At 69.6% G+C, this 115,042-nt stretch carries 97 protein-coding genes, 3 pseudogenes and 1 riboswitch (2 of these 101 cut by a window edge); of the genes and pseudogenes, 51 read left to right on the forward strand and 49 right to left on the reverse strand.

Features of this window, described 5'->3' with window-relative positions:
• A pseudogene (locus tag OIE13_RS06425) lies at positions 1-58 on the forward strand (LacI family DNA-binding transcriptional regulator); its annotated part reaches 122 nt to the left of the window's first position; the annotation flags it as partial.
• Positions 59-233: 175 nt separating this feature from the next.
• On the opposite strand, the gene OIE13_RS06430 reads toward OIE13_RS06425, so the two are convergent.
• Both OIE13_RS06430 and OIE13_RS06435 read right to left on the reverse strand, forming a co-directional pair.
• Positions 234-980 (reverse strand): hypothetical protein, encoded by a 747-nt coding sequence (locus tag OIE13_RS06430; protein WP_326642070.1) that lies wholly within the window; start codon positions 978-980, stop codon positions 234-236.
• A gap of 146 nt (positions 981-1,126) precedes the next feature.
• A pseudogene (locus tag OIE13_RS06435) lies at positions 1,127-1,526 on the reverse strand (sugar phosphate isomerase/epimerase family protein); the annotation flags it as partial.
• A gap of 310 nt (positions 1,527-1,836) precedes the next feature.
• Between OIE13_RS06435 and OIE13_RS06440 the strand changes: the two are divergent.
• Positions 1,837-2,469: an HNH endonuclease family protein gene (locus OIE13_RS06440; RefSeq protein ID WP_326829738.1), complete on the forward strand. Its 633-nt coding sequence runs from the start codon at positions 1,837-1,839 to the stop codon at positions 2,467-2,469.
• Between the two features lie 91 nt (positions 2,470-2,560).
• Here OIE13_RS06440 and OIE13_RS06445 read toward each other — a convergent pair whose 3' ends face one another.
• Complete coding sequence (locus OIE13_RS06445) at positions 2,561-3,787, reverse strand: ribonuclease D (protein ID WP_326829739.1); 1,227 nt, start codon at positions 3,785-3,787, stop codon at positions 2,561-2,563.
• Positions 3,784-4,380 carry a DUF3000 domain-containing protein gene (locus OIE13_RS06450; RefSeq protein WP_326642064.1) on the reverse strand — a complete coding sequence of 199 codons (597 nt, stop codon included), beginning with the start codon at positions 4,378-4,380 and terminating at the stop codon, positions 3,784-3,786. Before OIE13_RS06450 ends, OIE13_RS06445 begins: the two co-directional genes overlap by 4 nt.
• Before the next feature lie 138 nt (positions 4,381-4,518).
• On the opposite strand from OIE13_RS06450, the gene OIE13_RS06455 reads away from it, so the two are divergent.
• Complete coding sequence (locus tag OIE13_RS06455; protein WP_326642063.1) at positions 4,519-4,659, forward strand: hypothetical protein; 141 nt, start codon at positions 4,519-4,521, stop codon at positions 4,657-4,659.
• Positions 4,660-5,079: 420 nt separating this feature from the next.
• Positions 5,080-6,117, forward strand: coding sequence for a uroporphyrinogen decarboxylase (hemE, locus tag OIE13_RS06460; RefSeq protein ID WP_326642061.1), 1,038 nt, complete (start codon positions 5,080-5,082; stop codon positions 6,115-6,117).
• A gap of 52 nt (positions 6,118-6,169) precedes the next feature.
• On the opposite strand, the gene OIE13_RS06465 is transcribed toward hemE, so the two are convergent.
• A complete protein-coding gene (locus OIE13_RS06465; protein WP_326642059.1) occupies positions 6,170-7,201 on the reverse strand; it encodes a DUF4349 domain-containing protein in 1,032 nt (343 codons plus the stop codon).
• A 147-nt stretch (positions 7,202-7,348) separates the two neighbouring features.
• On the opposite strand from OIE13_RS06465, the gene hemG reads away from it, so the two are divergent.
• The 3 genes from hemG to OIE13_RS06480 all read left to right on the forward strand — a co-directional run bounded on the left by hemG (position 7,349) and on the right by OIE13_RS06480 (position 10,353).
• Complete coding sequence (gene hemG / locus OIE13_RS06470; RefSeq protein WP_326642058.1) at positions 7,349-8,791, forward strand: protoporphyrinogen oxidase; 1,443 nt, start codon at positions 7,349-7,351, stop codon at positions 8,789-8,791.
• Positions 8,788-9,495 (forward strand): hydrogen peroxide-dependent heme synthase, encoded by a 708-nt coding sequence (gene hemQ / locus OIE13_RS06475; RefSeq protein WP_442811626.1) that lies wholly within the window; start codon positions 8,788-8,790, stop codon positions 9,493-9,495. The genes hemG and hemQ overlap by 4 nt, the downstream gene beginning before the upstream one ends.
• A gap of 282 nt (positions 9,496-9,777) precedes the next feature.
• On the forward strand, positions 9,778-10,353 hold the full coding sequence (locus tag OIE13_RS06480) for a hypothetical protein (protein WP_326829740.1): 576 nt from the start codon (positions 9,778-9,780) through the stop codon (positions 10,351-10,353).
• A 300-nt stretch (positions 10,354-10,653) separates the two neighbouring features.
• Here the strand turns inward: OIE13_RS06480 and msrB are convergent, their stop codons facing one another.
• The 3 genes from msrB to OIE13_RS06495 all read right to left on the reverse strand — a co-directional run bounded on the left by msrB (position 10,654) and on the right by OIE13_RS06495 (position 12,606).
• Entirely contained in the window at positions 10,654-11,055 is a 402-nt protein-coding gene (msrB, locus tag OIE13_RS06485) for a peptide-methionine (R)-S-oxide reductase MsrB (protein WP_326642055.1), read from the reverse strand.
• Positions 11,056-11,430: 375 nt separating this feature from the next.
• A complete protein-coding gene (locus tag OIE13_RS06490; protein ID WP_326642053.1) occupies positions 11,431-11,802 on the reverse strand; it encodes a hypothetical protein in 372 nt (123 codons plus the stop codon).
• Positions 11,803-11,868: 66 nt separating this feature from the next.
• Positions 11,869-12,606 carry a pyrimidine reductase family protein gene (locus tag OIE13_RS06495; protein WP_326642051.1) on the reverse strand — a complete coding sequence of 246 codons (738 nt, stop codon included), beginning with the start codon at positions 12,604-12,606 and terminating at the stop codon, positions 11,869-11,871.
• 128 nt (positions 12,607-12,734) lie between these two features.
• On the opposite strand from OIE13_RS06495, the gene OIE13_RS06500 reads away from it, so the two are divergent.
• Positions 12,735-13,139 carry a hypothetical protein gene (locus OIE13_RS06500; protein WP_326642049.1) on the forward strand — a complete coding sequence of 135 codons (405 nt, stop codon included), beginning with the start codon at positions 12,735-12,737 and terminating at the stop codon, positions 13,137-13,139.
• Between the two features lie 42 nt (positions 13,140-13,181).
• Here the strand turns inward: OIE13_RS06500 and glgX are convergent, their stop codons facing one another.
• The 4 genes from glgX to OIE13_RS06520 form a co-directional block, all read right to left on the reverse strand.
• The gene (gene glgX / locus OIE13_RS06505; RefSeq protein WP_326642048.1) at positions 13,182-15,302 is read right to left on the reverse strand and encodes a glycogen debranching protein GlgX; all 2,121 of its coding nucleotides are present in this window, start codon (positions 15,300-15,302) and stop codon (positions 13,182-13,184) included.
• Between the two features lie 270 nt (positions 15,303-15,572).
• Positions 15,573-16,001: an OsmC family peroxiredoxin gene (locus OIE13_RS06510; protein WP_326642046.1), complete on the reverse strand. Its 429-nt coding sequence runs from the start codon at positions 15,999-16,001 to the stop codon at positions 15,573-15,575.
• Positions 16,002-16,110: 109 nt separating this feature from the next.
• Positions 16,111-17,730 carry an isovaleryl-CoA dehydrogenase gene (locus tag OIE13_RS06515; RefSeq protein ID WP_326642044.1) on the reverse strand — a complete coding sequence of 540 codons (1,620 nt, stop codon included), beginning with the start codon at positions 17,728-17,730 and terminating at the stop codon, positions 16,111-16,113.
• Positions 17,731-17,970: 240 nt separating this feature from the next.
• Positions 17,971-19,419, reverse strand: a complete 1,449-nt coding sequence (locus OIE13_RS06520; RefSeq protein ID WP_326642042.1) for an ankyrin repeat domain-containing protein — start codon at positions 19,417-19,419, stop codon at positions 17,971-17,973.
• Positions 19,420-19,640: 221 nt separating this feature from the next.
• Here OIE13_RS06520 and OIE13_RS06525 point away from each other — a divergent pair, with 221 nt between their 5' ends.
• Both OIE13_RS06525 and OIE13_RS06530 read left to right on the forward strand, forming a co-directional pair.
• Positions 19,641-20,357: a DUF1707 SHOCT-like domain-containing protein gene (locus OIE13_RS06525; protein WP_326642040.1), complete on the forward strand. Its 717-nt coding sequence runs from the start codon at positions 19,641-19,643 to the stop codon at positions 20,355-20,357.
• Between the two features lie 403 nt (positions 20,358-20,760).
• Entirely contained in the window at positions 20,761-21,024 is a 264-nt protein-coding gene (locus tag OIE13_RS06530) for a sigma factor (RefSeq protein WP_326829741.1), read from the forward strand.
• A gap of 200 nt (positions 21,025-21,224) precedes the next feature.
• On the opposite strand, the gene OIE13_RS06535 is transcribed toward OIE13_RS06530, so the two are convergent.
• The 6 genes from OIE13_RS06535 to OIE13_RS06555 form a co-directional block, all read right to left on the reverse strand.
• The gene (locus OIE13_RS06535) at positions 21,225-21,986 is read right to left on the reverse strand and encodes a sirohydrochlorin chelatase (protein ID WP_326642036.1); all 762 of its coding nucleotides are present in this window, start codon (positions 21,984-21,986) and stop codon (positions 21,225-21,227) included.
• Complete coding sequence (locus OIE13_RS06540; RefSeq protein ID WP_326642034.1) at positions 21,983-22,711, reverse strand: phosphoadenylyl-sulfate reductase; 729 nt, start codon at positions 22,709-22,711, stop codon at positions 21,983-21,985. Before OIE13_RS06540 ends, OIE13_RS06535 begins: the two co-directional genes overlap by 4 nt.
• A 130-nt stretch (positions 22,712-22,841) precedes the next feature.
• The gene (locus OIE13_RS06545; protein ID WP_326642032.1) at positions 22,842-22,985 is read right to left on the reverse strand and encodes an Insertion element protein; all 144 of its coding nucleotides are present in this window, start codon (positions 22,983-22,985) and stop codon (positions 22,842-22,844) included.
• Between the two features lie 61 nt (positions 22,986-23,046).
• Positions 23,047-24,732, reverse strand: a complete 1,686-nt coding sequence (locus OIE13_RS06550; RefSeq protein ID WP_326642030.1) for a nitrite/sulfite reductase — start codon at positions 24,730-24,732, stop codon at positions 23,047-23,049.
• Positions 24,733-24,879: 147 nt separating this feature from the next.
• Entirely contained in the window at positions 24,880-24,963 is an 84-nt protein-coding gene (locus tag OIE13_RS36560) for a putative leader peptide (protein ID WP_350917820.1), read from the reverse strand.
• 81 nt (positions 24,964-25,044) lie between these two features.
• Positions 25,045-25,170 carry a hypothetical protein gene (locus OIE13_RS06555; protein WP_326642028.1) on the reverse strand — a complete coding sequence of 42 codons (126 nt, stop codon included), beginning with the start codon at positions 25,168-25,170 and terminating at the stop codon, positions 25,045-25,047.
• A gap of 282 nt (positions 25,171-25,452) precedes the next feature.
• Between OIE13_RS06555 and OIE13_RS06560 the strand changes: the two genes are divergently transcribed.
• From OIE13_RS06560 to rsgA, 3 genes are all read left to right on the forward strand, one after another.
• Positions 25,453-26,466 (forward strand): YihY/virulence factor BrkB family protein, encoded by a 1,014-nt coding sequence (locus OIE13_RS06560; protein WP_326642026.1) that lies wholly within the window; start codon positions 25,453-25,455, stop codon positions 26,464-26,466.
• A gap of 8 nt (positions 26,467-26,474) precedes the next feature.
• A riboswitch (ZMP/ZTP riboswitch) is annotated at positions 26,475-26,558 on the forward strand.
• Positions 26,559-26,590: 32 nt separating this feature from the next.
• The gene (gene glyA / locus OIE13_RS06565) at positions 26,591-27,847 is read left to right on the forward strand and encodes a serine hydroxymethyltransferase (RefSeq protein ID WP_326642023.1); all 1,257 of its coding nucleotides are present in this window, start codon (positions 26,591-26,593) and stop codon (positions 27,845-27,847) included.
• A gap of 362 nt (positions 27,848-28,209) precedes the next feature.
• Positions 28,210-29,328 (forward strand): ribosome small subunit-dependent GTPase A, encoded by a 1,119-nt coding sequence (rsgA, locus tag OIE13_RS06570; RefSeq protein ID WP_326642022.1) that lies wholly within the window; start codon positions 28,210-28,212, stop codon positions 29,326-29,328.
• A gap of 130 nt (positions 29,329-29,458) precedes the next feature.
• Here the strand turns inward: rsgA and OIE13_RS06575 are convergent, their stop codons facing one another.
• The 4 genes from OIE13_RS06575 to OIE13_RS06590 form a co-directional block, all read right to left on the reverse strand.
• The gene (locus OIE13_RS06575; RefSeq protein WP_012893126.1) at positions 29,459-29,773 is read right to left on the reverse strand and encodes a WhiB family transcriptional regulator; all 315 of its coding nucleotides are present in this window, start codon (positions 29,771-29,773) and stop codon (positions 29,459-29,461) included.
• A gap of 106 nt (positions 29,774-29,879) precedes the next feature.
• Positions 29,880-30,827 carry a sucrase ferredoxin gene (locus OIE13_RS06580; protein WP_326642007.1) on the reverse strand — a complete coding sequence of 316 codons (948 nt, stop codon included), beginning with the start codon at positions 30,825-30,827 and terminating at the stop codon, positions 29,880-29,882.
• 101 nt (positions 30,828-30,928) lie between these two features.
• Positions 30,929-32,434, reverse strand: coding sequence for a glycerol-3-phosphate dehydrogenase/oxidase (locus OIE13_RS06585; protein ID WP_326642005.1), 1,506 nt, complete (start codon positions 32,432-32,434; stop codon positions 30,929-30,931).
• Positions 32,431-32,997, reverse strand: coding sequence for a TetR/AcrR family transcriptional regulator (locus OIE13_RS06590; RefSeq protein WP_326642003.1), 567 nt, complete (start codon positions 32,995-32,997; stop codon positions 32,431-32,433). Before OIE13_RS06590 ends, OIE13_RS06585 begins: the two co-directional genes overlap by 4 nt.
• A gap of 46 nt (positions 32,998-33,043) precedes the next feature.
• On the opposite strand from OIE13_RS06590, the gene OIE13_RS06595 reads away from it, so the two are divergent.
• From OIE13_RS06595 to OIE13_RS06605, 3 genes are all read left to right on the forward strand, one after another.
• Positions 33,044-34,627: an FAD-binding oxidoreductase gene (locus OIE13_RS06595; protein WP_326830268.1), complete on the forward strand. Its 1,584-nt coding sequence runs from the start codon at positions 33,044-33,046 to the stop codon at positions 34,625-34,627.
• A 214-nt stretch (positions 34,628-34,841) separates the two neighbouring features.
• Positions 34,842-36,350 (forward strand): metallophosphoesterase family protein, encoded by a 1,509-nt coding sequence (locus OIE13_RS06600; protein ID WP_326642001.1) that lies wholly within the window; start codon positions 34,842-34,844, stop codon positions 36,348-36,350.
• A gap of 35 nt (positions 36,351-36,385) precedes the next feature.
• Positions 36,386-37,981, forward strand: coding sequence for a bifunctional 3'-5' exonuclease/DNA polymerase (locus OIE13_RS06605; protein ID WP_326641999.1), 1,596 nt, complete (start codon positions 36,386-36,388; stop codon positions 37,979-37,981).
• A 70-nt stretch (positions 37,982-38,051) separates the two neighbouring features.
• Here the strand turns inward: OIE13_RS06605 and OIE13_RS06610 are convergent, their stop codons facing one another.
• From OIE13_RS06610 to OIE13_RS06630, 5 genes are all read right to left on the reverse strand, one after another.
• Positions 38,052-39,491, reverse strand: coding sequence for an MFS transporter (locus OIE13_RS06610; protein ID WP_326641997.1), 1,440 nt, complete (start codon positions 39,489-39,491; stop codon positions 38,052-38,054).
• A gap of 55 nt (positions 39,492-39,546) precedes the next feature.
• On the reverse strand, positions 39,547-41,598 hold the full coding sequence (locus OIE13_RS06615) for a serine/threonine-protein kinase (RefSeq protein WP_326641996.1): 2,052 nt from the start codon (positions 41,596-41,598) through the stop codon (positions 39,547-39,549).
• A gap of 224 nt (positions 41,599-41,822) precedes the next feature.
• Positions 41,823-43,229 carry a DUF1116 domain-containing protein gene (locus tag OIE13_RS06620; protein ID WP_326641994.1) on the reverse strand — a complete coding sequence of 469 codons (1,407 nt, stop codon included), beginning with the start codon at positions 43,227-43,229 and terminating at the stop codon, positions 41,823-41,825.
• Between the two features lie 130 nt (positions 43,230-43,359).
• Positions 43,360-44,772, reverse strand: a complete 1,413-nt coding sequence (locus OIE13_RS06625) for an FdrA family protein (protein ID WP_326829742.1) — start codon at positions 44,770-44,772, stop codon at positions 43,360-43,362.
• Positions 44,769-45,653, reverse strand: a complete 885-nt coding sequence (locus OIE13_RS06630) for a DUF2877 domain-containing protein (protein WP_326641990.1) — start codon at positions 45,651-45,653, stop codon at positions 44,769-44,771. Before OIE13_RS06630 ends, OIE13_RS06625 begins: the two co-directional genes overlap by 4 nt.
• A gap of 190 nt (positions 45,654-45,843) precedes the next feature.
• On the opposite strand from OIE13_RS06630, the gene OIE13_RS06635 reads away from it, so the two are divergent.
• From OIE13_RS06635 to cutA, 6 genes are all read left to right on the forward strand, one after another.
• Positions 45,844-47,406, forward strand: a complete 1,563-nt coding sequence (locus tag OIE13_RS06635) for a PucR family transcriptional regulator (RefSeq protein ID WP_326641988.1) — start codon at positions 45,844-45,846, stop codon at positions 47,404-47,406.
• Between the two features lie 201 nt (positions 47,407-47,607).
• Positions 47,608-47,829 (forward strand): RNA-binding S4 domain-containing protein, encoded by a 222-nt coding sequence (locus OIE13_RS06640; protein WP_326641985.1) that lies wholly within the window; start codon positions 47,608-47,610, stop codon positions 47,827-47,829.
• Positions 47,830-48,141: 312 nt separating this feature from the next.
• A complete protein-coding gene (locus OIE13_RS06645) occupies positions 48,142-49,533 on the forward strand; it encodes a uracil-xanthine permease family protein (RefSeq protein WP_326641983.1) in 1,392 nt (463 codons plus the stop codon).
• A complete protein-coding gene (locus OIE13_RS06650; RefSeq protein WP_326641981.1) occupies positions 49,530-50,399 on the forward strand; it encodes an FAD binding domain-containing protein in 870 nt (289 codons plus the stop codon). Before OIE13_RS06645 ends, OIE13_RS06650 begins: the two co-directional genes overlap by 4 nt.
• A complete protein-coding gene (locus OIE13_RS06655; protein WP_326641979.1) occupies positions 50,392-50,868 on the forward strand; it encodes a (2Fe-2S)-binding protein in 477 nt (158 codons plus the stop codon). Before OIE13_RS06650 ends, OIE13_RS06655 begins: the two co-directional genes overlap by 8 nt.
• A 139-nt stretch (positions 50,869-51,007) precedes the next feature.
• The gene (gene cutA, locus OIE13_RS06660) at positions 51,008-53,416 is read left to right on the forward strand and encodes an aerobic carbon-monoxide dehydrogenase large subunit (RefSeq protein WP_326641978.1); all 2,409 of its coding nucleotides are present in this window, start codon (positions 51,008-51,010) and stop codon (positions 53,414-53,416) included.
• A 327-nt stretch (positions 53,417-53,743) separates the two neighbouring features.
• Here the strand turns inward: cutA and OIE13_RS06665 are convergent, their stop codons facing one another.
• From OIE13_RS06665 to OIE13_RS06685, 5 genes are all read right to left on the reverse strand, one after another.
• Positions 53,744-54,913 carry a zinc-dependent alcohol dehydrogenase gene (locus tag OIE13_RS06665; protein ID WP_326641976.1) on the reverse strand — a complete coding sequence of 390 codons (1,170 nt, stop codon included), beginning with the start codon at positions 54,911-54,913 and terminating at the stop codon, positions 53,744-53,746.
• Positions 54,910-55,851 carry an SRPBCC family protein gene (locus tag OIE13_RS06670; protein WP_326641974.1) on the reverse strand — a complete coding sequence of 314 codons (942 nt, stop codon included), beginning with the start codon at positions 55,849-55,851 and terminating at the stop codon, positions 54,910-54,912. Before OIE13_RS06670 ends, OIE13_RS06665 begins: the two co-directional genes overlap by 4 nt.
• 1,059 nt (positions 55,852-56,910) lie before the next feature.
• Positions 56,911-57,417: a DUF5615 family PIN-like protein gene (locus OIE13_RS06675; RefSeq protein WP_326641972.1), complete on the reverse strand. Its 507-nt coding sequence runs from the start codon at positions 57,415-57,417 to the stop codon at positions 56,911-56,913.
• Positions 57,398-58,051: a DUF433 domain-containing protein gene (locus OIE13_RS06680; RefSeq protein ID WP_326641970.1), complete on the reverse strand. Its 654-nt coding sequence runs from the start codon at positions 58,049-58,051 to the stop codon at positions 57,398-57,400. The genes OIE13_RS06675 and OIE13_RS06680 overlap by 20 nt, the downstream gene beginning before the upstream one ends.
• Before the next feature lie 184 nt (positions 58,052-58,235).
• Positions 58,236-59,612: a helix-turn-helix domain-containing protein gene (locus OIE13_RS06685; RefSeq protein ID WP_326641968.1), complete on the reverse strand. Its 1,377-nt coding sequence runs from the start codon at positions 59,610-59,612 to the stop codon at positions 58,236-58,238.
• Positions 59,613-59,862: 250 nt separating this feature from the next.
• On the opposite strand from OIE13_RS06685, the gene OIE13_RS06690 reads away from it, so the two are divergent.
• Positions 59,863-60,672 (forward strand): ATP-binding protein, encoded by an 810-nt coding sequence (locus OIE13_RS06690; protein WP_326641966.1) that lies wholly within the window; start codon positions 59,863-59,865, stop codon positions 60,670-60,672.
• A 181-nt stretch (positions 60,673-60,853) separates the two neighbouring features.
• Here the strand turns inward: OIE13_RS06690 and OIE13_RS06695 are convergent, their stop codons facing one another.
• The 5 genes from OIE13_RS06695 to OIE13_RS06715 form a co-directional block, all read right to left on the reverse strand.
• Entirely contained in the window at positions 60,854-61,504 is a 651-nt protein-coding gene (locus OIE13_RS06695) for a DUF998 domain-containing protein (protein ID WP_326641964.1), read from the reverse strand.
• A complete protein-coding gene (locus tag OIE13_RS06700) occupies positions 61,501-61,923 on the reverse strand; it encodes a hypothetical protein (RefSeq protein WP_326641962.1) in 423 nt (140 codons plus the stop codon). Before OIE13_RS06700 ends, OIE13_RS06695 begins: the two co-directional genes overlap by 4 nt.
• Positions 61,924-62,004: 81 nt before the next feature.
• Positions 62,005-62,841, reverse strand: coding sequence for an alpha/beta fold hydrolase (locus tag OIE13_RS06705; RefSeq protein ID WP_326641960.1), 837 nt, complete (start codon positions 62,839-62,841; stop codon positions 62,005-62,007).
• A gap of 593 nt (positions 62,842-63,434) precedes the next feature.
• A complete protein-coding gene (locus OIE13_RS06710) occupies positions 63,435-63,659 on the reverse strand; it encodes a hypothetical protein (protein ID WP_326829743.1) in 225 nt (74 codons plus the stop codon).
• A gap of 369 nt (positions 63,660-64,028) precedes the next feature.
• Positions 64,029-68,222 (reverse strand): caspase, EACC1-associated type, encoded by a 4,194-nt coding sequence (locus OIE13_RS06715; RefSeq protein WP_326829744.1) that lies wholly within the window; start codon positions 68,220-68,222, stop codon positions 64,029-64,031.
• A 517-nt stretch (positions 68,223-68,739) separates the two neighbouring features.
• On the opposite strand from OIE13_RS06715, the gene OIE13_RS06720 reads away from it, so the two are divergent.
• Positions 68,740-69,309, forward strand: coding sequence for a hypothetical protein (locus tag OIE13_RS06720; RefSeq protein ID WP_326641954.1), 570 nt, complete (start codon positions 68,740-68,742; stop codon positions 69,307-69,309).
• A 206-nt stretch (positions 69,310-69,515) separates the two neighbouring features.
• Here OIE13_RS06720 and OIE13_RS06725 read toward each other — a convergent pair whose 3' ends face one another.
• The 3 genes from OIE13_RS06725 to OIE13_RS06735 form a co-directional block, all read right to left on the reverse strand.
• Entirely contained in the window at positions 69,516-70,403 is an 888-nt protein-coding gene (locus tag OIE13_RS06725) for an LLM class flavin-dependent oxidoreductase (protein WP_326829745.1), read from the reverse strand.
• Positions 70,404-70,477: 74 nt separating this feature from the next.
• Complete coding sequence (locus OIE13_RS06730) at positions 70,478-70,786, reverse strand: helix-turn-helix domain-containing protein (RefSeq protein WP_326641950.1); 309 nt, start codon at positions 70,784-70,786, stop codon at positions 70,478-70,480.
• On the reverse strand, positions 70,783-71,166 hold the full coding sequence (locus tag OIE13_RS06735; RefSeq protein WP_326641948.1) for a type II toxin-antitoxin system RelE/ParE family toxin: 384 nt from the start codon (positions 71,164-71,166) through the stop codon (positions 70,783-70,785). The genes OIE13_RS06730 and OIE13_RS06735 overlap by 4 nt, the downstream gene beginning before the upstream one ends.
• A gap of 184 nt (positions 71,167-71,350) precedes the next feature.
• Here OIE13_RS06735 and OIE13_RS06740 point away from each other — a divergent pair, with 184 nt between their 5' ends.
• Complete coding sequence (locus OIE13_RS06740; RefSeq protein WP_326641946.1) at positions 71,351-71,518, forward strand: hypothetical protein; 168 nt, start codon at positions 71,351-71,353, stop codon at positions 71,516-71,518.
• A 161-nt stretch (positions 71,519-71,679) separates the two neighbouring features.
• Here the strand turns inward: OIE13_RS06740 and cydB are convergent, their stop codons facing one another.
• The 3 genes from cydB to OIE13_RS06755 all read right to left on the reverse strand — a co-directional run bounded on the left by cydB (position 71,680) and on the right by OIE13_RS06755 (position 75,368).
• The gene (gene cydB / locus OIE13_RS06745; RefSeq protein WP_326641944.1) at positions 71,680-72,621 is read right to left on the reverse strand and encodes a cytochrome d ubiquinol oxidase subunit II; all 942 of its coding nucleotides are present in this window, start codon (positions 72,619-72,621) and stop codon (positions 71,680-71,682) included.
• A gap of 11 nt (positions 72,622-72,632) precedes the next feature.
• Positions 72,633-74,075, reverse strand: coding sequence for a cytochrome ubiquinol oxidase subunit I (locus tag OIE13_RS06750; RefSeq protein WP_326641942.1), 1,443 nt, complete (start codon positions 74,073-74,075; stop codon positions 72,633-72,635).
• 381 nt (positions 74,076-74,456) lie between these two features.
• On the reverse strand, positions 74,457-75,368 hold the full coding sequence (locus tag OIE13_RS06755) for a polysaccharide deacetylase family protein (protein WP_326641940.1): 912 nt from the start codon (positions 75,366-75,368) through the stop codon (positions 74,457-74,459).
• A gap of 297 nt (positions 75,369-75,665) precedes the next feature.
• Here OIE13_RS06755 and OIE13_RS06760 point away from each other — a divergent pair, with 297 nt between their 5' ends.
• The 9 genes from OIE13_RS06760 to OIE13_RS06800 all read left to right on the forward strand — a co-directional run bounded on the left by OIE13_RS06760 (position 75,666) and on the right by OIE13_RS06800 (position 85,214).
• A complete protein-coding gene (locus tag OIE13_RS06760) occupies positions 75,666-76,733 on the forward strand; it encodes a fatty acid desaturase family protein (protein ID WP_442811623.1) in 1,068 nt (355 codons plus the stop codon).
• Between the two features lie 117 nt (positions 76,734-76,850).
• Positions 76,851-77,678: an SRPBCC family protein gene (locus tag OIE13_RS06765; RefSeq protein ID WP_326829746.1), complete on the forward strand. Its 828-nt coding sequence runs from the start codon at positions 76,851-76,853 to the stop codon at positions 77,676-77,678.
• Between the two features lie 208 nt (positions 77,679-77,886).
• Positions 77,887-80,691 (forward strand): Na+/H+ antiporter subunit A, encoded by a 2,805-nt coding sequence (locus tag OIE13_RS06770; RefSeq protein WP_326829747.1) that lies wholly within the window; start codon positions 77,887-77,889, stop codon positions 80,689-80,691.
• Positions 80,688-81,506, forward strand: coding sequence for a Na(+)/H(+) antiporter subunit C (locus OIE13_RS06775; RefSeq protein WP_326641934.1), 819 nt, complete (start codon positions 80,688-80,690; stop codon positions 81,504-81,506). Before OIE13_RS06770 ends, OIE13_RS06775 begins: the two co-directional genes overlap by 4 nt.
• Entirely contained in the window at positions 81,506-83,116 is a 1,611-nt protein-coding gene (locus OIE13_RS06780) for a Na+/H+ antiporter subunit D (RefSeq protein WP_326641933.1), read from the forward strand. The genes OIE13_RS06775 and OIE13_RS06780 overlap by 1 nt, the downstream gene beginning before the upstream one ends.
• Entirely contained in the window at positions 83,113-83,673 is a 561-nt protein-coding gene (locus OIE13_RS06785; RefSeq protein WP_326641931.1) for a Na+/H+ antiporter subunit E, read from the forward strand. The genes OIE13_RS06780 and OIE13_RS06785 overlap by 4 nt, the downstream gene beginning before the upstream one ends.
• Positions 83,670-83,930 carry a monovalent cation/H+ antiporter complex subunit F gene (locus OIE13_RS06790; RefSeq protein WP_326641930.1) on the forward strand — a complete coding sequence of 87 codons (261 nt, stop codon included), beginning with the start codon at positions 83,670-83,672 and terminating at the stop codon, positions 83,928-83,930. The genes OIE13_RS06785 and OIE13_RS06790 overlap by 4 nt, the downstream gene beginning before the upstream one ends.
• A gap of 5 nt (positions 83,931-83,935) precedes the next feature.
• Positions 83,936-84,289: a monovalent cation/H(+) antiporter subunit G gene (gene mnhG / locus OIE13_RS06795; RefSeq protein WP_326646843.1), complete on the forward strand. Its 354-nt coding sequence runs from the start codon at positions 83,936-83,938 to the stop codon at positions 84,287-84,289.
• 25 nt (positions 84,290-84,314) lie between these two features.
• Positions 84,315-85,214 carry a hypothetical protein gene (locus OIE13_RS06800; protein ID WP_326641927.1) on the forward strand — a complete coding sequence of 300 codons (900 nt, stop codon included), beginning with the start codon at positions 84,315-84,317 and terminating at the stop codon, positions 85,212-85,214.
• Between the two features lie 81 nt (positions 85,215-85,295).
• Here OIE13_RS06800 and OIE13_RS06805 read toward each other — a convergent pair whose 3' ends face one another.
• Together OIE13_RS06805 and OIE13_RS06810 are read right to left on the reverse strand one after the other, a co-directional pair.
• Positions 85,296-86,390: a M20 family metallopeptidase gene (locus tag OIE13_RS06805; RefSeq protein WP_326829748.1), complete on the reverse strand. Its 1,095-nt coding sequence runs from the start codon at positions 86,388-86,390 to the stop codon at positions 85,296-85,298.
• Positions 86,387-87,496 carry a LacI family DNA-binding transcriptional regulator gene (locus tag OIE13_RS06810; protein ID WP_326641923.1) on the reverse strand — a complete coding sequence of 370 codons (1,110 nt, stop codon included), beginning with the start codon at positions 87,494-87,496 and terminating at the stop codon, positions 86,387-86,389. Before OIE13_RS06810 ends, OIE13_RS06805 begins: the two co-directional genes overlap by 4 nt.
• 206 nt (positions 87,497-87,702) lie before the next feature.
• Here OIE13_RS06810 and OIE13_RS06815 point away from each other — a divergent pair, with 206 nt between their 5' ends.
• Genes OIE13_RS06815 through OIE13_RS06840 form a run of 6 tightly spaced genes read left to right on the forward strand, consistent with a single transcriptional unit; the run spans position 87,703 to position 93,251 of the window.
• Positions 87,703-88,686 (forward strand): substrate-binding domain-containing protein, encoded by a 984-nt coding sequence (locus OIE13_RS06815; protein ID WP_326829749.1) that lies wholly within the window; start codon positions 87,703-87,705, stop codon positions 88,684-88,686.
• A 17-nt stretch (positions 88,687-88,703) separates the two neighbouring features.
• Positions 88,704-89,477, forward strand: coding sequence for an ATP-binding cassette domain-containing protein (locus OIE13_RS06820; RefSeq protein WP_326641918.1), 774 nt, complete (start codon positions 88,704-88,706; stop codon positions 89,475-89,477).
• Complete coding sequence (locus OIE13_RS06825; protein WP_326641916.1) at positions 89,474-90,475, forward strand: ABC transporter permease; 1,002 nt, start codon at positions 89,474-89,476, stop codon at positions 90,473-90,475. Before OIE13_RS06820 ends, OIE13_RS06825 begins: the two co-directional genes overlap by 4 nt.
• Positions 90,472-91,551, forward strand: coding sequence for a phosphotriesterase family protein (locus OIE13_RS06830; protein WP_326829750.1), 1,080 nt, complete (start codon positions 90,472-90,474; stop codon positions 91,549-91,551). The genes OIE13_RS06825 and OIE13_RS06830 overlap by 4 nt, the downstream gene beginning before the upstream one ends.
• Positions 91,552-91,561: 10 nt before the next feature.
• Positions 91,562-92,311, forward strand: coding sequence for a glutamine amidotransferase (locus OIE13_RS06835; protein WP_326641912.1), 750 nt, complete (start codon positions 91,562-91,564; stop codon positions 92,309-92,311).
• Position 92,312: 1 nt separating this feature from the next.
• Positions 92,313-93,251 carry a nucleoside hydrolase gene (locus OIE13_RS06840; RefSeq protein ID WP_326641910.1) on the forward strand — a complete coding sequence of 313 codons (939 nt, stop codon included), beginning with the start codon at positions 92,313-92,315 and terminating at the stop codon, positions 93,249-93,251.
• A gap of 47 nt (positions 93,252-93,298) precedes the next feature.
• Here the strand turns inward: OIE13_RS06840 and OIE13_RS06845 are convergent.
• A pseudogene (locus OIE13_RS06845) lies at positions 93,299-93,475 on the reverse strand (flavin reductase); the annotation flags it as partial.
• 1,184 nt (positions 93,476-94,659) lie between these two features.
• On the opposite strand from OIE13_RS06845, the gene OIE13_RS06850 reads away from it, so the two are divergent.
• Positions 94,660-102,075, forward strand: a complete 7,416-nt coding sequence (locus OIE13_RS06850) for a polymorphic toxin-type HINT domain-containing protein (RefSeq protein WP_326829751.1) — start codon at positions 94,660-94,662, stop codon at positions 102,073-102,075.
• Between the two features lie 1,063 nt (positions 102,076-103,138).
• On the forward strand, positions 103,139-103,561 hold the full coding sequence (locus OIE13_RS06855) for a hypothetical protein (protein WP_326829752.1): 423 nt from the start codon (positions 103,139-103,141) through the stop codon (positions 103,559-103,561).
• A gap of 35 nt (positions 103,562-103,596) precedes the next feature.
• Here OIE13_RS06855 and OIE13_RS06860 read toward each other — a convergent pair whose 3' ends face one another.
• Positions 103,597-104,820, reverse strand: coding sequence for a helix-turn-helix domain-containing protein (locus OIE13_RS06860; protein ID WP_326829753.1), 1,224 nt, complete (start codon positions 104,818-104,820; stop codon positions 103,597-103,599).
• A 261-nt stretch (positions 104,821-105,081) separates the two neighbouring features.
• Here OIE13_RS06860 and OIE13_RS06865 point away from each other — a divergent pair, with 261 nt between their 5' ends.
• From OIE13_RS06865 to OIE13_RS06875, 3 genes are all read left to right on the forward strand, one after another.
• Positions 105,082-105,414, forward strand: coding sequence for a hypothetical protein (locus OIE13_RS06865; RefSeq protein ID WP_326641904.1), 333 nt, complete (start codon positions 105,082-105,084; stop codon positions 105,412-105,414).
• Complete coding sequence (locus tag OIE13_RS06870; protein ID WP_326641902.1) at positions 105,371-105,904, forward strand: ATP-binding protein; 534 nt, start codon at positions 105,371-105,373, stop codon at positions 105,902-105,904. The genes OIE13_RS06865 and OIE13_RS06870 overlap by 44 nt, the downstream gene beginning before the upstream one ends.
• A 491-nt stretch (positions 105,905-106,395) precedes the next feature.
• Positions 106,396-106,608, forward strand: a complete 213-nt coding sequence (locus tag OIE13_RS06875; protein WP_326641900.1) for a DUF5999 family protein — start codon at positions 106,396-106,398, stop codon at positions 106,606-106,608.
• Positions 106,609-106,997: 389 nt separating this feature from the next.
• Here the strand turns inward: OIE13_RS06875 and OIE13_RS06880 are convergent, their stop codons facing one another.
• Positions 106,998-107,657, reverse strand: a complete 660-nt coding sequence (locus tag OIE13_RS06880) for a thymidine kinase (RefSeq protein ID WP_326641897.1) — start codon at positions 107,655-107,657, stop codon at positions 106,998-107,000.
• Between the two features lie 338 nt (positions 107,658-107,995).
• Between OIE13_RS06880 and OIE13_RS06885 the strand changes: the two genes are divergently transcribed.
• The 5 genes from OIE13_RS06885 (at position 107,996) to OIE13_RS06905 (ending at position 114,059) form a co-directional block, all read left to right on the forward strand.
• The gene (locus OIE13_RS06885; protein WP_326641895.1) at positions 107,996-108,442 is read left to right on the forward strand and encodes a hypothetical protein; all 447 of its coding nucleotides are present in this window, start codon (positions 107,996-107,998) and stop codon (positions 108,440-108,442) included.
• 177 nt (positions 108,443-108,619) lie between these two features.
• Positions 108,620-110,707 (forward strand): hydantoinase/oxoprolinase family protein, encoded by a 2,088-nt coding sequence (locus OIE13_RS06890; RefSeq protein WP_326641893.1) that lies wholly within the window; start codon positions 108,620-108,622, stop codon positions 110,705-110,707.
• Positions 110,685-112,529 carry a hydantoinase B/oxoprolinase family protein gene (locus OIE13_RS06895; protein ID WP_326829754.1) on the forward strand — a complete coding sequence of 615 codons (1,845 nt, stop codon included), beginning with the start codon at positions 110,685-110,687 and terminating at the stop codon, positions 112,527-112,529. The genes OIE13_RS06890 and OIE13_RS06895 overlap by 23 nt, the downstream gene beginning before the upstream one ends.
• Before the next feature lie 401 nt (positions 112,530-112,930).
• Positions 112,931-113,134, forward strand: a complete 204-nt coding sequence (locus OIE13_RS06900; RefSeq protein WP_203954033.1) for a cold-shock protein — start codon at positions 112,931-112,933, stop codon at positions 113,132-113,134.
• Between the two features lie 64 nt (positions 113,135-113,198).
• Entirely contained in the window at positions 113,199-114,059 is an 861-nt protein-coding gene (locus tag OIE13_RS06905; protein WP_326641883.1) for a histidine phosphatase family protein, read from the forward strand.
• A gap of 96 nt (positions 114,060-114,155) precedes the next feature.
• Here the strand turns inward: OIE13_RS06905 and OIE13_RS06910 are convergent, their stop codons facing one another.
• Positions 114,156-114,752, reverse strand: coding sequence for an ATP-binding protein (locus tag OIE13_RS06910; RefSeq protein WP_326641881.1), 597 nt, complete (start codon positions 114,750-114,752; stop codon positions 114,156-114,158).
• Positions 114,753-114,976: 224 nt separating this feature from the next.
• On the opposite strand from OIE13_RS06910, the gene OIE13_RS06915 reads away from it, so the two are divergent.
• A protein-coding gene (locus OIE13_RS06915) for a hypothetical protein (RefSeq protein WP_326829755.1) crosses the window boundary here: on the forward strand, positions 114,977-115,042 show its start. 1,527 nt of this gene lie beyond the right edge of the window; the window shows 66 of its 1,593 coding nt (coding positions 1-66); it begins with the start codon at positions 114,977-114,979; its stop codon lies beyond the right edge, outside the window.

Here is a 115,042-nt window from a genome sequence, read left to right on the forward strand (position 1 = left end):
CAACGGCAGCACCAGACAGGTGGGCGCATCCCTGCGGGCCAAGGTGGAGCCGGCCGCGGCCCCGGACGGGGGGCCAGGGCCCAGGTCGTGACCGGAGAGGTGATCCTCCGCGAGAGCACCCGCGCCCTGGAGTGAGATCCCGGTCCGACCCTACGACACGACAGGCCCGGACCTCGCGGGGGTTCGGGCCTGTCTCGTAGGGGGAATCGAAAGCAGGGGCGGGGAAGGGGTGGTCAGCGGATGCCGGAAACCGGTTTTCCCTGCTCGTTCATCGGCGGGGCGATGATCTGACCGCGCAGCCAGCGGATCGTCCGGATGACTCCGTCTCCGTAGCCGGGGGAGTGCTGGCGGCCCCGGCCGAGCTGCCGCGACACGTCCTCGGCCGCGCTCTCCTCCATGCCGAGGTTGAGTCCGGTCGGTCCGTGGATGGGCCGCGGTGTGTTACGGACCGGAGACTTCCTGCGGGTGCCGAGCACCCACTCACACACGGCGATGGTCCCGGAGCACCACTCCTTCTCCCACTCGCCCGCCGCGTTCGGCCGGCCCGCACGGGCCAGCTCGGCGATCCGGCCGATCTCGGTCTCGGTGCGCAGGATCACCCCGCGGCCGCCGACCAGGTGCCCCCAGCCTTCGGAGGATCGGCGGCCGGGGATCGGCAGCCCGTCCTTGGCGCCGATCAACCAGCTCAGGGTGCTGATGACCCCGTCGGCGGGAACGACCCGGCCCTCGCGCGGAACCCGTTCGGCGGCGTCGATCTCCGCGCGGGCCTCGGCGAGGGTGGGCGGGGCCCCCGACGCCGGACGGCCACTGATCGGCGCCTGCTCACGCTTGCCCAGGGCCCAGAGGATCGCCTCTCCCTGGCCCGAAGGGGCCGATTCGGGGTTGGCGGCCTCCCACCCCTTGATCGCTTCCAGTACGGCAAGGACATGCTCCGGCGGCCGCTGTATGGCGGGGCTGGCTTCGCTCTCTGCGGTCGTCATACCCCTACCGTACGAGTACCTGCCATGTCACTCCAACGTGAAGCGGTAATCCGGGCCCGGTGAACGTGTTTTCCCTCCCGTTGGAACGCTCCGTTCGTCGCGGATCCCGTCGCGGATCCCGTCGCGGGGTCCGCGCGTCCTTCTCCGACGAACTCGGAGAAGGACGCCTTCACCTTGGTCAGGACCTCGTCGGGGTCGGTGGCCCACACATCGGCGTTGAAGATCTCCACTTCGATGTCCCCCGTATAGCCCGCCGAGGCCGACGCCTCGGTCGGCGGCGCGAAGTCGATCACGCCTTCACCCATCACCCCCCCGGCCGAGCAGCACGTCGGTGGGGAGCGGGGAGGGGAAGTCGCACACCTGGTAGCTCGCGATCCGCCCCGAGGTCCTGGCGATCTGCTCCAGGACGTGCGGATCCCACCACACGTGGAAGGTGCCGACGACGACGCCCACCTGCTCGGGAGGGTACGGCCCGGCCAGATCGAGGGCCTGGCCCAGAGTGGACAGCACGGCCCGGTCGGCGCAGTACATCGGGTGCAGCGGTTCGGGGGGTGATGCGCGGGTCCGGAGGATCCGGCGGCCCGGACGCCATCTCGGAGCGAGATTTCACTGTTTACCGAAAATTCACAGCGCGTTAGCGCGAAAAAACGGGATTCCAAACCACCGCAATTTACATAATCGCAGATCAAGCGTACCTGACCATGGATTGATGCAGTATCCGACTAAGTGTCTCCTGACTCATCGTCAAACCATGACATTTGCGTATTTGTCATGACTTGAGACGTTCCGTCTGTCCTTCCCTCGCGGCGCCCAGACCCCCCGACTGGCCGAGGCGGAGTGACAGAAGGGGCCACTCGTGAAACGAGTTGTCACCGCGGCTTCCGCCGCCCTCATGACAATTCTCGTCACCCTTTCCCTGACGACCGGAACGGTGTCGGCGACCCCGCCCAACATCCCTTCGGCGGCGACCGCCGCCAGCCGGCTCGCGACACTCACCGTCGCCGCGGAAAGCAACCAGTCCTCCTATGACCGGTCGTTGTTCAACCACTGGATAACGATCAGCGGTACCTGCAACACCCGGGAGACGGTGCTCAAGAGAGACGGCGTCGGAGTGGTGGTCAACTCCAGTTGCGCGGCCACCTCCGGCAGTTGGTACTCCCCGTTCGACGGCGCGACCTGGACCGCCGCCGCCGACGTCGACATCGACCACATGGTGCCGCTCGCCGAGGCCTGGCGCTCCGGCGCCCACGCCTGGACCGGCGCGCAGCGGCAGTCCTACGCCAACGACCTCGGCGGGCCCGAGTTGTGGGCGGTGACCGACAACGTCAACCAGGCCAAGGGCGACCAGGATCCGTCGACGTGGCAGCCGCCGCTGAGCTCGTTCAGGTGCACGTACGCCAGAGCGTGGATCCAGGTGAAGTACTACTGGAAGCTGACGCTGCAGAGCTCGGAGAAGAGCGCCCTGCAGAGCATGCTCGCGACCTGCTGAGTGCTTCGTCAGCCCCTGTGCGGGGCCCGTTCCCGCACAGGGGCTGACATCGTTTCAGTAATCTACTTTGTAAAGGGCGGTGGCCGCTCCCTCAGGCCTGACCTTTGAGCTCCAGACGGAGCAGGGCCTTGGCGATCGGGTGGGCGGTCAGTCCGATCTGCCACTCGCGGGCGCCCAGCTCGCGCAGCCGGGCGGTGACGGTCTCGTCGTCGATGACGGGCGGCGGTTCCCAGGTCAGGCGGCGTACGGCGTCGGGCTGGATCAGGTTCTCGGCGGGCATGTGGTGCTCGTCGGCGAGCGCGGCGACCACGGTCCTGGCCGCGGCCAGCCGCCGGGCGGCCACCGGATCGCGGTCCATCCATCGGTTGGCCGGCGGTGGCCCGTCACCGGGGGTGCTGGGCTGCGGCAGCTCCGAGTCGGACAGCGAGCGGGCGGCGCCGATCGCGGCCAGCCAGTCGCGCAGGTGCCGCCGGGCGCTGCGGCCGGTGAACGGGGGGATCTCGGTGAGCGCCTTGGTGGTGCGGGGCAGTTCCAGGGCGGCCGTGACGATCGCCGAGTCGGGCAGGACACGGCCGGGGGCGACATCGGACTCGCGGGCGAGCTCGTCGCGGAGCGTCCACAGCTCCCGTACCACCGCCAGCCCGCGCAGCGAGCGGACCTTGTGGATTCCGGAGGTGCGCCGCCACGGGTCGGAGCGCGGAACGGGGGTCTTGTGCGCGAGCACGGAGGCGAACTCCTCCTGCGCCCACGCCAGCTTGCCGCTCGACTTCAGCTCCTCGTGCAGGATGTCGCGGAGCTCGATCAGGACCTCGACGTCGAGCGCGGCGTAGCGCAGCCAGTCCTCCGGCAGCGGGCGGGTCGACCAGTCGGCGGCCGAGTGCCCCTTCTCCAGCCTGAAGCCGAGGACGTTCTCCACCATCAGCCCGAGACCGACCCGCTCGTAGCCGAGCAGCCGGCCGGCCAGCTCGGTGTCGAACAGCTCACGTGGATGAAAGCCCACCTCCGCGAGGCAGGGCAGGTCCTGGGAGGCCGCGTGGAGCACCACCTCCGCGTCGGCCAGCGCCGTGTCGAGCCCCGACAGGTCGGGGCAGCGGATGGGGTCGATCAGGGCGCTGCCCGCGCCGGCGCGGCGTAGCTGTACCAGGTAGGCGCGGCCGCTGTAGCGGTAGCCCGAGGCGCGCTCTGCGTCGACGGCGACGGGGCCGGTGCCCTCGGCGAAGGCGCGCACCACGCGCGCGAGGGCGGCGGAGTCCTCGATGACGGGTGGGATTCCCTCGCGAGGCTCCAGCAGTGGAATTACGGTCGTCTCATCGGTCACGTTCTGAAGGGCTCCGGATCGTCGCGACGGCGCGACGGCAGCGCCGCCACGTCGGGTGGCAGGGGTGGGATGCCCGCGGCAAGGCACATCAGATCGCACCAGGCGGCGACATGGCCGGAGAGGTCTTCCTGTAGCGGTGACCAGGACGCACGCAGTTCCAGCTCGGTGGTCACCGGGTCTTCGGCCTTGTTGCCGAAGCCCTCGGAGACCGCTCTGGTAACGGTGCCTCCGGCGGCGGCGTAGCCGGCGCCGTGCGCGTCGAGCGACTCGGTGAGCCAGCTCCACGCGACGGGGCCGAGCAGCGGGTCTTCGGTGATCTCCGGTTCCATGTCGGCCCGCACGTAGGCGACGAGCCGGAACTGGCCGTCCCAGCCGCGCTGGCCGTCCGGGTCGAAGAGCACGATGAGGCGGCCGATCGCGAGCTCGTCGTCGTCGCGGTATACCGACGCGCCGATCGCGGCCGAGTGGGGGGCCAGGCGCTGCGGCGCCGGAATGTCCTCCAGCTCGATCTCGGGCCTGACCTCCGCGGGGCGCATGCTCGCCACCGCGCGCCTGAAGGCGGCGGGAGCGAGCGGCGTGTCACCGGCGGTCATATCGGAAGCGTAGGTCGAAATTGATCGCATGGGGACCACTGGGGTATGTGTAGGAGCCATTGGAACCGATCAAGTCGCTGCCGACGGCCTGTGGAGGGCGGGGGTGGCCCCGCCGCGGGGGAGTTCGGAGAGGAGCGCGTGACCGCGCTCGGCGTGGACCCGTTCGGCACCGGCCCGTTCCGGGTGTTCGTCCCGGCCGTGATCGACAGGTCGGGTCGGTTGTCGGAGAACCCGCACGCGGGCGCAGGAGGCACGGCGCTCACCGCGACGTTCGGGTGAACTCCACATGGTGGACATCGCACGGGCCTTTCGTCGGGTCGTGGTCCGACGTTGGCACGTCGCGCCGACATTTCCGCGCAGCGTGCTCGGCGTGTCCCCAAAGTGGTGCAGGAATCGATGCCGCGCGGTGACTTGGCGAACATTTGGACCAGCCGGGGGCCGGTCCAGGATCACCAATGGGAGGAACTGTACCCGGAAACATGATCGCTTCGTGCCGTGCGGCGCTGTTCTGCTGGTGTCAACATCGGATTTCATTGGACGAAGCTCTCGAAACCGGTAAGACACTATCGTTGTCATCACTTGACAGTGCCCGGGTGGTGTGAGGCGCAATCTCATTGAATAACTGGTGATTTCGGGCCGGTTCCGCTGGCCAGCGACCTTGGTGAGCCGACCGGTCACGGGACATGGCACCCTGGTGGGGTGACTTCCGAGCCTGCCGACTCCGCTTTCCTGCGCGCCTGCCGTCGCCGGCCCGTCTCCCACACACCGGTGTGGTTCATGCGCCAGGCAGGTCGCTCGCTGCCCGAGTACCGGGCGCTCCGCGAGGGGGTGCCGATGCTCACGGCGTGCGCCACCCCCGATCTGGTCGTGGAGATCACGATGCAGCCGGTCCGCCGTTACGGTGTGGACGCGGCGATTCTCTTCAGCGACATCGTCGTCCCGCTCAAGGCGATCGGCGTCGACCTCGACATCAAACCCGGCATCGGCCCGGTGGTGGCCGAGCCGATCAGGGATGCCAGGGCGGCCGAGGCGCTGCGCCCGATCGAGCCGGATGACGTCTCCTACATCACCGAGGCCGTCCAGGCGCTGACGAAGGAGCTGGGCGCGACCCCGCTCATCGGTTTCGCGGGAGCCCCCTTCACCCTGGCCTCCTATCTCATCGAGGGCGGTCCTTCCAAGAATCACGACCACACCAAGGCCATGATGTACGGCGAGCCGGGGCTCTGGCACGCCCTCATGGACCGGCTGACCGAGATCACCCTGGGCTTCCTGCGCGTGCAGCTCGCCGCGGGGGTCTCCGCCGTCCAGCTCTTCGACTCCTGGGTCGGCGCGGTGTCGCCCGACGACTACCGCGAGTTCGTCCTCCCCTACACCAGCCGGATCTTCGACGGCCTGGCCGGTCTGGACGTGCCGCGCATCCACTTCGGCGTCGGCACCGGAGAGCTGCTCGGCCTGCTCGGCGAGGCGGGGGCCGACGTCGTGGGCGTCGACTGGCGGGTCCCGCTCGACGAGGCCGCCCGGAGGGTCGGCCCCGGCAAGGCGCTGCAGGGCAACCTGGACCCGGCGATCCTGCTCGCCCCGTGGGAGGTCGTGGAGCGCCGCGCGGGCGACATCCTCACCCGCGCCGCCAAGGCCGAGGGGCACGTGTTCAACCTGGGGCACGGGGTGCTGCCGGGCACCGACCCCGACCAGCTGGCCCGCCTCACCGACTTCGTCCACGAGGCCTCGGCCCGCTGACCGTCCCCGGCGGCGGTGTACCGCCGCCCACACCGTCGTCAGGAACGGAGCGCTAGGGACGCTCGTACGGCACCGGCCCGTCCGTTCCCTCGGAGTCGTCCTCTCCCCGTGGATTCGCGGGGAGAGGCTCCTCGGCATCGTCAGGGCCGGGCTCCGTGTCCCCGGGGCCCGGAGTGAGCGACCGGTCACGGTTCCTCCTGAGGCGGAGCAGGAAGGCCGTCAGCAGCCAGGCCGGGACGATCACGATCAGCCAGGGAAGCAGCACGCCCAGGAGCGTCAGGCCGAGCTTGACGGCGACGACGAAGGCATTCCAGCCCGTCCGCAGGCCGCCGAGGAAGCCGGCGGGCTCGTCGTCCTCCTTCTTCTTCACCACGGTCGCCGGGCCGACCAGGTTCAGCGTCAGCGTCGCCGCGCTGGTCTGCGAGGCGAGGGTCTTCTGCCTGGCCTGCAGGGACTCCAGCTCGCTCTCGCGGTTGGAGACCTCCCGCTCCACCTCGAGCACCTCACCGATGGTGTTGGCCCGCTTCAGCAGCGTGCGCAGGGAGTCGAGCGCGGCCTTGGCCGACTTCAGGCGGCTCTCCACGTCGGCCACCTGCTCGGTGACGTCCTCGGTGTTCTGCCGGAGCGACTCGCGCGTGCCCAGCTCCTTGCCCAGGCGGTCGAGCGTGCCCGGATAGTTCCCCGGCGGGATCTTGAAGACCAGCGTCGCGGAGCCCTCGCCGTCGGAGTGGGCGTCGGAGTTCTCCATGGCCAGGTAGCCGCCCGCGGTGGTGACGATCTGCCGGGCCCGGTCGGCAGCCGCGGTGACCTCCTTCGCCCTGACCGTCATCTCCGCGGTGTAGATGATCGCCCGGTCCTGCGGGACGATCCTCACCTGGCCGGTCTGCGGGGAGCCGCCGCCCTCGGCCTTCGCCGCGCTCTGGGGAACCGCCTCGTTGGCCTGCCTGTTCACCTGCGCGCCGGCCAAGGGGGCCGCTTCGTCGGAGGACGTGGACTGGACCGACCCCCCGCCGCAGGCGGACACCAACAGTGCCAGGCCCGCGAGGGAGACGGCCAGGCGCGGGCCGTACCGGAATCTGCTCATGAACCTCATGACGGCGGGCGCGGCGGTGGAGTTCGGTGAGTGGCAGTCACGATGACGTCACGTTCTGCGCGCCGTCGGGTCACGGGGAGGGCGGGGCGCCGAGGCGGGAGACGGGACCGGGGGTGCGGAACGGTACGGTCAGGAGTCATGGAAGGCAACCGGAGGCATGTGGTGGTCGTCGGCGGCGGGATCGCCGGACTGGCCGCCGCGTGGCATCTGCGGCAGGGCGGTGAGCACCTGCGGGTGACCGTCCTCGAAGGCGCCCCGCGGGTCGGGGGCAAGCTGCACGCCACCGAGGTGGCGGGCGTCGCGATGGACGCGGGGGCCGAGGCGATGCTCGCCCGGCGGCCCGAGGGCAGGGAACTGGCCAGGATGGTCGGGCTGGGTGAGGAGCTGCGGCTCCCCGGCACGACCCAGGCGGCCATCCTGACCCGGGGCGCGCTGCGGCCCATGCCCAAGGGGCACGTCATGGGCGTGCCGTCCGACCTCCTCGCGCTGTCGAGGTCGGGCATCCTCTCCCCCGGGGGCCTGGCGAGGGCGGCGCTGGACCGGATCCTTCCGGCGACGCGCGTCAGCACGGATGTGTCGGTGGCGGCCTACATCCGGGCCAGGATGGGCGGCGAGGTGGTCGACCGGCTCGTCGAGCCGCTGCTCGGCGGCGTCTACGCGGGCCGGACCGAGCGGCTCTCGCTGGACGCGACCATGCCGAGGATCGCCATCGCGGCCAGGTCCGAGCGGTCGCTGCTCGCCGCGGCCGGGGAGATCGCCGCCGATGCCCCGAAGGACGCCGGGCCGGTCTTCACCACCCTGCGCGGGGGGATGGGCAGCCTGCCCGAGGCCGTCGCCGCCGCCTCAGGGGCCGAGATCAGGACCGGCGTCATGGTCAGGGAGCTGCGAAGGACCGAGGGCGGATGGCGGCTGGTGACCGGCCCCGTCCCGGCACCGGAGATCGTCGAGGCGGATGCGGTGATCATCGCCGTTCCCGCCCCGGCGGCGAGCCGGCTGCTCGCGGAGGAGCTGCCCCAGGCCGCCGCGGAGCTGGTCAGGATCGAGTACGCCGGCATGGCCATCGTCACCCTCGCCTACCCGAGAGAGGCGTTTCCCCGGCCGCCGTCCGGCAGCGGCTACCTGGTGCCGGCCGTCGACGGGCGCCCGATCAAGGCAGCCACGTTCAGCTCGGTCAAGTGGCCGCACCTGGCGGAGCAGGATCCCGGCCTGGTGCTGCTGCGCTGCTCGATCGGCAGGCTCGGCGAGGAGGCGGTGCTCCAGCGCGACGACGCGGAGCTGGTCGCGCTGGCGATGGCCGAGATGGTCGAGGTCATGGGCGTGCGTGGGCTGCCCCGCGACTCGCGGGTGACCCGTTGGGGCGGTTCCCTGCCGCAGTACGAGGTGGGCCACCTCGACCGGGTGGCGCGCATCCGGGCGGCCGCCGCCGCTTCGCCGGGGCTGGCGCTGTGCGGCGCCGCCTACGACGGCCTTGGCATCCCCGCCTGCGTCTCCACGGCACGCACTGCGGCAGCCCGGATTCTCGACCACCTGGACCCCAAGGGAGAATGGCAGGACAGAACCGATTCGTTGACGAAGGGGTGAGGACGACGGACGGGAACGCGCGGCCCAAGGCACGAGACCTGAACCAGGTGATCCGCTACACGATGTGGTCGGTCTTCAAACTGAGCGAGCGCTGCCCGGGACACCGTGAGGGCATGGCCGCCGAGGTCGAGGACCTCATGGCCCAGATGGAGCGCAAGGACGTGGTCACCCGCGGCCTGTACGACGTGGCGGGCTTCCGGGCCGACGCCGACTTCATGTTCTGGTGGCACGCTCCGACGGCCGAGGACCTGCAGGAGACCTATTCCCGCTTCCGCCGTACCGGCCTGGGGCGGCTGTCCGAGCCGGTCTGGTCGGCCATGGCGCTGCACCGCCCGGCCGAGTTCAACAAGTCGCACATCCCGGCCTTCCTGGCCGAGGAGGAGCCGCGCACGTACGTGAGCGTCTACCCGTTCGTGCGCTCCCTGGAGTGGTACCTGCTGGACGACGCAGACCGCCGCCGGATGCTCGCGGAGCACGGCAGGATGGCTCGCGACTACCCGGATGTGCGCGCCAACACGGTGGCGTGTTTCTCGCTGAACGACTACGAGTGGATGCTGGCGTTCGAGGCCGACGAACTGCACCGCATCGTGGACCTGATGCGTACCCTGCGCGGCGCCGAGGCGCGGCGGCACACCCGGGTGGAGATCCCCTTCTACACCGGTGTCCGCAAGCCGCCCAGTGAGCTGATCGCCGCGCTGCCGTAGCCTTCGCGCGTGCCGTAGCCTTCGCGCGTCCCGCCGCCATGAGGTTCGCTCTCCGGCGGCGGGATCTCTGTTCCGGAGATGAAGGGCGCGTCTCCCGTGACGGGTCGCCGAAAATAATCCCGTGAAGATCTCTTTACCGTCCCTTGCCTTTGTCATACTCGTGGAAAACCACCTGTCTATGTGAGGCCAAGGGTGAAAAGGGGCGAAGGTCTGGCACAGTCCGGGCGGCGTGCTCGGGGGCGCCGGAGAAAGAAGTCCCGGTCACGGGTTCTTGAGATCTCGGTGGGCGCCGCCGCGCTGGTGGTGGGGGTGCTCGCGGTGAGCGGGGTGTGGTCTTCCGGGGAGACGGCTTCGGGGGGCGGGGTGGTGCGGGTGCCGGCTCCCGGCGGTCCGGCCGCCGAGGGGCCGCCAGGGGACCCCGCGGCGGGCGCGGTGGTGGCCGCCGAGCTGGACGGGAAGAGCAAGGAGGACGCCGAGGAGGCCGCGAAGCGTTCCAAGACGGAGAAGAAGAGCCGGAAGGTCGGGGAGGCCGAGGCCTCGGGGCCTTCCAAGCACACCGACAAGAAGGCGTTGGCCTACTTCGAGAGCCGCAAGGTGACCAAGCGGGTCAGGGACATCCGAATGGTCGGTGGCTATCTACGGATATATACGGACCTGCCGGAGTCAGCGGACAACTCGAAGCAGGCGATCAAGTTGTGCGAGGCGGGTGTCGACTATCTCGTCGGAGAGCTCGGCGTACCCGACCCCGTGGTCTTCGTCCAGGCGGAGTTCGGAGAGAACGGCAACCCGGTTCTGGCCAACGTTCTCGGCCCCGACGACTCCGACTGCCGCGTCACCTACCCCGAGCCGAGGCGTTAGTCCGCGCGGCGCTCGGGCCGAGGCGTTAGTCCGCGCGGCGCTCGGGCCGGATCACCCGGACCCTGGTCCTGCCGCAGATCGAACAGCGCTGGGTGATCACCCGGCCGATGGTCTCAACGATCTCCCACTTGTGGCGGAGATGCACGGGAACTCCTTGGGCAGACACGCTACGGAGATCTGTGAATACTTTGCGTGATGTCGCTCTGCCCCTTTCGGTGCCTTGCTAACCTCCAGGACGGATCGATGTGGCTGTCCCCGCGCGTCACGGTCCGGCCGGTTCGCGACGCGCGAGCCGGTGGCCTACTCGGTGGGCTCCAGTCTCAGCGAGACGGAGTTGATGCAGTAGCGGTCGTCCGTGGGCGTGCCGTAGCCCTCTCCGTGGAACACGTGGCCGAGGTGTGAGTCGCAGGTCGCGCACCGGACCTCGACGCGGGCCATGCCCATAGAGCGGTCCTCTATCAGCGTCACCGTGTCGGACTTCGACGGCTCGTAGAAGCTCGGCCAGCCGCAGTGACTGTCGAATTTGGTGTCGGACCGGAACAGTTCGGTGCCGCAGGCGCGGCAGCTGTAGACGCCCACGGTCTTGGTGTCGACGTACTCCCCGGTGAAGGGGCGCTCGGTCCCGGCCTGGCGGAGTACGCGGAACTCCTCGGGAGAGAGCTGGACGCGCCATTCGGCGTCGCTCTTTACCACCTTTTCCATCCCATCAGCCTAGCGGTCGCCGCGGCGCGTGGAGAGGTGAGGCCCGGGATCGCCGGGTTCGGAAAATCTTGATGGGCGAAGCATCCTTTGATGCCCGTTTTGGCGTCTTTAAGTATGTGGAGGGTGGTTCACCCTCCCGCTGAGGGGTGAGATCACCTGCCCGGCCGTTCGCGTTCCGCGGACCGGCCGGAGTGCCGCCGTCCGGGTGCGCGCCAGCGCCTGGGCCCGGTGGGCATGTGCGGGTGATCATATGGTCCGCCCCGTCGAGTGCCCGGTCCCGCCGCCGCGGCGGCTCCGGGGCGGACCTGCCCTCCCGTCCTGACAGGGTTCGGCGAGGGGGACATCCCAGCCGTCAGCGGAAGCGGGAGGCGGCGGTCAGCCCTGGCGCCGTCGCACGAGGGCGAACGACATGTTCACGCTGATGATGCCGACCCACACGAGCACCAGGATGAACGCGAGGATCGAGTCGCCCAGGCCGGAGAAGGCCAGCCCGATCGTCGCGGGTATCCCGGTCGCCAGGGAGACGATCGCCAGCGCCAGCCGTTGCCCGGCATCCACGGAGGGGCGGACCGCCGGGCTCTCCTTGCGGGCGCGGGCGGCGAGCCGGTCGTCCACCCGCTTGTCGATCTCCTGGTCCATCTTCTCCAGGAAACCCTCGACGAGGGAGTCTTCGTATTCCGGTCCGAGGTCCCGGCGGGCGGCGAGCGAGGCCCGTAGCTCGTCGCCGGAGGAGGATGATCGTTCCATAGTCGAGATATATCGTTTCTCTAGGGGGATGTCCATATGAATGATGGAATGCCGGGGCCTCCGGCGCTACCGGGTACCGGCACCCTCGTCCAGCCGAACATAGCGCGTGAAGAGGAACCCCTCATCCTCCAGGACGTGGGCCAGGCGCAGGCGCGTGAGCGAGGGGGGGCCGTCGAGGGCACGGGCGGCGTCCCCGCCGATCAGCAGCGGGCTCACCGTCAGGCACAGCTCGTCCACCAGGTCCGCGGCGGCCAGCTGGGCGTTGGTCTTCGGGCCGCCCTCACAGAGCACCCTGCTCAGGCCGCGCTCGCTGAGCGCCTTCACCGCCAGTGCCGGATCGACCCGTTCGCCCCCGGCCACGATCACCTCGGCACACCTGGCGGCCTCCTCGCGGCGCTGCCTGGGGGCGGCCTCGCAGGTGACGACGATGGTCCGGGCATACGGTTCCGCCTCGGTGAACAGCGGGCCCGACAGGTCGAGGTCGAGCCCGCGAGTGATCACCGCCACCGGCGGGGCGGCCGGACGCCCCTCGCGCAGCCCCTGCCATGACGGCCTGGGCCGTGCCGGTCCGTACCCCTCGGCCCGCACGGTCGACGCGCCGGCCACGACGACGTCGGCCAGCCCGCGCAACGTCCAGAAGACCTGACGGTCGCCCCTGCCGGACAGCCCGCCCGACAACCCCTTCAACCAGGTCCCGCCGTCGGCGCTGGCGACCATGTTGACCCGCAGGCAAGGGCCGGCCGGGTAGGCGTAGGCGCGGGCGAGGTCGACCTCGGCCGAGCTCTCGGGATGAATGAAGCGCATGCCCCCACCATCGCACGGAAGCGGCCTGTGAGTTCTCCCGGAGCGGTTGACACTGGATCTCAGGGCAGGGGGTGACTTGGGGCGGCTTCCCGATACATGATTCTCTCCGGGAGACACGGGAGGGCTGTGTGGGGCTGGTCACGATCGTGACATGGTTGATCACCGCGATGGTCGGAATCTATCTGCTGTACCTGTGGCTCTCCGGGGGAGGGCTCCGCCAGCAGGCGACCAAGGTCACCCGCTTTCCCGCGCTGCTCATCTTCGCCCATCCGGCCCTGGCGGTGTCCGCCCTGGCCTGCTGGTTGGTGTACGTGCGCACCCTGGAGCCGGTCTTCGCCTGGCTGTCGTTCGGAGTCCTCGCGATCTCCGCGCTGCTGGGCTTCACCATGTTCACCCGCTGGCTGGGCGGCGGCCGCCACGCCCGCGGCGCCGAGCAGCGCTTCCCCATGGTCGCGGTCCTGCTGCACGGCGCGGCCGGTGTGGCGACGTTCGTGCTTGTCCTGCTCACCGCCGCGATCGCGTCAGGGGCCTGAAGAGCCGTGGGCGGCCTCGGCCCCGGACGCGCCGGTGAGGTGCTACGCCCGCTCGCAGTGCAGGACCTGCACCGAGCGGGAGGTCACCTCCACGGTGCTCTCGGCCGGCCATGACTCCTGCGGGGCCGAGGCGTGGCCCGGCCCCTCGTCGGCGGTGTCCAGCACCCGCCGCCACCGCTTGCCGTACTTCGCCTCGGGGAGGGTGAAGGTCATCTCCTCGTGATGGGCGTTGATCAGGAGCAGGAACGAGTCGTCCGTGATCCGCTCGCCGCGGGTGCCCGACTCGGTGATGGCGTCGCCGTTCAGGAAGACGGCCAGTGACTTGGCGTAGCCGGTGTGCCAGTCGGCCGCCGACATCTCCTCTCCCACCGGGGTGAGCCAGACGATGTCGCGGGTGCCGTCGTCGGCCTTGTTGCCGTGGAAGAAGCGGCGCCGCTGGAACACGGGGTGCTCGCGCCGCAGCTTGGAGAGGCTCCTGACGAAGTCGAGGAGGTCGGCCTCGTCGGTGGCCAGCGACCAGTCGATCCAGGAGATCTCGTTGTCCTGGCAGTAGGCGTTGTTGCTGCCGCCCTGGGTCCGGCCGAACTCGTCACCGGCCAGCAGCATCGGCACGCCCTGGGAGATGAACAGGGTGACCAGGAAGTTGCGGCGCTGGCGCCTGCGCAGGCTCACGATCTCCGGGTCCTCCGTGGGGCCCTCGACCCCGCAGTTCCACGACCGGTTGTCGTCGGTGCCGTCGCGGTTGTTCTCCTTGTTGGCCTCGTTGTGCTTGCGGTCGTAGGAGACCAGGTCGGTCAGGGTGAACCCGTCGTGGCAGGTGACGAAGTTGATGGAGGCCACGGGGCGGCGCCCCGAGGTCGCGTAGAGGTCGGCGGAGCCGGTCAGCCGGGAGGCGAACTCGGGCAGCGCGGACCCGCTGCCGCGCCAGAAGTCGCGGACGCTGTCGCGGTACTTGCCGTTCCACTCCATCCACAGCGGCGGGAAGTTGCCGACCTGGTAACCGCCGGGCCCCACGTCCCACGGCTCGGCGATCAGTTTCACCTGGGAGATCACCGGGTCCTGCTGGATCAGGTCGAAGAAGGCGCTCAGCCGGTCGACGTCGTGCAGCTCGCGGGCGAGGGCCGAGGCCAGGTCGAACCTGAAGCCGTCCACGTGCATCTCCAGGACCCAGTAGCGCAGCGAGTCCATGATCAGCTGGAGGGCGTGTGGCGAGCGGACGTTGAGGGAGTTCCCGCAGCCGGTGTAGTCGAGGTAGTAGCGCCGGTCGCCGTCGTGCAGGCGGTAGTACTCCCTGTTGTCGATGCCGCGGAAGCTCAGCGTGGGCCCCATGTGGTCACCCTCGGCGGTGTGGTTGTAGACCACGTCGAGGATGACCTCGATCCCCGCCTCGTGTAGCGCCCGTACCATCGCCTTGAACTCCTGCACCTGCTCGCCGCGCTGGCCTGAGGCGGAGTAGGCGGCGTGCGGGGCCAGGTAGGCGATCGTGTTGTAGCCCCAGTAGTTGGTCAGGCCCCTGGCGACCATCGCGTGCTCGGGCACGTACTGGTGCACCGGCATCAGCTCCACCGCGGTGACGCCCAGGCTCAGCAGGTGGTCGATGACCGCGGGATGGCCCAGCCCCGCGTAGGTGCCGCGCTGCTCGGCGGGCACCGCGGGGTGGCACATGGTGAGCCCGCGGACATGCGCCTCGTAGATCACGGTCTGGTGGTACGGGGTCCGGGGCGGTCTGTCGTTTCCCCACTCGAAGAACGGGTTGACCACCACGTTCTTCGGCACGAAGGGGGCGGTGTCCGTGTCGTTGCGGCGGCCGGGATCGGTGAACTGATAGGAGAAGAGCGCCTCGTTCCACTTCAGGTCGCCCTCGACGGCCTTGGCGTAGGGATCGAGGAGCAGCTTGGAGGGGTTGCACCGGTCCCCTTGAGAGGGGTTGTAGGGACCGTGGACGCGGTAGCCGTACCGCTGTCCCGGCATGATCCCCGGAAGGTAGCCGTGCCAGACGAACGCGTCGACCTCGGTCAGCTCGACGCGTTCCTCCTGCCCGTCGTCCCCGAAAAGGCAGAGCTCGACTCGTTCGGCGGATTCGGAGAACAGGGAGAAGTTGGCGCCCACCCCATCCCAGGTGCCGCCAAGCGGATAGGACTCTCCTGGCCAGACTTCGCGCATGTTCCCCTATTCTCCTCTGGTCGGGCACCCTTGTGCAGGGTGTTCTCGCCCTTGTCACTCTAAGGCGGCGTTGAGGAGATTTGCCTTAGTCTTTCGGTGCACCGTCCGTGGCCGTTACGTGACCACGCGCGCCCCGTGGGGCGCGCATGGTCACGAAGGCGCGGTGATCACCCGGCGGTGACCGCCCGATGAGCGGTTCAACCGTGATCAGCCCGATCACGGCCTGTCGGTCGGTCGTGATCGGTCATGACCGTGGGCGGTCGGCCGTGATCAGCTCAGCAGCTCGGCGTTGAGGCTGATCGTCGTGCCCGCGAGGGCCTTGCTCACCGGGCAGTTCGCCTTGGCGTTCTCGGCCGCCTCCTGGAACTGCTCGGCGGTCAGGCCATCGACCTGGGCGCGGACCGAGATGACGATCCCGGTGATGCCCTCACCCGGCTGGAAGGTCACGTCGGCCCTGGTCTCCACGGTCTGCGGCGGGGTGCCCGCCTGGGCCAGCCCGTGGGACAGGGCCATCGAGAAGCACGAGGAGTGCGCGGCCGCGATGAGCTCCTCCGGAGAGGTCTTGCCGCCTGCCTGCTCGGCACGCGAGGGCCAGGACACGTCGAACGTGCCCACCCCGGAGGAGTCGAGGGAGACGCTGCCCGCCCCGTCGAGCAGCGCGCCCTTCCACTGGGTCGTCGCGGTGCGTGTCGTCGCCATGGCGATCATCCTTTCGATCATGAAGTTCTGGCCATCACCGACCCTACTCGCCCCACCGGCACCGCCGCCCAGGTGGTTGCCGGAACGCCGGACACCCGCCGGGGCGGGGTCAGCAGGAGGCGCGGTCGATGAGGGGGGCCAGATCCAGCCCCGCGGGCAGCGTGCCGAAGGCGCGGCCCGCGTCGCCGGACAGGCGGGAGACGCAGAAGGCGTCGGCGACGGCCGCCGGCGCCAGCCGCACGAGCAGCGACCCCTGCAGCACCAGGGCCATGTTCTCGGCGACACTCCGGGCGCGGGCCTCGATGTCCGTCGTGTCGTCCAGGGACTTACGCAGACGGTCGACGGCGGCGTCCAGGTGGCGGTCGGCGCCGGAGGCGAGCGAGACCTCGGCGAAGAACGCCTCCTGTGCCTCGGGCTCGCGGCCCAGGGCGCGCAGCACGTCCAGTGCCGCGACGTTCCCCGAGCCCTCCCAGATGCCGTTCAGCGGCGAATCGCGGAACAGCCGGGGCATCTGCGACTCCTCGACGTAGCCGTTGCCGCCCAGGCACTCCAGCGCCTCGGCCGCGTGCACCGGAGCGCGCTTGCAGACCCAGTACTTGCTCACGGCCAGCGCGGTGCGGCGCAGCGCGGCCTCGGCGCGGTCGCCGGAGACGGCCCGGTCGGTGGCGCCGGCCAGCCGCGTCATCAGGGCGGTCGCCGCCTCCGACTCCAGGGCCAGGTCGGCCAGCACGTTGCGCATCAGCGGCTGGTCGGCGAGCTTCCTGCCGAACGCGGCGCGCTGCCTGGCGTGGTGAACCGCCTGCGTGACGCCGTACCGCATGCCGGCCGCGGAGCCGATCACGCAGTCCAGCCGGGTCATGTTGACCATCTCCAGGATGGTCCGCGCGCCCCTGCCCTCCTCGCCCACCAGATGGGCCGTCGCACCGTGGTACTCCACCTCGGCGCTGGCGTTGGACCGGTTGCCCAGCTTCTCCTTCAGCCGCATCAGCTGGACGGCGTTGCGGGTGCCGTCCGGCAGGATCCGGGGGAGCAGGAAGCAGGACAGCCCGCCGGGGGCCTGGGCGAGAACCAGGAACACGTCGCACATCGGGGCGGAGTTGAACCACTTGTGCCCGGTCAGCAGGTAGCTTCCGTCGCTCAGCGGCACGGCGCGGGTGGTGCCGGCCCGCACGTCGGAGCCGCCCTGCTTCTCGGTCATCGCCATCCCGGCGAGCACGCCGCGCTTGCCCAGCGGCGGGCGCAGCCCGAAGTCGTAGCTCCGCGAGGTCAGCAGCGGCTCCCAGACGGCGGCGAGCGCCGGGCTGTGGCGCAGCGCGGCGATCGACGCGTAGGTCATCGAGATCGGGCAGCCGTGCCCGGCCTCGACCTGGCTCCAGACATAGAACTTGGCGGCGCGGGCCACGTGCGCGCCCGGCCTGGCGCTCGCCCACGGGGTGGCGTGCATGCCGCCCTCGACGGCGACGGTCATCAGCTCGTGCCAGGCGGGATGGAACTCCACCTCGTCGATCCGCCGCCCGTACCTGTCGTGGGTGCGCAGCACGGGCGGATTCTCGTTCGCCAGCCGTCCCCACTCCTGGGCCTGCTCGGAACCGGCGAGGAGACCGAGCCTGCGCAGCTCCCCGGTGGCCCATCCCACGCCCTCCCGCTCCACGCCTTCCATGAGGGCGGCGTCGGCGGACACGTCGTGCCCGGTGAGCGGATGTGCCTGGTTGAAGACGTCATGGGTCACGTGGGGCCTCCGGTGAACTCATCCGGCCGTCGCCGGCTCCTGTATCTATCTCAACATCCCTCCGGGGGGTTGGTGCAGTTAATTGTGGTGCTATGTCCGGCTTTCGCGTGGAGTTGGGTGGGGGCGGCCTTAGGGAACGCCCCCGTGGAGTTGGGCGAGGGCGGCCACAGGGAACGCCCCCGCCGTACGCGCCTTTCGCCTCGGCGCGGGCCGGGCGGAGTCGCTCCTGCGGCTCGCGGATCAGAGGTTCTTGACCAGGTCGCGGACGTAGTCGTCGTCCTCGTCGCTCTCGGCGAGCACGCGGTCGGCGCCCCGCTGGGCGCGGGCGTCCCCCCGGGTGGCCAGGCCGCGGGTGGCCTCGGCGACGGTGTTCAGATCCTCGTCGTCGAGCCTGGCGGCAAGCGCGTCGCGGATCGGCTCACTGTCCTGCGCCAGACCCGCCAGGCCCATGGTCGCCCAGTCGCGTACCTCCGCGTCGGGGTCCTCGGTCATCGAGATGAGCAGCGCGAGCCCCTCGGCGTGGCCGGACGGCAGTACGGCGGCCAGCGCGGCGGGGTCGGCCTGGGTGCGGGCCCAGCCGTCGGAGGTGATGATCTCCAGCACCTCGGGCAGGGCACGCGGGTCGGCGTGGTGACCGAGCGCGCCGAGCACCGAGCGCAACACCCGCTCGTCGCCCTCGGTGGCCGCCATCCGTCGCAGGATCGGCAGCGCCTCCTCCAGGAAGGGCTTCTCGTCCTCGGTGAAGCCGAACTCGGCGAGCACGTCGACGGCGAACTCCCGCTTGCGCGGATCCTCGCTCGCGCACAGCCGCGCCGCCGCGTCGAAGGTCTCGCCGTCGCCGCGCCGGCTCAGCGAGCTCGCCACGGTCCACCAGGTCTCGGCCTCCTCGTCGATGTCGCGGTAGGGCATCGCCCGCTCGACCATCTCGCCGAAGGGCAGCCGCTCGTCCGTCGCGTCCTCCAGCAGGGTCGCGACGGCCGCGTGCCCGCGCTGGCAGGTGAGCTCGGCCACACGGGTCCCGTCCGGGCCCACCGCCGCGACGGTCACCAGGTCGGTGCCGTCCGTGGCCCGGCTGCGGCCCACGACGAACTGCGAGCCCTCGGGGGCCTGCTCGGTGAGCTGCTCAAGGAGCGCGCTCTCCAGCTGGGTGCCGAGCCAGTCGTAGGCGATGGACAGCGGCGTGTCGCCGTCGCCGTCGGGCCGGTCGGCCTCGGCGCCGGCCTCCAGCAGCGCGCGCACGACGCCCAGGGCACCGCGCCGGGTGGCCAGGGTGAGCGCGGTGTCGCCGCCCTCGTTGGCGTCCTCGGGGTCCGCCCCGGCCGGGAGCAGCGTACGGACGGCGTCGGCCCGCCCGTTGGCGGCGGCCCAGAGCACGGCGGTCCACCCGTCGGACTCCCGCCCAGACACGTCGGCCCCGGCGGCCAGCAGTGCCTCCACGGTCTCGACGCGGTCCCAGGCCGAGGCCGCGCACAGGGGAAGCCCCGCGTCCTGTCCGCCGCTGATCCGGTTGGGATCGGCTCCGTGGGCCAGCAGCGCGCGCACGATGGCCACGCGTCCCGCGCTCGATGCCAGGTACAGGGCGGTGGGCTCTTCCGCGCCGCCGGGGTCGGCGCTCGTCCCGCTCTGCAGCAGCCGCTCGACCCGCTCGGCGTCGTTACCCGTCACCGTGTCCAGGAGTTCTTGGTACATGCCTCCGGATCATATTGCCTGCCTTCTCAAGAAGGCCGTACACCGGCCCCGACGCCCGGCGCGGTGCCCCACGCCGCCGTATGGTGATCGTGGTACCCGGAGAGGGCGTCAGGCCTGCCTGCCTGGCCTCCTTCTCAGGACGCACCGGGCTTCCTGCTTTCTGGGGATCCTCTATTCAGATAACTCGCGATATGTTGTGAGTTATGAATGATCCTGGGGAAATGCGGGTCTCGGACGCCGAGCGGGAGGCCGCCGTCGAATGGCTGCGGGTCGCCTCCGTCGAGGGGCGCTTGACCCTCGGTGAGCTGACCGAGCGCACCGAGGCGGCCTACACCGCCCTCACCCAGGCCGAGCTGGCCGTGATCACCGCGGACCTGCCAGGCGGCCACCCGGTGTCCGCGCCCGCCTACCCTCCGGCCGAGGCCGAGCGGGGCGGGGCGGGGCGACGCTGGTTCGTGGCGGTGATGGGCAGCTCCAAGCGGCGCGGCACATGGCGGATCGACAAGCCGCTCGGCGCCGTCGCCGTGATGGGCGACGTCGTGCTGGACCTGCGCCAGGCCGAGGTCCGTACCGGGGTGGTCGACATCATGGCCACCGCGGTCATGGGCGACGTGAAGATCATCGTCCCGGACGGAGTGGACGTCGAACTCGACGGTATCGCCATCATGGGGGACAAGAAGGTCCAGGTCATCGAGGCGCCCCCGGGAACGAACGTGCCGATCGTCCGGGTCAGAGCCTACGTCCTCATGGGGGACATCAAAGTGGTCGGAGACTCGCGGGCCAAGCCCCTCAAGAAGAAGTGGGCCGCCTGGCGGGAGCAGTGGGACCAGATGCGCGGCGAACTGCCCGGTGGATCGCACCCCCACCAGATCCCCCCGCCCCCCCAGCCTTGGAGCTCCGCGCACCCTCCCCGGCCTCCCCGGCTGCCCGGCCACTGACGGCCGTCTCCCCCTCGCCGCCACCCGCGCGGTCTCTCACCTGCCCCGCGTTCACCTGCCCCGCGTTCACCTGCTACGCGTTCACCTGCTACGCGTTCACCTGCTACGCGTTCACCTGCTACGCGTTCACCTGCTACGCGTTCACCTGCTACGCGTCGCCCGGCACCGTGTCAGTCCCGGGCCAGTCCCGCGCTGCGGCACGACCGAGCGCGCCTTGGGCAACTCTCCCGTATACCCGGACCGCGCCACTCCGGGCCGCGTGGCCGTGCGCTCGGCCGCCTCTGTCCCCCGCCCGGGATTTCTCCCTGCTTCCCCGGTGGGTGAGTCTCCGGACGCGTGCAACGTCTCGGGGCGCCTGGAGCGTAGTGCTTGGTGACATACACCGAGCAGTGAGGATCACCCGATGCGAGACCGGGCCGACTTCGAGCGCTACGTGGAGCAGCGCTCGGCCCGCCTGCTGCGGACCGCCTACCTGCTGTGCCGCGACTGGGGCACGGCGGAGGACCCGCTGCAGACGGCCCTGGCCAAGGCGTGGCTCGCCTGGCGGAGAGTGGGCGACGATCCGGACCCGTACGTCTACCGCACGATCAACATGCTGATCGAAGGGATGGACGACGACTTCGAGGGCTGGGAGGCACAGCTCAGCGAAGCGGAACCTTCCCGCTGAAGTGGTCGGTCAGCGTGCGGGAGGTGATCTTCCCCGTCTGCCGGGACAACGTGCGCCGGGTGGACCCGAGAACCGGGAAGGTGGTCCTGCTGCGTTGCGAGGGCGAGGCCACCGCACCCCCGAGCGTGCCCTGAGCCTCCTCGTGGGGTCCCTGAGCCTCCTCGTGGGGTCCAGAGCTGCGGAGCCGGGCACGGTGGGGTTCAGGCGGTGGCGAGCACCTGCTGCCGGTGCGCGGCACGGTCGTAGCGTTCGAGCAGCACCGCCGCGAGCTCCGGGGCGGCGCCCAGCACGTCGGCGACGACGTCGGCGCCCGCGGCCAGGGTCTCGCGGCGGATCTTGTCGGCGAAGTGGCCGGGGGCCAGCAGGTAGGGGGCGATGACGACCCTGGCGGCCCCGGAGCGCCGCAGGCGCAGCACCACCTCCTCGGGGGTGGGACCGGCGGCCGAGGCGTAGGCGGCGCTCACCGACCGCCAGCCGCGTCGCGTCGCCCAGTCTCCGGCGACCTGGGCGACCGTCGCGTTGGCCCGCGGGTCGCTGGAACCGGCCGAGACCAGCACCACGGCGGTGCCGGGCTCGCCGGGCTGCACCCCCGCCTCGGCCAGACGCCGCTCCAGCGCGGTGACCAGCAGCGGGTGCGGGCCCAGGGTGGCGCCCGGGTGCACGCGCAGCAGGGGCCGGCGGGCCGTCGCCTCGGCCAGCGCGCCGGGGATGTCGACCCGGCTGTGGTAGGCCTCGGTGAGCAGCAGCGGCAGCACCACCGCCTCGGTCAGTCCGGACAGCGCCGCAGGGAGCGTCGGGGTGGCGTGGTCGAGATAGGCGGTGCGCACGAGGAGTTCCGGGCGCGCACTCCGTACCAGGTCGAGCAGGTCCTCCACGGTCGCGGCGGCGCGCGGGTCACGGGACCCGTGCGCCACCGCGATCAGCGGTGTCACGGAAGCGGCGCCGGGGGAGCGCCACGTCATACGTGCAGCCCGCACTCGGTTTTGCCCATCCCGGCCCAGCGGCCGCTGCGCGGGTCCTCTCCCGGCGCGACCTGGCGGGTGCAGGGGGCGCAGCCGATCGAGGGGTAGTTGTCGTAGTGCAGAGGGTTGATCAGCACCCCGTTGTCGGCCATGTAGTTGTCGACGTCGTCCTGCGTCCAGCCGGCGATCGGGTTGATCTTGACCATCTGGCGCTTGGCGTCCCACTCCACGACCTTGATGCCGGAGCGGGTGACCGCCTCGTCGCGGCGGATGCCGGAGACCCAGGCGAGGTAGGGCTCCAGCGCGCGGTTGAGCGGCTCGACCTTGCGCAGGTAGCAGCAGAGGTCGGGGTTGCGTCCGAACAGGCGCGGGCCCAGGTCGCGCTCCTGCTCCGCGACGGTCCTGGACGGCTTCACGTTGATCACGTTCACGTCGTAGACCTGCTGGACCGCGTCACGGGTGCCGATCGTCTCGGCGAAGTGGTAGCCGGTGTCGATGAACAGCACGTCCACGCCGGGCTTGACCCGGCTGACCAGGTCGATCAGCAGGGCGTCGGCCATGGAGGCGGTCAGGCAGAGCCGGTCGCCGAAGGTCGCCGCCGCCCAGCGGATGATCTCCAGGGCCGAGGCGTCCTCCAGGAACCGGGAGGCCGACTCGACGATGTCCTGCAGGTCGAACGTACTCCGCTGCTGCCGTAACCCGATCTCGATCTCCACCAGTGTCATCGCCCGTTCACCCAATCCTCATTCGCCCCGCGGAGCGGTGCGTTCGTCGCGCCGGAACTCGCCGTCTGGATCGTGCGGCACGCGAGGGCCTCGCCGGCCCTCGCGTGGACCGCGTCGGATTCGCCGCGCGTCACGCGCGCACCCCGATTCCGAGAAACTTCAACTTGAAGGCGCGCACGCACGACCGGCAGTACCAGCCGCCGTCGCCCTCGTAGGGCTCCAGGTCCTCCTCGCCGCAGTACGGGCAGTGGAAGGGGACGGCTCGCTCGCTCATCCGCTCCTCCTCGCCCGGCCGTGCGCCCGGCGCGTCCCCGGGAGGCCGGTCTGGCGGCCGCTCACTTCAGGTCCGCGTCGTCGGCGCGCTGCACCCAGTCGGAGAAGGTCTCGTCGTCGTCCTTCTTCTGCTCCTCGAAGTTGCGCAGCACCCGCTCCACGTAGTCGGGAAGCTCCTCGGAGGTGGTCTTCAGGCCGCGGACCTTGCGGCCGAAGCCCGGGTTGACGCCCAGCGAGCCGCCCAGGTGCACCTGGAAGCCCTCGACCTGCTCGCCCTTGTCGTTGACGACGAGCTGGCCCTTCAGGCCGATGTCGGCGACCTGGATGCGCGCGCAGGAGTTGGGGCAGCCGTTGACGTTGATGGTCAGCGGGTTCTTGAAATCGGGCAGCCGCTGCTCCAGCTCGTCGATCAGGTCGGCCGCGGTGGCCTTGGTCTCGACGATGGCCAGCTTGCAGAACTCGATCCCGGTGCACGCCATGGTCTGGCGGCGGAAGGTGGAGGGGTTGACCTGCAGGTCGCCGGCCTCCAGCTCGGCGACGAGGCTGTCGACCTGGTCGGGCGCCACGTCGAGGATGACCATCTTCTGCTCGACGGTGGTGTGCACCCGGTTGGAACCGTGCCGCTCGGCGATGTCGGCGATCAGGTGCAGCCTGTCGCCGTCGAGGCGGCCCACCTTCGGCGCGAAGCCGACATAGAAGTTGCCGTCCTTCTGCGGGAAGACGCCCACGTGGTCCCTGCGGCCGCCGCGCGGCTGCTCGGGCGCGGGGCCGTCGGGCAGGGCGTGGCCGAGGTACTCCGTTTCCAGGATCTCCCTGAACTTCTCCGCGCCCCAGTCGTTGATCAGGAACTTGATCCGGGCACGGTGCCGCAGACGGCGGTAGCCGTAGTCGCGGAAGATGCCGATCACGCCGCCGTAGGCGGGGGCGACCTGCTCGGGGGTGAGGAAGACCCCCAGCCGCTTGCCGAGCATCGGGTTGGTGGACAGGCCGCCGCCCACCCACAGGTCGAAGCCCCGCTCGCCCTTCTCGTTCACGACGCCCACGAACGCCACATCGTTGATCTCGTGCACGGTGCAGTGCGCCGGGCACCCGCTCACCGCCGACTTGAACTTACGCGGCAGGTTGGAGAAGGCGGGGTCGCCGATGTATGTGTCGTAGATCTCCTGGACCTGCGCGGAACCGTCGAGGACCTCGTCGGTGTCGATCCCGGCCAGCGGGCAGCCCAGGATGACGCGCGGGGTGTCGCCACAGGCCTCCGTGGTGGACAGGCCCACCGACTCAAGGCGCTTCCAGATGTCCGGGACGGCCTCGATCTCGATCCAGTGGAGCTGGATGTTCTGCCGGTCGGTGACGTCGGCGGTGCCCCGGCCGTAGAGGTTGGAGATGTCGGCGATGACGCGCAGCTGCGCCAGGTTGAGCCGGCCACCGTCGATCCTGACCCGGAGCATGAAGTAGCGGTCGTCGAGCTCCTCCGGCTCCAGGATCGCGGTCTTGCCGCCGTCGATCCCGGGCTTGCGCTGGGTGTAGAGCCCGAACCAGCGCATCCGGCCGCGCAGGTCGGAGGGGTCGATGGAGTCGAAGCCGTGTTTGGAGTAGACGTCGATGATCCGCTGACGGACGTTGAGCCCGTCATCGTTCTTCTTGTTCTCCTCGTTCTTGTTCAACGGTTCGCGGTAACCGAGAGCCCACTGACCTTCGCCGCGCGGGCGCTTGTGGTGTCGGTTGACCGGCCGGGCCGGGGTCGTCATGTGCGCGTCCTTTTGAGGCTCGATGGGATGATTTCCGGACGCGCACGGGCGGCACCTCCCGCCTCATCGTCGAGTGCGGGGGTCGATTACTCAGAGGAGGACGCCTGTTACGCGGCCGAGCTGGGTGAAATCAGCAGGGGGCGACGGTTAACGGACGTCACAACAGATGGCGCTGCGGACACGCAGGAGGTCGACGTGGCGTCGCACGACGAGCAATGGGTCCGCTGGCATGTCTCCGACGATACCTTGGTGACAGTGGATGTCCAATGTCAGGTCCACAATCTGGACGCGAGGGCGAGCTCCGGGTCCGGATCACCCCTGGCGCGGCCAGCCCAGTGCCGACTCCCGGGGGCGGTCGGCGGGCTTGTGCTGGCAGTCGCACCACGAGCCACCCCGGCACCTGTCGTGCCGCCGCTCCTTGCACTCCTCACAGATCATGCCTCCATTCTGCGCCGCCACCTTGCCGACACGTCACGCTGGTATGCGGCGAGACCGCGAGGGCCCGGACGGCGGTCGCGCAGGCCTTCACACTCCCCGAGCTGGGGTGTTGCGACGACCACTAGAAAGGAAGCCCGTCTCCCTGCTGCCACTGGGCGCACGCATCGTCGACAGCGACGACGCCGAGGCGTTTTACCACAGGTAATCCGGGCAGGTGGGCGAGATTCGATCGTTGCCCGCCTGACTCGTGATCAAGCACGGCTAGGAATACCGTTGTGTGGCATGACGTCCACTGATGCCCCTGCCCAGCGGCCCGGGCCCAAACGGCGCCCCTCGCGCGGGCTCGGGACATGGCTGCGCGAGGGGCTCGGGTGGATTCGCGGTATGGACGTCTGGGCCCGGCTGCCGGCGCTGCTCGCGTGGATTCGCGGAACCGACCTGTGGGCGCTGGTCACCGCCACCACGAACGCGGGTGTCACCTACCGGGTCACCGGCCTGGCGGGGGAGGCGGCCTTCTTCGCGCTGCTGTCGCTGCCGCCGTTCATGCTCGGCCTGGTCGGCGTGCTCGGTCAGCTGACCCGGGTGTTCGGCCCCGAGACCGTCAAGAACGTCAGTGACTGGATCGACCAGCAGGCCCACCTGCTGTTCACGGACAACGCCGTCGACACCGTCGTCACCCCGCTCATCGAGGACGTGCTGAAACCCGAGAAGCAGGTCTCGCTGATCTCCCTGGGCTTTCTGCTCGCGCTCTGGTCGGGCTCGCGGGCGCTGTTCGTCTACGTCGACCTGATCTCGGTCGCCTACGGTCTCGGCGAGGAGCGGGGCATCATCCGCACCCGCCTGATGTCCTTCGGGTTCTATCTCGCGGGCCTGCTGATCGGGCTGGTGGTGATGCCCGTGCTCGTTCTCGGCCCCGCCGCGCTGCGCGGCGCCCTGCCGGCCGACTACGCCGCGCTGGTCGACGTCCTCTACTGGCCGGTGGTCGTCATCGGTTCGGTGATCTTCCTCACCCTGCTCTACCACGTGAGCGTGCCCGTACGCACGCGCTGGTGGCGCGAGCTGCCCGGAGCGGTGCTCGCGCTCGTCATCTGGATCGCCTGCGCCGCCGTGCTGCGCGCGGTGCTCGCCGCCTGGTTCTCCCCGGTCTCCATCTACGGCTCGCTCGCCGCGCCCATCGCCGTGCTGATGTGGCTCTACATCACCGCGCTGGCCGTGCTCATCGGGGCCACGCTCAACGCCGAGGTCGACCGGCTCTGGCCGGTCGACGGCGCAGGTCGCGCCAGCCGCACGGGTTAGTCCGCTATCGTCTATGCGGCAACTGGCGCATAGGGTGGGAGAGACCACCGGGGAGCTGAAGGGCGAGAAGGCCGAGCGCCTGGGTCTTCGCGCGATGTCGACGATGACAGGGGAGTGAAGGCGCATGAGTGCTCTTTCCAGCGTGGATCCGCAGATCGCCGAGCTCATCAAGGCCGAGGAGCGGCGGCAGGCCGACACGGTCAAGCTGATCGCTTCGGAGAACTACGTCTCCAAGGCCGTCCTTGAGGCCACGGGCACCGTCCTCACCAACAAGTATTCCGAGGGCTATCCCGGCAAGCGTTACTACGAGGGCCAGCAGGTCATCGACCAGATCGAGACCATCGCCATCGACAGGGCCAAGTCCCTGTTCGGGGTGAACCACGCCAACGTCCAGCCCTACTCGGGCTCGCCCGCCAACCTCGCGATCTACCTGGCCTTCCTGAAGCCGGGCGAGACCGTGATGGGCATGGGCCTGCCCTTCGGCGGCCACCTGACCCACGGCTGGTCGGTCTCGGCCACCGGTAAGTGGTTCAACCCGGTCCGCTACGGGGTTCGCAAGGACACCGGACGCGTCGACATGGACGAGGTGCGCGAGATCGCCCTCCGTGAGCGACCCAAGGTGATCTTCTGTGGTGGTACCGCGATCCCGCGCACCATCGACTTCCCGGCCTTCGCCGAGATCGCCCGCGAGGTCGGGGCCGTGCTCGCCGCGGACATCGCGCACATCGCGGGCCTGGTGGCCGGTGGCGCCCACCCGTCGCCGGTCGGTTACGCGGACGTCATCTCCACCACCACCCACAAGACCCTGCGCGGGCCCAGGGGCGCCATGCTCATGGCCACCTCCGACGAGCACGCCACCGCCCTCAACAAGGCGGTCTTCCCCGGCCTGCAGGGCGGCCCGCACAACCACACCACCGCGGCCATCGCGGTGGCGCTGAAGGAGGCGGCGACCGACGAGTTCAGGGACTACGCCCGCCAGGTCGTCCTGAACGCCAAGGCGCTGGCCGAGGAGCTCAGCAGCCGCGGCTTCGACCTGGTCTCCGGTGGCACCGACAACCACCTCATCCTGTTCGACCTGAGCCCCAAGGGCATCGGCGGTAAGCCCGCCGCCCAGGCCCTGGACAAGGCGGGTCTGGAGACCAACTACAACACCGTGCCGTTCGACACGCGCAAGCCGTTCGACCCGTCGGGCATCCGCATCGGCACCGCGGGCGTGACCAGCCGCGGCATGGGCGTCGCCGAGATGCGGCAGATCGGCGCCTGGATCGACCAGGTCGTCACCGCCCTGGCCAAGGACGAGGACGAGGCCAAGCACGTCATCACCCGAGTGCACGGCGAGGTCAGGGAGCTCACCTCCCACTTCCCGGCCCCAGGCATGTGACCGAGCCCTCGCGGACGGTGCGCCGGGCATGCCCGGGGCCGTGCCGACGAGGCTGAACAGATCTTCGCGGGCCGGATCCGTCGCCGGATCCGTCGCCGGAGGCGTCGGGGCTCCGGGACGTCATGCGTCCCGGAGCCCCGACGCATCCCCGGGGGCCTACGGCCAAATGGGTTTGCGCCGGGCGGGAGAGGCTGCGCTAAGGTTCTCCCGAAGACGTCGTTCGAGAGACGGACGGCTGTGAGCCACGAGGAGGTGGAGATCATGCGGGTTGTTCTGACGATCCTGTCATCCACCGACCTTCGGGTGCCCGCCTAGCCGATTCGCGACGGGGCACCCGGCCTTCCAAAAAGGGTGTACCCACGTTGTCTTCGCCATTCATCTCTTCATCGGCCGCTCTCACCGCGCTCGGCTGGACCGACTTCTTCGCCGCCGAACTCCCCGCCGGTCTGACTCCCGCCCGGGTGTCCCGCGTCGATCGCGGTGCCGCCGAGGTGCTGACCGCCTCCGGCCGTCTCCGGGCCGACTACGGTGCCCGGGTGCGGCGTGAGGCCGCCGCAGATCCGGTGGCCCTGCCCTGCGTCGGTGACTGGGCCGGGCTCCGCCGGCTGGCCGAGGGCCGCTTCGAGCTGGAGGCGCTTCTGCCCCGGCGCACCGCGTTCGTGCGCGGCGGTGTCGGCCGGGTCTCCAGGAGCGGGCTCTCCGGTGACTCCCAGGGGCAGGTGCTCGCCGCCAACGTCGATGTCGTCTTCGTCGCCGAGCCCGCACTGCACGCCACGGACACCGCCGATCTGGGCAGGATCGAGCGGCTGCTCGCGCTCGCCTGGGAGAGCGGGGGCCGTCCCGTGGTGCTCGTCACCAAGTCCGACCTGATCGGCGAGGGGCTCGACTTCCTGCTGAAGGAGGTGGCCACGGCTGCGCCGGGGGTGGATGTGCACCCGGTCTGCTCCGTCACCGGGGAGGGGGTCGGTATCGTCCGCGGCTATCTTGAGGGCACGCGCACCGCGGTGGTGCTCGGGGCCTCCGGCGCGGGCAAGTCCACGCTCGTCAACGCCCTGGCGGGGGAGGGTGCCATGGAGACCCAGCAGGTCAGGTCCGGCGACGGCCGGGGGCGTCACACCACTGTGCACCGCGAGCTCATCCCGCTGGCGGGAGGCGGGCTGATCATCGACACGCCGGGTATCCGCCGCATCGGCCTGTACGACATGGGCGAGGGCGTGGACATGGTCTTCTCCGACCTGGAGGAGCTCGCCGAGCGCTGCAGGTTCGGCGACTGCCGGCACGACAGCGAGCCGGGCTGTGCGGTGCTCGCCGCGATCGAGGACGGCACGCTTCCCGAGCGGCGGCTGGAGAGCTGGAACAAGCTGCAGAGGGAGGCCGCGTGGATGGCCTCTCGGAGTGACGCGCGGCTTCGCAAGGAACTGCAGAACAAGTGGAAGGTCATCCACAGGGAGATGCGGAAGCCGGGCCGTAGCAGGCCGTGAAACGCGGGAAGCGCCCGCCGTGCGGCTGTCTGTTCCAGGCGTCGCACGTGCGGGGCCCGACACGACAACGTGTGATCTCGCAGGGGGTGCGCGAGATCACACGTGAGGGGAAGCCGGGTGGAGGTACTGCTCAGGCGACGGCGCTGATGCCGGCGCTGGCGGCGCGGCGCATACGACGGCGACGCTCGGAGGCGCGCTCGTCCTCGTTCAGACCGCCCCAGGTGCCGTACTTCTCCGGACGGGACAGCGCGTAGTCCAGGCACTCGGCGCGAACGGGGCATTGGGCGCAGATCGCCTTGGCCTTACGTTCGCGGATGTCACGCTCGGGCTGACGCTCACCGTCGGGACCGAAGAAGAGCACGAGGTCCTCGCCCCGGCACGCGGCGTCATCCTGCCAGCCCCAGCTGGGCCGAGGCCGGGCGGTCTGCCGACGTACCTGAGACATGAGAAAACCACCTTATAGTTGAGAGGTATTTCTGGTTGATGCCGCATTTGGACGCTTGTGGCGTCCCTGGATCCAACGCCTGGATAGGCCGTGATGTTCCCTCAGGTCAGGTCAGCGCGGACGTGGCGTACAGCACAGGGGTGAGCCTGTCCAGCGCTACCAGCCGGTAGGTAGTGATCGTATCGGCGCAAGCCGTACCACATGGCGTTGTCAGCGTCATGGGTTCAACCACTACCCGAAAACGAGCGCCACTACCGCGCACAAATACCTCGGTGACGGCGCCGTCTGACCTGGAGGATTCCACGGCCACTCCGTCAACCGAGAGTTCGCCCGTATGAATGCGGATGAAATGCTCAGCGGCTTGCAGTGGCTCAGGGATGCCTGCGCGTCCCCGGAAACGGTCGAGAATGATCTCGCCGGACCGGTACGCGTTGGCTGCCGCGATCGCAGCAGCCTGAGACATGCTGCCGTAGTAAAGCCCGTGTGGCAAGCACACGAGGTTGGCGGCGTATCGATCGCCGCCAACATGTGATGTTTCCCATACTGTGTCCGGCAATGATTTTGCCAAGGACCTAGCCAGGGGTAGTCCAATGCGGGCGCAGCACGCGTTGCGCTTGGCATGCGTGCAGACCAGAAAAACCGGCTCACTCACAAGTATGCAGGACTCCGGGACCACTCCGGCCACCACGCTGTCAAGGTCAAGATCGTCTGGACCTGCGACGACGCCCTCGGCGATCCATGGTTCGGCGGTGACGGAGTTGGCGACCATGACGTGAATGCCGGTTTCCACGGGGTTTCTGCGACCCGGGCGGCGGATCAACTGGGACCGGACGCCGAGCCGCGTGGCCCGTTTGATAAGAGTGTGAACGCCCTCAGGAAGTTTGCAGTCTTCGAGGTGGGAGGCCCAGGGGCCGGAGTGCTCGATCAGCAGCCAGAAGCGGGCTCCGACGGTCGCGCTGGCGTGGACCGGCAGTTCGCCGGTATGGCAGCCCCGGGGATGCGCGCATCCCTTGCCCGCCGTATCCGCCATGCTCGCGCCACCGCCCGTGATCACTCTCTCTCCTCGCTCTAGGTTAGGCAAGACTAACCTAATGGTCGGGTTGAGGTGGCGGAGGGGGAAAACGATCGTAGGTGGGTAAAAGCGTGCCGGCGGTGTCAGTAGGCCAGTGCCGCGCGAGCCAGGGGGAGGGCGGCCTCGCGGTCGGAGGGGACGAGGCCGATCCTGGTCCGCCGGTCGAGGAGGTCGTCCACGTCCAGGGCGCCCTCGTGCCTGACCGCCCAGACGAGCTCGGCCCCCGTGACCCCGGTCGGGCCGGCCTCGGCCAGCCATGGCTCGCGGGCCATCAGCGCCCGCAGGGCGCCCGCCTCGCTCCCGTACCGCTCCAGCAGCCGGTCCGTCCCCCTGCCGTTCCCCCTGTCCGGGCTGACGGCCCCGACGAGGGGCAACCTCGCGGTGCGGCTCCGGCCCGCCTTGAGCCCGCCCAGCGACACCGCCCGGTCGACCGCGTCCTCGGCCATCCGCCGGTACGTGGTCAGCTTGCCGCCCACGACCGTCACCATCCCGTCCGGCATGGCCAGTAGCGCGTGCTTTCTGGACAGGTCGGCGGTGTGGCCGTCGGCGGCGAGCAGCGGCCGCAGCCCCGCGTAGGTACCGGCGACGTCCTCGCGCCGTATCGGCTCCTCCAGCACGGAGTTCAGGACGGTGAGCAGGAAGGTCACGTCCTCCTCCGGCGCCTGCGGGATGTCCGGGACCGGGCCGTCCACCGGCTCGTCGGTGAGGCCGACGTAGACCCGTCCGTCGGGCTGGGGGAGCACCAGCGCGAACCGGTTGCTCTCGCCGGGGATCGGCACGTGCAGCCCCGCGGCCATGCCCGGCAGCGTCTCGGGTCGCAGCACCAGATGGGTGCCGCGCGAGGGGCGCATCCGGATGCCCGGGTGGAGCCCGGCGGCCCAGACCCCGGTGGCGTTGACCACCGTTCTGGCCCGGAGGGTGAAGGCGTCCCCGCCGAGCTCGTCGCGGACCAGCGCGCCCTCGCCGGACACCGCCAACGCCCGGCAGCGGGTCAGCACCCTCGCCCCCCACCGGGCGGCGGTCCTGGCCACGGAGACCACCAGGCGGGCGTCGTCGGTCAGACGCCCGTCCCACGACAGCAGGGCGCCGCGCAGCCCGCGCGAGTCCAGCGGAGAGGCGAGGGCGAGCGCCTGCTGGGCGGAGATGCGCGAGGGGCCGGGAAGGAGGTGCCGGGGCGTGTGCGCCGCGATCCGCAGCCCCTCGCCGAGCCGGTACCCGGTCATCACCAGCGCCGCGTGACGGCGGGAGACCGCGGGGACCAGCGGCAGCAGGTAGGGCTGGGCCCTGACCAGGTGCGGCGCGATGCGGCCGAGCAGGTGGCCGCGCTCCACCGCGCTCTCGTACGCCACCCCGACCTGTCCCCTGGCCAGATAGCGGAGCCCGCCGTGGATCATCTTTGAGCTCCACCTGGAGGTCCCGAACGCCAGGTCGTGGGCGTCGATCGCGGCCACGGAGAGGCCTCGGGAGGCCGCGTCGAGTGCCGCCCCGGCACCGGTCGCGCCCAGCCCCACCACCAGCACGTCCACCACGAGGTCGCGGACCTCGGCGAGCTCGCGGGCGCGGCGGGCGGCGTTGAGAGAGGATTTCACGGTCGCAGGTACCTTTCCAGGAGCGTGGCGAGCTCGGCGTCCAGATCGTCCCTGGTGAGCGGGTCGAGCATGGTGGGGCCGGAGAGCAGGAACGACTGGGCCGTCAGCAGCACGGCCCTGGCCAGCCTCGCCGCGTCACCGCCGCGCACGGTGCCGAGCTCCTGTCCTGCGGTGATCGCCGACTCGACGAGGCCGAGCATGGCCTCGTGGCTTGAGCCCCGGCGATCGAGCAGGTAGGGCAGGAGCAGCTCGGGATCGACCTCGACGATCTTTCGCCAGAGCGGGTGATCACGCAGCGCCCGCACCACCGCCACCGCCGCGGTGACCGGATCCTCGGTGGCGAATCGGCCGGCGACGCGCACCCACTCGCGGGTCATCAGGTCGGCGACGAGAGTGCGCATGTCGGGCCAGTGGCGGTAGATCGTCATGCGGGACACCCCGGCCCGGCGAGCCACGTCGGTGAGTGTGGCCCGCCGCACCCCCACCGCGAGGACCACCTCGCGGGCGGCGTCGAGGACCTGGTCGCCGCTCTCCGCGGCCGCATTGTGACGAATGGACGTCATATGTCACAGTGTAGGGGTGGAAAAACCGACGAGTGCCGCGGAACCCATGCTCTGGTCCGGCTGGGGCGATCCCGCAAAGGCCGCCGACCTGCCGGAACCGATCCGCAAACTGCTCCACGAGATGCTGGGCGTGCGTCCGCCGCGGGACCGGGCCGCCGACTTCGGTGAGGTGCGCCTGCCCGCCGTGGCACTGTCCCCGCCGGTCCTCACCGAGTTGCGCGGTGTCGTCGGCGCCGACCACGTGCGCTTCGACGACGACGCCCGCATCCGGCACACCCGCGGTAAGTCCACCCCCGACCTGCTGCGCATGCGCGCCGGAGACGGCTCCGACGCGCCCGACGCGGTGGTGCTGCCCGGCTCCCACGATGAGGTGCTGGCGGTGCTGGCGACCTGTGCCGCGCACCGGGTCGCGGTGGTCCCGTTCGGCGGCGGCACCTCCGTGGTCGGCGGCCTGGTCGCGACCAGGCAGGGCTTCACCGGTGTCGTCGCGCTGGACCTGGCCCGGCTGAACCGGCTGGTCGCCGTGGACGGCGAGTCGATGGTCGCCGAGCTGGAACCGGGGCTGCGCGCCCCGCAGGCCGAGCAGCTTCTGGCTGGGCACGGGCTCACCCTAGGACACTTCCCGCAGTCGTTCGAGTACGCCACGCTGGGCGGTTTCGCCGCCGCCCGCTCCAGTGGCCAGGCCTCGGCCGGCTACGGCCGCTTCGACGACATGGTCGTCGGCATGACCGTGGCGACCCCGCGCGGCACTCTCGACCTGGGCCGGGCGCCCAGGTCGGCCGCCGGTCCCGACCTGCGTCAGGTGATCCTCGGCTCGGAGGGGGCCTTCGGTGTGATCACCTCCCTGAGGCTCCGCGTCCGGCGCGCGCCCGCCGAACGCGTCTACGAGGGGTGGCGGTTCGAGTCGTTCGCGGCGGGCTCGGCCGCGCTGCGGCACCTGGCCCAGGAGGGCGCCGTGCCCACGGTGCTGCGCCTGTCCGACGAGACCGAGACGATGATAGGCCTGGCCAGGCCGGGCGAGATCGGCGCCCTGTCCGCCGACGCGGGCTGCCTGGCCGTCGCCGGGTACGAGGGCTTCTCCGAGGTGCCCGCGCTGCGGGAGCGGGTCGCCGCCGTGGCGTCCGGGCTCGGCGGCGTCTACCTCGGTCCCGATCCGGGCGAGTCGTGGGCCCACGGGCGCTACTCCGCGCCCTACCTGCGCGACTCGCTACTCGCCGCCGGGGCGACCGTCGAGACGCTGGAGACCGCCGGATTCTGGTCCAACCTGCCTCGCCTGTACGAGGCCGTGCGGCTCTCGCTGCGCGCCTCGCTCGGCTCACCGCTGGTGATGTGCCACGTCTCCCACGTGTACGGCACCGGCGCCTCCCTCTACTTCACGGTCGTGGTGGCGCAGACCGACGACCCCGTCGGGCAGTGGGAGGCGGCCAAGCGGTCGGTCAACGAGACGATCGTCGGAGCCGGGGGCACCATCTCGCACCACCACGGCGTCGGCCGCGACCACCGGGAGGCCCACGCGGTCGAGATCGGCGACCTGGGCGTGGAGATCCTGCGCGGGATCAAGGACAGGCTCGACCCCGAGGGCATCCTCAACCCGGGTGTCCTGGTCGCCCCGGAGAGGCCTGTCTCCTGAGGCTCGTCTCCTGAAGCCCTTTTCCCGAAGGTATTTTCCCGAAGCCCTTTTCCTGGAGGCCGTCAGGAGGCACCCGTTGTGAGGCCCGCCTTCCGGGCGGGTCTCCCGGAGGTCGCCCTCCGGCTTCCGGCTCGGCCGCCGCCGAACGGGACAATCCATCTTTCTTACCCGTGATCCGGGTGCGACTCCTTAAGATCATTGCCAAGATAGGGTCATGGTCGATGTCGGGCAGGCAGCGGAGCGCGGGCGTGAGGTCTCCTCCCGGGTGTCCAAGGAGGGCGCGGGCTGGTCCTGTTCGCGGAGGGGAACCTTCGAGGAACTGCTGCCCAGCCGGAAGCCCTTCTCCTGGCTCGATGTGCGCACGGTCTGGCGCTCCAGGAACGAGGTCCTCGCGGCCCTGTTCGGAGACCCGTCGGGGCAGGTACGGGCGCGCTGGGTGGCATCCCAGCGTGCCCGGGGGGTCGATCCCTCCTTCCGTATCCCGGTGGACGTCGGCCCGGAGTTCTCCTTCCTGGTTCTCGGTGACACCGGGGAGGGCGACTCCTCGCAGTACGCCGTGGTGCCGGGCATGCTCAGGATCGGTGAGGACACCGCCTTCGCGGTCATCGCCAGTGACGTGATCTACCCCACGGGGGCGGGGAACGAGTACGAGGACAAGTTCTTCCGCCCGTACCAGGACTACCGGGCGCCGATCTACGCGATCCCCGGCAACCACGACTGGTACGACGGGCTCGGCGGCTTCATGCGCGTCTTCTGTGACGCCCCGTCCCTGGCGGCGGAGAGCGAGGGGGGCAGGCTGTCGCCCTCCGGGTTGCGCGGCCTGCTCTGGCACAGGCCCGAGAAGATCGACGAGGCCCGGCTGGCCAGGGCGCGCGAGCGACGGGCGAAGCCTGAGCAGCAGGCCGCGCAGCCGGCGCCCTACTGGGCGATGGAGACCCCCGGGCTGCTCATCGTCGGCGTGGACACCGGGATACGCGGCGACATCGACGCCGAGCAGGAAGGCTGGCTGCGCGAGGTCTCCCGCGACCCCCGGCCCAAGGTGCTGATCACCGGAAAGCCCATCTACACCCGCAACGACTACAAACCGTCGAAGCTGGCCGGGGGCGGCACCATCGACGACATCGTCACCGACCCCGCCCACAACTACGTCGCGGCGATAGGCGGCGACGTGCACAACTACCAGCGCTTCCCGATCAAGGTAGGGGAGCGGACCATCCAGTACATCGTGGCGGGCGGCTCAGGGGCCTTCATGCACGCCACCCACACCATCCCCCGGGTCACCGTCGGCGGCCTGCACGAGGACGACTACAGGTGCTATCCGCTCCGCGGTGACTCGCTGTCGTTCTACAGCAGGCTCTACAGCGACCGGCTGCGCATGCGCTGGCTCTACCTCACCCCGGACGAGAGCTCGGCGCTGATGTCCCGGCGGATCGGCAACACCCCGGTGCGGGACATCCCGGCCGTGCCGATCACCCGGCGGATGAGATGGGCGGCCAGGATGCTCGGCGGCTGGCCGATGCCGTTCCGGCTTCCGGTGGGCAGGATCTTTCACCGCTACCTGTCGGAGCTGTCGGACTGGGACACCCCGCCGTTCTTCAAAAGCTTCCTGCACGTCTCGGTGACGCCCGAGGTCTTACGGATCCGCAGCTTCGCCGCCACCGGGTGCCTGCCACAGGAGATCGAGCCCCCGCTCGAGGACGAGATCGTCATACCGCTCGTCTGAACCGGAATGTCGTACCGGCGTGGCAGTGTTGGCGTATGAACGTGTCGGTCGCGGCCGCTCCCGGCGGTGGGGGCGCTCTACGCGTGGACGGCGAGTCCGCCGTGGCCGTCGCCGATCTGGCCTCGGCGGTTCGCGAGCTGGAGGCCTGCCACCCTCGCTGGGTCTGGGCGGACACGCGGGAGGTCTACCCCGCGCTGCTGGCCGCGGGCGTGCGGGTGGCGCGCTGCCACGACCTGGCGCTGACCGAGGGCCTGCTCCTGGCACATGAGGGACGTTTCGGCGAGCCCCGCTCGGCCAGGGCCGCCCACGCCCGGCTGCACGGTCTCCCCGTGCCGGAAGACCATCAGGAGTCCCAGGCGCGGCAGGCCACCCTTTTCGAGGAGGAGACGCCGGCGCCCGACGCGGACCTGGTCGCCGAGGTCCACGCCGACCAGCTGCGGCGCGTCGAGGCCACCGCCGATCCTCGGCGGTTCCGGCTGCTGGTCGCCGCGGAGTCGGCCGGGGCGCTGATCGCCGCGGAGATGGCCCAGGAGGGCATGCCTTGGCGTGAGGATGTGCACGACGAGCTGCTGACAGACCTGCTCGGCCCGCGTCCGGTGCACGGCATGCGGCCCGCCAAGCTCCAGGCCCTGGCCGATCAGGTGGCGGCGGCCTTCGGCACCTCGTTCAACCCCGACTCGCCGCAGCAGATAGTCAGGGCGTTCAAGGCGGCGGGCGTGCCCGTCTCCTCCACCAGGGCGCACGACATCAGACAGGTCGACCACCCCGGCGTCGCGCCCCTGCTCGCCTACAAGGAGATGGCCAGGTTCTACAGCTTCCACGGCTGGGCCTGGGCCGACCAGTGGGTCCGCGGCCACCGCTTCCGGCCCGAGTACGTGGTGGGCGGCGTGGTGACGGGCCGGTGGGCCACCAACGGCGGCGGCGCCCTGCAGATCCACAAGCTGATGCGCAAGGTCATCGTGGCCGACGACGGCTGGACGCTCGTCGTCGCCGACGCGGCCCAGCTGGAACCGCGGGTGCTGGCCGCCATGGCCGGGGACGGCGGCCTGGCCGGGGCTGCCGGGCAGATCGACCTCTACCAGGCGCTGGCGCAGGCGTTCGGCGGCGAGCGCGACAACGCCAAGATCGCCATGCTGTCGGCGATGTACGGGGGCACCAGCGGAGACGCGCCCAAGCTGCTGGCCGTGATGCGCCAGCGCTTTCCCCGCGCCTACCAGTTCGTGGAGGACGCCGCCCGCGCGGGGGAGGAGGGCAAGGTGGTCCGTTCCTGGCTGGGCCGCACCTCGCCGCCGCCCTCGGCCGGCTGGCGGGCGCTGGTCTCGGGCCCCGAGGGAGGCCGCGCGGCCCGCGAGCGTGGCCGGTTCACCCGCAACTTCGTGGTCCAGGCGACCGCGGCCGAGTGGGCGCTCGCCCTGATGGCCGTGCTGCGCGGCCTCCTTTCCGACCCGGCCAGGCTGGTGTTCTTCCAGCACGACGAGGTGATGGTGCACTGCCCGGCCGAGCAGGCGGACGAGGTCGTCGCGGCGGTCGGCAGGGCGGCGGAGGAGGCGAGCAGGCTGCTGTTCGGATCGACCCCCGTCTGCTTCCCGATGCAGGCGGTCCAGGTGCGGTGCTACGCCGACGCCAAATGAGCTCCGCCTGGGGGGCATGCCGGTGTGCGCGAGCGCTCGGAACCCCGGATCCGGGCGGGGCAGGCCCTGCTCAGGCCCTGCTCAGAGCCAGCCAGGCGCCGGTGATCGTCACCATGACCCCGATGGCCGCGCCGAGCACGCCGTACGACAGGCTGCCGACGATCACCCCGGCGGCCACGGTGCCGGTCGCGCCGCAGACGTTCATCAGCAGATCGGACAGGCCCTGCACGGGGGTGCGGTGTTTCAACGGCACCGCCTCGCTGAGTATCGCCGAACCGGAGATCAGCCCGCAGGACCAGCCGAGGCCGAGCAGGACCAGCCCGGCGGTCACCCGCGTGACGTCGTGCGCCTCGGCCCCGCCCGCGAGGACCGCGGAGGTCAGCAGCAGGCCCATGCCCAGCACCAGCACCGGTGTCCGCCCGGCCCGGTCGGCCAGCCAGCCGACCACGGGGGACAGCACGTACATCCCCGCGATGTGCAGGCTGATCACGACACCGATGACCGTGTACGTCGAGCCGCCGTGGTCGAGGTGGACCGGGGTCATGGACATGATCGACACCATGGCGGTGTGGCTGACCGCGATCGCGATCAGCGCGCGCCTCGCGACGGGTGTCCCGCGCAGCACCCGCCAGGCGGCGCGTAGCGTGCCCTCGCCCTTCCCGGAGCCGTCCGCCGTGGCCGACGTCGAGGCCGGGCCGGAGGGCGGCGCCTGGACGGGGAGCGGCGCCTGGACGGAGGGCGGGCTGTCAGGGCCGGGAGGCGTTTCCGCGGCCTGGTGCTCCCCGCCCGTCCGCCCCGCGGAGGCGGGCGGCGCGGTGTCCGGGGGCGGAAGCATGGAGCGGGCCAGGAGCAGGGGGTCCGGGCGCAGGGCGACAAGGATGACGACGAGGGTGATCGCGAAGCTCAGCAGGGCGAGGGCGAACGGGCCGCTGCCCGGTGCCAGGCCGAACCCGGCACCCAGCCGCTCGGCGGGTCCCGCCAGGTTCGGGCCGGTGACCGCCCCGACGGTGGTGGCCCACACCACCAGCGACAGGTGCCGGGCCGAGTGCCCCGGCGCAGACAGGTCGGTCGCGGCGTAGCGGGAGGCCAGGTTGCCCGCGCTGGCCGCGCCGAACAGCACCAGCCCGGCCAGCAGCAGCGGCCACGAACCCACGGCGACGGCGAGCAGTGAGACCAGGCAGCCGAGCAGGGCGCACCCGTAGGCCAGGGTGAGCCCGGCCCGCCGGCCGCCCCTGCCGGACGACCTGGCGGTGGGCAGCGCCAGCAGCGCGGCGCCCAGCACCGTCGCGGTCCCGGCCAGCCCGCTGAGCGTCGTGGAGCCGGAGAGCTCCTTCACGGTCACCGAACTGAAGGCGAGTCCCACGGCGACGCCGATCCCGCCGCTGATCTGGGCGGCGGAAAGGACGGCGAGCGTCCGCCGCCGCACCGTGGCGACCTGCTCCCCGCCGTCAAGGCGGGCACGGGAGAGGTCGGGGGGCGTGGTGTCGGGAGGCGTGGTGTCGGCGGTCACGAGTGAAGTCTGCCATCACTCATGACCGGACCGGGAAGTCGTCTCGCGGGCGGGGTCAGTCGGCGGAGGTGAAGGTGGCGAAGAAGGTGTCCAGGATCTCCGAGTTCTTCTCCCAGTCGAGATCCTGAACCCTGAACGTGATCTGGTAGGCGGTCTGGCCGTTGACGGCGACGTAGCGCGTCAGCCCGTGCATCGGGACGCCGTTGGGCTGGAGATAGGTGTACTCCCAGTCCGCGGCCTTCCACGAGCGGTAGTCCACCGCCGTCACGCCTACTTCGGTGTACTCGTCCAGGCCCTTCTTGCTCGCCTTGCGAAGTGCCGTCACCGGGTCCGCGACCGGCACCTCGACGACGACGATGTTCTGCCCGCCGCCCTTCGGGCCGGAGAAGGTGACGGTTCCCTCCGGGCCGGCCTTCACGGTCCAGTCGCCGGGCACCGCGCCGAAGACCCCGGCGGCGTTCGCCGGCTTGAAGCCGTCGGGGATCTCCTCCTCGGTATCGGAGGGTGCCGCCGGGTCGGCGGGTGCGGAGATCGCCACCGACGGGCCCGTGGAGTTCGTGGTGCCGGAGTCGTCGCCGGGGAGGAAGACGATCAGCCCGGCGACCACGATGGTCAGCACGCCGCCCCCGCCGAGCATCAGCAGACCGTCGAGACCGTTGCCGCGCGACCGGCCGCCCCTGCGCTCCGGAGCGCGGCGCGTGCCCGCGCGTGCCCTGGCCCTGCCGGGCGAGGTCATGGCCTGGGAGTTCCGTACGGCGTCGGAGGGGGCCGGCTCCCGCGAGGCCGGGATGGGCCAGAGCGTGGCTTCGCCGCGCCCACCGCGCGGCGGGGCGCCGGGGAGGTCACCGGAGAAGCTGGTCAGCGCGTCGAACGGGTTACCGTCCGGTCCGGTCGCGGGGGTGCGCAGCGCGTCGTACCCGCGCTGGTGCCCGCCGGTCTGCGGGGATCCGGGGGCAGGGGAGTGCCCCGGGGGGGAGAGCAGGTCCGCGCGGTGGGCTCCGCTCGGCCCGTCGAGCACGTCGTAGGGGAGCGCGTGACCGCCCGAGAAGTCGGCGGCGGGGTCGTAGGGCACCCGGATCGGGCCGGAGGGCGTCTCGATGATCCGGGAGGGCATCGGCCCCGACGGCACGTCCAGCGGGGGCATCAGGTGCATCGGCATGGAGTCGCCGGGGATCGGCATCGACGAGGGCACCGGGCTGGGCGTGCGGTTCGGGGTGCTGGAGCCGTGGCTGCGCAGCACCCGGTCCAGCAGATCCGACACCTGGGCGGCGGTCATCCGGTCGGCGGGGTTCTTGCGGAGCAGGCCGTCGATGACGGTGATCAGGGCGCCGGCCCGCTGGGGGCGGTTGGGCTCCTGTGTGAGGATCGCGCCGAGCACGGCCACCGCGTCAGGACCCTCGTAGGGGGGCCGGCCCTCGACCGCCGCGTAAAGGGTGGCACCGAAGGACCACAGGTCGGAGGAATGGGTGGCCCGCTGGCCGGACAGCCGCTCCGGCGGGATGTAGGCGGGGGAGCCCATCAGCAGGCCGGTCTGGGTGATCGTGGCGTCGCCCTCTATCGCGGCGATGCCGAAGTCGGTGAGCACCACCCGGTCGGAGGTCAGCAGCACGTTGCCGGGTTTGACGTCGCGGTGCATGATCCCGGCGGCGTGGGCGTGGCGGAGCGCGTCGAGCACCCGGACGCCGATCTCGGCGGCCTGGATCACGGGCAGCGGCCCGCTCTGTCGTACGGCCTGCTCAAGCGACCAGGCGCGGACCAGTTCCATCACGATCCAGGGGCGGCCGTCCTCCTCGACGACGTCGTGGACCGTGACAATGCCGGGGTGGCTGAGCCGGGCCGCCGAGCGGGCCTCGCGGAGCATCCGCCGGTGCGCTCCCTGCTTGCCCGCGTGGTCGAGTCCGTAGGGGAGGATCAGCTCCTTGACCGCGACGTCCCGGTCGAGCAGGACGTCGTGGGCGTGCCACACCATGCCCATCCCGCCACGGCCCACCGGTGACACCAGGCGGTAGCGCCTGCCCACCAGCCTGCCCTGGCCCTCCGGTGCGGCCCCGGCGGAATCGCCACCCTCAGGCCCCTGGGGGTTTCTCCCGAGCAAGCGATCGGTCATCGTACCCCGTTCCCCATAAACAGCCCTTTTTGTAAGGCTGAACACGATATCGGGATGTCATTCGATATTGGAAGTTGGTGTACGGAGAAAGCGCGTGATGGTATTTGTCGGTGATTCGGTGCTCTTCGGATCACCGATCTCGCGTCCGCGCCCTGACGTCGCCGGATGCCGCCGGCGGGCGGGAGAAATGTCAGCTTCGCCCGTTTCTGATAGCTAAAGGATCACTAAATCGATTCGTTTCCATGATCGGCTGTCTCGGCCAGCGCGGCCAGCGCCGAGGTGAAAGCCGAGGCGGGCGGGTTGACCAGACCCGCGCCGACCTGTCCCGTCCCCGCGACCCGGCCGGCGATACCGGTGTTCACGGTGGGCAGCAGGCCCGTCCTGGCGACCAGCGTGACATCGATGCCGACCGGCGTGCCCCGGAAGTCCAGCCCCGGGATCTGGTACGCGGGATGCTCGGCCAGGGTGATCTCGTACATGGAGCGGGTGGCCGCCATCGCGTCCGAGACGTCGCCGCCGACGAACCGCACGATCGCCGGGGCCGCGGCCATCGCGAAGCCTCCCAGGCCGGCCGTTTCGGTGATCGTGGAGTCGCCGATGTCGGGATTGGCGTCGTCCGGGCCGTACGCGCCGAGATAGAGACCGTCCGGCACGCCCGCGGGGCCGGTGAACCAGCGGTCGCCCAGCCCGGAGACCTGGATCCCGAAGTCGGTGCCGTTGCGTGCCATCGCGACGACCATTGTGGAGCCGGGGACGTTCCTCGCGGCGTCCGTGCTGACCTTGCACGCGGCCATGCCCGCGTTGAGGAAGAAGTGGTCGTTGCCGTTGATGAAGCGGAGCACCTCGGTGGCGTGGCCGGGAGCGGCCTCCACCACCTCGGGAGCCAGTTCGCGCACCAGCAGCGAGGTGGCGGCGCGGTTGCGGTTGTGCAGTTCGTCGCCCATCTGCAGGGCCTGCGCGGTCAGCGACCGCAGATCCAGCGGCCCGCTCCGCTCCAGGGTGGCCCTGAGCACGGGGCCGAGGACCTCGGCCATCCAGCGCAGTCGCCTCAGCACCTCCGGGCCGTACGCGCCGTAGCGCAGCACCTTGCCCAGCCCTTCGTTGAGCGAGCAGTAGGCGGTGCCGCCGTGCTCGGCGTCACGGACCTCGAACATCCACATCGACGAGGTGACCACGCCCGCCATCGGCCCGACGGTCCGATGGTGGTGGCAGGAGTCCAGCCGCGCCCGCCCACAGGCCAGCCGCTCCTCGGCGTCGGCGGCGTCGGCGGCCAGCCCCTCCAGCAGCATCGCCCCGACGAGCGCGCCCCGCATCGGGCCCGACGCCCGTTCCCACTCGATCGGCGGCCCCGCGTGCAGGAACGTGCCCTTCGGCAGGTCGAGCACCTCATGTGCGGGCCGCACCCCGACGAGCTGCGGCCGGGCGGAGACCAGGCGGCCCACCGCCGTCTTGTTGGCGCGGCCCCTGCGCGGGTCGGCCAGCACCCGGGCCAGGTCCGCCTCGGTACCGGGCATCGGCGGGCGCCAGTCCACCCGCGTCCGTGGAACGGCCTGGGCGTCCAGGGCCTCGCCGAGCACGTCGGCCCCCACCGTGATCACTTCCGGCTCGCCGGAAAGCATGGTCAGCGTCATGGGTGAACTCCTGAGCGAAGAACGGTGACGTTCGGAGGGAATGCGGCCGCTTCCGGGCGTCCGGCGGTGGTCAGCGGGCGGTCCCGGTGTCCGGCGGTGGTCAGCGGGAGACCCCGGTGTCCGGCGGTGGTCAACGAGCGGTCCCGGCGGCGACCTTCGCGGCGTGTCCCGCGGCCCGGGCGTTGGAGGTGAACACCGTGGCCCCCGCCGCGTTGAGGGCCTCGGCCTGCGTGTTCAGTCCCTGCGGGTCGCCCCCGGAGCCGATCAGCGCGACGATCACCGTGACCCCTCTCGCGACGGCCCCGGCGATCGCGGGCGCGAGCGTCGCGGCGGGATCGGGGTCCGCGCCGTGGCCGAGGACCACGTCGAGCAGGACGACCTCGCCCGGCGGCACCTCGGCCAGGGCCTCCAGACGGAGCGTCGGGTCGATCATCGGGTGGGCCCGGCCGACCGTGTAGGCGTCGTCGCCGAAGTCGGTGAACTCCCCGGTCCCGGTGATCAGCCGAGCCTCCACGCAGAGCGTCCCGCCCGAGTAGATCCCGCGCAGACTCCCCCCGGCTCCCGTACCGGTCGTCTCCGTGTGCTCCCGCGCCGTGCCGGGGGCGGCCCAGGACGGCCAGGCGGGGATCGGGGCGCCGAGGGCGCGCAGGGCGGTCTCGGTAGCCGAGGTCAGGTCGTCCTGGCCGGGGCCGAGCAGGGCGGTCACGACCGGCGTACCGAGCTTCGCGACGGTCTCGGCGACGGCCCGCGCGATTTCCGGGGCGGGAGGCTTGGAGACGAGGATGATCAGCTCGGTCGCGGGGTCGGCGTCGAGGGCCTCAAGGGCGCGCAGGGTGGACAGCCCGCCCACGTCCGAGGACAGGTCACGGCCGCCCACGCCCAGCACATGGGAGACCCCCACTCCCGCGAGGTCCAGCAGGCAGGTCACCTGCTGGGCGCCGGTCCCCGAGGCGGCCACCAGACCGACCGGGCCCGGCCGCAGGACGTTCGCGAACCCGAGACCGGCTCCGCCGATCACAGCGGTGCCGCAGTCGGGACCCATGACCAGCACGCCGAGCTCGGCGGCGCGTCGCTTGAGCAGTACCTCCTGCTTGACCGGCACGTTGTCGCTGAAGATCATTACAGACAGGCCGGCCTCGACCGCGTCCAGCGCCTCGGCGAACGCGTACGGCCCGGGTACCGAGACCAGGGCCAGCGTGGCGGCGCGCTCGCGGGCCGCGGTACGGACCGTGCGCGGGGGGTGCTCGACGGTGGCGCCGCTCGCGGGCGGCGTGGAGAGTCCCGCCAGCAGCCCGTCCAGCTGGGCGAGGGCGGCCTCCAGAGCGTCCGCCTCGCCGCCGCGCAGCGCGATCAGCAGATCGGCGGGACCTGCCTTGGGGAGGTCGAAACCCAGCTCGGCGGCGATCCCGAGGTTGAGTTCCGTGGCCATCGCCACCACCGCGACCTCCACGCCGGAAAGCGCGCTCGCCGTCCGGCTGACCCGCATCAGGCTCACGGAGTCGTGGTAGACGCCCGTGCGCACCCGGACCACATCAGTGCTCAATTGCCCCTGCCTTCCAGATCGATGACTGCCGCGAGCCCGATGCGCAGCCCCCACGCCAGGTCGGCCCCCGAGGTGTGACCCAGCTGGAGCAGGCGGCGTAGCGCCGGCTCCAGGGACTGCCGCCCGGAAAGGCCCCGCAGCACCGCCAGGACCTCGCCGCTGGCCTCGCCCCTGGCGGCACAGTGCAGCAGCGCGGCCGAGATGGGGGTGGTCCTGCCGCGCACGTCGAAGGTGACGGCGGCGGCCAGCCAGTCGGCCAGCCAGACGGCACGGCCCGCCCCCGTCGCGCCGCCCAGGTGGCGCAGCGCGACCAGTAGTCCCGCGAGCACGTCGTCGCCGCTCGGCGTGAGCCCCGGGCCCAGACCGACCAGTTGCTCGGCGGCCACGACGCTTTTCAGCAGCGAGCCCTCGGCGCACCCCTGGGCCAGCAGGTTGGCGGCACCGTTGCCCTCCAGTCCCGACCGCCTCTGCGACCGCTCGCACAGCCCGGCCATCTCGGGCAGCGAGCGGACCAGCTCCGCCACCCTCACGGCACCGAGCGGCGGAGCCGGGTTCCACCAGCGGTGGGCTCGCAGGCGGAGCCGCCCGATGTCGATCGAGCCGTCGCCGACGCACGCCTCGTCACCCACCGAGACCTGAGGCATCGGGTCGGTGACCACCATGGCGTTGGGCAGGCGGGTGGCCTGCCCGGTCACCACTGCGATGACCTGCGGTTCCAGTTCGGTGCGTACCTCAAGGTAGACGCCGGCGGGGAAGGCCGCCAGCACCCGCGCCGGACGGCGGGGCGCCTCCAGCACCCCGCGCAGGGTCGTGCTGGCCGCGCCGGTCCCGTGTGTCCGCACGTGCACGTGTCGCGCCTTCGGGCGCGTTCCAACGCTCATGAACGCTCCTCGGCAGGCCCCGTGGGTGTGAAGGTGCTCTCTCCAGCGGTTCGCTCGCTCACGGACTCCCCCATCCATTGAGCCGTACGGTAGAACGGGCGTGGACGCAGGCCGTACGGATAAAGCTGCCAACAGTCAGCTCAAAGGTTGGCTCTTCCTGACAGACAGGTCTATCGGTCACAATCACCTCATGGAACCTCCCGTACGGCCGGCGAGTACCGGAACGATCATTCACGGCGTCGCCGTCGGCGAGGTCCTCGGCGTCTCGACGCTGGCGGGAGCCCGGCTGATCGCGGGAGAGCGGGGCCTGGACCGCGTGGTGCAGCGGCTCAACGTGATGGAAGTCCCCGACGTCCTGGCCTGGGTCAAACCGCACGAGCTGCTGCTCACCACCGGCTACCCGCTGCGCAACACCCCCCAGTCGCTCGGCAGGCTGGTGGCCGACCTCGACGAGCGCGGTCTGGCCGCGCTGGCCGTCAAGCTCGGCCGCTACCTCGACGAGCTGCCGGAGGAGATGGTGGAGCAGGCCGACCGGCTGGGTTTCCCACTGATCCAGCTCCCCGACAACGTCGGTTTCGACGACATCCTCAACCAGGTGCTGACCGACATCCTCAATCGCCAGGCCGTCGTGCTGGCCAGGGCGGAGGAGGCGCACCGGGCGCTGGTCCAGGTCGTGCTCGCCGGGGGAGGGCTGCGCGAGGTGACGGCCGAGGTCGCGGGGCTGCTGGACGTGGGCGTGGCCGTGCTGGACGGGACGGGCCACGTGCTGGCCGCGGCCGGGCCCGCCGAGCACGTGGCCGAGCTGCGCGGCGCCCCCGACTCCCGCCACACCTCGGTGCCGGTGGTGGCGGGCGGGCACCACCACGGCAGGATCGTCGCCTGCGGCCCCGTCGGGTCGATCGGTGACAGCGATGTCGGCATTCTGGAACGTGCCGCCACGGTCGCCGCGCTGGTGGTGACCCGGCAGGAGGCGGTCAACGCCGTCGAGAGCAAGTACCGTGCCGACTTCCTGCGCGACGTGCTCACCGGCAGGGCGGGAGGCTCCGAGCGGGTCTCCTCCAGGGCCAGGGCCTTCGGCTGGGACCTGCAGCGCCCGGTCACCGTGCTGGTGGCCGAGCTCGACCCGGAGGGCGACGAGCGCGTCGCCCAGGACCGGTTGGTCACCTGCTGGACCGGTGCGATGCGCCGCCACGACACGCGCGGCGCGGTGGCGGGCTTCTCCCACGAGGTCGTCACCATCGTGGACGCGGCGGTCGACGCGGACCGCCTGGCCAAGGACGCCGCCGCGGTCTTCGCCGAGTCCCTGCCCGCCACCTTCTCCACCGGTGCCAGCCGCACCGCCGTCGGGGCCGAGGCGCTGCCCGAGGCGTACGGCCAGGCGCTGAAGGCCGCACGGGTGGGCCGCCAGCTCCACGGCCCCGGCGCGGTCGCGCACTTCGACCAGCTCGGCGTCTACCGGCTGCTGTCCCTGGTCAACGACACCGCCGAGCTGCACTCCTTCGTCCGTGAGACCCTCGGCCCGCTCGCCTCCGACGACGACGCCGAGAACGCCGACCTGCGCCGCACCCTGCAGGTGCTGCTGGAGACCAACCTCAACGTGGCGGAGACGGCACGCAGGCTGCACTTCCACTACAACACGCTGCGCTACCGGATCGGCAAGCTGGAACGCATGCTCGGCGGCTTCACCGAGGACGCTCACCTGCGCCTGAACCTCACCCTGGCCCTGCACGTCCTGCGGATGAGAGGTATCTGAGGCCGGTGCTCCGCGTCCTGGTGTCTGCGACCGGTGCTCCGCATCCTGGACGTGCGCGGGGGCGACGTCCGAAGGAGCGCCCGCGTTCTGGGAGCGCCCGCGTTCTGGGAGCGCCCGCGTTCTGGGAGCGCCCGCGTTCTGGGAGCGCACGGGATTCAAGCTGTTCGGGATCCAAGCTGTTCGGGATCTAAGCTGTTCGGCGTGAACGAGACCTTCGAGCTGGAAACCGACTACATCCCGCTCTGTGACCTGCTCAAGTACTGTGGCGTCACCGAGACGGGCGGCCAGGCCAAGCACTTCATCGCCGACGGCAACGTGCTGGTGGACGGTGAGGTCGAGCTCCGCAAGACCTGCAAGATCCGCAGCGGCCAGGTGGTGACCGGCGACGGCTTCGAGATCCAGGTGGTCGCCGCCGGAGCCTGATCCCGTCACCGGCCCCGCCCGGCTCTCCGGCGGTCCGTCCGCCTCCGGCCGCTCTTCCGGGCCGTGACGGTCCGTCCGCGCTGCCGGCTACGTCACATACCTATATCTTTCGCCGTCCCGCGTGTCCTTCACCGGGCGTTCTCGCTGGTGGTGCGCGAGGCATTCACTGGTCGGCTGCTCAGATTTGGCAGATCATGACGATGTCCGCGCATGGACTCAGTCCTAATGTGCCCGCAACGGTAGTAAGGGACTCGCCGGAGGGATGCCCGCGGGGTGGCCACCGACCGACGGCCCGGTGAAAGGTGGGGCTCGATGGCTGCAGGTTGGACGAAACACGGCGACGGCCGGACACTCGCCCCGGGGGAAGTGGTCAGACCCGACGAGCGGCTGTCCTGGCCGCGCATGGTCGGGTTCGGGGCGCAGCACGTCGTCGCGATGTTCGGCGCGACCTTCGTCTTCCCGCTGGTGATGGGGCTCGACCCCAACGTCGCCATCATGTTCTCCGGCGTCGGAACGATCATGTTCCTGCTCATCGTGAAGGGGAAGGTCCCCAGCTACCTCGGGACCAGCGCGTCGTTCGTGGGAGGCGTGCTCGCCATCCGGGCGCTCATGGGCGGTGACACGCCCGCCACCGACGCGATCGTCACCGGCGCCATCCTCGTCGCCGGACTGGTACTCGCGCTCGTGGGCGTGGCCGTCCACTTCCTCGGCGTGCAGGTCATCAACCGGGTCTTCCCGCCGGTCGTCACCGGCGCCGTCGTCATGCTGATCGGCTTCGGCCTGGCGTACGTCGTCGCCGACATCTACTGGCCGCAGGACCAGTGGATGGCCCTGATCACGATGACCGTCACCTTCGTCCTCATCGTGCTCTTCAAGGGTTTCATCGGCAGGATCGCCATCCTGCTCGGCCTGATCATCGGCTTCGTCCTCTCCTGGGCGGCCGACAAGATCTTCGGCAACATCACCGCCTTCAACGCGGGCACCGGCGCGATCGACACGCACCCGAGGGTGAGCTTCGACGCGGTGGCGTCGGCCGACTGGATCGGCCTGCCGAGCATGCACTTCCCGGACTTCAAGTTCTCCGCCGTGCTGCTGGTCCTGCCCGCCGTGATCGCGCTGGTCGCCGAGAACGTCGGCCACGTCAAGGCCGTCGGCGAGATGACCAAGACCGACGTCGACCCCTACATGGGCCGGGCGGTCATCGCCGACGGCGCCGCCACCGTCGTCGCCAGCACCTTCGGCGGCTCCCCGACCACCACCTACGCCGAGAACATCGGCGTCATGGCCGCCACCCGCGTCTACTCGACGGCCGCCTACTACATCGCCGCCGTCATCGCGATCCTCTTCGGACTCTGCCCGAAGTTCGGCGCGCTGGTCGCGGCCACGCCGGGCGGCGTGCTCGGCGGCATCACCGTCATCCTGTACGGCATGATCGGCCTGCTCGGCGCGAAGATCTGGATCGAGAACCGGGTCGACTTCGCGGACCCGGTCAACCTCGTCCCGATCGGGGCGGGAATCATCCTCGCCATCGGCCCGGTCAAGCATATGATCAGCTCAGACTTCACGCTGGAGGGCATCGCCCTCGGCACCATCGTGGTGGTGGTGGGTTACCACCTGCTCCGGGCCATCTCCGGACGGGGCGACACAGGTGGCGGCGCCGGTCCGGCAGAGGTGTCCGAGCTGCGACGAGAGGCCACCGGGTGAAACCACCCCCCTTCGAATACCACGCCCCCCGCTCCCTCGGCGAGGCGCTCGACGCCCTCGCCGGGGCCGGGGAGCACGGCAAGGTGCTCGCCGGGGGGCAGAGCCTGATCCCGCTGCTGAACATGCGGCTGGCCGCCCCCGCGCACCTGGTCGACATCAACCGGCTGGCCGAACTGGCGGCCGTCGACGTCGAGCCGGGTGGCGTGCGGGTCGGCGCCCTGGCCAGGCACGCCCAGGTGGAACGCTCCGAGGAGGTCGCCGCGGCCCAGCCGCTGCTACGCCAGGCCCTCCGGCTGGTGGCCCACCCGGTGATCCGCAACCGGGGCACCGTGGTCGGCAGCCTGGCCCACGCCGACCCCGCCGCCGAACTGCCGGCCGTCCTCACCCTGCTGAGAGGCTCGGTACGGCTGGCCCGGCCGGGAGCCGTCAGGGACGTGGCCGCCGAGGACTTCTTCACCGGCCCCCTGGAGTCGGCGATGGAGGCGGGAGAGCTGGCCGTCTCCGCGTTCTTCCCCGCCCCGCCCCCGCGCTCGGGCACCGCGTTCCGCGAGGTCGCCCGGCGGCACGGCGACTACGCCCTGGCCGGGATCGCGGCGCTGGTCGCGCTGGACGACGACCTGAGGATCACCTCGGCGACGGTGGCGTGCGTGAGCCTCGGCCCCGTCCCGGTGCTCGTAGACGTCACCGACGCCGTCGGCCACCGGCCGCCGGACTCGGCGGACTGGGCCTCGGCGGCCCGCGCCGTAGCGGACCGGATCGAGCCGGAGGCCGACATCCACGCGACCGTCGCCTACCGGCGGCACCTCGCCGGAGTCCTCACCGAGCAGGCACTCCGTGACGCCGCCAGGGAGGCCGTAGATGCATGAGATCACGCTGACCGTCAACGGGGTGGTCAGGCAGGCCGCGGTCCCGGCGCGGCGGCTGCTGTCCGACTGCCTGCGGCACGACCTCGGCCTGACCGGCACGCACGTCGGGTGCGAGCACGGGGTCTGCGGATGCTGCACGGTGCTGCTGGACGGCGAGCCCGTCCGCTCCTGCCTGACGTTCGCGGTCACCGTGGACGGGCGCGACATCACCACCGTGGAAGGGCTCGCCGGCCAGGACGGCACGCTCTCGCCGGTGCAGCGGGCCTTCGCCGAGTGCCACGGCCTGCAGTGCGGCTTCTGCACGCCCGGCTTCCTGTGCACGGTGACCGCGCTGCTGCGGGACAATCCGGCGCCGAGCGACGAGGAGGTGCTGGAGGGCATCTCCGGCAACCTGTGCCGGTGCACGGGCTATCAGAACATCGTCAAGTCCGTCCACCGCGCGGCCGAGATCATGGCGGAGGAGTCTTGAGCGGGCGCGTGGACGCCCCGAACGGGGGCGGGAGACTCTCGGAGCGCGAGGACTTTCCGGGCGGTTCCGGAGGATCCTCGGGCGGTTCCGGAGGATCCTCGGGCGGGCGAGGCAGGAGACGCGTCCCGGTGAGGCGATCATGACCACGAAACTGTTCGGCGAACCGGTCAGGCGACGCGAGGACCCCCGGCTGCTGACCGGGCGTGGCCTCTACCTCGACGACCTGGGAGCGGGGGCGCTGCAGGCGGCGTTCGTCCGCTCCCCGCACGCCCACGCCCGGATCCGCGACATCGACGTCTCGGCCGCCATCGAGGTCGACGGGCTGGTGGCGATCTACACCTGGGAGGACCTGCCCGGCGCGCTCGCCGAGCCGCTGCCGCTGCTCATCCCGCATCCGGCGCTGACCCACGGCCGCACCGCGTACCCGCTGGCCCGCGAGATCGTCAGGCACGTCGGCGAGCCCGTCGTGATGGTCGTCGCCCGCGACCGCTACCTCGCCGAGGACGCCTGTGCGCTCATCGAGGTCGACTACGAGATCCTCAAACCGGTGGTCGGGGTGGAGGAGGCCGCGCAGTCCGCCCAGCTCGTGCACGCCGACGTGCCGGGCAACGTCGGCGCGCACCTGATCCAGGAGGTGCCCTCGGCAGCCGGGCTCGGCGCACGCGAGGCCATCGACGCCGCGCCGCACACGCTGGCCTTCCGGCTCGACATCGAGCGCAGCGCGTCCATGCCGCTGGAGGGGCGCGGCGTGCACGCCCGCTGGGACGCCGACGACCACTCGCTGCGCGTCCACTCCAGCACCCAGACCTCCACCAGCGTCCGGATGGCCATCGCGGCCAAGCTCGGCCTGCCGCTGCCCAAGGTCGAGGTCGTCGCCCCGGACGTGGGCGGCGGTTTCGGGGTGAAGATCGTGCACCCGTGGCCGGAGGAGATCCTGGTCCCGTGGGCGGCGATCAGGCTCGGCCAGGAGGTCAAGTGGACCGAGGACCGGCGCGAGCACTTCATCTCCTCCGCGCACGAGCGCGCCCAGGTGCAGTCGGTCCGGGTCGGCTTCGACGACGAGGGCCGGATTCTGGGCCTGGACGTCGAGATTCTGCACGACCACGGCGCCTACACGCCGTACGGGATCATCGTGCCGATCATCACCGCCACCCAGCTCCTCGGCCCGTACAAGATCGGCGCCTACCGGGTCGCGTTCTCCTCGATCTACACCAACACCGTGCAGGTCACCCCCTACCGGGGGGCGGGCCGCCCGCAGGCGGTCTTCTGCATGGAGCGGAGCATGGACCACATCGCCGAGCACCTGGGGGCCGACCGCACCGCGGTGCGCGCGGCCAACTTCATCCAGCCCGACGAGTTCCCCTACGACCAGGGCCTGATCTTCCAGGACGGCCGCCCGCTGATCTACGACAGCGGTGACTACCCCGAGTCGCTGCGGCTGCTCAAGGAGCTGATCGGCTGGGACGACTTCCCCGCGCTGAAGGCCCGTGCCGCCGCCGAGGGGCGCGCGATCGGGATCGGGATCGGCTGCTACGTCGAGGGCACCGGCGTCGGCCCGTACGAGGGCGGCCACGTCCAGGTCACCTCGGACGGCCGGGTGCACGTCTCCACCGGGCTCACCTCCCAGGGCCAGGGCCACGAGACGGTGTTCGCGCAGATCGCCGCCACCGAGCTGGGCGTGCCGCTGGAACAGGTCTCGGTGGTCACCGGAGACACCCGAAGGTTCGGTTACGCGGTCGGCACCTTCGCCTCGCGGGCCGCGGTGATGAGCGGCAACGCGATCGCCCTGGCCTGCAGGAAGGTCAGGGAGAAGGCGCTGCGGATCGCCGCCGAGGCGCTGGAGGCCGACCCCCGCGACCTGGAGATCGTCGACGGGGAGGTGCGGGTGGTCGGCGCCCCCGGCACCGCGATCCCGCTGGCGACCGTGGCGGTGCTGTCCAACCCGCTGCGCTACGCCTTCGACGCCGAGGCCGCCAGGGCGACCCAGTTCGCGGGCACCTCGTCCTTCGACCGGCCACCGGTGGCCGAGGGGGAGGAGCCGGGGCTTGAGGGCCGGGACTACTACTCGCCGATCCGCTCGACCTTCGCCTCCGGCATGCACGCGGCGATCGTGGAGACCGACCCGCTGACCGCGGAGATCCGCATCCTTCGCTACGCCGTGGTGCACGACTGCGGCAACCTGATCAATCCGATGATCGTCGAGGGGCAGATCCACGGCGGGGTCGCCCAGGGTGTCGGCGGCGCCCTGTACGAGAAGATGGTCTACGACGGCCACGGCCAGTTGCTGAACGCCTCGTTCATGGACTTCCTGATGCCGTACGCCACCGAGGTGCCCTTCGTCGAGACCGCGCACCTGGAGACCCCGTCGCCACTCAACCCCTTGGGCATCAAGGGAGCGGGCGAGGCGGGGGTCATCCCGGTCTCGGCGGTGATCGCCTCGGCGATCGAGGACGCGGAGGGGATCAGGATCGACCGGATGCCCATCTCCCCGTCGGACCTCTTCGACCTGCGCCGCGCCGCCACCGGACGATCCACCTCCGAAACCTGACCTTTCACTCCGTCCGCCCCCGCCGGGGCGCGGACGTTCGTTGGGCGGTCTCCGGCCCCTGCCCGGCTCACCCTGAATCCAGCGCGAGTTCTCCGTCCGAGTGGCCCGTGACTGCGTGGCCCACAGCTGCCCCGCCCTCGCCCGCGCGGCACTGCGGATGATGGAGCACAACATGCGCGCCCACACCCTGCTCGCCGATCAGTGCCTGCGGCGGTGACAGGCTTCTCATCGACCGGCGGGCATCCTCTCGACACCTCATCCCCGGAGGAACCCGGAGGAACCCGGAGGAACCCGGAGGAACCCGGAGGAACCCGGAGGAACGGAGTGCTACGGGGTCAGGACCACCTTGTTGCATTTGTCCTGCTTGTGCTTGAACATCTCGTAGGCGCGCGGGGCGTCCTCCAGCCGCATGCGGTGGCTGATCACAAAGCTGGGATCGATGTCGCCGTTGCGGATCCTGCCCAGCAGAGGTTTCAGGTAGCGCTGCACGTGGCACTGGCCGCTCCGCATCGTCAGTGACCGGTTCATCAGCGAGCCCATCGGGAACTTGTCGATCAGGCCGCCGTAGACGCCGATCACGGAGACGATTCCACCGTTGCGGCAGGACATGATCGCCTCGCGCAGGGCGTACGGGTGGTCGGTCTCCATCCGGGTCGCCTGCCTGGCCCGGTCGTAGGCGTGCACGATGCCAGCGGGGTGATGGGCCTCCATGCCCACGGCGTCGATGCAGGCGTCCGGACCCCGGCCGGCGGTCATGTCCCGCAGCGCGTCGAGGACATCGACCTCCTCGTAGTTGAGCGTCTCGGCGCCGGCGCGCCTGGCCCTCTCCAGCCGGTAGGGGAAGCGGTCGATGGAGATGACCCGTTCGGCTCCCATCAGGAAAGCGCTGGCGGCCGCGAACTGGCCGACAGGTCCGGCCCCCCATACGGCGATGACGTCCCCGGGCTTGATGTCACACATCTCCGCGCCCATCCAGCCGGTGGGCAGGATGTCGGACAGGAACAGCACCTGCTCGTCCGGCAGGCCGTCCTCGATCTTGATCGGCCCCACGTCGGCGAACGGCACTCGCGCGTACTCCGCCTGACCTCCGGGGTAGCCGCCGAGCATGTGGGAGTAGCCGAAGATGCCCGCGGGAGTGTGACCCATGAGCTTCTCCGCCAGACCGGCGTTGGGGTTGGAGTTCTCACACACCGAGTACATGCCGTGATCGCAGGCGCCGCAGGAGCCGCAGGCGATCGGGAAGGGCACCACCACGCGATCACCGACCCGCAGCTTCGTCACCTTGGACCCGACTTCCACCACCTCGCCCATGAACTCGTGGCCGAGGATGTCGCCCTTCTCCATGGTCGGGATGTAGCCGTCGTAGAGGTGCAGGTCGGAGCCGCAGATCGCGGTCGAGGTGATCCGGACGATGGCGTCACAAGCGTTCAGGATCCTGGGATCGGGGACCTCCTGGACCTCGACGGTGTTGCGGCCCATCCAGCAGTTGGCTTTCATGAGGCGCTCCCTGACATCGCGGGCTGAGCGGGGCGTTGCGTGGCTTGCCACAGGGCGCGGGCGCCCTCCGGGATCCCCTCGGAGCGGACCACCTCTCCGGTCTCCAGGACCTGCTTGAACCGGCACAGATCGTCTCGTACCTGCTGTTCGGGATGCTCGCCCAGCAGTCGGGCGAAGGCGGTGCCGATCTTGCCGCCCGGCGGGTCGTATCTGAGGTTCACCCGCACCTCCGTGCCACGTTCGCCGGGCGCGTCGGTGAAACGCACGGAACCGCTGTTGGCGACGGCAGCCTTCCCGACGGAGCGCCAGGCGATCAACTCGCCCGAGCGGTCCTCGACGATCACCGCCTCCCACTCGATGGCCTTCTTCGCGGGTCCCCTCGCCTTCCAGTGCGATCGTCCGTCACCGATCACCCGTACCGACTCCAGGTGCGCCATGAAGCGGGGAAGGTTCTCGAAGTCGTGCCAGCACCGGTACACCTCCTCGCGGGGACGATTGATCGTGACGGCCGCGTGCAGATTCATCCCGTGCTCGGACTTTTCCTGACGGTGCCGCCTCGCGCGGACCGCGGTGTACAGGGCGGCGGCCGTACCGGCGGCGACCGCCGTCACGGCCATGGCGCGGCCGCGTCTCCGGCCGGTGCGGCCGGCGGTCGACAGGCCCGGCCGGATCCGGCCCGGGATGTCACCCGCGACACGGGTCCCTCCTCTGGAGGTGGGTCTGCGGCCGCCCGGCGGGGACGCCGGGTAAAACACACCCCACACGCCCGTCGGCGCCATCGCGTCGCGTGCCCGGGCCGAGTCCTCGACACCGGGCGCGCGCCTACCGGCGCCCGACGCGGCGAACCGCGCCGCGAGCCGTGCCACGCCCACTCCCAGGCCGGCCCAGCCCAGCGCGCGGGCGAGGGTGTGAGTCGTGTGTTCGTATCCTTCACCCATGATTTTCCTCACCTGGCTGGTGACTTTTCGCCATCGCTTCAGCGGCGGCCTGGCCCGGCGGCCACGACCGCTCTCGCTGCCCCGCCTGCGGCGCGGGCACCACCCGGACGGTCGTCCCGCGGGTTAATTCACTGTCTCTACCCCGCTGACCTGGTACGACACTGATTGTCCGAATCCTTTGGTCAGCCCTGGAATCCCAGGAGCCCAACCTCGTGGCACGTCTGCGATCAGGTGAGGGATCGCGTCCGCGCAGGTGGTGTACGAGTGTTTGAGATCGGTACCTGCCGCGCCTGGCTGATCGCCGTTGAAAAGCGCGGCGTAGTACGTGGGGAAAAGCGCGGCGAGGGTGGTGGAGTGGTGTGGGGCCGCTCGTCGGTGTCGCGTCGTGCGGGGTGGAAGGTCAAAGCGCGGCGAGGGTGGTGGAGTGGTTGGGGGCCGCTCACCGGTATCGCATCGTGCGGGGTGGTGGCGGGCGTTGGCGGGTGTGGGTGACCGGGGGCGGGCCGGTGGAGCTCCGGGAGGGGGCAAAGCGGGTCATGGCGGGCGTGGAGGCGGGGCCGTGGCGGTGACGATCGGGGATTTTCCATGATCTGGGTGAGTTGGCACGCTGGGGGCGTGCGGATTCACCCAGATCATGGAAACCACAACTCCGGCCCCTCGGGTGGGCCGCCTTTCGTGGTGGAAGGCCCGATTCGTCCCCGCACCCGGCCGGGGGCGACCCCTGACCGGACACCCCGCGGACCTTCGTACCCCGCACGGCGAGAGCCCCGCACGAGGCGGCGGCGAGCAGCGGCGAGGAGCGGCCCCGAATCCTTCCGCACCGCGGCGGACCCGTACCGATGGGCGGCCCTGAACCACTCCGCCGCCCTCGCTGCGCTTTTGATCTTCGACCCCGAACGACGCGACACCGGTGAGCGGCCCTGAACCACTCCGCCACCCTCGCCGCGCTTTTCCCCACGGACGACGCCGCGCTTTTCCACCGTGACCGGCTTACCGGATTCGGATGCTCGTACACCACGTCCGTGGACGCGACCCAGGTAAGGTCTCCTCCTGACCCGTTCACGAATGTGCGTGTGACTTCCGCCCATCGGTTTGCGGGCTCCACGGCAGAGGGGCTACGTCAGAGGCGGCCAGTATTTTCGGCGGGACCATGGCCGGGTCGACGACGCGCAGGCGGCTGGCCGGGGTCGGGTCGATGCCGCGTAAGGTCACCAGACGTTGCCCGTCCGCCTCGGCGAGCAGAGCGAGGGCAGCGGGCAGTCCGGCGGCGACCGTGGCGATCGCGAGACCGATTCCGATCAGGCCAGGATGCTTGTGCGGGTATTCGATCCGATGCAACCCGGAGGCGGCGATCGCCTCGACTTCCCGGAGACGTTGCATCTGCCGAGCGTCGTTGGTCAGGATGACGTGGAAGCCCTCGGCCACCGCCCGGGGGTAGAGGTTCTCATCCCGTGTTCCGGACCAACGATCGAGATCCAGCAGGTGGACGATCTCATGCCCCAGGACGAAAGCGGCGATGGCCTGGTGGAGCGGCCGGGACACGTTCTCATCCAGCAGCAGCCTCACGAGGCTCCTTGGGGGGATCGTAGCTGTCAACGTAGTCGGCGAAATCGGCGGCATCCAGGGCCGCTGTGGCGGTGACGCTCGGGTAGTACTCGGAGATCCGCTCCGGGAGGACTCCGTCCCTGAGCAGTGCGGCGACCTCGTCATAAGGGACGCGGGTGCCCTCGATCACGGGCACCCCACCGCGAACCGCCGGATCCACCGTCACATGCGCGCGAGGTCGCAGCAACGGCGGGATGTGCCTGCCGTCACGGTAGAACGGCTGCAGGACGTCGACCATCTCGTGGATGACCACGTTGGCCTTCCTCCGCACCAGATCGACCGCCTGATCCGACTCGGCCAGGTAGATGCTGCTGCCGTCGGCGACCAGCGTGTAGGACGAGAGATGGTCGTGCTCTTTCAGATCGCCGCGGAGTGTGTCGAGCGCCCGTCTGATCTTCTGTAGTGAGGCGTCGTTACGCAGCTTGACGCAGGTTCGCAGCGCCACCACATCACGGAAGGAGTAGAGGACGGGGCGCGTGCCGGAGATCTCCGGTATCAGCACCGCGCCCTGTCTGACACCGGCCTTACGCCAGTGCGCGAGCTGGCGGAGCGTGGCGCCTGACAGCGCGGCAGCCAATTTCGGGTCGTACGTCATCACCTCACCCCTTCCGCGCTCCGTGAATCACACTTCCGCCCGGCCATCATCGCAAATCCCGCTACGTCGGTCAGGCATTACGCGGCGCCCTTCGCAGTCTTGATGCTTCCGGCCGGACTAGGGACGTCGTCACCGCTGCCCCCCCGCAGAGGACTTCGATGCCGCCCCGCCCGGCGGGTAAGGGTCAGGCGGCGAGTTCGTGGTTGAGGTGGTCGCGGAACTCGCGGACCATCATGCTGCCCTTGTACGGCTCAAGCCGACCGGCGAACTGCCGGATCAGATCGACCGAGCGTGCGGAGGCCAGCGCCTTCGTCGCCGGAATCGCGGCTCGGGCGGTGTCAAGAGCTCGCTCCAGCTCACCCATTTTCACGTATGCCTTGGCGGCATTGATCTGGTTGATCTGGGCGGATCGAGGAAGGCGTTTGCTGAACGAGGTCACGGCCGCTTCCGCATGGTTCGCCGCTCGCGTGTAGTCGCCGAGCAGCTGCCAGCACTCGCCCGCCTGGGCATTCAGCTCTACCTCGTCATGCATGCCGATCCATGCCGGGTCACGATCGGTGCTCCCTTGAGCGTGGGTGCTTTCCGCTTCGCCAAGCAGACGTTCGACCTGCTTGGCGCTGTGCCTGTCATCGGTCTCGGCTGGTTTGGCTTGCAGGGCCGTTGCCCACGCCTCCCTGGTCAGCATCAACGCCATGACGTTCGGGGACGCCTGTGCACGGCGTGCGGTGTCGGTCGCGGCTCGTGCGAGCCAGACCGCCATGGCGGCCTGCTCCAGATGAATCGCCTGCCTGGCCATCGTCGCCAGCACCCAGACCCCGGTCAGTGGATCGTCCCCCGTCTTCGCCAGCCGCAGGGCCTGGCCGAAGTGCTGCTGTGCCTGACCCTGCTGGTTCAGGTCGAAGGCCGTCCAGCCCGCCAGCAGTGTCATCCCGGCCGCCGCCGACATCAGCGCCGCCCCCACCTGCTCGTCGTAGCGGCCCTGCAACAGCGGGGCGACTGTGTTGTCGAGATACCGTGCCACCGTCGGGCGGACCAGGCCCGCCCCGAACTGGTTGTCCAATTGGCTGAAGACCGTGCGGGCCTCGTTGACGCGGTCGACGTCGGCTATGCCCACCGCGTGCCTGCTTCCCCGCTGCGCGGCCGATCGAGGGGGAGTGTCGTAGTTCCACGCCGACAGCCACCCGCCCAGCACCGAGGGCACGAACGGCAACGCGGCCAGCACGTGGCGCCGGGACTCGTCCACCTCATACCTCCACAACAGTGCGGCCGACTTCACGGTAGCCGCCGTCGACGTGTCGCCGTACTCCGTACCGGGCCACGAAGATGTCTCTCCGTGGGACCACCCCTCTATCCACTGCTCGACCTCCACCGCCTCCACCTCGAACACGGCCGCGATCTGTCTGCGGCTGTAGGCACGGATGCCCTGCTCGCTCCGCTCCCACCGGCCCCAGGTCCCCGGGGCCACCCCGACCGCTGCCGCCGCCTCCTCCTGAGTCATTCCCCGCTGCTTACGCGCCCTGGCCAGGTCCGGACGCCCCTTACCACCATGTGGCTTCCCCACGACCACTCTCCTTCGGTAATCGAATGACAACTCATTGTGATATTCGAAGACCTCTGGTCGCTACCCCTCAGCGAAACGCTCGGTTAACGCCTACCGCCGCCCAGTTACGCCCTCCTGATGCCCAGTCGCCTTCCACCTCCGGAACGGCCTCCAACGGCCGGTGATCAACGGGCAGGCGCTGATGTTCCCCCCTCCGATCACCCTGACGTTTCCTGCTGTGCACAGCCCCCACAGTGAACGGAGCGTGCTCATGCGGTCAGCCGACGACATCCCGCCAGGTGCCCAACACCACCCGGCCGAAAGCCCGGCGCCCCTGCCGGACCAGAACTGGAAACACCTCGACGCAACCGGACAGAGCACCACCCCGCCAGTACACGACACCAGGGCGACGGCACCGGACACCGAGATGAAGAGGCGACAGGCGGGGGTGACGGGGCCGGGCGCCGGGATGACAAGGCCAGACAGCGAGGCAGCAGGGCTGGGCGCCGGAGCGGTGGGGCCGGACACCGGGACAACGGGGCGGGACGGTGGCGCGGCGGGGCAGAGTGACATCCGTGCGCTTGTGAAGGTCCTGCAGCCCGGCTCGGCCTCGCGCCGTGCCCGGGCCGCCGTCCGGGAGGTGCTCCAGCAGGCAGGCCTGCCCGACGACGACATCGACACCGCCGAACTCATCGTCGCCGAACTCGCCGCCAACGCCGAGAAGCACGCCCGCCCGCCGTACGAGCTGCGGATCTTCAGCTTGGACGGCATCCCCACCTGGTGCGAGATCGTCGACGGTGACCCCAACCTGCATGAGATCCGCCTCATCCTCAACCTGCTGCACTCGGTGAAGAAGATCGGCCTTCCGCTGCTCGCCGAGAACGGCCGTGGCCTGCTCCTGGCCCACCAGCTCTCAGGTGGCCACTGCCAGACCTACCCGGCCATCACCCTCACCACTGCCACCCCCGGCAAGGCCGTCGCCTTCGCCCTGCCCACCCTCTCCGGCAACCGCCTGCTCTTCCCACCCCTCCCGGACCTCCGCCCCGGTCTCGCAGATCTCCGCCGCTGGTCATCGGGATAGATGCTGGGCGGGCGGGCTTTCGTGGGGAGCGGCCTCGGGGGCCCTTGAGTCTGCGGGCTCGCACAACTGCATCCATCACGGTGGGGCGTCCTCCGCTCCGGCCCTGGGCTCGCGCGGCTCCGGGAGCGGGAGCGTGGAAAGTGGGGCCCGTGTCCTTTGACACGGGCCCCACTGATGATTGTTATGCGCGCTGGAGTTGGGGCTTGATCGCCTCAGCCGTGCTGGTGTTGACGAGGTGGAGGGAAAGCATGGAGATCCAGGCCCAGCCGATCAGCGATGCGACGGCGAACAGCAGGCTCATCAGCCCGGGGTTGGTCTGTGGCAGGACGGCGTAGACGATCCCGCCGGCCACGCTGTAGATCGCCCACCCTTTCTGCTTGCCGGCGAGGAACCGGCGGGCGAACACCAGGCTCGCTGCCAGCAGGGCAAGGCCGGCCACCATGGAGGCCACGTTGTGAAGCGCGCCGTGCCAGGAGATCACTCCGTCGGCTGACCCGGCGGGGTAGCCGCTCGCCGGGTCGGTGACGAAGACGCCCGCGAGGACCAGTGCACCGCCGAAGACTCCGATCAGTCGGGGGCCCCATTTCGCCCCATGGCCCTGGCGCAGTGTCCGCCGCATCCCGATGGCCGCCGCGATGAACAGCGTGCCGGTGACGACGAAGTTGGCGATCTGCAGCCATCCGAGGTCTCCCGTCGCCAACTGGCTGAGCATGTGCCGGGAGAGATCGAAGCCGTCTCGGGTGAACGCCTGGGCGAACGCCACAGTGAAGAACAGCGGGGTCGCGACCGTACCGGCGGTCAGCAGTCGCTTCGTGGTCGTGGTGTCAGTCATCGGACGCGGCTCAGTTCGGCGTGGTAGCCGCCGCCGGGCCAGATCCAGTCCCCGGACAGGCTGTTGCCGTCGGGGCTGAACAGGGCGCGATAGTAGGCGGGTGAGCCTTTCTCGCCGCCCCAGATGGTGAGCGTGTCACCGTTGATCTCGTAGACGTAGTCGAGGGTCTCGCCCTGGCTGCCGTAGAACCGGGAGGTGATGTCCTCGCCTGGTTCCTCGGCGCCGAACGGCTTTTCCCGGCCGATGATCTCGATGCCGGTGATGTGCCGGCCGGCATGCTGAAGGTCGACCTCCTGCTTGAGGAAGTGACGGCCCACCAGCCAGGAATAGGTGACCTGGCCGGTGGCCTCGCCGCTCACCTTCCAGGTGCCGGTGAGCCGGTCTAGCTCGGTCATCGCGGTGTCCTGCTTGTTCGACATGAGGACCTCTCCTGTCCGCTTCGATGCTGCTGGGTTTGTCTGTGTGACGGCACGGCGCCTGGAAAGGAATCGGTGCCCGGCTCAGCCGTGCAGAAATTCCACGAGCGCGGGCGCGAGCTTTTTGGGGGCCATGACCACGGCGCCGTGGTTGAGGCCGGGCAGGGTGCGGTGTTCGGCATCGGGCAGGACATGGGCGAGTGCTCGTGCGGCGTTGTGGAATCCGGCCGGGCTTTTGCCGCCGGTAAGCACCAGGGACGGCGCTGTCGCGGCAGACCATCGGCCGGCCTCCAGCGGCTTGCCCTGCTGGGTCTCGCCCATCACCGCGGCGTCGTAGGGCAACGTGTGCGCCAGCGCCTTGAGGTTCGACCACACACCCGGCATCAGCCGCATCATGGTCACCATGAACGCGGGCATGCCCTGTGCCTTGGTCATGAAGTACCTGACCGCGTCGCCGCGCCGGTCGGCGGCCAGCAGCGCGTCGAGGTGCCGGGCGTAGTCCTTGGGTGGGCCGAAGCCGTCGTCGCCGATCACGAACGGCGGCTCGTAGAGTGCCAGTTTCTCGATGTTGAGCCCGGTCGCCGCAGCACGCAACGCCAGTACCGCCCCCGACGAACTCCCGAACACCGAGGCCGAACCCCCGACATGGTCGATCAACGCCGCGATGTCCTCGACCTCGCGTTCGGCCGCGTACCCTGGGGCGTCGCCACTGGCGCCCCGGCCTCGCCGGTCGTAGTTGATCACGGTGAAGTGCTGGGCGAGCAGGCCGGCGAGCTTACCGGCGTCGGAGCGGTCGGCCAGCGCCGAGGACACCAGGATGACCGCGGGCCCGGCACCGAGCCGCTCGAACGCGATCTCGGTTCCGTCCCGGGAGATGACCGTCGAGTTCACCGTGACCGCTGTTTTGCTGGTGGTGGACATGATTGTTCCCGTCTCAGGTGTCATACGGTGTTACCGGCTGTATGACGGCGCCTGGGCGGAGAAGGAATCGGTCCGGTTTCGACTTGTCGCGACCAGGGTGACGGACCCCGGTCCCGGGCTGCGCAGCACGCGCAGTGGCAGGCCAGGAGTGCGCGGGACTCGGCCGGGAGGTCGCATTGCTTGCGCCAGTAGCCGCCCGCGAAGCCCAGGATCGTATGCCTTGGTCGGTGCCGGGCAGCAGGACCCGCATGGACTCCAGACGCCTGCCCGCTGCCTCCCAGGTCGCGGCCGTCCTGGAGGGGCCGTTCCGGCGTCCCGCGACGCGGAGAACACCGCCCTGTCTGAGGTGATGGCGGCCCTCAAAGGGAGTCTGGCGCGTGGCGTCACGACCGTCGAGGAGAGCTCGACCCGCGTGCCCGGTGGCCGGTGTGGTGATCAACCCGTCTACCAGGAGCTTCTTCATGTCATCAGGGGGACGCCGGACTCTCGATCATCCTGCGACCGGCAGACCGCTCCGGGATGAAAAATATCCGCGGAAAGGTTCGTCCCGGGCCGACATTCACGCCGGCCCGGGACGGATCTTTCAGTGAATTCTAATAGAAGAGGTAAAGAGCAAAGCGAGAGCCGACGAGCTCACATTTGTAATCCTGGACGATGCCGCCGTTGGTGATGGCGTTGAAGCCGGTTCTGTTGCAATCGTTTCTATACTGGTAGTAATCCGCGAAGTGCCATGAGGGGGCGGCCTGCGCGGAGGTGGTTGCGGCGGGGGCGGCCATGGCGGGGGCGGCCATGGTGCCGAAGGCAAGCCCACCTGCCATCAACGCCACTGTGGCCAGACGACGAGCTCTCATTCTTTTCCTGCCCTTCGTTGAAGAGGCACGCGCCCGTGAACGGCGATTCTGGTGGTAATCGCGTCTCAAGCACATGATTTCCTGCCGTCAGAGTGCGCCGACATACTTGGAAACCAGTTGTGGATCACTGGAAAATCCAGCTGAGGAAGGCTTTTTCATCCTGGGTGGCGATCGGCTTCGACGGTCTACCGGACGAGGACGGCCTGGACAGTCGCGGAGCCGGCGGTCTCTTGGGCGTACGTGCCCACCCAGGACGAATCAGGTGGAGAACACTCTCCATCTATCGGAGGTGATCTTTGCACGCTTGAGGTGACACGCTCGGAAACGGCCTGAAGCTCAGCACCGCCTTCCTTGATCAGGTGGTGGAGCGGTGTACTCGTCATACCCCTCGGAGTAGGGGGATCGGGCGGCCAGCGGGCAGATCAGTCGCGATAGATCGCTGTCAGCCGGGACCGCGACGCCACCCCACAGGCGTGCGGTGCCGTCACCACCGGCGCTGGCCAGGGTCCCCCCGTCAGGGCTGAAGGTCACGCCGCTGATGAACGGCAATCCATTGGAGGAGGCGGTGTGTCCGGTGAGGGGGTCGCCCAGCTGCCGGTGGGTGGTGGTGTCCCACAGCCGGATGGTGCCGTCGGCTCCCCCGCTCGCGAGACTGCGTCCATCAGGGCTGAAGGCCACGCTGTTGATGGAGTCGACCACTGGGTTGCGGGTGTCCTGGTGCCCGGCGAAGGGATTGCCGCGCTCCTGCCCGGTGGAGAGATCCCACAGGCGCACCACGCTCTCATCGGTGTCGGCGATGGCGAGGGCACGCGCGTCGGCGCTTAGGGCAAGGGCGCTCACCGAGCCTTCGCGACGCGGCGGGAGAACGGCGTCGCCACTGTGGCCGGCGATGTTCCACCGGCGGACGCTTCCGTCGATTCCCGCGCTGGCGAGGCCACGCCCGTCTCGGGTGAACGCCACCTCAAGAACGCGGCCGCCGTGCCCGGTCAGCGGGGCGCCGAGCGGGCGATGGGTGGCGACGTCCCACAGGCGTACGGTGCCGTCGTCTCCGGCACTGGCCAAGGTGCGCCCGTCCGGGCTGAAGGCGACGGTCTGGACTCCTTTCCTGTGTCCGGTGAGGGTCGCGACTTCGCGGTGCGTCGCGATGTTCCACAGACGCACGGTGCCGTCGGCTCCGGCACTGGCGAGAACGCGTCCGTCCGGGCTGAATGCCAGCCGGAGAACATGCTCTTTGTGGCCGGTGAGGGGTTCGCCGCGACGTCGGTGGGCGGCTACGTCCCAGATGTGCACGATGCCATCGCTCCCCGCGCTGGCCAGGATGCGGCCGTCAGGGCTGAAGGCGACGGTCCAGGCGAACTCGGCGGCGGCGTCGAAGGGGCCGCCGAGTTGGCGGTGCGCGGTGACATCCCAGAGGTGGACGGTTCCCTCGAATCCGGCACTGGCGAGAGTGTGTCCGTCCGGGCTGTAGGCCAGCCCGATGACGCTGTTCTTGTGCCCGGTGAGCGGGGCGCCGAGCGGGCGGTGGGTGGCGACGTCCCACAGGCGTACGGTGCCATCGTTTCCCGCCGTGGCCAAAGTGCGTCCGTCGGGGCTGAAGAGCACCCCGTTGACGGGGTTGAATGCGGAACCGATGGCGTCCGTGTGGCCGGTGAGCGGGGCGCCGAGCGGACGACGGGTGGCGACGTCCCACAGCCGTACGGCCTTGTCGGCGGCTGTGGTGGCCATTGTCTTCCCGTCCGGGCTGAAGGCGACGCCGCGGACGTCGTCCGGGTGGCCGGTGAGCGGGGTGCCGATGGGGCGGCGGGTGGCGACGTCCCACAGCCGTATGGTGCCATCGGTTTCCGAGACGGCCAGAGTCTTTCCGTCCGGGCTGTAGGCCACGGCCCACGCGGAGCCCTCGCCTACCGCGATGATGCCTCGGCCGGCGCCGGCGAGGATGTCGAGCACGCTGTAGCGCGCCTCGGGCGTACGGGCGACGCGCCAGGCGTTGGCGGCCAGCGCGGCGGACCGTACCGGATCGGCGGCCGCGATGTACTCGCTCTGTAGCGCCCGCTCGCGTGACGTGGCCTCCTGGCTCCGCGCCTCGGCGAGACGCTGCTGGGTCCTGGCGTCGTTCGCGGCGAGGACGGCCGCCCCGGCGCCTCCCAGCGAGGCGATCAGCAGGACGATGAGGGTCACCAGGGTGACCCGGCGGCGCCGTCTGGCCCGCTTCGCGGCCGCGTCACTGCTGGTCAGGAAGTCGGCGACGACCTCGTTCAGAAAGGGGTGGCGGGTCGGGCCGGAGCGCCAGCGCTCGCGGGTCCGGTCGATGGCCTCCAGCCGGGCGCCGGTGTAGAGATAGCCGGGCTCGCGTCGCTGGCGGTCCCAGCGCGCGGCGTCCTCGGAGAGTTGCTGGCCCACGAGCAGGTCGGCGCGGTCGGCGTCGATCCAGGATCGCAGTTGCGGCCAGGCACGGATGAGGGCTTCGTGGACGATGTGGGCCCGATCCTGATCCACGGTGATCAGCCGGGCTCGGGTGAAGGCGTCGAGGACGACCCGGGCTTGATCATGTTCCGGACTGCCGGCCGCAGGGAGCAGTTCCAGCAGGGGGACCGTTCGGCGGGTGTCGTCGGTGGCCTCGCCAAGCCGGACGAGGCGCAGGAACATACGGCGCGCGGTGTCCCGGGCCAAGGAATCGGGAGGCTCTGGCCCGCTTGGCGGCCGCTTCGCGCTGTGGGAGGGCGCGGTGTCGGACGACTGCGGTGACCGGGGTGCGGTGCCGGACGACTGCGGTGACCGGGGTGCGGTGCCGGACGACTGCGGTGACCGGGGTGCGGTGCCGGACGACTGCGATGACCGGGGTGCGGTGGTGAGAAGGTCTGGTGAGTGGAGGGAGTTCAGGGTCTCGTCGGCGGTGCGGGCCAGCGCCTGGGTGATTCCGCCGGTCGCGCGGTAGGCCGCCAGGGTGAGGACGCCGTCCTCGCGGCGTTGCCAGGTGGCCAGCAGCGCATGGGACAGCAGCGGCAGAGGGGTGCTGTCGGTGCTGTCGCCGAGGTCGTCCAGCAGTTGTTCCACCAGGCCCTCATCGAGGGTGAGACCGGCCAGCCGGGCCGGTTCCTCGATCACATCGCGCAACTGGTCGCGGGTCAGCGGCGGAACGACGGCCGCGTGCTCCAGCGCGTCCACGAGTCCGGGGTAGGCGGTGCAATGGCCGAAGAAGTCGGCGCGCACGCCGATCACCACGGGCACCTTGCGGGAGATCGCGACGAGTGCCCTGATGAACGGTGCGCGGCGAGACTCGTCCTCGCAGAGGGTGAAAACCTCTTCGAACTGGTCAATGAGGAGAACGGTGTCCTCAGGAAGGGCGTCCCACAAACGATCGGGGTCGGGCGGGGTTATGAGCCGTTGGCGTCCTCCACTCGTGTCCCCCAAGCGATCGGGGCCAGGTGGCGTCGCGAGCAGCTGCTCTCGTTCAGCTGTCGTGTCGCCCGTGCGATCGGGGTCGGGCCGGCTTCCTCCAGTCAGGTCGGTCACGCTTTGGAGAAGACCGCCGAAGGGATCGGCGCCAGGGGTGAGCAGCAGGCAACGTTCGGAGCCCAGCGCCGCGATCAGCCCGGCCTGCAGGACGGAGGACTTGCCTGAACCGGAGGGACCGGTGACGACGAGCGGTGCACCTCGCTCGGAGGTCACCCGATCGGCGAGGGTATGCGTGAGTGCTTCACGGCCGAAGAAGAAGGCCGTGTCCTCGGCGCGGTAGGCACGCAGACCTCGGTAAGGGCTGTGCTGCCCGTCATCGGGCAGTGCCGCCGGGAAGCGGTGACCGGCCGGGGGACGGTACGCGGCGTTGACCACGATCGGGCGGCCACCGTGGTCGGCGGCCTGGCGGCGGGGAACGGGCATGCCGCGTTCGCGCAGGCCACGGGTGAGACAGCGGTGCACGTCGTCAAGGCCGAGCAGGTACGGTCCGGTCGGGTCGCCTTCGGTGAGCAGGTGGATGAGCGCGCCGGTGAAAGCGGTGTGGCGATCCCCGGGCAGCGCCCAGGCCGTCTCGTCGCGGCTGGTGGAGGTCAGCAGATAGGTGTCCGGCCAGCCGGTGGCGCGTCCGGCCCAGCAGCAGTCCAGGATCACCACGCTCAGCCGGGCCCTGCTCCTTGACAGCAGGTCGGCGACTTCCGCGTACGGCAGCGCCTGGTTCCTGACCGGGCCTTGGGTGAGGTCCACCGTGGCCTGGGTGGCGAGATACAAGCGGTTGTCAGGACCGATGAGACCGTGTCCGACATATACGAAGACCAACACGTCGGTGGCCTGCTGGGACAGGGCGTCGATCGCCGTCGCCAGCCGGGCGGGATCGTCCGGGTTCACCAGGAGCGTCAGCTGCTCGGGAGCCAGATCGGTGTGCTCGACCAGGGTGGTGGCCAGGTCGGTCGCGGCGGAGACCGCCTGGGGCACGTCGCGGATCCTCGCCTCCGCGACGTGCCGGCCCGAGCCGACGATCAGCACGCGAACGCCGGATCCGGACAGCAGGAGCCTCGGCGTGGCCTCAGCCACCATCCGCCTCCTCCTCACTCTCCCGTTCGTGGTCCAGAGCGGGTCGGGTGATCACCGGTAATGGCGATCGCCTTTCCTGCTCGGCACGAGACCCGGGTTCTCGCCGGTGCGAGACCCACCCCGGTTATCGCTTCCAACCTCCCCTTCGCTACGTCACAGCTGACGAAACCCGTTCTCCCGAAGCACCGCCAACGGATGACACCGGAACTCCCCAGGCGCGCTCGACCAGGAGGACCGATGTCAGGGACCTGGCCGATGGGATCTCAGGACAGCTTGCGTGGCCCACACCAGGTCAAAGCCCGCTCCGCCGCGACGAATGAAGGTCAAGCCAGGAATCCGCGAGCGAGTGCTCGTCGCCCACCAGCGCGGCGAACCGTCCGCGGAAGCACAGCTCACCGAAGATCTTCGCGAAGTCACCCCGTTGATCTCGTCGATGAACCGCATGCCCCTCTCCGAACAGCCTGCTCACTATCGACGAACCAAGGGCGGATGTCGTACCGATCCCTTACGGTGACAGATCGTGAACAGCGAGTCATGCGCGTACATTGATGAGTCCATGCGGGTCGGTGCCGGACTCTATGTGCTGGCCGCCGCGGTCGTTCCCAACCACCAGGCCGTTACGTACAGGGCGGCTCTTCGCGCATTGCTTCTCTCCAAGCAGCCGCGCCTGCACTGGCGGGACGAAAGGCCGAAACGCCGTCTTGAGATCGTCTATGCGCTTGCCGAACTGTCGCTCGACGTGATCGCGGTCGTGGGCACCGATATGCCGTCATCAAAACAGAAGCGTGCTCGACGTAAATGCATGGATCGCCTCTACTGGCGACTCGCCCAACGACGTGTGCCCCACGTGATCATGGAGGGGCGCGGTCAGGCGGGCAACAAGGAAGACCTCGACATGGTTAACGCTCTACGCGCGCAGAACATGTTGCCTGACGAGATGCGCGTCGAGTGGGCCGACCCTCTTTGCGACGAACTCCTCTGGCTTCCCGACATCCTTGCGGGCGTCATCGCGGCAGCGGCCGCAGGGGACACGGCACTGCTGGGGATTCTCGAAGAAGGGGTGATCGTCGATCGACTGCGCTGCGACTGATTGAGAACAGCGCGAAGCCCGGGGTCCTGTCAGTTCCGGCAGTAAACCCGGGCTCACTTCCTCTCCCCCTAGCAGGGGGCGGCACCGCCAACCCTACCCGGCTATCGTCGGCGAACACATCGCTTTCCGTTATCGTCCAGCGGGCGGCCGAAGTTCTTGCCCACTTCAAGATCATTCAACCGTGTCGCCGTCACCAACGTCCATGGTCAGCCCAGGAGCGCGCGGGTCTCGGCCAGCAGATCGCACTGGTCGCGCCAGTCGCCGCCCGCGAAGCCAAGGACCAGGTGACGCGCCCCGGCGTCACGGTAGGCGGCCAGCCGCTCGGCCACCTGCGCGGGTTTCCCGGTGAGGGGCAGCTGCACGGCCTCCTCCATGGGGATGCCGTACCCGGTGATACCCGAGGCGATGGACTCGCGGGTGGGCAGGCCGGGCCCCGAACCGAGGACGCCGGTGGCGCCGATGGCGACGACCGGCTCGGGGCGCCCGTGGGCGGCGGCGAGCTCGGCCAGCCTGGTTCGGCCCGAGGCCACCTCCGACGGCGGGATCATCGAGGGGAACCAGCCGTCCCCATAGCGGGCCGCCCGCCGCACGGCCACCGCCGAGGCGTTGCCGACCCAGATCGGCGGCGGCGTCACGGCCGGTTGGAGCCGCACCTCTCCCGGCTCGTCCACCAGCGCGACGGTCTCCCCGGCCAGCAGCCGCGCCAGCAGCTCCAGTGCGGTGTCGGTCCGTCTGCCGCGCTCGCCGTACGGCACTCCGGCCGCCGCCCACTGCCCGGCCCCGCCGCCGGAGCCGACGCCCAGCACCAGCCGGCCGCCCGAGACGTGCTGCAGGCTCGCGACCTGCTTGGCCGCCCAGGCCAGGGGCCGGATCGCCGGGACGAACACGCTCGCGCCGATCCGGATCCGGCTGGTCGTCGTCGCCGCGACGGCCAGCGCCACGGCGCAGTCCAGTGATGCGGCCCCGGTGGCGAGGTGGTCGCCGTGCCAGACGCCGTCCAGCCCGGCCTCCTCGGCATGGCGCGCGGCGGTGCCCAGATCGAGCCGCTGCTCCCGCTGCACGCCGATGCCGGGCAGAATCACTCCGATGTCCATGGACGCCATCCTTCAACCTCAAGTGACCTTGAGGTCAACTCGCCACGGGAAGTGCTTCGCCCTCTCCAGTCCGGTCAGGCGATGCGATAGCGGTGCTCGTCGACGGTGGCGACCACTTCAAGTCGCCCTCCAAGCGCCTGGACGTATGCCGTTAGCGTGCCCAGCGTCGCAGACCCCAGCTCCCCGCGTTCGATCGCGGAAATCCTCTCCTGTCGCACGTGCATCCGCTCCGCGACGTCAATCTGGCGCAGGCCCAGTTGTTTGCGCACGGCGGTCAGCCTGATGGCAGTGACCGCCTCGGCCGCGCCCTCGTCGATCGCGGTGATGTCCTCCTCGTCGAAGATCTCGTGTTTGACGTCGTCCCACCGGTGGAATGTGGTCATCGCTCGTGCTCCTTCGGTGATGCTTCCAGTCGTTCTATCCATTCGGTGAAGAGACTCTCTGTGAGCGGTATCGCCTTTTCGTACCAAATGTTCCATTCCCCAGCCTTGTCGCCGGCCACCAGAAGCACGGCGTTGCGACGGGGATCGAAGGCGAACAGGATCCTGATCTCGCTCCGGCCCGATGATCCGGGACGGAGTTCTTTCATGTTCTGCAGGGTGGAGCCTGTGATCCTGTCAACCAGTGGCCTTCCGAGAGCGGGTCCGATCTCGATGAGGGTCTGGATGGCCTGGCCGACCAGTCTTGAAGTCGCGCGATCACTTGCTCGTGTCGCGTGCAACCACTCTCGAACCTCCTCCGTCAACTCCAGGTTCCACGCCATGGCGAACTCCCTTCATAGTATGCAGGCATACTATGAAGGGCAAGAATGTCACGGTGGGTTTTTATTTGGATTCGCCGTGTAGTTATTGGCCGACCTTGTGTCGGAGAGGTCGTTCTTCGGATGAGCCCTCAGGGGATACGGCGGTGACGGAGGCCGACGCTCAGTGGCGGGGGAGCGGCGTGGTTTGGCGGGTGGGGAGGCGGTGTCGGGGGCCAGTTCGGTGACGAGCCGGCCGGACGGCCACAATGAGCTGCGGGCGGCCATGGACCTGCTCACCGACACGCTCCTGTCCCACCTGTCGTACGAGGAGAGGGAGCTGGTCGAGCCGCTCGCCAGGCTCGGCCTGTACTGAACGCCACGCGCAGGTTCGGGGTAGGGCTCTCCCCGGCGACCGGGGCCGGCGACCGGGGCCGGCGACCGGGCCCGACGATCGGGGCCGGCGACTGGGACCGGCGGCCAGCGACCGGGGCCGGCGGTGAAGCGGGAAGCCCGGCCCGTGGCGGGCAGGATGTCTCAGGACACCTCGGCGACCAGGCGCTTGCGGAAGACCCAGTACGACCACGCCTGGTAGCCGAGCACGAACGGCAGCGCGATCAGACCGATCCAGGTGAGCATGCCCAGCGTGTACGGGCCGGAGGCGGCCTCGGCGACGGTGAGGCCGGGGAGCGGGGCGGGCCACAGGGCGCCGAACAGGGCGGCGCCGCCCAGCGCGATGGACGAGGCGGTGGCGGCGAACGCCCAGCCGTCCCGGCCGCGCCAGGTCAGCGCGATCCCCGCGGCCAGGGCCGCCACCGAGGCGAGCGCGCCCGCCCAGAGCCACGGGGCCGCCGACCAGCCGGCGGCCACCGCATCCGTGGCCGGGATGTTCGGCAGTGCCGCCACCGCGGCGGGCAGCGCCACCGCGGCGGCGATCATCGCGGCGCGCCGGGCGCGGGAGCGCACCGGCCCCGAGGTCTTGAGCGCGACGAACACCGCCCCGTGCAGCACGCACAGCGAGAGGGAGAGCACTCCGCCGACCAGCGCGGCCGTCGCGCTGTTCCGCAGCAGGTCGGCGAAGACGGCACCCCACAGGAACGCGGGAAGCGCGCTGCCGACCAGCACGCCCAGGTCGCACCAGACGCGGTCGGAGGCGTGCTGGACCTTGCCGCGCCACTCCAGGCCGACGCCGCGCACGATCAGGCCGACGAGGATCAGTGTGATCGGCAGGTAGAACTCGCTGAGCAGCCCGGCGTACCAGGCGGGGAAGGCGGCGAACATGGCGCCGACCGCGGTGATCAGCCAGACCTCGTTGCCGTCCCAGACCGGGCCGATCGTGCCCAGGACCTGCTTGCGCTCGGCCTCGTTCCTGGCCAGCGCCGGTGCCAGCATGCCCACGCCGAAGTCGAAGCCCTCCAGCACGAAGTAGCCGATCCACAGGAACGCGATGAGTATGAACCAGAAGGTGGTGAGTTCCATGGTGGTCGCCTTCAGTACATCAGGGTCGGCTGGAGCCGGGCGCTCGCGGCCTGGTCGTCGTCGCGCGAGGGCGGGGTGAGGGGTGCGGCGGGGACGGCGGGCTCGGGGCCCGTCTTGACGTGGCGGGTGATCAGTACGGCCTCGGCCACCGCGAACACGCCGTACACCAGAGTGAAGATCGCCAGCGAGAGGGCCACCTCGGTGAGGCTCACGCCGGGCGACACGCTCGCCGCGGTGAGCAGCTCACCCTGGACGGTCCACGGCTGGCGGCCGATCTCGGAGAGCAGCCAGCCCGAGATCATCGCGATGGTCGGCAGCGGCAGCGCCAGCAGGGCGGCCCTGGCGAACCAGGCCGGGATCTCCTGCTGCGGGCGGTTGCCGCCGCGGCGTTTGCGGGTCAGCCAGAGACCGAGAATCGACAGGCCCACCGTGGCCATCCCGAAGACGATCATCACGCGGAAGGACCAGAAGACCACCGGCAGGTTGGGCAGGTAGTCGGCCGGGCCGAACTGCTCGGTGAACCGGGCCTGCAGGTCCGCTGTGCCCTGGACGACCGAGTTCGGGTCGTTGGTGGACAGGAAGCTGAGCAGTTTGGGGATCTCCACCCCCGGCACCGGGGAGAACGCCGCGCCGGCCGTGTCGTGGGTGAGTCCCTCGGCGGCGGCCAGCTTCATCGGCTGCTGCTCGTACAGCAGTTTGGCGGACATGTCCCCGCTGACCGCGACCACCGCGCCGGCGAGCGCCGTCATGACCAGTGCGGCCCGGATCGGGGTCCGCCAGATGCTCGCCGTGTTCCGCCGGGCCGGCAAGGCCCCCTCGGGGGCGGCGCGCCGCTCCCGCAGGACCTGGTAGCCGCAGATCGCCAGCACGAAACCGCCCCCGACCACGAAGGCCGCCCCCACCACGTGGGGCACCTGCACGAGGGCGGCGGAGTTGGTGAGCACCGCCCACAGGTCGGTCATCCGGGCCTTGCCGTCGACCACCTCGTAGCCGACCGGGTGCTTCATCCAGGCGTTGGCGGCGAGGATGAAGTAGGCGGACACGGTGGAGCCGATGACCGCGATCCAGATGGTGGCCAGGTGGATGCGTTTGGGCAGCTTGTCCCAGCCGAAGATCCACAGACCGATGAAGGTCGACTCCAGGAAGAACGCGAGCAGTGCCTCCAGCGCCAGCGGGGCGCCGAAGACGTCGCCGACGAAGATCGAGTATTCGCTCCAGTTCATGCCGAACTGGAACTCCTGCACGATGCCGGTCACCACGCCCATCGCGAAGTTGATCAGGAAGATCTTTCCGAAGAACTTCGTGAGCCGCAGGTAGTGCTCCTTGCCCGTGCGGTGCCAGGCGGTCTGCAGGCCGGCGACGAAGACGCCGAGGCCGATGGTCAGGGGTACGAACAGAAAGTGGTACACGGTGGTCACCCCGAACTGCCACCGAGCCAGGTCTAGTGCGTCCATCTTCCCTTCGCGTTTCCCTCGCGGGCCTGTTGCTCTACGGCTTGTAGTTCTACTTCTAGTAGTACTACAGGCTGTAGAGTAAAGGGGGGAGGAGACGCCGCGAGCTGATGCGATCTTTGTCACATGATTCGGTGCGAGACCGCACTTCTCCGCCGGACCGAGACCGTCCCTCGGCTCGCGACGCCGGCTCTCCTCATGCCGCAGGGAATGTCTCCACGTATGGCCCGGCATGAAGGGACATGTCTCCCGTCACGCCGGGCACATCCCCGCCGCCCGCCATCCCCCCGGAGGCGTGACTCCATGGTGGAGCGTGCGGCACCCCCGGGGCGTCCACCTCCGGAGTGATTTCGAGGTACGCCGCGCGGGCGACATCGCGAGCCCTTACTTCCCGCGCGAAGCGGGGGAGGGTCGCAGGGGCGCCGCCTTCAGGTACGCGTCGAGGTTACCGAGCTCGAACCCCCGGCGCTTGATCTTGGCGATGAGGATCTTGAAGTCACGGGCGAGGTTCGGCCGGAAGTGCAACAGCAGCACGTCGCCGGGGCGGAGCCTCTTGTCGGGCACCTGGTAGGCGATCTTCCCGCCCGGCTGCACGGTCGCGGTCCAGAGCAGGAGCGCGTCGATACCGCAGGCCTTGGCGGCCCTGCGGGTCGCGGTGTTGTGGTTGCCGAACGGGGGGCGGAACAGGGTGGGCGCGGTGCCGGTGTGCCTGCGGATCAGTGTGGAGGTACCGCAGATCTCGGCCTTCTGCCCCTCGTAGCCGAGCGCGGGCAGGTTCGGGTGCGTCAGCGTGTGGTTCTCGATCGTCGCCCCCGCGTCGCGCAGGTCGCGTACGTACCCCCACTTGCCCGCGCCCAGGAACCTGCTGCCCTGGGCGGTCGGATCGGCCGCGCCCCTGGCCTCCACGGCGTCGCGGGTGACGAAGGCCGCCACGGGGATCCGCTGGTCGCGGACCTGTGCCACGAAGCCCGGATCCTGCTCCCAGCCGTCGTCGATGGTCAGGAAGACGACCTTCCGCCTGGTGGGGATGGAGCTGATCACCGGAGGCAGGCCGTCACCGGGACGGGGGATCACGCCCACCTCACCCCGCCTGGGCATCGCACCCGGTGGCCCTGCCGCCTTCCTCGCGGCTCGGCCATCCGTACCGGCGGGGGCCTTCCCCGAGCCGGAGGAGACTCCTGGCGCGGGGGCGGCACCCTCGCCGGGCCCGCCGTCCAGGCCCGTGGCGCACCCGGCGCTCACCGCCAGGGCCGTCGCCGCCGCCGCTCTTATCGTCCAGTGAGTCCCCGATGCCATGGGCGACCATCCTGCCAGCAGCCGGGAGTCCGTTCGATCATGCCTCGCGAGGTGATTCGCGGGAGTCTGTCTGATCGTGCCTCGCGGGGCGATTCAAATGGCTATGTTCTGTACTCCCATGATCATGGCATTTAGCGGGGTAGGGTCAGCACTACCACGACTAGGGGTGGAAGCGGGGGTTTGCGATCACGGCGGCCACGCGATCCTGGGAAAGTCGTCATGTTCGGCCGACGCGGATGTGTGGCGTCGCCGGCTGACGTAATCATGTCGAGTGATCCGGCCCATCTGAGGAGAACCGTGACCAACTCCACCGCGATAGACGACGCGGATCCCCCCGTCCCCCTTGAAAGCGCGGAACGGGGTAGTGATTTCGCCCGGCTGTCGCGCCGGATCGTCCAGGCGGGGCTGCTGGACCGGCGCCCCGGGTACTACGCCGCACGGCTCGGCCTGGTGGCGGCGTCCTTCGTCGGCGGCTGGGCCGTCTTCTTCGCCGTCGGCGACTCGTGGTATCAACTGCTGGTCGCCGCCTTCCTCGCGGTGGTGTTCGCGCAGATCGGGCTGGTCGCCCACGACCTGGCCCACCGCCAGGTCTTCCGCTCCCGCCGTTCCAGCGAGATCGCCGGACTGGTGGCCGGAAACCTCTCCATCGGCATGAGCTACGGCTGGTGGATGGACAAGCACACCCGCCACCACGCCAACCCCAACCACGAGGACCATGACCCCGACGTCGCCCCCGACTTCCTGATCTGGTCGCACGAGCAGGCCGCCGAGAGCAGGGGGCTGCCCAGGCTCCTGGGCCGCCGGCAGGCGTTCCTGTTCTTCCCGCTGCTCACGCTGGAGGGGTTCAACCTGCACGTGTCCAGTGTCAGGGCCCTGATGCGCCCGACGACCAAGCACCGGGCCGTGGAGGCGTCGCTACTGACCGTGCACGCCGTCCTGTATCTGGGCGCGCTGTTCACGGTGCTGTCACCGGGCAAGGCCGTGGTCTTCCTCCTGGTGCACCAGGCGATCTTCGGTGTCTACCTGGGCTGCACCTTCGCGCCCAACCACAAGGGCATGCCGATGCTCAGGGGCGAGGAGAAGCTCGACTTCCTCCGGCGCCAGGTGCTGACCTCGCGCAACGTGCGCGGCGGCAGGGTCCTCGACGCCGTGCTCGGCGGGCTCAACTACCAGATCGAGCACCACCTCTTCCCCAGCATGCCGATGCCCAACCTGCGCCGTGCCCAGCCGATCGTCCGGGCCTACTGCGAGGAGTTGGGTGTCGACTACCTGGAGTCCGGGATCGTCAGCTCGTACGCGCAGGCGCTGCGCCACCTGCACGACGTGGGCGCGTCCCTGCGAGCCGGAAGCCCCGCGCCCGGCTGACCCGTCCGCGCCGGTCGGTCTCGTGCGTCAGGGCGGCAGCACTGACAACGACGGGTCGTCCCGGCGGGCAGATGTTGCTGTTATCCGCCCGCCCGGAGATTGCCTAGGGTGCTTGGTGTGAAGCTCGCAGGCAGTGCCGTGCTCGGCATCGACAGAGATCGTGTGTGGTCAGCGCTCCAGAACCCGGCCGTGCTCGTGCGCACGATCCCGGGATGCGAGCGCCTTGAGGAGACGGGCCCGGACACCTACCGGATGACCGTCACCGCGGGCGTGGCCTCCATCAAGGGCGTCTACCAGGGCGAGGTCGCCCTGTCGGAGCCGGAGGCCCCGGAACGGTTCGTGCTCAGGGCCCGTGGCCAGGGCGCCCCCGGCACCGTGGACGCCACGGTGGAGGTCCGTCTCAGCGAGGTCGAGGGTGGCACCCGGATCGACTACGACGCCGAGGCGGTGATCGGCGGCATGATCGGTGGCGTCGGCCAGCGCATGCTCGGCTCCGTCGCAAGGAAGACCGCGGGTGACTTCTTCTCCGCCGTGGAGAGTCACCTCGTCTCCGGCGAGATCTCCGGCGAGGTCTCCGGCGAGGCCCCTGCCGCCCCGGCCCTCGCTCCCGTCCTCACCACCGGTGCCCCCTCGGAGGACACCGCGTACACCGTGCCCACTGCGTCCACTGCGTCCACTGCGTCCACTGCGCCCGTCACGCCCGTCACGCCCGTCACGCCCGTCACGCCCGTCACGCCCGTCACGCCCGTCACGCCCGTCACGCCCGTCACGCCCGGAACAACGCTCGAAGCCGGCCCCGCGCACGTCTTCGAGCGCCCGGCCAAGCAGTCCAGGCCCGGAGTCCCCGCCTGGTCGCTCCTCGCCGCGTTCGGGATGGGCGCGGGCGTCGCGCTCGGCAGCGCAGTGATCGGCTGGCTGCTCGGCCGTACCGGCAGGAAACGGTGACGGTGGTCACAACCGGACGGAAGTGATCGCGTCGGCGGGACGTGCCGAGATCATGTCTCCACCCCTGCTGAGGCGGGTGTTCAAGGAATTGATCATGCTCCGGTGAGGAATCTGTGGTGTTCGGACCGGCGGTCCGCGTGTTTGACCGGTAAAACGCGCTCCTTTTAGGATCCTGGCGTACGTCTGCCACGACGGGTCACGGGGGAACATGGAGCCGCTGCTGATCCTGCATGCAGTGGCGGCGGTGCTCGCCCCGGCGCTGGTGCGCCGCTTCGGCCGGGCCGCGTTCCTCCTGCTCGCCGTGCCACTGGCCTGCGGGTTCGGCTACACGATCTGGATCGCCCTGACCGGTGTCCCCGTCGAGTCGCACCACGACTGGGCGCCGGGCCTCGGCCTGGGGTTGTCCTTCCGCGCCGACGCGCTGGCCGTGCTCATGATGGCCCTGGTCACGGGTGTGGGCACGCTGGTCGTGCTGTACTGCTCGCGCTACTTCTCCGCAGGCGCCGAGGGGCTCGGCCGGTTCGCCGGGGTGCTCGTGGCCTTCGCCGGGGCGATGCTCGGGTTGGTGGTCGCGGACGACCTCCTGCTGCTCTATGTGTTCTGGGAGCTGACCACTGTCTTCTCCTACCTGCTGATCGGCCACGACCCCGCCGGCAGGACCAGCCGCCGCTCCGCGATGCAGGCGCTGATCGTCACCACGTTCGGCGGCCTGGCGATGCTGGGCGGCATGGTCGTGCTCGGCGAGGCCGCGGGAACGTATCGCATCTCGCGGATCGTGCAGAGCCCGCCGTCCGGCGGCCTGGTGGCGGTGGCGGTGGTGCTGATCCTGGTCGGCGCGCTGTCGAAGTCGGCGGTCTTCCCGTTCAGCATGTGGTTGCCCGCGGCGATGGCCGCGCCGACACCGGTCTCGGCCTACCTGCACGCCGCGGCGATGGTGAAGGCGGGAATCTATCTGCTCGCCCGCCTGGGCCCGGCCTTCGGGGAGCTCGCCGCCTGGCGGTGGGTCGCCGTACCCCTGGGCCTGCTCACCATGCTGCTCGGCGCCTGGCGGGCGCTGCGCGAGCACGACCTCAAGAAGCTGCTCGCCTACGGCACGGTGAGCCAGCTGGGTTTCCTGACTGTGCTGTTCGGCGCGGGCACCCGCGACACCGCGATCGCCGGGGTCGGGATGCTGCTCGCGCACGCACTGTTCAAAGCCTCCCTCTTCCTGGTCGTCGGCGTCATCGACCACTCCACGGGCACCCGCGACCTGCGCGAGCTGAGCGGCCTGCGGCGCTCGGCGCCGTGGCCGGCCGCGGTCGCCACCGGGGCCGCCGCCTCGATGGTGGGCATCCCGATGTTCCTGGGGTTCGTCGGCAAGGAGGCGGCCTTCGAGTCGCTGCTGACCGGCCGGGGCACCGACACGGCGGTGCTCGCCGGAGTCGTCCTCGGGTCGGCGCTCACCGCCGGCTACAGTGCGCGTTTCCTGTGGGGCGCCTTCGGCGCCAAGCCCGGTGTCGAGCCGGTGCCGGTGCACCCCGCGGGCGCCGCGATGCTCCTGCCGCCCGCACTGCTCTCGGTGCTCGGCCTCGCCGCGGCCCCGTTCGCCGCACGGTACGGCGAGGCGATGCGGAGCTACACCGACACCTTCCCCGGACCCGGCCACGGCACCCACCTCGCGCTGTGGAGCGGCGCCCCGGTGCCGCTGCTGCTGTCGGCCGTCGCGCTGGCGGGTGGAGCGCTCCTCTTCCTGGCCAGGAAGCCGCTGGCGCGGATCGGGGAGGCCCTGCACCTGATCGACTCCGGCCGGGCCTACTGGGCCCTGGTCCGCGGGCTGGAACGTTTCTCCCTGCAGCTGACCGGCGTCGTCCAGCGTGGCTCACTGCCCGACTACCTCATGATCGCATTCGTCTCGGTGGCGGGGGTGGGCGCCTTCTCACTGGCGTACGGTCCCGAACCCGACCTTCGGCTGGACCTGGTGGCCTGGGACCGTATCGAGCAGCCCGTCATCGGCGTGCTCATCATCGCCGCGGCGGCCATCGCGCTCAGGGTGCGCTCGCACATCGTGCTGGTGCTGCTGGCGGGCCTGACCGGGTACGGCACGGCGCTGCTGTTCCTCGTCCACGGCGCGCCGGACCTGGCGCTGACCCAGTTCCTCGTCGAGACGCTGAGCCTGGTCGTGTTCGTGCTGGTGCTGCGGAGGCTTCCCCTCGGGCCGAGGGAGGACCGGCCCCGGGTGCCGTTCGGCGCGCGGCTCACCCTCGGCATCGTGAGCGGCGTCGTGGTGGCGGGGGCCGGCCTGCTCGCGATGAACGCGCGGCAGGCGACACCGATCGGCACGCTGATGGCCGAAGCGGCGAAGGAGGCCGGGGCCGCCAACATCGTCAGCGCGCTCCTGGTCGACATCAGGGCCTGGGACACCATGGGGGAGAGCTCCGTGCTCGTCGTCCTCACCCTCGGCATGACCGGCCTGGTCTTCCTGCGCAGCCGCTCGTACGCGCCGCAGCCTCCGACGGAGAAAACCGGCGAGGAGAGAACCGGTGAGGAGCCCCGGACGTACTGGCTGGCGACCAGTCTGCCGCCCGGGCAGCGGACGGTCGTCCTCGAATTCGTGGCCCGGGTGACCTTCCACACCGTGATGCTGGTCTCGGTCTTCCTGCTGTTCACCGGGCACAGCGGGGTGGGCGGCGGGTTCGCCGGGGGCATCGTGGCCGGTCTCGCGCTGGTCCTGCGCTACCTCGCCGGAGGCAGGCACGAGCTGACCGCCGCCGCGCCGGTCGCCCCCGGGGTGCTGATCGGCCTGGGGCTCCTGCTGTCCACGCTCACCGCCCTGGTGGGGCTGTCGGCCGGTGCGGGGCCGCTGGACATGCTCTCCGCCGACCTGTACGTCCCGCTGGTCGGCAAGCTGCACCTGTCGACGGTGCTCCTGTTCGACCTCGGGGTCTACATCACGGTGATCGGCATGGTGCGGGACATCCTGCGCAGCCTGGGCGCCGAGCTGGATCGGCAGATCGAGGAGGGGGAGAGCCGATGACCGCGCCCGTGCTGCCTCTCCTGGTGGTCGCCGCGCTCGTGGCCGCGGGGGTCACGCTCCTCCTTGAGCGGAGCCTGGTCCGGCTGCTGGCCGGGGTCATCCTGCTCGGCAACGGGGTGAACCTGCTGATCCTCACCGTGGGCGGGCCGCCGGGGGAACCACCGATCCTGGGCGTGTCCGACCCGGAGCGGATGGCCGACCCGCTGCCGCAGGCCATGGTGCTCACCGCCATCGTCATCACGCTGGGCGTCACCGCCTTCCTGCTCGCCATGATCCACCGGTCCTGGCAGCTCACCGGCGCCGACGAGGTACAGGACGACACCGAGGACCGCCGGGTGCGGCTGCGCGCCAGGCGCGGTGAGCTCGGCCAGGCCGTGCTCGACCGCGAGGAGGCCTACCAGCGGCTGGTCCGCGAGCAGCGGGCCGAGCTGGCCCGGCTGGAGGAGGCCCAGCACGAGCGGGAGCGCAGGGAACTGGATGAGCTGGAGCAGCAGATCCTCGACGTCAACGTCGACCTGGGCCGCTGGCTGCAGGAGCACAAGAACGACGGCCTGTCCGCCGAGCGGCTCGCCGAGCGTTTCGCCGAGGCCCAGCAGGCGGAGGACGTCTCCAAGGAGGGCCGGGAGAGGCGCGTGAGGGAGATGCGCGCCGAGTTCGCCCGCAGGAGGCGGGAGCAGGCCGCGCGGGAGCGCGAGATCCGCAAGCGGCTTCGCGCCCGCCAGCGCGACGCCCGCAGGCAGATGCGCGCCGCCATCCGGGAGGACCGGGCGCGGCAGGCCAGGGCGCAGGATCCCGAGCTGGAGGGCGAGGACTGATGGAGGCGCTCATCCCGGTGCCCGTGGTGCTGCCGCTGCTGGCCGTCGGTCTCAAGCTGGCCATCGGCAGCAGGCTGCGCAGGCTCCAGGCACTCATCAGCGTGGGCACGCTCGCGGTGGTGCTGATCGTGTCGCTGTTCCTGCTGGTCGCGGCCGACAGCGGGGGCCCGCTGGTGTCCCGTGCCGGGGGCTGGGGCGCGCAGATCGGCATCGCGCTCGTCGCCGACCGTCTCTCCACGCTGATGCTGGCGGTCTCCTCCGCGGTGACGCTCTGCGTGATGATCTACTCGCTCTCCCAGTCCTGGGCGGACCAGGAGCACAAGGCCTCACTGTCGATCTTCCACCCGGCCTATCTGATCATGGTCGCCGGAGTGTCGGACGCCTTCCTGTCCGGTGACCTGTTCAACCTCTTCGTCGGGTTCGAGATGCTACTCGGCGGCTCGTACGTGCTGCTGACCTTCGGCGGGACCGAGTCCCGCATCCGGGCGGGCGCCACCTACACGGTGATAGGACTGGCGTCGTCACTGTTGTTCCTCGTCGCGATCGCGGTGGCCTACGGCGCCACGGGCACCGTGTCGCTGGCGCAGCTGGCCGAGCGCTTCTCGATGCTGCCCCAGCACGTCAGGCTGCTGGTCGAGCTGACACTCCTGCTGGTCTTCGTGGTCAAGGCCGCGATCTTCCCGATGTCGGCGTGGCTGCCCGACTCGTATCCGACCGCGCCCGCTCCCGCGACGGCGCTCTTCGCCGGGCTGCTCACCAAGGTCGGCATCTACTCGATCATCCGGCTGGAGGCGTTGCTGTTCCCCGGTGGCCCGGTGAGCGGCCTGCTGATGTGGGCGGCGCTGCTGACCATGCTCGTCGGGGTTCTCGGGGCGGTAGCCCAGACCGATATAAAACGGATGCTCTCCTTCACCCTGGTCAGCCATATCGGCTACATGGTGTTCGGAGTCGCCCTGTACAGCGTCCAGGGCATGGCAGGTGCCGTCTTCTACGTGGCCCACCACATCACCGTGCAGACGAGCCTGTTCCTGGTGACCGGCATGATCGAGCGCCGCACCGGTACCACTTCCCTGGACGGCCTCGGCGGCCTGGCGAAACTGACACCCGTGATCGCGGTGCTCTTCTTCGTGCCCGCGATGAACCTGGCGGGCATCCCGCCGATGTCGGGCTTCCTGGGCAAGCTCGGGCTGATCCAGGCGGGAGTGGCGGACGGCGGCCCGATGGCCCTGACCCTGGTCGCGGGAGGGCTGGTGACCAGCCTGCTCACCCTGTACGCGGTGGCCACGACCTGGAACAAGGCCTTCTGGCGGGTACCGCCCGCGGGAATGGTCACCGAGGGGGGAACCGTGCTGGAGACCCAGGAAGGCGAGGACGGGGCAGAGCCGCAGGGGGAGCCGGGCGCGGGCGCCCGGAGCGGGACCGCGGCCGAGGCGATCGTCACCTCCGTCACCATGCCGAAGCTCATGTTCGCCTCCACGGCCGCCCTGGTGGCGCTGGCGCTGTCCTTCACCGTGCTGGCCGGCCCGCTGTTCGCCCTGTCGGAGCGGGCCGCGGCGGAACTGCTGGCCCGCGAACCGTACATCTCCGCGGTGCTCGGCGGTGAGCGGTGAGCGAGCCCCGCCGGGTGCTCCCGGCGCCCCGGTTGCCGGGCAGGCCCGTGCCGCTGCCGCAGGTGCTCTGGCTGACCGTGATCTGGCTGCTGCTCTGGGGAGACCTGAGCGTGGGCAACGTGCTCGGCGGCCTGCTGGTCGGGCTGGTCCTCGTGTGGCTGCTGCCCCTGCCGATTCAGGACACCGGCCTCCGGCTCCACCCCGTCTGGATCCTGCTGTTCCTCGTCCGCTTCGTACGGGACATGATGGTGTCCAGCTTCCGGGTCGCCTTCTGGGCGCTGCGCCTGGGCAGGCCGCCGCCGATGCAGCTCGTCGAGGTGAGGCTACGCGCCTCGTCGGAGGCCATGGCCGTGCTGGTGACCGTGGCGCTGTCGGCGCTGCCGGGCAGCCTGGTGCTGGAGGCGAACGTCCGCCGGAGAACGCTGCTGCTCCACGTGCTCGGCGTTCCGGGGGATCCGGCGACGGTCGGACAGGTCACCCAGGATGACGTGACCCGGTTGGAGAACCGCATCGTGGCCGCCTTCGGCACCCGCGCGGACCAGGAGGAGGTGCGATGACGACGGTGTACCTGATCGTTCTGGGGCTGCTCGCCGCCGCCGCGGCGATGACGCTCTACCGCCTGGTGCGCGGTCCGACGATGCTGGACCGGGCCGTCGCGCTGGATGTGCTCACCGCCGTCGTCATCTGCGCGATCGGGGCGGGGGCGGCGACCTACCGGGACTACTCGGTACTGCCCGTGCTGCTGGTGCTGTCCCTGCTGGGGTTCGTCGGCTCGGTCTCGCTGGCCAGGTTCTTCTCCGGGCGTGCCCGGTGACCGTGATGGACGTGGCCGCGGCCGTCTGCCTGCTGCTGGGGGCGGGACTGGCGTTCGCCGCGGGGGTGGGCATGGTCAGGTTCCCCGGCACTCTGGCGCGCATGCACGCGGCGACCAAGCCCCAGGTGCTCGGGCTCCACCTCATCCTGCTCGCCATGTGGCTGCGCGACCCCAGCTGGAAGATCGCCGGCGTCATACTCCTGGTCGCCGTCTACCAGGTGGTGACGGCCGCGGTGGCCGCCTACATGGTGGGCAGGGCCGCCTACCTCACCGCGGCGCCGCACGACGACGGCGGCGACGGCACGGCCGTACCGCCCGGCGACGGCACGGCCGTACCGCCTGGTGACGCTCGCGCCTAGGGATCTCCCGGCGTACCGTGTCGGTATGCGTGAGGGACGTGCGGAGGACGCAAGGACCGAGGCCAGACGACTGATCCGTGACCTACTGGGCGAGGAGCGGCCGGACGCCGCCCTTCTGCTGGGCGAGGCGGGAGCGGCGCTGGGCGCCGACCGCGTCGCGCGTTCCGTCGAACTCGCACGAGGCGCCCCCCTCACCCGCAGATCCACCGAGCTCGCCGCGCTGGCCGCCCTGCTGGTCGGAACCCGTGAGCTCGGCGAGCGGTGGTGGCGGCGCGAGCGCGGCGGCAAGCTGCCCGCGCCGGACGAGGTGCTCCGGAGCTCCACCGCGATCGAACCGTGGACCGACCTGACGGTTCTGGAAATGCTCGCCGCCTGGATCGCCGACGACGCGGCGGACGAGACCTGGGGCCGCCCCGCCGCCGTCACCGACCTCAACTCCTGGCAGGCCGAGGACCGGGTCGAGCTGCCGCCCGACGCGTGCCCCGGCCGGCGGATCGTGGTCGCCTTCGACGCGGGCGGCCGACTCGACGCGGTGGTCCTGCGCCGGGCGGACAACGAGCTCGGTTCCAACCTCGACTTCGACTCCCTGCGCTACTCCCGCCCCGCCGAGGCCCAGTGGAGCTGGGGCGTCGCCGCGGGGCTCGGCCCGCACCGGCTGGACGAGCACCCCGACCCGTACGAGCAGCCGGTCGACGCCGAGGCCGCCGCGACCCTGCACACCTGGGCGCTGCGCCAGGGCGCCTCCGCCGCACAGGTGGGTGCGGTGTGGCGCGACAGGGGCGATGTCATCGCCGCCATCGAGCGGATCGACTGGATGTGGCGCAGCGGCGAGTGGTTCGCCTGGTGGCGAGGGGTGTCCGCCCTGGTCGACGGCGAACCCGGGCAACTGGCCGCACGCCTCGCGGAGATCGCCGACGCCCCCTAACGCGACGTTCCGCTCGTCGCCCCACTCGGGGGCCTGCCACCGGGCGGCTCGCCGGGTCGACCTCCACCTGACCTGGCCCTACTAGCGGGTGGAGAGTCCCGCCAGGGCGCCGGCGTAGATCTCGACGGCCTCCTCGATCCGGGGAATCTCGCAGTATTCGTCGGTGACGTGCGCCTGCTCCGGCTCCCCGGGACCGCAGATCACGGTGGGTGCTCCACCGCAGGCGGCGACGAGCACCGAGGCGTCGGTGAAGTAGCTGGCGGCCGGTCGCTCGCCCGGGGGGCGGGCCCCTGCGGCGACCAGGACCCGCACGAAGGGGTCGTCCGGGTCGGTCCACACCGAGGGCAGGTCGGTCAGCACCTCCAGCGAGGTCTCCCCGCCGAGCTTCTCCCGGAGCCGCTCACGTAGCTCCGCGTGGTCCTGGCCGGTGACCGTGCGCATGTCGACGGTCGCCTCGGCGAGGTCGGGGACGGAGTTCACGTTGATCCCGCCGTGTACGGTCCCCACGTTCGCGGTCGGCGCGCCGAGCCAGGGATGAGGGGGAACGCCGGGATCGAAGCATTCGACGGCGCCGATCGCGCGGGCCAGCTTGTAGATCGCGTTGTCGCCCAGGTGGGGCATCGAGCCGTGGGCGGTCCGGCCGTGGGCGGTCGCCTTCAGCCAGAGCGCGCCCTTGTGCCCGAGCAGGGCGCGGTTCGCGGTCGGCTCGGCCACCAGCAGCCCCCGGGACCGGCTGACCAGCCCACGGGCGATCATGTCGATCGCCCCCTCGCAGCCGGTCTCCTCTCCCGCGGTGAGGACGATCTCCAGCGCCACCCGGTGGCCCGGCCCGCGCGCGTGCCGCTCGGCGGCGACGACCAGCGCGGCCACCCCGGCCTTCATGTCGCTCGACCCGCGCCCGTAGAGCCGGTCGCCGTCCACCTCCGCGGTGTGCGGCTCGTGCGTCCATGCCTGGCCGCCCAGCGGAACCGTGTCGAGGTGACCGGTGAGGGTGACGGGCACGCCCGTTCCCCATCGGGCCACCAGTCCGGTACGGCCGGGTGCGTGGTCGTGCGTCCGCACCTCGAAACCGGCGGCCTCCAGCCTGTGGGCGAGCGGTTCGGCGACCGCGGCCTCGCCGCCGCCCACCGAGTCGATCCTGATCAGCTCGCGGGTCAGTTCCACGACGTCGGTCATGCCGATCCCCTGCCTTCCTGACCGTCCCCGGTCACGGTTCCTGAGACTCCGGCGGTGGCCGTGTCCCCGGTCAGGACTCCTGCGGCTCCGGTGGTGACCACGCCCCTGGTCACGAGGCGGCTGGTCTCCCGTACGACGAGCCGGGGAGCGATCGCGATGCGCTGCGCGGGCCGCGGATCGCCCACCCGTACCTGGTTCAGCAGGCGTACCACCTCGGCCGCCATCTCCTCCACCGGCTGACGCACGGTGGTGAGCGGCGGGTCGCACATCGCCGCGTGGCCGACGTCGTCGAATCCCACCACCGCCACCTCCTCGGGAACGCGTACGCCGCCGACCCGCAGCGCCCGCAGCAGGCCGACCGCGATCTCGTCGTTCCCGCAGACCACCGCGTCCGGCAGGGGGCCGTCGGCCAGGAGTGACTGCCCGGCCTCGAAGCCCCAGGCGAGGGTGAACTCGCCGAGCAGCGGCGGCCTGGAGGCGATCCCGGCGCGGGCTGTGGCGAGCTGGAAGCCGGCCAGCCGCAACCTCGCGGAGGAGTTCATCAGGCGGCTGCTGACGAAGACGACGGAGCGTGCTCCTCCGGCGACCACGTGGTCGACTGCCTGGGCCAGCGCCGAGTCGTCGTCCACGCCGACCCAGTCGGCTCCGCCGCCCTCGATGTAGCGGTCCACCTGCACCAGGGGCACCTGCCGGGCGGCGTTCAGGACGGCCGGCGCGCTGGCCTCAAAGTCGCACGGGCTGATGATCAGGCCGTCCACCCGCCGGGCCAGCAGCGTGTTCAGCCGCCGGGCCTCGATCTCGGGTGCGTACAGGGAGGCGCACAGCAGCAGGTCCCGCCCGGTCTCCTGGAGTTGATGCTCCACCGATTCGACGATCGTGGTGAAGAACGGGTTGCCGATGCCGGGAACGATCATGCCGATTGTTCCGGTGGTCTGGTCGCGCAGTGCCTTGGCGATGGCGTTCGGCCGGTAGCCCAGCTCGGTGGCGGCCCGTGTCACTCGCTCGGCCACCTCGGCGGTGACTTTGCGGCGGCCGGACAGGGCACGCGAGGCCGAGGCCACGGAGACGCCGGCCGCTCTGGCCACGTCGTGGATTGTCACGCCCATGTTGTGTAATCGATTTCCCTGGTCGCGCTGAGGATAACCGGTCGCCTCCCCGCCACACGAGCTCGCTCAGGTGCGGGTTGTTAGAACCATAGAGCGTCTGCGGCCTTACGTCACCTTGACGAGCGTTTGCCCTGGTCGCTACCATCCCCGGATATTGGTAATCGATTACCAAACCCCCTGCATCAGCGTCTCGAAAGGCTGATTCGATGGCACGACCGACTCGCTTCACCCGCCTGACCGCCGTCACGGCAATCCTTGCCACCGGCCTGCTGGCCGCGGCATGCGGCGGCACGGACGCTTCCGACACCGCGCCCTCAGCCGACGGCGGAGAAAAGCCGAAGATCGGCCTGGTGCAGATCAACCAGCAGGCGATCTTCTTCAACGAGATGAACGCCGGCGCCCAGCAGGCCGCGAAGGAGGCGGGCGTCGACCTCACGATCTTCAACGCCAACGACGACCCCGTGAAGCAGAACGAGGCCATCGACAACTTCGTCCAGCAGCAGTTCGACGGCGTCATCGTGGTGGCCATCGACGTCGAGGGCATCAAGCCCGCCGTCAAGATCGCCAAGGACGCGGGACTGAAGGTCGTGGCCGTCGACGCGATCGTGGACTCCCCTGCGGTCGACACCCAGGTGGGCGTGGACAACGCCGAGGCGGCCAAGCAGATGGGCACGTTCGTCAACGAGTGGGCCAAGAAGCAGAACGTGTCCGTGCCGAACATCGGCGTGGTCGGCGCGCTCAACTCATTCATCCAGAACGTGCGCAAGGACGGCTTCAACTCGACCGTCGAGGCGGCCGGCGCCAAGATCGTCCAGACCGTGGACGGGCAGAACAAGCAGGAGGCGGCCCTGGCCGCCGCCGAGAACCTGCTCACCTCGCGCTCGGGCCTCACGGCCGTGTACGCCACCGGAGAGCCCGCGCTGCTCGGCACGGTGGCCGCGGTGAAGTCGCAGAACGCGAGCGACCGGGTCAAGGTCTTCGGCTGGGACCTCACCGCGGAAGTGATCGGCGGCATCGACGCCGGCTTCGTCGCCGGAGTCGTGCAGCAGGACCCCAGGACCGAGGGCTACGAGGCGGTCAAGGAGGTCAAGGCGCTGATCGGAGGCGCGCAGGCGAAGAAGACCATTGATGTGCCCGTCACGATCGTGACCAAGGAAAACGTCGACAAATACCGCTCCACGTTCAAGTGAGCGGCGGAGAGACCCCTATGACCGACTACGAGGCGACCGGCGCGGACCGTGTGGTCATGCGCGACATCCGCAAACGCTACGGGATGGTCGACGCGCTGCGCGGGGCCAATCTGCGGGTCGGCGTGGGCGAGGTGGTGGGACTGGTCGGCGACAACGCCGCCGGCAAGTCCACCCTGATGAAGGTGCTCGCGGGCACCGTGGTGCCGGACTCCGGGCAGATCGTCTTCGACGGTCGCCAGGTGTCCTTCGCCACCCCCCGCGATGCCCGCGAGCTGGGAATCGAGATGGTTTACCAGGACCTCGCCCTCTGCGACGACATCGACGTGGCGGGCAACCTGTTCCTCGGCCGTGAACCGCGCCGGGCCGGTGGCCTGCTGCTGGACATCAAGCGGATGCACGAGGACGCGCGCCGGCAACTCGACGCGCTCAACATCCGGATCCCCCTCACCGACATCCCGGTGGGCGGGCTCTCCGGCGGCCAGCGGCAGGCGGTCGCCATCGCCCGCGCGGTCACCTTCGGCCCCAAGCTGCTCATCCTCGACGAGCCCACGGCCGCGCTCGCCGTCGCCGAGGTCGAGACCGTGCTGGAACTGATCAAGACCGTCTCCTCCCAGGGGGTCTCGGTGATTCTGATCACCCACCGCCTCCAGGACCTGTTCCGGGTCTGCGACCGGCTCTGCGTGATGTACGAGGGGACGCTCCGCGCCGACCTCGACGCCCGCACCACCAGCCTGGAACGGCTCGTGTCGGAGATCGTCGCCCATGACCAGCCCGAGGGAGCACGGTCATGACCGTCACCAGCGAGAGGGTGGTCACCACCCGGTCGGCCCGGGTCAGCGCCCACATCGGCAGCCACGCCCAGACCATCGCCATCGGGGCCATGCTGGTCCTACTGCTGATCTTCTTCTCGTTCTCCGCCGACCGCTTCGCCAGCGTCGGCAACCTGCTCAACCTGATCCGGCAGATCTCCCCGACCCTGATCGTCGCGGTCGCGATGACCTTCGTGATCAGCACCTCCGGCATCGACCTGTCGGTCGGCTCGACGGTCGCGCTGTCCGGATCGCTGCTGGCGATCGTCCTCCAGCAGGGCTGGGACCCCACCCTCGCGCTCATCGCGATCCTCGCGCTCGGCGCGGCGATCGGGTTCGTCAACGGCTGGTTCTCCTCCTACCAGGGCATCCCGGCGTTCATCGTCACTTTGGCCATGCTCTCGATCCTGCGGGGCACCGCCCTGCGCGCGACCGAGGGCTACTCCACTCCGATCGACGGCGGGTTGTGGATCGTCCAGCTCGGCCAGGGCCGCATCGCCGGAGTGCCGGTGCCGGCCGTCCTCGCCGTGGTGATCGCGCTGCTCGGCTGGCTGGTCCTGACGCGCACGCCGTTCGGCCGCTACGTGGTCGGTCTCGGCTCCAACGGTGAGTCGCTGCGCCGTACCGGTGTGAACACCCGCAAGATCGGGCTCATCGTCTACGTGCTGGCCGGTCTGGCCGCCGCGCTCGCCGGAGTGCTGATCGCCACCCGGCTCAGCTCCGGGTCGTCGAACGCGGGCACCGGGTTCGAGCTGGAGGTCATCACGGCCGTCGTGCTCGGCGGGACCAGCCTGTTCGGCGGCCGGGCCAGCATGCTCGGCACCATCTTCGGCGCCCTCACCCTCGGCGTCATCGCCAACGGCCTGGTGCTGCTGCACGTCTCGCCGTTCTACGTGCAGATCGTGCAGGGCAGCATCCTGCTGCTGGCCATCTTCGCCAACAACAAGCTGTGGGCGAGGTTCGGCGCGGTGCGGAAATGACCGGTCGGGCCGAGGCCGCGACTGCGACTGCGACCGCGACTGCGACCGCGACCACGGTGCTCGGCGAGGTGCCCGTCGCCGAGCTCGGCATCACGCTCTGCCACGAGCACCTGCGCAACGACGGCGCCAGTGCCTGGCACCCCGCCCCCGAGGGCGACGCCGAGGGTGAGCTGATCGCCGGTTCGCCGGTGCGGATGGAGTTCCTCGGCCGGCTGCGGCAGGACCCCTACCTCTCCCGCGACAACGTGTCCCTCGACGACACCGGTGTGGCGATCGAGGAGGTGGCCCGGTTTGCGGCCCGTGGGGGCCGCACAGTGCTGGACGTCACCCCGGAGGGCATCGGCCGCGCCCCGGCGGAGCTGGTCCGCATCGCCCGTGCCACCGGCCTGAACATCGTGATGGGCTGCGGCTTCTACCTGGAGCGCACCCACCCGGCCCGGGTTCGCGGTATGAGCGCCGCCGACGTCGCCGACGAGATCGAGCGGGATCTGGTCGACGGCGCCGGGGGAGTACGTGCCGGGGTGATCGGCGAGATCGGGATCTCCCCGGACTTCACCCCGGCCGAGGAGAAGGTGCTCCGCGGCGCCGCCCGGGCCCAGGCCCGCACCGGTGCGCCGCTCTCGGTGCACCTGCCCGGGTGGGTACGGCACGGCCACCGGGTGCTCGACGTCATCGCCGAGGAGGGCGGCCTCCTCCCGGCCACTGTGCTGTCACACATGAACCCCAGCCTGCGTGAGCGCGACCACCAGGTGTCCCTCGCCGCCCGGGGGGCCTACCTCGGATACGACATGTGCGGCATGGACTACCTCTACCCCGGCGAGGGCCAGTCGCCGTGCGACGAGGAGAACGCCGCAGCCGTCGCCTGGCTGGTCCGCGCCGGCCTGGGCAGCCGGTTGCTGCTCTCCCAGGACGTGTTCCTCAAGACCATGCTGGTCCGGTACGGCGGAACCGGCTACGCGCACATCCTCACGCACTTCGTGCCGCGTCTGCACCGCCACGGGCTGACCCCCGAGGACACCGACCGGCTGCTCGTCGCCAATCCGCGCGAGCTCTTCACCACCCCGAAGACACCCTGAAGGAGACAATATGACCCGCGTGCTGGTCGCCGGCGAGTCGTGGATGAGTGTGTCGACCCACTACAAGGGGTTCGACGCGTTCACCACGACGACCTACCACACCGGCTTCGAGCCGCTGCGCGACGTACTGGTCGCGGACGGCATCGAGGTCGACCACCTGCCCGCGCACGACGTGCCCAAGCTGTTCCCCGGGACGCTCGACGAACTGTCGGCCTACGACGTCGTCGTGCTCTCCGACATCGGCGCCAACAGCATCCTGTTGCACCCCGACACCTGGCTGCACAGCAGGAAGTCGGCGAACCGGCTCGACCTGCTGGCGAGTTGGGTGGAGCAGGGCGGCGGCCTGGCGATGGCCGGCGGCTACCTCAGCTTCCAAGGCTTCGAGGCGAAGGCGGCCTTCCACGGCACCCCCGTGGAGCGGGTGCTCCCCGCCCGGATCTCCCCCTACGACGACCGGGTGGAGACCCCGCAGGGTCTTCCCGGCGTCGTCGTCGACCCGGCCCACCCCATCGTGGACGGGCTGCCCTCCGACTGGCCCGACCTGCTCGGCTACAACCGCTTCGAGGTCCCCGAGGACGCCCGGCTGCTCGCCACCGTCGGCGCCGACCCGCTGCTCGCCGTACGGCAGGCGGGGGCGGGCCGTACCCTCGCCTGGGCCTCCGACATCGCCCCGCACTGGTGCCCCGAGGAGTTCGTCACCTGGGAGGGGTACCGCACCCTCTTCACCCGGTCCGTGCGCTGGCTGGCGAAGGAGATCTGACATGCCGATCCCGGTGATCCTCGACTGCGATCCGGGTCACGACGACGCCCTAGCCATCCTGCTGGCGGTGGCCGACCCGGCGATCGACCTGCGCGCGGTCGCCACCGTCGCCGGCAACCAGACCGTGGCGAAGACCGCTCTCAACGCGCGGCGGATGCTCAGCCTGGCGGGGGTTACCGGGGTACCGGTCGCGGCCGGTTGCGACCGGCCGCTCGCCGGTCCGCTGGAGATCGGCGACTACGTGCACGGTGAGAGCGGGCTGGACGGCCCGGCCTTCGGCGAGCCCGACGTGCCCCTCGATCCGCGCCACGGTGTCGAGCTCATCCACGACACACTCGCCGCCGCCGACGAGCCGGTGACGGTCGTGGCCATCGGGCCGCTGACCAACATCGCCACGCTGCTGCGCCGTCACCCCGGCGACCGCGACCGCATTCGCGAGATCGTGATCATGGGTGGCTCCACCGAACGAGGCAACCACACGCCCTACGCCGAGTTCAACATCCACGCCGACCCGGAGGCGGCGGCGGAGGTGCTCGGCAGCGGCATCCCGACCACCTGGGTGGGACTCAACGTCAGCCACCAGGCGCTCGTCACCGCCGACGTACTCGACCGCATCGCCGCACTCGGCACCCCGCTGGCCCGGGTCTGCGTGGAACTTCTCACCTTCTTCGGCTCCAGCTACCACCAGACGTGGGGGTTCGAGGCGCCCCCGCTGCACGATCCGATCACCCTCGCCTACCTGATCGACCCCGAGGTCCTGACCCACGTCCGGGTGGGCCTGCGGGTCGAACTGGACGGCACGCACACCCGGGGCGCCACCGTGGCCGACCTGCACGGCCGGATGGACTGGGAGCCCAACGCGAACGTCGGGACCGTACTCGACCGGGACCGGTTCTGGGATCTCATGATCGGCGCGATCGACACCCTCGGCCGACGCTGAGGCCCCGCCACGGAGTGGCGCTCACCGGCGGCCCAGCGGTCGTGCCGGAGCAGCAGCTCGTTGAGGTATCCGGCGTTGTCCAGGCTCACCATCACCAGCGGCGGATCCAGCGAGATCGAGGTGAACGTGCCGACCGTCGTCCCCACATCGTCCCGCTCGTCCTTCACCGTGACGACCGTCACCCCGGTCACCACCTGGGCCATGGACTCGACGAACTCGTTCATGCGGAAATCATCCCGGAGCCCGGCAGATGCTCCGCCCCCGCCCGGCAAGGCCGCCGTCTCAGGCTCTTGCCGGGCAGGACCGACTCCAGACGGAGTCGATCTTGACCGTGTCCGGTCACAGACTTCCCGCCACGCTCGTCACCGATGATGCGACGCCCTCATCACCAGCGGATGCCCGAAAATATGTCTTTCGTCATGGTTTCTCATGGATGCCGCCGCCTCTTACCAGGCGTGAGCTGGACTCTTAAGGAAACCGCTCCCAGGCGAGCCACGCGAGACGACCGAAGGTGATCACACCTTCCCTCCGCGTCGTCGTTTTCATCTCGCCACTCCACGACTATGCGTCACATCTCACTCACGTGTTCGATATCTCATCTCCCCAAACCTGACCGCCGCGCCCTTTATTTGTTCCTTATGGAGATCTTGCGGACTTAAGTGATCTATATGTACTTTTTGATCGTTTGCTTGCACCTGACGCACTCTGAACCGTCAGCTCCGGCCTCGTCCGGTTCCCATGACGAACTGGGGTAACGCGGGGACACTCGTTCTCGCGCTGACGTGTTCGGAGGATGACGGCGTATGCGCCGCTTGTTGTCATGGGGCCGTTCGTCTCGATCTTCAACCGGCGTGAGTCTCATCACCTTGGTGACGCTGATCCCCGGCCTCCTGCTCCTGCACGCGGAACCGGCGGTCGCCGACTTGAATCCGGCCATCGCGTCCCTTGCCGTGCGGGGCGAGCCGGCGCCGGTTCAACTGTCCGGAACGGCAGCCGGTCTGCCCTCCCTCGTGGGAACGGACCGCACGGCGACAACGGTGCAGGTGAAATCCCCTTCGAAGGAAGTCGCCGCACCGAAGAAGGCGCTGCCCCTCGAAGGCCGGTTCGTCAAGGAAGCGGCGCCTTCCACCACGACGGCTCCCTCCCTGTCGAAGAAACAGCAAAAACAGCGGAAACAGGCCACGTTGTCGATGCAGGCGCTCGCAGACCTCCGTGCGGAAGCGTCTCACCATGGCGGTCCAACTACGCGGTCGCGCAGGGGGATCGGCTTGCCTCGGCCGGCCGGATCTGGGAGGCGCTTCAGGCCATCGCGGGATGGGCCAATACGACGCCGCCGGAGAATGGCTTCTCATGGGTATGGGCGGACCGGGGAGCGTGTCCGCTGCCCCCCGCTCCGACGGTCACCTCCATGACCCCCGCCGACGAGGCACTGGTCATGACGCTGCAGCCGACGCTGTCGGCGACGGTGACCTCGTGGGCCGGCGGCGTGGCCGGCTTCGACTTCCAGGTCTGTGACAGTCCGTCGATGTCGGGCAACTGCGTGAACTCCGACGACTACGACAATGTCTGCTGCGGACTGTCCGGCCAGTGGCCGTTGCCCGAAGGACTGCTGTCGTGGGGCAAGGAGTATTGGTGGCGGGTGTACGTCACCGACGCCTCCACCATCGGCGGTCAGGGCAGATACTCCTCGACGCGTTCCTTCACCATGGGAGTGCGCCAGCCCACGATCACCTCGAACCTGTCGGCCCGGGGTGTCAACGGCCAGGAGTTCCACCAGTCCACCGGTAACTACACGACGACCTTCACCGACGCGGTGGTCAACACCGCGGGGTTGCCCCTGTCGGTGGTGCGCTCCTACAACAGCATGGACCCGCGCCGTGACGGCGCGTTCGGGGCGGGCTGGTCGACCCGTTTCGACATGCGGATCGTGCCGGAGACGATCCGCGGCTTCGAGGCGCTTCTGGTGACCTACCCCGACGGGCGCACAGTGCGTTTCGCCGACAAGGGGGACGGGACCTTCCAGCCGCCGCCGGGCACCTACGCCACCCTGGCGACGGTCACCGGGGGCGGCTGGCGGCTGATGGACAAGTCGTCCACCTCCTACCTCTTCGACACCCAGGGCCGGCTGCTGCGGGCGACCGACAGCCAGGGCCGCGGCCAGGAGCTGACCTACGGCACCGACGGCAAACTGAGCGAGGTCACCGCGACCGGCGGCAGGTCCCTGTCGTTCACCTGGACCGGCGCGCACGTCACCACCGTGTCCACCGCCCCGGTGAACGGGGCGCCGTTGACCTGGACCTACTCCTACACCGGTGACCGCCTGACCGAGGTCTGCGCGCCGACGACCGCCTGCACCAGCTTCGAGTACGGCGCCGGATCGCTGTATCGCAGCTCGGTCCAGGACGCCGACCCGTTCGGTTACTGGCGGCTGGGTGAGGCCTCCGGCAATGCGGCCGATCTGGGCTGGGGCGCCGGTTCGGCCTCCTACTCCGGGGCGACCCGAGGGCGTCCGGGAGCGCCGGCCGGCAGTACCGACACCGCGGTCGAGCTGACGAGTTCGGGCTATGTGGAGCTGCCCTCGGGCCTCATGCCACGACTACATCAGCAGGGAGCGGTGGAGTTGTGGTTCAAGTCCACCGGGACGGGCCGCCTCGTCTCCTCGGGAGAGTGGAGCAGCACGCTGGACCCGGTGGTGCAGGTGGGCGCCGACGGCAAACTACGGGCCTCGCTGCGGCCGACCGCCTCGCCCATCGTCTCGACCGCCGTGGTGAACGACGGTGCGTGGCACCACCTGGTGTTCACCGTCGCCGCCGACAAGCAGACCCTCTACCTCGACGGCCTCCCCGCCGGAACGCTGACTCAGCCGGTGGCCGCCGACAACCGCGGCTTCACCCGGATCGGCGGGGGGCTGGCCGGGACCGTCGACGAGATCGCGGCCTATGACCGGCCGCTGACCGCGGCCGAGGTGGCGGCGCATTACGCCGCCCGGGTCGAGGCCCCGAACAAGCTGACGAAGATCACGCTGCCGTCGGGGCGGGTATGGGCGACCAACACCTACGACTCGGCAACCGAACGGCTCACAACGCACGTCGATGCCAACGGGGGCACCTGGCAGATCGGCGCCCTGGCCTACAACCGGACGACCGGCCAGTCCACCGTGACGGTCACCGACCCGCGCACCGAGACGCTGACCTACGTCTATGACGCCTGGCGTGGCTACCGCCTGGTCAGCCGGAGCGACCAGCTCGCCAAGGTCACCAAGTACGCGTACGACACCGGCGGCTTCCTCAAGACGGTCACGGACCCGAACAACAACGTGACAGAGCGCTTCTACGACAAACGCGGCAACCTTGTCGGGGTCAAGCAATGCCGGAGCACGAGTAGTTGCCAGACCGAGCGCCATGCGTACTACCTGAACACCAACGACCGGTTCGACGCCCGCAACGACCGGCCGATCGCCTCGCGGGACGCGCGCTCCTCCAGCGCCACCGACAACACCTACGCCACCAAGTGGGAGTACAACCAGCACGGCGAAACGCTCAAGCAGACCACCCCGGCCACCATCGACTTCCCCAACGGCCGGGCGACCACCTTCACCTACACCGACGGCACCGAACCCGCCGTCGGCGGCGGCACCACCCCGGCCGGACTGGTGAAGACAGAGAAGGACGCCAGGGACAACGAGACGACCTACCGCTACAGTCTCGCCGGTGATCTGGCAGAGAAAACCACCGTGTCCGGCTTGAAAATCCAGTTCGCTTATGACTCGCTGGGCCGAACGATCTCCCAAACGGAGGTGTCCGAGGCCACCCCCGGCGGAGTCACCACAACGTTCACCTACGACGGAGCCGGGCGCCTGCTCACGCGGACCGAGCCAGGAGTGAAGAACGAGGTCACCGATGTCACTCACACGGCCAAGACCACCTACACCTACGACGCCGACGGCAACCCGCTCACCGAAACCCTCACCGACCTGACCGGCGGCGACCCTCCAAGCACGACCACTTACACCTACGACGTCAAAGGTCGGCTAGAGACGATGACCGGGTCTGAAGGTGGTGTGGCTCGCTCTACCTGGGACAGCACCGGCGCCAAGGCATCGGCAACTGATCCGCTGGGCACTGTCTTCACCTATGCCTACACCAAGCGCGGTGAGCTGACCTCCACGACGATCAAGAACTGGACGGGGAGCCCGGTCACGCCGCAAACCCCGCAGGATGTGGTCCTGGGGTCCTACTCCTACGATTCTGCGGGCCGACTGGCCGGCCAGGTCGACGCGATGGGCCGCAAGACCTCCTATACCTACTTCACAGACAACCGTCTGTCCCAGGTGATCGGCGATGATGTCCGGCTGAACGGCTCCACCACGACGGCGGAGGTGGTGGTGGAGGCCAACACCTACGACGCGGCCGGCAATCTCAGCAAGCAGGTCACCGGTGGGGGCATGGAGACCGTCGACTACGCCTACGATGCCGCGAACCGTCTCACCTCCAGCACCTTCGACCCTGCCACCCTCAAGCGCAAGATCGCCTACACCTACGACGCGACCGACAATGTCACCGGTGAGAACCTCACCGGGGCAGGCAGCACTCGGGTGGAGTCCACGGTGTACACCTACAACGCCCTGGGGTTGGTGACCCAACAGAGCGTGGAGAACGGCGCCGACGACCTGGTCTCCACTAACACCTACGATGACCGCGGTCTGCTGACCGCGACCACCGACCCACGCGGCAACGTCTCCGGCGCCACAGCCGCCGATTTCACGACCACGATGCGGTATGACCTCCTGGGCCAGCTCGTGGAGTCGAAGGCCCCCCAGGTGAAGATCGAAAAGAACGGGTCCGCCACCGACGGGCGGCCCACGATGAAGTACGGCTACAACAATGCCGGATTGGCGACCCACACGGTCGACGCCGAGGGAAGAACGTTCACCTCGACCTTCGACAAGGCCGGACGCCTCACCTCGGCGATCGCCCCCTCCTACACCCCGCCGGGTGGCAGCGCCGTCATCCCCAAGGTCAGCTTCGGCTACGACGCGGCGGGCCGCCAGACCACGGTGGCCGACCCGCGCAATTACGTCACCTCCACCGTCTACGACGCGCTGGGACGCCCGGTCAAGGTGACCGAACCCGGCCCGTCCGGGCCGGGTGGCGTCTGGCTGGCGGAGTACGACCTGCTGGGTGAGCAGCTCGCGGTCATCGATCCCACCGGTGCGCGCGTCGAGGCCACCTACGACGATCTGGGCCGGAAGATCACCAGCACGCAAGTCGAGCGCACCCCCACCACTGCGGCGCATACCACCAGGCTGACCTACGACACCGCGGGCAACCTCACCAAGAGCGTCGCCCCCGGCCCCAAGACCACTGACTACACGGTCAACGCCGCCGGACAGGTCACAGCCGTGACCGACCCGCTCATCCACACCTCCACCGTCGCCTACGACTTCCTTGGCCGAACCGCCAAAGTGACCGACCCGCTGGGCAACGCCACCGAGGCAGAGTACGACCTGGCCGCACGACAGATCGCCGCCAAGGACCTCAACAGCACCGGGACCACCATTCGCACCTTCGGCTTCGGCTACGACCCGGCCGGCAACCCGACCAGTACCACCTCCGCCGAAGGGCGCATCACCCGTCGCACCTTCGATGCCACGGACCAGATGACCTCGCTCATCGAGCCGGTCACCACCGGCACGTCGATCACGACGACGTTCGGCTACGACGCCACCGGCGCGCGCACCCGCACCACCGACGGCCGAGGCAACGCGACCTGGACCGGCTACAACACCCTCGGTCTGGTCGAGTCGGTCATCGAACCATCCACCGCCGCCCATCCAGGCGCCGCTGACCGGACCTGGACCAGCGTCTACGACGCCGCAGGCAACGCCGTCTCCATTCTGCAGCCGGGTGGGGTACGCATCGACCGCACCTTCGACCCCCTGGGCCAGGTGGTCGAGGAGAGCGGCAGCGGTGCCTCGGTGACCACCCCGACGCGGAACTTCACCTACGACGCAGCGGGCCGCATCACCGCGATCGGTGACTACACCCTCGAATACAACGACCGCAGCCTGCTGACCAAGGTCTCCAAGGCCACCAACCAGGTCGCCACCTACACCTACGACGCCGTGGGCAACCCTACCCAGCGCGTCGACCCGGCGGGGACGGCGAACTACACCTGGGACAACGCCGACCGGCTCAAGACCGCGAGCGACCCGGTCACCGGGCGGACCTGGACCTACGGCTACGACAACGCCGACCGACTCACCAGCAAGACTTCTGCGAGCCCGGTCAACACCCAGAGCTACGTCTACGACACCGTCGACCGCCTTACCTCCCACAGCCTGAAGAACAGCTCCGGCACCGAGCTGTCGAAGATCGTCTATGGGTGGGACAAGGACGACAATCTCACCACCAAGACCACCACCGGCACCGCGGGAGCGGGCACCAACACCTACAGCTACGACCACGCCGGACGCCTCACCTCCTGGACCGCCCCCGGCGGCGCCGTCACCGCCTACACGTGGGACGACTCGGGCAACCGCACCACAGCCGGCGCCAAGACCTTCACCTATGACGAGCGCAACCGGATCGTCTCCGGCGGCGGCACCGACTACACCTACACCCCTCGTGGCACCACCGCCACCGAGACCAAGGCCGGCGTCACCCGCGACCTCACCTTCGACGCCTTCGACCGCCTCATCTCCGACGGCGACGCCACCTACGGCTACGACTCCCTGGGGCGGATGACCTCGCGTACCAAGGGTGTCGATCAGCGACGCTTCGTCTATTCCGGCCTGGAAAACGACATCACCACCGTCGCCGACGGCGCCAACACCACCTTGGCCAAGTACGGCCGCGACCCCTTCGGCGGCCTGCTCAGCCTCCAGGAAGGGGGCACAGCCGCTCTCGGGTCCATGACCGACCTGCACGACGACCTGGTCGCCACCTTCTCCGGCACCGCCCTGGTTGACTCGACCGCCTATGACCCCTTCGGCGAGGTCACCCACCGCGCCGGCACCCAGCGCAGCCTCGGCTACCAGGGCGAGTACACCGACCCGGATACCGGCAAGGTGAATATGCACGCCCGCTGGTACCAGCCCGGCACCGGCGCCTTCACCTCCCGCGACGACTGGACACTTGACCCTCAACCGTCAATTCAGGCCAATCGTTACACCTATGGCAACGGTAATCCGATGGTTAATAGTGACCCTTCGGGCCATTGGAACGCTATGGATACTAGCGGAGGGAGAGGAACTTACTCACCTCCCAGGCCTGCTACTAAGTCACCTCCCAAACCTTCCTTCGCCTCTAAAGTTATTGGGGCAGTAGGCCGAGGGCTTGCCAAAAGAGTCGGACAGTATATGTTTATCGGCGGCATAGTTTACTATTCGATAAACGGAAAGCCGCTCACGCTCAACAATTCAAATACAAAGCTCCAGCCCAACACCAGGCCCTGGAATCCCCCAAGGTCGACCAGGGCTCCTCTTGCGCGAGTTAAGCAAACCAGCAAAACCAGTGGCAGTTCCGGACCATGCACGACTTGCAACACTACCAGCTCTACTCCAAGGCCTCCAAAGCCTCCGGAGATCAAGAAGTCCGAGCCGTACAAACCCGACTTTGATCCGAACAGTAAAGAATTCAAAAACGACCCGAACAATGGAACAGAAGATCGCGGTCCGGGATCAGGTCGAACTCCGCGCGAGTGGGAACAATACCTATGTACTCTGGGACCTTGCAGAAGTTATGGCGGCCATGTCGGCATTGAAATCAATGGTGCTACCGGTGGCGGTGGCGGCGGGGGAATTTCATGCGAGGACTGGAATCCAGGAAACTGCGGAAGAGACGCTTGCAGCGAATCCATCGGCTTTTTGTCCTCCACTTCGGTGTCCGGATGTGTGCCCAGTTCCGGCAACGATTTAGGTAACGGCACGGCTCGCTCGCGTAACTTCCCCGTCCCCGATACCGGCGTCGATCCCGACTGGTACCCCGACGCCCCACCACCCCCGCCGGTGTCCTGCTCACCCTCCGGCTTCAACAGCTTCGTCCCGGGCACCAAGGTCCTGATGGCCGACGGCACCACCAAGCCGATCGAAGACGTCGAGGTAGGCGACTGGGTGGTAGCCGCCGACGCGGCAACAGGACTGACCGCCGCCAGGCGTGTCAGCCACCTGATCACCGGCGACGGTGAAAAACACCTCGTCCGCATCACCGTCACTCCGGACGGAACGACCGGCAAATCCGGAACACTGGTCGCCACGGATGGCCACCCGTTCTGGGTCCCCGACCTCCGCAAGTGGGTCAAGGCCGGCGAACTCCAGCCCGGCATGCTCCTACGAACCAGCGCCGGCACCTACGTCCAACTCACCGCCATCAAGAAGTGGACCACCCCCCAACGCGTCCACAACCTGACAGTCGAGGGCCTACACACCTACCATGTCCTCGCAGGCGACCAAGCTATCCTGGTCCATAATGCTGGTCCTGGACGTGGACTCGGCGATGACGAGATTTATCTCTGGCGCGCTGTGCAAGATTCTGAGCTTGCAGGTATTCACGGAAATCGCTCATATCATAACCCGCTGGGTTACGAGACGAAGTACTTCGCTTTTACTGAAGAAGGTGCCAGAGAGTACGGGCGTAGAGCTTATGGCGTACGTCCACAGGAAGGGCCGTACACAGTGACTCGAACCACCATTCAAAAGGGAAAGATTCCGCCGAGCAGCATTATGCCGCCCACGGCTGATGTTCCTGGTGGTGGGGTCGCCCTTCCGACTGACCTGCTCGACGAGTTGGGAAGGCCCCGTATTATGCCGCAATCGAGTTGTTGATAAGCGAGACGAATGAAATACGTGATCGCCTCATCGGCTGAGCGAACACTAAATCCATGGATGCAGGGCCTGCAAGATCTCCCCAATCTGGAGTTCCGTGTGGGCCGCGTTCCCCCAGCTGGAGAAGGCTGCGACGCAGAGATCGTTTCCTTCACGTTCGCGCATGACCGGTACGGAGGATCCCCTCAGATCGGAAAGGCCCAGGCACTCGTCAACCACTTGCAGGACGGATCCCCAAGAACTATCTTGGCGACCCCGCCGCTCCCTTTGAAGGATCTCCGACCTGACGAGAATGCTGCCAAGCTTAACGATAAGGCAATAGAGGAACACGTATTTCGCACTATAAGACTCTGCGCCGAAGAGGCTGAACGGTTAAACCGTGAAGGCTCTATGGAGCCAATCCGATGCATTCTCCTTCATCTCGTAGGGCTCGGGTTTGATCGCTTCAAAGTTGAACCTGCTTTGAAGGGATTCCGGAGGGCTGTCTTGGCGGAATCTATTTGATGGCGGTTGCCGATGAGGGCGGCATCCTAGCGGACTGGATTGTTCTACGGTTCAATCTTGCTTAGTCTCTTGTCGGCCTGTAAATAGAAATTCGGCACCCCTTGTGACGGTCTCACTTGGGGTGCCGAACCTGGTTTGACGGCTACGTTGACGGCTACAGCGGCTGTGATCGTTTTCTGACGGCTACGTTTCGGGGTGGTCGTCGAGAGCGCCCGCCATGCGTTCGATGGCGTCGCGTTGTAGGCGGAGCCGGACGTAAGCGTAGGTGTCGGCGGTGATGGAGATGTGGACGTCGCCGAGGCCCACGAGGCCGGGACAGGGAAGGAAAACTACCCCGATAGTGTACGAGACCGCTGGAATAATGGCATCGCCTTGAATTATGCAAATGACCACAGTGGCGAATTGAAAAAGACTTACTGGCTGGCGCCGCCAGGCAAGGGGTTTGAGACCCTGGTGAGACATCTAGGGGCGATAGCTGCGCGGGAGTACGAGGTGGGACGCATGGCAACTTTAAATAGTAAAAAGAAAGAGGTCCGGTACGGAGGAAGAGTTGTTTGGCGTGGTTAGAAAACTGCCTTCCTTTACCGGAGCTCTACTGGCTGCCGTTTCGGTAATGCTTGCCTCCGGGGGCTGTTCAGCCGCATGTGAGACCAGAGCGGAAAAATATTCCGTCACGGTAATGAAAGCTACTGAAAACTCGTTCCGCGAAGAGTGGGGCGCCTCTTACAGTGAATTATCCGGGTGCGATTCCTGGGATAGCCCTTCGGTTACCATATGGTTTGCCGACAATATTCGATCGTCGGTCGAGGTGGCCGAGCGAATGAAGATGGACCGCTGGGAGTCCGTATCCCAAAAGGATGCAGTACCCTATGATGCTGATTTTGTTCTCAAAAAGGATTTCGAGGATCAAGTATTGGTTGCCGCAATAAGAGATTCTCCTGGCGGAGGAGAAAAGGAGGTTGAAGTGTTAGCCGGAGATTGAACCCATAAGGCTCGGCTCGCCGGAGGCCGGACTTCTTAAAGAATGTGCATGCGGACGCCGAGGCGGCGGATGCGTTCGCGGTAGTTGTAGCGCTCCAGGTCCAGCAGGGTTCGTACGGCCTGCCGGGCCATGGGGTGGTTGCGGATGAGGAGGGGGGCCGCCTTCTCGGCGTGTTCCAGTTCGGCTGTGGCGGCCTCGCGTTGGCCGCACCAGAGCAGGCCTCGGGCGTAGTCGAGATGGTGGTATCCGACGCGGTTGGCCTGAAGGCCCTTCGGGAGCCGGACCGTCTTTCCCCGGCTCACAGCCTGGGGGCCGTCACCGAGTTCGACCGCGACGGCGACCCCGTGGATGTCGACGTTGGTCTGACTGGTGCACATCTCGTAGTAGTTGGTGCGCTGGCGAGGTCCGAGCCGGGTGACCGCCTCACCCGCGAGCCGGTGTCGCGACCACGCCTCGGCGGCGTCGTTTTTGCGGGCCGCGGTGATCGCGGCGCACAGCTGCAGCCCGCCCCAGACGGCCAGCGCCTCCGGCTGACCCGCGCTGTACTCGTCCTCGATGCTCGCGCAGGCCGAGTCGAGCACGGTGAGCGCGTCGTTCCACGAGGTGCTGGCCCACAGGTTCCGCGCGCGCCGCCACGTGGCCACCGGCAGGTGGTAGGGATCCCCCGAACGTTCGGCGGCCCAGTGGGTCCGGCTGGTCGCGATCAGGGAAAGGTCGGCGTACCCCAGGTCGTAGGCGACCGAGTCCGCTGCCCGGTAAGCGGACCAGAGCAGTCCGAAGGCGGCGCTCCGGTCAGGCTCGGCGTACAGGTGGGTCGCCGCCTGGAGTTCGGAGAGCAGCGCCGGGAGCTGATCGGCCAGTTCCGTGTAGCGGGTCTCTATCCGCAGCCGGCAGGCGTGCTCGATCGCGGCGCGCAGCTCGGGCAGCGATCGCACCTCGCCGGCCCATTCGGGGTCGAGGTCGTAGCGCTCCAGTTGGCGGCGGATCTCGGGGATCGCCGCGTGCCCCCGATCCTCCGCCGGGTTGTCACCCCGATAGGGGCGCGCGGTGAGCTCGTTGGGGTGCGTGCGCAGGGCCTGGGCGAGGGTGTTGACCAGCGCGATGGAGTCCAGGGGAAGGCTGTCGTTCTCGATCGCCGACACCCAGGACTGGGCGCGACCGACGCGCCGGGCCAGTTCGTTCTGCGTGATGCCCACGCGCTTACGAGCGCGCCGCACACGGGTTCCCACACTCTCCGCCGCCGGGTCCAAGTAGGCCATGGCCTCAAGGTAACCCGGTGCGACCGGCTTGACCTCCCCCTGCGCCAAAGTATCAGCGGCACTGATGTCAGTGTCTCTCCGCATTCATAGCGTCACCTTTTGTGAGTGATGACAGGAGACGCCTCTGCCCTCTGAGCACTCTGACCGTGACCGGCTCGCAACCGGCCACGACGACGGCCACCCCGCCGTATGAACGAGAATCGCCGCCGGGTGTACGGCCCGGACTGGGCAGGCGCGAACCACGCCGCAAGGCGGTGAGGCATGACCCCCGTCGACACCACCTCCCGGCACGAGCCCATTGAGGAGGCCGGAGCGCTGCATCCGCCGGCGCTGCGGTTCACCGGCTGGCACCTCTGGTACGGCAAGGCCACCAGCCGCTACTGGGCACTCTCCCCCACCTGGTGCCGAGAGCACATCGGCCTGATCGAGGCCGACACCCCCGCCGAACTCGCCGCACAGATACAGAACATCGAGAACTACCGCCCCAGCACAGACGACCCAGTCCCGAGCGACGAGAGCGACACGACCGAGAGCACGGGAGGTGACCGAGATGCCAGCACGCCTGTTGTCCGCACTCGTCGGCGTACTCGCTGACCGCTTCCGTACACCAGCCGACAGCGCCATGCGGTCACCGCACCTGGGCCGAATCCCCGGATGGTCGGCACCCCTGGGTCACACCCCCGTCTTCTCTCAGCGGTTCGCGGCCACCCCCGACCAGGTCAGGCCCGCACGTATCTTCGTCACCGAAGTCCTCGGCGACGACCACCCGCTCCGCGACGACGCCGTACTCCTGACCAGCGAACTCGCCACCAACGCCGTCGAGCACTCCAGCGGACCGCGCGACGCGGGACCGATCGACCCGCCACGAGAGTTCGTCGTCACGGTGGCCTTCCTCCCCCACGGCGTACTGATCACCGTCCAGGACCCCGGCGCCTCGGAGATTCCCGGTACGAGGAAACCCGGCCTGGACGCCACCGGCGGCCGAGGACTCATGCTCGTCAACGAGCTCGCCACCCGCTGGGGCTTCCACCGCGACCTCAGCGGAACCGTCATCTGGTTCGAACTCGGCTTGCCCGGCCGGTAGCCGTCGATGTGGGGCCTGACTACGACGCCTCGCCTCGGTCACGGCCTCCTCGTCGCAGGACTTCGTGATAATGCCACCTCGGCTGGGAAAGTCTGTCGTCGTATCGGGAGACCTCCCATCGCAAAGAATGCTCTACCAGGACAAGACCCTGGCTCTATCGACGATGGGCATGTACGGGTGTAGACAAAGGTTAATTAGCACCAAAAAGGCGACAAATTAACAACTTGTTTGCTCAGAGAACGCCGCTAGAAGATCCCGCGTCATGTTCGGGTCATCGGACAGACGGACGCGGTGACGCCGGCGGAGGAGCCCGCGGTCGCCACCGGGGCCGCCCACCAGAACCTGGTCGCGCTGGAGCGCACGAAGTGCCGGCACGGCTGCGAAGGCAAGATTTCGTGAAGCCGGTGCGGGGCCGGCCGGGAAGATCGTCCGCGCCGTCTCCCTCTGAGCATGGAATCCTTCCCACAGTCAATCAAGATCGGAGCAAGACCGTGTGCCAGCACATACCCCGCTGTCCGTCCGCGGACGCTTTTGATCATGAGGCGGCGCGTCTCGTGGTCTCCTACCCAGAGCAGGGGTGGGGGCTGCTCTGCAACGGTGTGGTGGTCTTCGAGGACACCGGGGAGCTTATGCCCGACGGACGTAGCATTCCCGCCCATCGCGGCATTCCCGCCCAGCACAGCCACTGTGTTGGGGCGGCATGAGGGCTTCGGCCTCCCATCCGGCCGCCGGCCTGCCCTCTCACCAGGGGAGGGTGCCCCGGCGGCTCTTTTCCGTCCCGGTCCCGGCGCCCGGGGCGTGGCAGCCGACCGGCGACCGGCAGCCCGAGAAGGTCAGCTGACGATGCGTCGGATCCACATCCGCAGGCGGTCGCGCTCCGCTGCCCGGCTCACCCTGGACCTACGGACTCCGGCGGGCAGGCGGCTGCCGTACTGACCGCTCCGTCTCACCAGGTGCCGCGTGGCCGCGGGCGACACCGCGGAATGAGCGGCCCTCCGCACCGGTTGCAGCGGTAGGTGAAGGTTGAAATCCACTCAGACGTCGTCTGCCCCTGGTGCTACGAGGAACTGGCCCGGGCCCGCTCGGGGGAAGGTCAGCCGGGAAGACCGGGAAGACCGGGAAGACCGGGCAGGCCGAGCTCGCCGGAGCGGTGGTGGCGGCGGCACAGGACCTGGTAGCGGATCGGAGCGGCGCCGGTGTCGCCGATGACCACCTGCTCGCCGGTACGGGTCATCCTGCCGCCGACCACCCGGGCGTTCAGGCGCCCGGGGCGTCCGCACCAGCACAGCACCTCGACCTGGAGGCGGTTGATCTCGTCGGCCAGCTCGAAGAGTCGCTGGGCGGCGGGGAACATCCGCGAACGGAAGTCCGAGGCCAGGCCGAAGGCGTAGACGTCGACGCCGTAGTCGTCGGTGAGGTCGGCGAGCTGCTCGATCTGGGCGACCGTGTAGAAGCATGCCTCGTCGCAGATGACGTAGTCGATGGGCTGGTGCGTGCGGACCAGGGCCACCAGATCCAGGTCGTCGTCGACCTCGACGGCCTCGCTGCCCAGGCCGATCCGGCTGGTGACCTGCGCGCTGCCCGAGCGGTCGTGTTTGGTGAGCACCAGGCCGCGCCTGCCCTGGCGGCCGTGGTTGTAGTTCATCTGCAGTGCCAGTGTGGACTTGCCGCAGTCCATCGGGCCGAAGTAGAAGCGCAGCACCCCGTCCCGGGAGACGGCGGGAACAGCGGAGAGGGCAGACGTTTCGGTCACGGGGCGCCAGCCTAGTACTTCCGACGTGGTCGGCGATCTCCACCCCTGATGACCGGTTTGTCGCTTTCGCTGGCCGTACGATCCCCGCGGTACCGGGGGGCCGATGGGTCAGAGCAGGCCGTTCTCGATTTTTGCAACGGTCCATTCTCGGACGTCCGCTTGAAAGGTTATGGTCTTCGGCCGAGGGTGAACGACGGGAGGTACGAGGGGGTTTGAGGGGAAGATGTGCTGGTAGAAGTGGGTGGTCCCCGGCTGACATAGCCTGACTGGGCTTGACTTGGCTTGACCGTGAAAAGCGTGGGAGATTCCCTTTGGCATATCGGAAAGTGGGAGAACCAGTGACGACCACCAACAAGACCGCTCCACCCCTCGGCAAGACCCCGGCCACCCTGACCTCCGGTTCCTCCAGCGCGGAGACCGCGGAGATACCGGTGGCGCTCGCGGCGATGATGAGTGAGGACGAGGCCGTCGCCGCCCAGGCCGAGGCGGCTCGCTGGCGGTACGGGTTCTACGTCGTCATCGTGGGGCTCGTGGTCATCCTGATCGGCTTCGCGGTGATCACGCTGCGCGGGGGTGACACGACCGCGCCGTTCGCCGGGCTCGTCGGCGTCTCGGGTGCGATCATCGGCGCCTACTTCGGCGTGCAGGTCGGCCAGTCCGGCAAGGACAGGGTCGAGGCCGAGCTGCGCCGTACGAACGAGATCGCCATCCGTCTCGCCGCCAAGGTCCACGCGCACGACGCCGACTCGGTGATCAACACCACCATGGGTCCCCGGCGCCGCTAGAACAGGCACCGCGGATCTCCAGCGGGCCGGCCTCCGGACAATCTCCGGCAGGGCCGGCCTTTCGCGTCTCCGGACGTCCACCGGTACTCCCCCCGCCAACACTGCCCAAGGATCGGGCGTAGCTTCGGCAGGGTCCGCCGATTTGCGGATTCGCCGGGACTGGGTAGACACGGGGGCATGCGCAGCGTCCGTATCGGGGTCGACACCGGGGGCACGTTCACAGACGTGGTCGCGGTGGACGAGCAGACCGGTGAGATCACCACGACCAAGACTCCCTCCACCCCCGCCAATCCCGCCGACGGGTTCATGGAGGGGGTGTGGAAGGTCCTCAGAAAGGCGGCCGGGGCCGAGGAGGTGACCTTGGAAGCCGTGTCGGCGGTGGTGCACGGCACCACGGTCGCCACCAACCAGCTCCTTGAGGACCGTATCGCCGACCTGGGCTTCGTCACCACCGAGGGCTTCGAGTTCATCCTGGAGATCGCCCGCCAGAGCGTGCCCGACGGCTACGGCAACTCCTACTTCTGGGTGAAACCGCCCCGCATCGTCCCGGTGCACCGGGTCAGGACCGTCGGCGGGCGCCTGGACCACACCGGGGCCGAGGTACGGCCGTTCGACGAGGAGCAGGCCGTCGAGACGGCCCGGTGGTTCCGCGACCGCGGCATCACCGCGATCGGCGTCTGCTTCCTGCACTCGTACGCCAACCCCGCCCACGAGCTGCGCATGCGGGAGGTCCTGGAACGGGAGCACCCGGACGCCGTCGTCTCGATCTCGTGCGATGTGCTGCGCGAGTACCGCGAGTACGAGCGCTCGGTCACCACGCTGGTCGACGCCGCGGTCAAACCGACGATGCGCCGCTACATCGCCAACCTGGCCGAACGTCTGGAGGCGGCTGAGACAGGCGTCGTGAGTGCGGGCCTGCCGTTCTCTGTCATGAAGAGCAACGGCGGAGTGCTGTCCGCGGCCGAGGTGGTGCACCAGCCGATCACCACGGTGCTCTCCGGACCGGCCGCGGGCGCGCTCGGCGCCGCGCTGATCGCCGCCACCGCCGGGCACCCCTCGGTGATCACCCTGGACGGCGGCGGCACCTCCACCGACGTCGCGGTGGTCGTCGACGGGGAGCCGTCGCTGACCACCGAGGGCGGCATCGGCCGCTACCCCTGCAAGATCCCGATGATCGACATCGTGACCGTCGGCGCGGGCGGTGGCTCCATCGCGTGGATCTCCCCGGAGGGCACGCCGAAGGTCGGGCCCAAGTCCGCGGGGGCCGACCCGGGACCGCTCTGCTACGGCCGGGGCGGCACCGAGGTCACCGTCACCGACGCGCACGTCTTCCTCGGCCGGGTCCCGGCGCACCTGCTCGGCGGGGAGATCCCGCTCGATGCCGACGCCGCCCGGCAGGGGATCGAGGCGCTCGCGGGCAAGATCGGACTGACCCCGGAACGGACCGCGGCGGGCATCCTGGAGATCAGCGCGTTCAACCAGTCGAACGCCATCCGCCAGATCACCGTCAAGCGCGGCCTGGACGTGCGCGACTTCCCCATGGTCGCCTTCGGCGGCTCGGGACCGCTACTGGTCTGCCGGCTCATCGACATCCTCGGCCTGCCCTCGGTGATCGTCCCGCCCGACCCCGGCAACGTCTCGGCGTTCGGGCTGCTCACCGTGGACGTCAAGAACGACTACGTGCGTACCTTCGTCACCCGCGACCTCTCACTCACGGCCGCCGCGGAGATCTTCGGCGAGCTGGCGGGACAGGCGGCCTCGGCCCTGGACCGCGAGGGCTTCGCAGCGGAGGCGCACGTCTACGCGCGCAGCGCCGACCTGCGCTACTACGGCCAGGCCTACGAGGTCAGGGTGCCCGCCCCGGCCGGACCGCTGGACGAGGCGTGGCGGGCCGAGGTGCTGGACCGCTTCCACACCGAGCACCACAAGCTCTACGGGTACGGCTACCGCGACGACCCCCGGCACGGCGTCGAGTGGGTCAACCTCCGGGTCTCCGGGATCGGCCCGATCACCCGCCCCGCCATCGGACGACGGGCGCACGGTACGAGCCGGCCCGAGCCGGCGACCTGGCGCGAGGTCTGCTACGACGAGTGGCGCAGCACCCCGATCCACCGCCGCGCCGACCTGGCGGCCGGAGCCGAGATCAGCGGTCCCGCAGTCATCGAGGAGTACGGCTCCACGCTGCCGGTCCACCCGGGCTTCACCGCGACCATGGACGAGTTCGGAAACCTGGAGGTACGCCGTGGAGCGGACGCGAACGGCTGACCCGGTACTGGTGGAGATCGTTGAGGGGACGCTCGCGTCCGTGGAGATGGAGGTCGAGACGGCCATCGCCCGTACCGCCCGCTCGCCCATGATCCGCGACGCGCACGACTTCCGCGCCGGCATCCACGACGTACGGCTGCGCAAGCTGACCGGCAGGTCCTATTCGGCGCTGGTCCAGCCGATCGTCAGGGACTTCCCGGTCACCGAGATGAAGCCCGGCGACGTGTTCTTCCACAACGACGTCTACCTGTCCGAGGGGGGCATCGGGCACCTGCCCGACCTGTGCGTGACGGTCCCGGTCTTCCAGGGCGGGGAGGTCGTCGCCTTCGTGCAGGCGTTCGGCCACCACGACGACATCGGCGGGGGCGTGCCCGGCTCCATGCCGAGCAACGCGCGCAGCGTGTTCGAGGAGGGGCTGATGGTCCCGCCGATCAAGCTGTGGGACGAGGGCGTGCCCAACCGGGCGGCGCTCACCATCATGACCCGGAACTCGCGGATGCCCGACTCGCTGGCCGGAGACCTGGACGCCGAGTGCTCGGCCTGCCTGATGGGCGCGCGACGGCTGGGAGAGCTGTTCGACCGGTACGGGCGCGAGGCGGTCGAGGCGTGCTTCGACGCGATCATCTCCAACACCACCGAGACGTTCCGCAGGGAACTGCTGGCCAAGATCCCCGAGGGCACGCATGTGTGGGAGGACTACGCCGAGCACGACGGCGTGGACTCCCCCCGCCTGCACACCCAGCGGATGACCCTCACCGTCGACCATTCAGCCCAGGTGCCGCTGGTCATCGACTTCACCGGCACCTCACCGCAGGCCAAGGGGCCGATCAACCACGCGGGCGACTACGCCGACGGGGTGTTCCTGAAGAAGTGGCTGGCGCCGATCCTGCGCAACCTGGCCGACACCCCCGAGCGGATGGCCGAACTGGACGTCAACGAGGGCGTCGTCCCCCTCATCGAGATGCGGTTCCCCGAGAAGGGCACCCTGCTCACCCCCATCTTCCCGGCCCCCACCAACGCCCGTACGTTCGTGATCCTGCGCCTGCTGGGCGTGCTGGCCGGGGTGCTGGCCAAGGCGACCGGCGGCCGGATGCCCGCCGACCAGGAGACCATCCGCTACACCGGCGTCTACGGCGACGGCCTGGACGGCACCCCGTATCTGATGCGGGAGGTCCTCGGCGGCGGCTCGGGCGGCCGGTGGTACGCGGACGGGGAGGACACGATCCACGTGGTGCCGGACTCGCGCAACATCCCGGTGGAGTTCGCCGAGTCCCGCTGGCCGTTCCGGGTCGAGCGGCTCGGCCTGGCCCGCGACTCCGGCGGCCCCGGCCTCTACCGGGGCGGCCTCGGCTACGACAAGCATCTGCGGATGCTCCGCGACGCCTCGTTCATGTCCATCGCGGACCGCTCGATCCTGTCCTGCTGGGGCGTGAACGGCGGCCGGGCCGGCCGGCCCTTCGTCGTGGAGATCGAGGGCAGGGAGATGGAGGGCCTGGTGGACGACTCGCCGGTCCGCGCGGGGGAGATCATCCGGGTGCGCACCACGGGTGGCGGCGGCTGGGGCTCCCCCCTGGACCGCGACCCCGCCCTGGTGGCCGCCGACGTCCGAGACGGCAAGGTCTCGATCGAGGGGGCCCACGACGACTACGGGGTCATCCTGTCCGGCCCCCGCGATGACCTCCGGGTGGACGCCGAGGCCACCGAGACCCGTCGGGCGAAGCTCCGTGCCCTCATCCCGGCCGACGGGCCCTTCTTCGATCGAGGTCCGGGCTTCCCCACCCTGTCGGGCGGCCTGCCGTACGCGGAGCTGGACCTCATGTAGTGAAAAATCACCTTAAGAGATTGATATGGCTGGCATGATCTGTTAGCCGCACCCTCCACCGTCAGTTTCGGCGGTGGAGGGTGCGGGAGACGGCGCGGCTGGCGACCGCGACGGCCTCGCCGCATGGGCCCGCTCCCGCGCCCGGGCGGGGAAGGCGGCAGCACGCCGGAGGGGGCCGGGCGGCGAACAGGCGGCGGCCCGGCCGGGTTCGTGTGTGAGGCCGCGGAGGTGGTAGCCTGAAAGCAGTTGCGGTTGTGGTACCCATGAAACCTTGTGTGCACCTGACGGATGACCTTCAGGTGCATTTTGTTTTCCCGGTCATCTCCGGATGGGCTCATCGCGGCGACGCGGGGTTCGCACAGTGCGGATTCCGGCTCTGCCCCCTATCGAAGGAGAAAGTTATGGCTACGGGAACCGTGAAGTGGTTCAACGCAGAAAAGGGCTTCGGCTTCATCGAGCAGGACGGCGGCGGCGCCGACGTCTTCGCTCACTACTCCAACATCGCTGCCCAGGGCTACCGTGAGCTGCAGGAAGGCCAGAAGGTCTCCTTCGACGTCACGCAGGGCCAGAAGGGCCCGCAGGCCGAGAACATCGTTCCGGTCTGACGTAGCACGGCAATGCACGGGCCGGGGCCCGCACCCTTCGAGGGTGCGGGCCCCGGCTCGCTTCATGTCCGCCCGTCCGTCGCCGGGCATCGCCAGGTTCTTCGGATGCTCCGGCCCTGTCATCTCCGACCCGACCTTCGCCCGGGGACGTGGTGGGTTCTCGAATGTTCCGGCTATATCGGGCGGTCGCCGAGGACTGCGGGCCGGGCGGCCGGTTCGCGAGATCCGCCGGTCTTGCCCAGGGGGAGAGAAGACGTTTTCCTGTAGGCATGACCTTAATGATCACTGCGGTGCGGCACGGTCAGAGCGAGTCCAACGTGGCCTTCGAGGAGGCTCTCCGCGCCGGGAGGGCGATCGTCCTGGAAGGCCGGGACCGGGACGTCTCGCTGACCCCGCTGGGCAGGGAGCAGGCCGCCGGGCTGGGGGGCGTCTGGCCGGTGGGGACCCGCCCGACCTCGTCCTCTGCTCGCCATATCGCAGGGCCGTGCAGACCTGGGAACTGGTCGCCGCCGAACTGGGCGTGGATCCCGAGGTCCGGCTGGAGCCGAGGCTCAGGGACCACGACATGGGACGCTGGTCGGGGATGAACCTGATCGCGCTCCGGGAGAGGTTTCCCGGGCAGGAGGAGAACCTGACGGCGCGTCTTTACGCCGGATTCCGGCCGCCCGGGGGCGAGAGCTACCCCGACGTCGCCGACCGGGTGCGCGAGGTGGTCGAGGAACTGCGCGCGGGGCACGCCGGGCGGCGGGTGCTGATCGTCGCGCACGACTCGGTGGTGTTGATGTTCAAGCACGTGATCGAGGACGTCCCGATCGGCTCCGTCGAGGCGTTCGGCCCGGTCGGCAACGCCTCGGTTTCGGTGTGGCGCGGCTCCAGGCCCGAGATCTTCAACGAGGTGGGCCACCTGCGGGGGGCAATCTCGTAGGCGGGGCCGTCGAGATTCGGGCTTCGCGCCCCGCACGTCCGGTGCCGAGCACCGACACTGGACGTTGACCGGTGGCGACTGGACAATGGAGTCCTCTCACGGAGGCGTCGCGGTGTCCTCTCGTGCCGAGAGGTAGGCCCAGACTCGGTGACCGATGGTGGGACCGCCCTGGTAGCCGGTGCGGGTGGCGAGGGCCGCGACGGTCGCCAGGCCGCGGCCGTTCTCCTCGTTCGGGTCCGGCGGTTGCTCCCTGCGGAACCAGGGGACACCGTTCCCGCCCTGGTCGTGCACGGTGATCAGGATGCCGATGGCTTCGCCCCCGTGCCGGAGTGGTGACGCGCGGCCCAGTACGACCTCGACGGTGAAGGAGCCGTCCGCGTCGCCGCTGCGGCTGTGGCGCAGCGCGTTGCCGGCCAGCTCGGACACGATCAGTTCGGCATCGTCGGCGCAGGGGGTGTCGGCGAGCAGGAAACGGACGAGCCTGCGGGCCTGGGCCACCTGGTCCGGCGTACCGGAGAAGGAGCGGGACCAGACCAGGTGACCGGTAGGACGTGGCCGAGCGGAGGTGGGGGTCGGCCCGACCTCAGAGAGGGAGAAGGGGGTCGGTCTTCTTTCGGTTGAGGAGCTGGGGAGGAGGTTCGAGTCGGTGGGCGGGCGGAGTCGCTCGTGGCCGTGGTTGAAAGGTTGGCGCATAAGGCTGAACTCTGGCGCGAGGTGCCCGTGAGGAAGATCCCCGGTTTTTCGGCTCGGGGGATCCCGATCATTGACGGGGGAACTGCTCGGACGGCCAGGGGTAAGTGATTTCCGTTCCCGTAGTCCCCGTTATTCGGATTCCCGCCCCTCTGTCTTTCCGTGGTCATTCATGTACTATCCGTGACTGACGCTTGGTCTGCATCGTACGCCGGGAGTTGATGGCGATGTCCAGAGACGGTTACCACATCATGATCGACTGCCGGAAGCACAGCGAGCTGCTGCGGGCCAAG

Source organism: Streptosporangium sp. NBC_01810 (genome assembly GCF_035917355.1).
Lineage (GTDB): Bacteria > Actinomycetota > Actinomycetes > Streptosporangiales > Streptosporangiaceae > Streptosporangium.

What these genes read in the sequence shown, in the direction of transcription:
- OIE13_RS06835 (WP_326641912.1), top strand. Translation starts at nt 91,562, where the DNA reads ATGACCCGCGTGCTGGTCGCCGGCGAGTCGTGGATGAGTGTGTCGACC.
- OIE13_RS06550 (WP_326642030.1), bottom strand. Translation starts at nt 24,732, where the DNA reads ATGACGACCCCGGCCCGGCCGGTCAACCGACACCACAAGCGCCCGCGC.
- OIE13_RS06825 (WP_326641916.1), top strand. Translation starts at nt 89,474, where the DNA reads ATGACCGTCACCAGCGAGAGGGTGGTCACCACCCGGTCGGCCCGGGTC.
- OIE13_RS06735 (WP_326641948.1), bottom strand. Translation starts at nt 71,166, where the DNA reads ATGGCGTGGAACCTGGAGTTGACGGAGGAGGTTCGAGAGTGGTTGCAC.
- OIE13_RS06680 (WP_326641970.1), bottom strand. Translation starts at nt 58,051, where the DNA reads ATGACGTACGACCCGAAATTGGCTGCCGCGCTGTCAGGCGCCACGCTC.
- OIE13_RS06620 (WP_326641994.1), bottom strand. Translation starts at nt 43,229, where the DNA reads ATGACGCTGACCATGCTTTCCGGCGAGCCGGAAGTGATCACGGTGGGG.
- OIE13_RS06450 (WP_326642064.1), bottom strand. Translation starts at nt 4,380, where the DNA reads ATGACCGCCGGTGACACGCCGCTCGCTCCCGCCGCCTTCAGGCGCGCG.
- glyA (WP_326642023.1), top strand. Translation starts at nt 26,591, where the DNA reads ATGAGTGCTCTTTCCAGCGTGGATCCGCAGATCGCCGAGCTCATCAAG.
- OIE13_RS06840 (WP_326641910.1), top strand. Translation starts at nt 92,313, where the DNA reads ATGCCGATCCCGGTGATCCTCGACTGCGATCCGGGTCACGACGACGCC.
- OIE13_RS06530 (WP_326829741.1), top strand. Translation starts at nt 20,761, where the DNA reads ATGCGAGACCGGGCCGACTTCGAGCGCTACGTGGAGCAGCGCTCGGCC.
- OIE13_RS06705 (WP_326641960.1), bottom strand. Translation starts at nt 62,841, where the DNA reads ATGTCCACCACCAGCAAAACAGCGGTCACGGTGAACTCGACGGTCATC.
- OIE13_RS06805 (WP_326829748.1), bottom strand. Translation starts at nt 86,390, where the DNA reads ATGACCGACGTCGTGGAACTGACCCGCGAGCTGATCAGGATCGACTCG.
- OIE13_RS06575 (WP_012893126.1), bottom strand. Translation starts at nt 29,773, where the DNA reads ATGTCTCAGGTACGTCGGCAGACCGCCCGGCCTCGGCCCAGCTGGGGC.
- OIE13_RS06790 (WP_326641930.1), top strand. Translation starts at nt 83,670, where the DNA reads ATGACGACGGTGTACCTGATCGTTCTGGGGCTGCTCGCCGCCGCCGCG.
- OIE13_RS06830 (WP_326829750.1), top strand. Translation starts at nt 90,472, where the DNA reads ATGACCGGTCGGGCCGAGGCCGCGACTGCGACTGCGACCGCGACTGCG.
- OIE13_RS06465 (WP_326642059.1), bottom strand. Translation starts at nt 7,201, where the DNA reads ATGAGCAGATTCCGGTACGGCCCGCGCCTGGCCGTCTCCCTCGCGGGC.
- OIE13_RS06630 (WP_326641990.1), bottom strand. Translation starts at nt 45,653, where the DNA reads ATGAGCGTTGGAACGCGCCCGAAGGCGCGACACGTGCACGTGCGGACA.
- OIE13_RS06770 (WP_326829747.1), top strand. Translation starts at nt 77,887, where the DNA reads ATGGAGCCGCTGCTGATCCTGCATGCAGTGGCGGCGGTGCTCGCCCCG.
- OIE13_RS06815 (WP_326829749.1), top strand. Translation starts at nt 87,703, where the DNA reads ATGGCACGACCGACTCGCTTCACCCGCCTGACCGCCGTCACGGCAATC.
- OIE13_RS06560 (WP_326642026.1), top strand. Translation starts at nt 25,453, where the DNA reads ATGACGTCCACTGATGCCCCTGCCCAGCGGCCCGGGCCCAAACGGCGC.
- OIE13_RS06495 (WP_326642051.1), bottom strand. Translation starts at nt 12,606, where the DNA reads ATGCGCTTCATTCATCCCGAGAGCTCGGCCGAGGTCGACCTCGCCCGC.
- OIE13_RS06905 (WP_326641883.1), top strand. Translation starts at nt 113,199, where the DNA reads ATGTCCGCCCGTCCGTCGCCGGGCATCGCCAGGTTCTTCGGATGCTCC.
- OIE13_RS06600 (WP_326642001.1), top strand. Translation starts at nt 34,842, where the DNA reads ATGGTCGATGTCGGGCAGGCAGCGGAGCGCGGGCGTGAGGTCTCCTCC.
- OIE13_RS06890 (WP_326641893.1), top strand. Translation starts at nt 108,620, where the DNA reads ATGCGCAGCGTCCGTATCGGGGTCGACACCGGGGGCACGTTCACAGAC.
- OIE13_RS06590 (WP_326642003.1), bottom strand. Translation starts at nt 32,997, where the DNA reads ATGACGTCCATTCGTCACAATGCGGCCGCGGAGAGCGGCGACCAGGTC.
- OIE13_RS06850 (WP_326829751.1), top strand. Translation starts at nt 94,660, where the DNA reads ATGACCCCCGCCGACGAGGCACTGGTCATGACGCTGCAGCCGACGCTG.
- OIE13_RS06860 (WP_326829753.1), bottom strand. Translation starts at nt 104,820, where the DNA reads ATGGCCTACTTGGACCCGGCGGCGGAGAGTGTGGGAACCCGTGTGCGG.
- glgX (WP_326642048.1), bottom strand. Translation starts at nt 15,302, where the DNA reads ATGCGCGAAGTCTGGCCAGGAGAGTCCTATCCGCTTGGCGGCACCTGG.
- OIE13_RS06540 (WP_326642034.1), bottom strand. Translation starts at nt 22,711, where the DNA reads ATGACACTGGTGGAGATCGAGATCGGGTTACGGCAGCAGCGGAGTACG.
- hemG (WP_326642058.1), top strand. Translation starts at nt 7,349, where the DNA reads ATGGAAGGCAACCGGAGGCATGTGGTGGTCGTCGGCGGCGGGATCGCC.
- OIE13_RS06700 (WP_326641962.1), bottom strand. Translation starts at nt 61,923, where the DNA reads ATGTCGAACAAGCAGGACACCGCGATGACCGAGCTAGACCGGCTCACC.
- OIE13_RS06775 (WP_326641934.1), top strand. Translation starts at nt 80,688, where the DNA reads ATGACCGCGCCCGTGCTGCCTCTCCTGGTGGTCGCCGCGCTCGTGGCC.
- OIE13_RS06665 (WP_326641976.1), bottom strand. Translation starts at nt 54,913, where the DNA reads ATGAAAGCCAACTGCTGGATGGGCCGCAACACCGTCGAGGTCCAGGAG.
- OIE13_RS06670 (WP_326641974.1), bottom strand. Translation starts at nt 55,851, where the DNA reads ATGGGTGAAGGATACGAACACACGACTCACACCCTCGCCCGCGCGCTG.
- OIE13_RS06800 (WP_326641927.1), top strand. Translation starts at nt 84,315, where the DNA reads ATGCGTGAGGGACGTGCGGAGGACGCAAGGACCGAGGCCAGACGACTG.
- OIE13_RS06725 (WP_326829745.1), bottom strand. Translation starts at nt 70,403, where the DNA reads ATGGACATCGGAGTGATTCTGCCCGGCATCGGCGTGCAGCGGGAGCAG.
- OIE13_RS06490 (WP_326642053.1), bottom strand. Translation starts at nt 11,802, where the DNA reads ATGGAACGATCATCCTCCTCCGGCGACGAGCTACGGGCCTCGCTCGCC.
- OIE13_RS06750 (WP_326641942.1), bottom strand. Translation starts at nt 74,075, where the DNA reads ATGGACGCACTAGACCTGGCTCGGTGGCAGTTCGGGGTGACCACCGTG.
- OIE13_RS06780 (WP_326641933.1), top strand. Translation starts at nt 81,506, where the DNA reads ATGGAGGCGCTCATCCCGGTGCCCGTGGTGCTGCCGCTGCTGGCCGTC.
- OIE13_RS06730 (WP_326641950.1), bottom strand. Translation starts at nt 70,786, where the DNA reads ATGACCACATTCCACCGGTGGGACGACGTCAAACACGAGATCTTCGAC.
- OIE13_RS06520 (WP_326642042.1), bottom strand. Translation starts at nt 19,419, where the DNA reads ATGTACCAAGAACTCCTGGACACGGTGACGGGTAACGACGCCGAGCGG.
- OIE13_RS06910 (WP_326641881.1), bottom strand. Translation starts at nt 114,752, where the DNA reads ATGCGCCAACCTTTCAACCACGGCCACGAGCGACTCCGCCCGCCCACC.
- OIE13_RS06430 (WP_326642070.1), bottom strand. Translation starts at nt 980, where the DNA reads ATGACGACCGCAGAGAGCGAAGCCAGCCCCGCCATACAGCGGCCGCCG.
- OIE13_RS06690 (WP_326641966.1), top strand. Translation starts at nt 59,863, where the DNA reads ATGCGGTCAGCCGACGACATCCCGCCAGGTGCCCAACACCACCCGGCC.
- OIE13_RS06695 (WP_326641964.1), bottom strand. Translation starts at nt 61,504, where the DNA reads ATGACTGACACCACGACCACGAAGCGACTGCTGACCGCCGGTACGGTC.
- OIE13_RS06645 (WP_326641983.1), top strand. Translation starts at nt 48,142, where the DNA reads ATGGCTGCAGGTTGGACGAAACACGGCGACGGCCGGACACTCGCCCCG.
- OIE13_RS06865 (WP_326641904.1), top strand. Translation starts at nt 105,082, where the DNA reads ATGACCCCCGTCGACACCACCTCCCGGCACGAGCCCATTGAGGAGGCC.
- mnhG (WP_326646843.1), top strand. Translation starts at nt 83,936, where the DNA reads ATGGACGTGGCCGCGGCCGTCTGCCTGCTGCTGGGGGCGGGACTGGCG.
- OIE13_RS06810 (WP_326641923.1), bottom strand. Translation starts at nt 87,496, where the DNA reads ATGGGCGTGACAATCCACGACGTGGCCAGAGCGGCCGGCGTCTCCGTG.
- OIE13_RS06655 (WP_326641979.1), top strand. Translation starts at nt 50,392, where the DNA reads ATGCATGAGATCACGCTGACCGTCAACGGGGTGGTCAGGCAGGCCGCG.
- OIE13_RS06555 (WP_326642028.1), bottom strand. Translation starts at nt 25,170, where the DNA reads ATGATCTGTGAGGAGTGCAAGGAGCGGCGGCACGACAGGTGCCGGGGT.
- cydB (WP_326641944.1), bottom strand. Translation starts at nt 72,621, where the DNA reads ATGGAACTCACCACCTTCTGGTTCATACTCATCGCGTTCCTGTGGATC.
- OIE13_RS06820 (WP_326641918.1), top strand. Translation starts at nt 88,704, where the DNA reads ATGACCGACTACGAGGCGACCGGCGCGGACCGTGTGGTCATGCGCGAC.
- OIE13_RS06755 (WP_326641940.1), bottom strand. Translation starts at nt 75,368, where the DNA reads ATGGCATCGGGGACTCACTGGACGATAAGAGCGGCGGCGGCGACGGCC.
- OIE13_RS36560 (WP_350917820.1), bottom strand. Translation starts at nt 24,963, where the DNA reads ATGCCAGCGGACCCATTGCTCGTCGTGCGACGCCACGTCGACCTCCTG.
- OIE13_RS06545 (WP_326642032.1), bottom strand. Translation starts at nt 22,985, where the DNA reads ATGAGCGAGCGAGCCGTCCCCTTCCACTGCCCGTACTGCGGCGAGGAG.
- OIE13_RS06595 (WP_326830268.1), top strand. Translation starts at nt 33,044, where the DNA reads ATGCTCTGGTCCGGCTGGGGCGATCCCGCAAAGGCCGCCGACCTGCCG.
- OIE13_RS06715 (WP_326829744.1), bottom strand. Translation starts at nt 68,222, where the DNA reads ATGGTGGCTGAGGCCACGCCGAGGCTCCTGCTGTCCGGATCCGGCGTT.
- OIE13_RS06615 (WP_326641996.1), bottom strand. Translation starts at nt 41,598, where the DNA reads ATGACCGATCGCTTGCTCGGGAGAAACCCCCAGGGGCCTGAGGGTGGC.
- cutA (WP_326641978.1), top strand. Translation starts at nt 51,008, where the DNA reads ATGACCACGAAACTGTTCGGCGAACCGGTCAGGCGACGCGAGGACCCC.
- OIE13_RS06535 (WP_326642036.1), bottom strand. Translation starts at nt 21,986, where the DNA reads ATGACGTGGCGCTCCCCCGGCGCCGCTTCCGTGACACCGCTGATCGCG.
- OIE13_RS06900 (WP_203954033.1), top strand. Translation starts at nt 112,931, where the DNA reads ATGGCTACGGGAACCGTGAAGTGGTTCAACGCAGAAAAGGGCTTCGGC.
- OIE13_RS06525 (WP_326642040.1), top strand. Translation starts at nt 19,641, where the DNA reads ATGCGGGTCTCGGACGCCGAGCGGGAGGCCGCCGTCGAATGGCTGCGG.
- OIE13_RS06510 (WP_326642046.1), bottom strand. Translation starts at nt 16,001, where the DNA reads ATGGCGACGACACGCACCGCGACGACCCAGTGGAAGGGCGCGCTGCTC.
- OIE13_RS06635 (WP_326641988.1), top strand. Translation starts at nt 45,844, where the DNA reads ATGGAACCTCCCGTACGGCCGGCGAGTACCGGAACGATCATTCACGGC.
- OIE13_RS06710 (WP_326829743.1), bottom strand. Translation starts at nt 63,659, where the DNA reads ATGGCAGGTGGGCTTGCCTTCGGCACCATGGCCGCCCCCGCCATGGCC.
- msrB (WP_326642055.1), bottom strand. Translation starts at nt 11,055, where the DNA reads ATGGAAAAGGTGGTAAAGAGCGACGCCGAATGGCGCGTCCAGCTCTCT.
- OIE13_RS06870 (WP_326641902.1), top strand. Translation starts at nt 105,371, where the DNA reads ATGCCAGCACGCCTGTTGTCCGCACTCGTCGGCGTACTCGCTGACCGC.
- OIE13_RS06605 (WP_326641999.1), top strand. Translation starts at nt 36,386, where the DNA reads ATGAACGTGTCGGTCGCGGCCGCTCCCGGCGGTGGGGGCGCTCTACGC.